106 protein-coding genes, 4 tRNA genes and 3 pseudogenes (2 of these 113 only partly in view) are annotated in these 113,447 nt (G+C 61.1%); 51 read left to right on the top strand and 62 right to left on the bottom strand.

Going from position 1 to position 113,447, the window contains the following annotated elements:
* A protein-coding gene (mgtE, locus tag TMS3_RS11260) for a magnesium transporter (protein ID WP_025165380.1) crosses the window boundary here: on the bottom strand, positions 1–1,238 show its 5' portion. It extends 205 nt beyond the left edge of the window; 1,238 of the gene's 1,443 nt are visible here — the first part of the coding sequence; the start codon lies at positions 1,236–1,238; its stop codon lies off the left edge, out of view.
* Positions 1,239–1,561: 323 nt separating this feature from the next.
* Between mgtE and TMS3_RS11255 the strand changes: the two genes are divergently transcribed.
* Positions 1,562–2,053, top strand: coding sequence for a DUF4124 domain-containing protein (locus TMS3_RS11255; RefSeq protein ID WP_025165379.1), 492 nt, complete (start codon positions 1,562–1,564; stop codon positions 2,051–2,053).
* A gap of 41 nt (positions 2,054–2,094) precedes the next feature.
* Here the strand turns inward: TMS3_RS11255 and TMS3_RS11250 are convergent.
* The 16 genes from TMS3_RS11250 to TMS3_RS11175 all read right to left on the bottom strand — a co-directional run bounded on the left by TMS3_RS11250 (position 2,095) and on the right by TMS3_RS11175 (position 18,609).
* Positions 2,095–2,171, bottom strand: a tRNA-Arg gene (locus TMS3_RS11250).
* A 42-nt stretch (positions 2,172–2,213) separates the two neighbouring features.
* Positions 2,214–2,290, bottom strand: a tRNA-Arg gene (locus tag TMS3_RS11245).
* A gap of 108 nt (positions 2,291–2,398) precedes the next feature.
* Positions 2,399–2,489 (bottom strand) — tRNA-Ser (locus TMS3_RS11240).
* Positions 2,490–2,551: 62 nt separating this feature from the next.
* Positions 2,552–2,737 (bottom strand): carbon storage regulator CsrA, encoded by a 186-nt coding sequence (gene csrA, locus TMS3_RS11235; RefSeq protein WP_025165378.1) that lies wholly within the window; start codon positions 2,735–2,737, stop codon positions 2,552–2,554.
* A gap of 185 nt (positions 2,738–2,922) precedes the next feature.
* Positions 2,923–4,158: an aspartate kinase gene (locus TMS3_RS11230; protein WP_025165377.1), complete on the bottom strand. Its 1,236-nt coding sequence runs from the start codon at positions 4,156–4,158 to the stop codon at positions 2,923–2,925.
* A 113-nt stretch (positions 4,159–4,271) separates the two neighbouring features.
* Positions 4,272–6,896 (bottom strand): alanine--tRNA ligase, encoded by a 2,625-nt coding sequence (alaS, locus tag TMS3_RS11225; protein ID WP_025165376.1) that lies wholly within the window; start codon positions 6,894–6,896, stop codon positions 4,272–4,274.
* A 122-nt stretch (positions 6,897–7,018) separates the two neighbouring features.
* Positions 7,019–8,023 carry a low-specificity L-threonine aldolase gene (gene ltaE, locus TMS3_RS11220; protein WP_025165375.1) on the bottom strand — a complete coding sequence of 335 codons (1,005 nt, stop codon included), beginning with the start codon at positions 8,021–8,023 and terminating at the stop codon, positions 7,019–7,021.
* 202 nt (positions 8,024–8,225) lie between these two features.
* On the bottom strand, positions 8,226–9,236 hold the full coding sequence (astE, locus tag TMS3_RS11215; RefSeq protein WP_025165374.1) for a succinylglutamate desuccinylase: 1,011 nt from the start codon (positions 9,234–9,236) through the stop codon (positions 8,226–8,228).
* 10 nt (positions 9,237–9,246) lie between these two features.
* Positions 9,247–9,531 carry a hypothetical protein gene (locus TMS3_RS11210; RefSeq protein ID WP_025165373.1) on the bottom strand — a complete coding sequence of 95 codons (285 nt, stop codon included), beginning with the start codon at positions 9,529–9,531 and terminating at the stop codon, positions 9,247–9,249.
* Positions 9,532–9,546: 15 nt separating this feature from the next.
* A complete protein-coding gene (gene astB / locus TMS3_RS11205; protein ID WP_025165372.1) occupies positions 9,547–10,896 on the bottom strand; it encodes an N-succinylarginine dihydrolase in 1,350 nt (449 codons plus the stop codon).
* On the bottom strand, positions 10,893–12,356 hold the full coding sequence (gene astD, locus TMS3_RS11200) for a succinylglutamate-semialdehyde dehydrogenase (protein WP_025165371.1): 1,464 nt from the start codon (positions 12,354–12,356) through the stop codon (positions 10,893–10,895). The genes astB and astD overlap by 4 nt, the downstream gene beginning before the upstream one ends.
* Positions 12,357–12,610: 254 nt before the next feature.
* Entirely contained in the window at positions 12,611–13,627 is a 1,017-nt protein-coding gene (astA, locus tag TMS3_RS11195) for an arginine N-succinyltransferase (protein ID WP_025165370.1), read from the bottom strand.
* Positions 13,628–13,636: 9 nt separating this feature from the next.
* Positions 13,637–14,653: an arginine/ornithine succinyltransferase subunit alpha gene (aruF, locus tag TMS3_RS11190; RefSeq protein ID WP_025165369.1), complete on the bottom strand. Its 1,017-nt coding sequence runs from the start codon at positions 14,651–14,653 to the stop codon at positions 13,637–13,639.
* 177 nt (positions 14,654–14,830) lie between these two features.
* The gene (locus tag TMS3_RS11185; protein WP_025165368.1) at positions 14,831–16,051 is read right to left on the bottom strand and encodes an aspartate aminotransferase family protein; all 1,221 of its coding nucleotides are present in this window, start codon (positions 16,049–16,051) and stop codon (positions 14,831–14,833) included.
* Positions 16,052–16,358: 307 nt separating this feature from the next.
* Entirely contained in the window at positions 16,359–17,561 is a 1,203-nt protein-coding gene (locus TMS3_RS11180; RefSeq protein ID WP_025165367.1) for a patatin-like phospholipase family protein, read from the bottom strand.
* Between the two features lie 112 nt (positions 17,562–17,673).
* Complete coding sequence (locus tag TMS3_RS11175) at positions 17,674–18,609, bottom strand: lipid A biosynthesis lauroyl acyltransferase (protein ID WP_025165366.1); 936 nt, start codon at positions 18,607–18,609, stop codon at positions 17,674–17,676.
* Positions 18,610–18,749: 140 nt separating this feature from the next.
* Between TMS3_RS11175 and minC the strand changes: the two genes are divergently transcribed.
* From minC to TMS3_RS11140, 7 genes are all read left to right on the top strand, one after another.
* Positions 18,750–19,490: a septum site-determining protein MinC gene (gene minC, locus TMS3_RS11170; protein ID WP_025165365.1), complete on the top strand. Its 741-nt coding sequence runs from the start codon at positions 18,750–18,752 to the stop codon at positions 19,488–19,490.
* Between the two features lie 101 nt (positions 19,491–19,591).
* On the top strand, positions 19,592–20,407 hold the full coding sequence (gene minD, locus TMS3_RS11165) for a septum site-determining protein MinD (protein ID WP_025165364.1): 816 nt from the start codon (positions 19,592–19,594) through the stop codon (positions 20,405–20,407).
* On the top strand, positions 20,404–20,658 hold the full coding sequence (minE, locus tag TMS3_RS11160; RefSeq protein ID WP_025165363.1) for a cell division topological specificity factor MinE: 255 nt from the start codon (positions 20,404–20,406) through the stop codon (positions 20,656–20,658). Before minD ends, minE begins: the two co-directional genes overlap by 4 nt.
* A gap of 177 nt (positions 20,659–20,835) precedes the next feature.
* A complete protein-coding gene (locus tag TMS3_RS11155; RefSeq protein ID WP_025165362.1) occupies positions 20,836–21,471 on the top strand; it encodes an RluA family pseudouridine synthase in 636 nt (211 codons plus the stop codon).
* A 370-nt stretch (positions 21,472–21,841) separates the two neighbouring features.
* Positions 21,842–22,294 carry an Hsp20/alpha crystallin family protein gene (locus TMS3_RS11150; protein ID WP_025165361.1) on the top strand — a complete coding sequence of 151 codons (453 nt, stop codon included), beginning with the start codon at positions 21,842–21,844 and terminating at the stop codon, positions 22,292–22,294.
* Positions 22,295–22,321: 27 nt separating this feature from the next.
* Positions 22,322–22,699, top strand: coding sequence for an Hsp20/alpha crystallin family protein (locus TMS3_RS11145; RefSeq protein ID WP_025165360.1), 378 nt, complete (start codon positions 22,322–22,324; stop codon positions 22,697–22,699).
* Between the two features lie 59 nt (positions 22,700–22,758).
* A complete protein-coding gene (locus tag TMS3_RS11140; protein WP_025165359.1) occupies positions 22,759–23,262 on the top strand; it encodes an Hsp20/alpha crystallin family protein in 504 nt (167 codons plus the stop codon).
* Positions 23,263–23,412: 150 nt separating this feature from the next.
* On the opposite strand, the gene TMS3_RS11135 is transcribed toward TMS3_RS11140, so the two are convergent.
* Together TMS3_RS11135 and TMS3_RS11130 are read right to left on the bottom strand one after the other, a co-directional pair.
* Positions 23,413–25,029, bottom strand: a complete 1,617-nt coding sequence (locus TMS3_RS11135; RefSeq protein WP_025165358.1) for an ATP-binding protein — start codon at positions 25,027–25,029, stop codon at positions 23,413–23,415.
* A gap of 172 nt (positions 25,030–25,201) precedes the next feature.
* The gene (locus TMS3_RS11130) at positions 25,202–25,930 is read right to left on the bottom strand and encodes a response regulator (protein ID WP_025165357.1); all 729 of its coding nucleotides are present in this window, start codon (positions 25,928–25,930) and stop codon (positions 25,202–25,204) included.
* 772 nt (positions 25,931–26,702) lie between these two features.
* Here TMS3_RS11130 and TMS3_RS11125 point away from each other — a divergent pair.
* Positions 26,703–29,609, top strand: coding sequence for a ribonucleoside-diphosphate reductase subunit alpha (locus tag TMS3_RS11125; protein ID WP_029866295.1), 2,907 nt, complete (start codon positions 26,703–26,705; stop codon positions 29,607–29,609).
* 379 nt (positions 29,610–29,988) lie between these two features.
* Complete coding sequence (locus TMS3_RS11120; RefSeq protein ID WP_025165356.1) at positions 29,989–31,239, top strand: ribonucleotide-diphosphate reductase subunit beta; 1,251 nt, start codon at positions 29,989–29,991, stop codon at positions 31,237–31,239.
* Positions 31,240–31,471: 232 nt separating this feature from the next.
* Here the strand turns inward: TMS3_RS11120 and TMS3_RS24625 are convergent, their stop codons facing one another.
* Positions 31,472–31,750 carry a CREC-EF hand family protein gene (locus tag TMS3_RS24625; protein ID WP_083491741.1) on the bottom strand — a complete coding sequence of 93 codons (279 nt, stop codon included), beginning with the start codon at positions 31,748–31,750 and terminating at the stop codon, positions 31,472–31,474.
* Positions 31,751–32,685: 935 nt separating this feature from the next.
* Here TMS3_RS24625 and TMS3_RS11115 point away from each other — a divergent pair.
* The 3 genes and pseudogenes from TMS3_RS11115 (at position 32,686) to TMS3_RS11105 (ending at position 34,883) form a co-directional block, all read left to right on the top strand.
* Entirely contained in the window at positions 32,686–32,934 is a 249-nt protein-coding gene (locus TMS3_RS11115) for a hypothetical protein (protein ID WP_025165355.1), read from the top strand.
* Positions 32,935–33,635: 701 nt separating this feature from the next.
* Positions 33,636–34,171, top strand: a pseudogene (locus TMS3_RS11110) (REP-associated tyrosine transposase).
* 400 nt (positions 34,172–34,571) lie between these two features.
* Entirely contained in the window at positions 34,572–34,883 is a 312-nt protein-coding gene (locus tag TMS3_RS11105) for a hypothetical protein (RefSeq protein WP_160321032.1), read from the top strand.
* Between the two features lie 172 nt (positions 34,884–35,055).
* On the opposite strand, the gene TMS3_RS11100 is transcribed toward TMS3_RS11105, so the two are convergent.
* On the bottom strand, positions 35,056–35,475 hold the full coding sequence (locus TMS3_RS11100) for a group II truncated hemoglobin (RefSeq protein ID WP_025165353.1): 420 nt from the start codon (positions 35,473–35,475) through the stop codon (positions 35,056–35,058).
* 337 nt (positions 35,476–35,812) lie between these two features.
* Here TMS3_RS11100 and TMS3_RS11095 point away from each other — a divergent pair.
* Positions 35,813–36,094, top strand: a pseudogene (locus TMS3_RS11095) (phage infection protein); the annotation flags it as partial.
* 290 nt (positions 36,095–36,384) lie between these two features.
* On the opposite strand, the gene TMS3_RS11090 reads toward TMS3_RS11095, so the two are convergent.
* The gene (locus TMS3_RS11090) at positions 36,385–37,236 is read right to left on the bottom strand and encodes a CAP domain-containing protein (RefSeq protein WP_025165351.1); all 852 of its coding nucleotides are present in this window, start codon (positions 37,234–37,236) and stop codon (positions 36,385–36,387) included.
* 211 nt (positions 37,237–37,447) lie between these two features.
* Positions 37,448–38,488, bottom strand: a complete 1,041-nt coding sequence (locus TMS3_RS11085; protein WP_025165350.1) for a sterol desaturase family protein — start codon at positions 38,486–38,488, stop codon at positions 37,448–37,450.
* A 311-nt stretch (positions 38,489–38,799) separates the two neighbouring features.
* Between TMS3_RS11085 and TMS3_RS11080 the strand changes: the two genes are divergently transcribed.
* Together TMS3_RS11080 and TMS3_RS11075 are read left to right on the top strand one after the other, a co-directional pair.
* The gene (locus TMS3_RS11080) at positions 38,800–39,099 is read left to right on the top strand and encodes a hypothetical protein (RefSeq protein ID WP_025165349.1); all 300 of its coding nucleotides are present in this window, start codon (positions 38,800–38,802) and stop codon (positions 39,097–39,099) included.
* A gap of 164 nt (positions 39,100–39,263) precedes the next feature.
* Positions 39,264–39,758 (top strand): PaaI family thioesterase, encoded by a 495-nt coding sequence (locus TMS3_RS11075; RefSeq protein ID WP_025165348.1) that lies wholly within the window; start codon positions 39,264–39,266, stop codon positions 39,756–39,758.
* 46 nt (positions 39,759–39,804) lie between these two features.
* Here the strand turns inward: TMS3_RS11075 and TMS3_RS11070 are convergent, their stop codons facing one another.
* Entirely contained in the window at positions 39,805–40,476 is a 672-nt protein-coding gene (locus TMS3_RS11070; protein ID WP_025165347.1) for a DJ-1/PfpI family protein, read from the bottom strand.
* A 125-nt stretch (positions 40,477–40,601) separates the two neighbouring features.
* Between TMS3_RS11070 and TMS3_RS11065 the strand changes: the two genes are divergently transcribed.
* Entirely contained in the window at positions 40,602–41,585 is a 984-nt protein-coding gene (locus TMS3_RS11065) for a GlxA family transcriptional regulator (RefSeq protein ID WP_025165346.1), read from the top strand.
* Between the two features lie 93 nt (positions 41,586–41,678).
* Here the strand turns inward: TMS3_RS11065 and TMS3_RS11060 are convergent, their stop codons facing one another.
* A complete protein-coding gene (locus TMS3_RS11060; RefSeq protein WP_025165345.1) occupies positions 41,679–42,020 on the bottom strand; it encodes a hypothetical protein in 342 nt (113 codons plus the stop codon).
* 287 nt (positions 42,021–42,307) lie between these two features.
* On the opposite strand from TMS3_RS11060, the gene TMS3_RS11055 reads away from it, so the two are divergent.
* The gene (locus tag TMS3_RS11055; RefSeq protein WP_025165344.1) at positions 42,308–42,589 is read left to right on the top strand and encodes a peptidylprolyl isomerase; all 282 of its coding nucleotides are present in this window, start codon (positions 42,308–42,310) and stop codon (positions 42,587–42,589) included.
* A 404-nt stretch (positions 42,590–42,993) separates the two neighbouring features.
* Complete coding sequence (locus TMS3_RS11050) at positions 42,994–43,293, top strand: DUF3303 domain-containing protein (RefSeq protein WP_025165343.1); 300 nt, start codon at positions 42,994–42,996, stop codon at positions 43,291–43,293.
* Between the two features lie 95 nt (positions 43,294–43,388).
* Here the strand turns inward: TMS3_RS11050 and TMS3_RS11045 are convergent, their stop codons facing one another.
* Positions 43,389–43,820, bottom strand: coding sequence for a universal stress protein (locus TMS3_RS11045; protein ID WP_025165342.1), 432 nt, complete (start codon positions 43,818–43,820; stop codon positions 43,389–43,391).
* Positions 43,821–44,026: 206 nt separating this feature from the next.
* Between TMS3_RS11045 and TMS3_RS11040 the strand changes: the two genes are divergently transcribed.
* Together TMS3_RS11040 and TMS3_RS11035 are read left to right on the top strand one after the other, a co-directional pair.
* Entirely contained in the window at positions 44,027–44,302 is a 276-nt protein-coding gene (locus tag TMS3_RS11040; protein WP_025165341.1) for a hypothetical protein, read from the top strand.
* A 90-nt stretch (positions 44,303–44,392) separates the two neighbouring features.
* Positions 44,393–45,463 (top strand): GGDEF domain-containing protein, encoded by a 1,071-nt coding sequence (locus TMS3_RS11035; RefSeq protein ID WP_025165340.1) that lies wholly within the window; start codon positions 44,393–44,395, stop codon positions 45,461–45,463.
* 70 nt (positions 45,464–45,533) lie between these two features.
* Here TMS3_RS11035 and TMS3_RS11030 read toward each other — a convergent pair whose 3' ends face one another.
* Positions 45,534–45,965 carry a universal stress protein gene (locus TMS3_RS11030; RefSeq protein WP_025165339.1) on the bottom strand — a complete coding sequence of 144 codons (432 nt, stop codon included), beginning with the start codon at positions 45,963–45,965 and terminating at the stop codon, positions 45,534–45,536.
* Positions 45,966–46,304: 339 nt separating this feature from the next.
* Entirely contained in the window at positions 46,305–47,207 is a 903-nt protein-coding gene (locus tag TMS3_RS11025; RefSeq protein ID WP_025165338.1) for an alpha/beta fold hydrolase, read from the bottom strand.
* A 203-nt stretch (positions 47,208–47,410) separates the two neighbouring features.
* Here TMS3_RS11025 and trhP point away from each other — a divergent pair, with 203 nt between their 5' ends.
* The 5 genes from trhP (at position 47,411) to TMS3_RS11000 (ending at position 52,050) form a co-directional block, all read left to right on the top strand.
* Entirely contained in the window at positions 47,411–48,784 is a 1,374-nt protein-coding gene (trhP, locus tag TMS3_RS11020; RefSeq protein WP_025165337.1) for a prephenate-dependent tRNA uridine(34) hydroxylase TrhP, read from the top strand.
* Positions 48,785–48,964: 180 nt separating this feature from the next.
* A complete protein-coding gene (locus tag TMS3_RS11015; RefSeq protein WP_025165336.1) occupies positions 48,965–49,666 on the top strand; it encodes a YebC/PmpR family DNA-binding transcriptional regulator in 702 nt (233 codons plus the stop codon).
* 282 nt (positions 49,667–49,948) lie between these two features.
* Positions 49,949–50,764, top strand: a complete 816-nt coding sequence (locus TMS3_RS11010; protein WP_200929633.1) for a substrate-binding periplasmic protein — start codon at positions 49,949–49,951, stop codon at positions 50,762–50,764.
* A 232-nt stretch (positions 50,765–50,996) separates the two neighbouring features.
* Positions 50,997–51,590, top strand: a complete 594-nt coding sequence (locus TMS3_RS11005) for a hypothetical protein (protein WP_025165334.1) — start codon at positions 50,997–50,999, stop codon at positions 51,588–51,590.
* Between the two features lie 217 nt (positions 51,591–51,807).
* Complete coding sequence (locus TMS3_RS11000; protein WP_025165333.1) at positions 51,808–52,050, top strand: hypothetical protein; 243 nt, start codon at positions 51,808–51,810, stop codon at positions 52,048–52,050.
* Positions 52,051–52,118: 68 nt separating this feature from the next.
* On the opposite strand, the gene TMS3_RS10995 is transcribed toward TMS3_RS11000, so the two are convergent.
* The 3 genes from TMS3_RS10995 to TMS3_RS10985 form a co-directional block, all read right to left on the bottom strand.
* Positions 52,119–52,967, bottom strand: a complete 849-nt coding sequence (locus tag TMS3_RS10995; RefSeq protein WP_025165332.1) for an FHA domain-containing protein — start codon at positions 52,965–52,967, stop codon at positions 52,119–52,121.
* 119 nt (positions 52,968–53,086) lie between these two features.
* Complete coding sequence (locus TMS3_RS10990; protein WP_025165331.1) at positions 53,087–54,619, bottom strand: serine/threonine-protein kinase; 1,533 nt, start codon at positions 54,617–54,619, stop codon at positions 53,087–53,089.
* 22 nt (positions 54,620–54,641) lie between these two features.
* The gene (locus tag TMS3_RS10985; protein WP_025165330.1) at positions 54,642–55,427 is read right to left on the bottom strand and encodes a PP2C family protein-serine/threonine phosphatase; all 786 of its coding nucleotides are present in this window, start codon (positions 55,425–55,427) and stop codon (positions 54,642–54,644) included.
* A 350-nt stretch (positions 55,428–55,777) separates the two neighbouring features.
* On the opposite strand from TMS3_RS10985, the gene TMS3_RS25755 reads away from it, so the two are divergent.
* From TMS3_RS25755 to msrA, 5 genes are all read left to right on the top strand, one after another.
* Complete coding sequence (locus TMS3_RS25755; RefSeq protein WP_268788212.1) at positions 55,778–55,909, top strand: hypothetical protein; 132 nt, start codon at positions 55,778–55,780, stop codon at positions 55,907–55,909.
* 88 nt (positions 55,910–55,997) lie between these two features.
* Positions 55,998–56,408, top strand: coding sequence for a GNAT family N-acetyltransferase (locus TMS3_RS10980; protein ID WP_025165329.1), 411 nt, complete (start codon positions 55,998–56,000; stop codon positions 56,406–56,408).
* A gap of 156 nt (positions 56,409–56,564) precedes the next feature.
* On the top strand, positions 56,565–57,614 hold the full coding sequence (locus TMS3_RS10975; protein ID WP_025165328.1) for a GGDEF domain-containing protein: 1,050 nt from the start codon (positions 56,565–56,567) through the stop codon (positions 57,612–57,614).
* 144 nt (positions 57,615–57,758) lie between these two features.
* The gene (msrB, locus tag TMS3_RS10970; protein ID WP_025165327.1) at positions 57,759–58,283 is read left to right on the top strand and encodes a peptide-methionine (R)-S-oxide reductase MsrB; all 525 of its coding nucleotides are present in this window, start codon (positions 57,759–57,761) and stop codon (positions 58,281–58,283) included.
* Positions 58,284–58,285: 2 nt separating this feature from the next.
* Entirely contained in the window at positions 58,286–58,954 is a 669-nt protein-coding gene (gene msrA, locus TMS3_RS10965; protein WP_025165326.1) for a peptide-methionine (S)-S-oxide reductase MsrA, read from the top strand.
* Between the two features lie 134 nt (positions 58,955–59,088).
* Here msrA and TMS3_RS10960 read toward each other — a convergent pair whose 3' ends face one another.
* The 3 genes from TMS3_RS10960 to TMS3_RS10950 form a co-directional block, all read right to left on the bottom strand.
* Positions 59,089–59,577 carry a GlcG/HbpS family heme-binding protein gene (locus TMS3_RS10960; RefSeq protein ID WP_025165325.1) on the bottom strand — a complete coding sequence of 163 codons (489 nt, stop codon included), beginning with the start codon at positions 59,575–59,577 and terminating at the stop codon, positions 59,089–59,091.
* Positions 59,578–59,695: 118 nt separating this feature from the next.
* A complete protein-coding gene (locus tag TMS3_RS10955; protein WP_200929630.1) occupies positions 59,696–60,316 on the bottom strand; it encodes a response regulator transcription factor in 621 nt (206 codons plus the stop codon).
* The gene (locus tag TMS3_RS10950; protein ID WP_152985492.1) at positions 60,313–61,878 is read right to left on the bottom strand and encodes a sensor histidine kinase; all 1,566 of its coding nucleotides are present in this window, start codon (positions 61,876–61,878) and stop codon (positions 60,313–60,315) included. Before TMS3_RS10950 ends, TMS3_RS10955 begins: the two co-directional genes overlap by 4 nt.
* 267 nt (positions 61,879–62,145) lie before the next feature.
* Between TMS3_RS10950 and TMS3_RS24620 the strand changes: the two are divergent.
* Positions 62,146–62,265 (top strand): annotated as a pseudogene (locus tag TMS3_RS24620) (nuclease-related domain-containing protein); the annotation flags it as partial.
* 220 nt (positions 62,266–62,485) lie between these two features.
* Here the strand turns inward: TMS3_RS24620 and gabD are convergent.
* From gabD to glaH, 4 genes are all read right to left on the bottom strand, one after another.
* Positions 62,486–63,937 carry an NADP-dependent succinate-semialdehyde dehydrogenase gene (gene gabD / locus TMS3_RS10945; protein WP_025165322.1) on the bottom strand — a complete coding sequence of 484 codons (1,452 nt, stop codon included), beginning with the start codon at positions 63,935–63,937 and terminating at the stop codon, positions 62,486–62,488.
* A gap of 103 nt (positions 63,938–64,040) precedes the next feature.
* Positions 64,041–65,408 carry an aspartate aminotransferase family protein gene (locus tag TMS3_RS10940; protein ID WP_025165321.1) on the bottom strand — a complete coding sequence of 456 codons (1,368 nt, stop codon included), beginning with the start codon at positions 65,406–65,408 and terminating at the stop codon, positions 64,041–64,043.
* Positions 65,409–65,646: 238 nt separating this feature from the next.
* On the bottom strand, positions 65,647–66,876 hold the full coding sequence (lhgO, locus tag TMS3_RS10935) for an L-2-hydroxyglutarate oxidase (RefSeq protein ID WP_025165320.1): 1,230 nt from the start codon (positions 66,874–66,876) through the stop codon (positions 65,647–65,649).
* Between the two features lie 83 nt (positions 66,877–66,959).
* Positions 66,960–67,937 (bottom strand): glutarate dioxygenase GlaH, encoded by a 978-nt coding sequence (gene glaH, locus TMS3_RS10930; protein WP_025165319.1) that lies wholly within the window; start codon positions 67,935–67,937, stop codon positions 66,960–66,962.
* Between the two features lie 189 nt (positions 67,938–68,126).
* Between glaH and csiR the strand changes: the two genes are divergently transcribed.
* Positions 68,127–68,846, top strand: a complete 720-nt coding sequence (csiR, locus tag TMS3_RS10925) for a DNA-binding transcriptional regulator CsiR (RefSeq protein WP_029866289.1) — start codon at positions 68,127–68,129, stop codon at positions 68,844–68,846.
* Positions 68,847–68,953: 107 nt separating this feature from the next.
* Here csiR and TMS3_RS10920 read toward each other — a convergent pair whose 3' ends face one another.
* The 5 genes from TMS3_RS10920 to TMS3_RS10900 all read right to left on the bottom strand — a co-directional run bounded on the left by TMS3_RS10920 (position 68,954) and on the right by TMS3_RS10900 (position 76,821).
* Positions 68,954–69,913, bottom strand: a complete 960-nt coding sequence (locus TMS3_RS10920; RefSeq protein ID WP_025165317.1) for an AraC-like ligand-binding domain-containing protein — start codon at positions 69,911–69,913, stop codon at positions 68,954–68,956.
* A 96-nt stretch (positions 69,914–70,009) separates the two neighbouring features.
* Entirely contained in the window at positions 70,010–72,100 is a 2,091-nt protein-coding gene (gene capA, locus TMS3_RS10915; protein ID WP_025165316.1) for a caprolactamase subunit alpha, read from the bottom strand.
* A gap of 35 nt (positions 72,101–72,135) precedes the next feature.
* A complete protein-coding gene (gene capB, locus TMS3_RS10910; protein WP_025165315.1) occupies positions 72,136–73,884 on the bottom strand; it encodes a caprolactamase subunit beta in 1,749 nt (582 codons plus the stop codon).
* A 250-nt stretch (positions 73,885–74,134) separates the two neighbouring features.
* The gene (locus TMS3_RS10905; protein WP_025165314.1) at positions 74,135–75,313 is read right to left on the bottom strand and encodes a porin; all 1,179 of its coding nucleotides are present in this window, start codon (positions 75,311–75,313) and stop codon (positions 74,135–74,137) included.
* Positions 75,314–75,459: 146 nt separating this feature from the next.
* Entirely contained in the window at positions 75,460–76,821 is a 1,362-nt protein-coding gene (locus TMS3_RS10900; protein WP_025165313.1) for a purine-cytosine permease family protein, read from the bottom strand.
* Between the two features lie 250 nt (positions 76,822–77,071).
* On the opposite strand from TMS3_RS10900, the gene TMS3_RS10895 reads away from it, so the two are divergent.
* Positions 77,072–77,377 (top strand): hypothetical protein, encoded by a 306-nt coding sequence (locus TMS3_RS10895; RefSeq protein WP_025165312.1) that lies wholly within the window; start codon positions 77,072–77,074, stop codon positions 77,375–77,377.
* A 100-nt stretch (positions 77,378–77,477) separates the two neighbouring features.
* Here TMS3_RS10895 and TMS3_RS10890 read toward each other — a convergent pair.
* Together TMS3_RS10890 and TMS3_RS10885 are read right to left on the bottom strand one after the other, a co-directional pair.
* Positions 77,478–77,553: transfer RNA gene (locus tag TMS3_RS10890), tRNA-Thr, on the bottom strand.
* 115 nt (positions 77,554–77,668) lie between these two features.
* Positions 77,669–78,511, bottom strand: a complete 843-nt coding sequence (locus TMS3_RS10885) for a CvfB family protein (RefSeq protein WP_025165311.1) — start codon at positions 78,509–78,511, stop codon at positions 77,669–77,671.
* A 311-nt stretch (positions 78,512–78,822) separates the two neighbouring features.
* Here TMS3_RS10885 and TMS3_RS10880 point away from each other — a divergent pair, with 311 nt between their 5' ends.
* Both TMS3_RS10880 and TMS3_RS10875 read left to right on the top strand, forming a co-directional pair.
* On the top strand, positions 78,823–79,011 hold the full coding sequence (locus tag TMS3_RS10880) for a hypothetical protein (RefSeq protein WP_025165310.1): 189 nt from the start codon (positions 78,823–78,825) through the stop codon (positions 79,009–79,011).
* A 220-nt stretch (positions 79,012–79,231) separates the two neighbouring features.
* Positions 79,232–81,445 (top strand): LTA synthase family protein, encoded by a 2,214-nt coding sequence (locus TMS3_RS10875; protein WP_025165309.1) that lies wholly within the window; start codon positions 79,232–79,234, stop codon positions 81,443–81,445.
* Between the two features lie 62 nt (positions 81,446–81,507).
* Here the strand turns inward: TMS3_RS10875 and TMS3_RS10870 are convergent, their stop codons facing one another.
* Positions 81,508–82,656 carry a PQQ-dependent sugar dehydrogenase gene (locus tag TMS3_RS10870; protein ID WP_025165308.1) on the bottom strand — a complete coding sequence of 383 codons (1,149 nt, stop codon included), beginning with the start codon at positions 82,654–82,656 and terminating at the stop codon, positions 81,508–81,510.
* A gap of 143 nt (positions 82,657–82,799) precedes the next feature.
* Positions 82,800–83,522 (bottom strand): substrate-binding periplasmic protein, encoded by a 723-nt coding sequence (locus TMS3_RS10865; protein ID WP_200929628.1) that lies wholly within the window; start codon positions 83,520–83,522, stop codon positions 82,800–82,802.
* 168 nt (positions 83,523–83,690) lie between these two features.
* On the opposite strand from TMS3_RS10865, the gene TMS3_RS10860 reads away from it, so the two are divergent.
* Positions 83,691–84,671: a zinc-dependent alcohol dehydrogenase family protein gene (locus tag TMS3_RS10860; RefSeq protein WP_025165306.1), complete on the top strand. Its 981-nt coding sequence runs from the start codon at positions 83,691–83,693 to the stop codon at positions 84,669–84,671.
* Positions 84,672–84,908: 237 nt separating this feature from the next.
* Here the strand turns inward: TMS3_RS10860 and TMS3_RS10855 are convergent, their stop codons facing one another.
* A complete protein-coding gene (locus TMS3_RS10855; RefSeq protein ID WP_025165305.1) occupies positions 84,909–86,267 on the bottom strand; it encodes a DEAD/DEAH box helicase in 1,359 nt (452 codons plus the stop codon).
* Positions 86,268–86,441: 174 nt separating this feature from the next.
* Between TMS3_RS10855 and TMS3_RS10850 the strand changes: the two genes are divergently transcribed.
* On the top strand, positions 86,442–86,858 hold the full coding sequence (locus tag TMS3_RS10850) for an anti-virulence regulator CigR family protein (RefSeq protein ID WP_025165304.1): 417 nt from the start codon (positions 86,442–86,444) through the stop codon (positions 86,856–86,858).
* Positions 86,859–87,026: 168 nt separating this feature from the next.
* Here TMS3_RS10850 and rarD read toward each other — a convergent pair whose 3' ends face one another.
* The 4 genes from rarD to TMS3_RS10830 all read right to left on the bottom strand — a co-directional run bounded on the left by rarD (position 87,027) and on the right by TMS3_RS10830 (position 90,101).
* Positions 87,027–87,917: an EamA family transporter RarD gene (gene rarD / locus TMS3_RS10845; protein WP_025165303.1), complete on the bottom strand. Its 891-nt coding sequence runs from the start codon at positions 87,915–87,917 to the stop codon at positions 87,027–87,029.
* Positions 87,917–88,789: a carboxylate/amino acid/amine transporter gene (locus TMS3_RS10840; RefSeq protein ID WP_025165302.1), complete on the bottom strand. Its 873-nt coding sequence runs from the start codon at positions 88,787–88,789 to the stop codon at positions 87,917–87,919. Before TMS3_RS10840 ends, rarD begins: the two co-directional genes overlap by 1 nt.
* Before the next feature lie 234 nt (positions 88,790–89,023).
* Positions 89,024–89,623, bottom strand: coding sequence for an FMN-dependent NADH-azoreductase (locus TMS3_RS10835; RefSeq protein WP_025165301.1), 600 nt, complete (start codon positions 89,621–89,623; stop codon positions 89,024–89,026).
* 163 nt (positions 89,624–89,786) lie between these two features.
* Positions 89,787–90,101: a hypothetical protein gene (locus TMS3_RS10830; protein WP_025165300.1), complete on the bottom strand. Its 315-nt coding sequence runs from the start codon at positions 90,099–90,101 to the stop codon at positions 89,787–89,789.
* Positions 90,102–90,194: 93 nt separating this feature from the next.
* On the opposite strand from TMS3_RS10830, the gene TMS3_RS10825 reads away from it, so the two are divergent.
* The 4 genes from TMS3_RS10825 to TMS3_RS10810 all read left to right on the top strand — a co-directional run bounded on the left by TMS3_RS10825 (position 90,195) and on the right by TMS3_RS10810 (position 94,528).
* Positions 90,195–91,121, top strand: coding sequence for a LysR family transcriptional regulator (locus TMS3_RS10825; RefSeq protein WP_025165299.1), 927 nt, complete (start codon positions 90,195–90,197; stop codon positions 91,119–91,121).
* Positions 91,122–91,134: 13 nt separating this feature from the next.
* Entirely contained in the window at positions 91,135–91,959 is an 825-nt protein-coding gene (locus tag TMS3_RS10820; RefSeq protein ID WP_025165298.1) for an alpha/beta fold hydrolase, read from the top strand.
* The gene (locus TMS3_RS10815) at positions 91,953–92,507 is read left to right on the top strand and encodes a peptidylprolyl isomerase (RefSeq protein ID WP_025165297.1); all 555 of its coding nucleotides are present in this window, start codon (positions 91,953–91,955) and stop codon (positions 92,505–92,507) included. The genes TMS3_RS10820 and TMS3_RS10815 overlap by 7 nt, the downstream gene beginning before the upstream one ends.
* 188 nt (positions 92,508–92,695) lie before the next feature.
* Entirely contained in the window at positions 92,696–94,528 is a 1,833-nt protein-coding gene (locus TMS3_RS10810; protein ID WP_025165296.1) for an ABC transporter ATP-binding protein, read from the top strand.
* Positions 94,529–94,609: 81 nt separating this feature from the next.
* On the opposite strand, the gene TMS3_RS10805 is transcribed toward TMS3_RS10810, so the two are convergent.
* The 5 genes from TMS3_RS10805 to TMS3_RS10790 form a co-directional block, all read right to left on the bottom strand.
* On the bottom strand, positions 94,610–95,734 hold the full coding sequence (locus tag TMS3_RS10805; protein WP_025165295.1) for a GNAT family N-acetyltransferase: 1,125 nt from the start codon (positions 95,732–95,734) through the stop codon (positions 94,610–94,612).
* Positions 95,735–96,213: 479 nt separating this feature from the next.
* Positions 96,214–96,330, bottom strand: a complete 117-nt coding sequence (ccoM, locus tag TMS3_RS25795; protein WP_025165294.1) for a cytochrome c oxidase subunit CcoM — start codon at positions 96,328–96,330, stop codon at positions 96,214–96,216.
* 167 nt (positions 96,331–96,497) lie between these two features.
* Positions 96,498–96,659: a hypothetical protein gene (locus TMS3_RS25460; RefSeq protein ID WP_178090523.1), complete on the bottom strand. Its 162-nt coding sequence runs from the start codon at positions 96,657–96,659 to the stop codon at positions 96,498–96,500.
* Positions 96,656–97,258 (bottom strand): alpha-ketoglutarate-dependent dioxygenase AlkB family protein, encoded by a 603-nt coding sequence (locus TMS3_RS10795; RefSeq protein WP_025165293.1) that lies wholly within the window; start codon positions 97,256–97,258, stop codon positions 96,656–96,658. Before TMS3_RS10795 ends, TMS3_RS25460 begins: the two co-directional genes overlap by 4 nt.
* Positions 97,259–97,296: 38 nt before the next feature.
* A complete protein-coding gene (locus TMS3_RS10790) occupies positions 97,297–97,593 on the bottom strand; it encodes a hypothetical protein (RefSeq protein ID WP_025165292.1) in 297 nt (98 codons plus the stop codon).
* Positions 97,594–97,757: 164 nt separating this feature from the next.
* Here TMS3_RS10790 and rapA point away from each other — a divergent pair, with 164 nt between their 5' ends.
* Entirely contained in the window at positions 97,758–100,601 is a 2,844-nt protein-coding gene (rapA, locus tag TMS3_RS10785; protein ID WP_025165291.1) for an RNA polymerase-associated protein RapA, read from the top strand.
* Positions 100,602–100,722: 121 nt separating this feature from the next.
* On the opposite strand, the gene TMS3_RS10780 is transcribed toward rapA, so the two are convergent.
* Positions 100,723–102,051 (bottom strand): spinster family MFS transporter, encoded by a 1,329-nt coding sequence (locus TMS3_RS10780; RefSeq protein WP_025165290.1) that lies wholly within the window; start codon positions 102,049–102,051, stop codon positions 100,723–100,725.
* 487 nt (positions 102,052–102,538) lie between these two features.
* Here TMS3_RS10780 and TMS3_RS10775 point away from each other — a divergent pair, with 487 nt between their 5' ends.
* Positions 102,539–104,107, top strand: coding sequence for a GGDEF domain-containing protein (locus TMS3_RS10775; RefSeq protein WP_025165289.1), 1,569 nt, complete (start codon positions 102,539–102,541; stop codon positions 104,105–104,107).
* Between the two features lie 48 nt (positions 104,108–104,155).
* Here the strand turns inward: TMS3_RS10775 and TMS3_RS10770 are convergent, their stop codons facing one another.
* Entirely contained in the window at positions 104,156–104,944 is a 789-nt protein-coding gene (locus TMS3_RS10770; protein ID WP_025165288.1) for a hydroxypyruvate isomerase family protein, read from the bottom strand.
* Positions 104,941–105,831 carry an NAD(P)-dependent oxidoreductase gene (locus TMS3_RS10765; RefSeq protein WP_025165287.1) on the bottom strand — a complete coding sequence of 297 codons (891 nt, stop codon included), beginning with the start codon at positions 105,829–105,831 and terminating at the stop codon, positions 104,941–104,943. The genes TMS3_RS10770 and TMS3_RS10765 overlap by 4 nt, the downstream gene beginning before the upstream one ends.
* A 129-nt stretch (positions 105,832–105,960) precedes the next feature.
* On the opposite strand from TMS3_RS10765, the gene TMS3_RS10760 reads away from it, so the two are divergent.
* The 4 genes from TMS3_RS10760 to phnE are packed head-to-tail and all read left to right on the top strand — an operon-like array spanning position 105,961 to position 109,212.
* Positions 105,961–106,812 (top strand): putative selenate ABC transporter substrate-binding protein, encoded by an 852-nt coding sequence (locus tag TMS3_RS10760; RefSeq protein ID WP_025165286.1) that lies wholly within the window; start codon positions 105,961–105,963, stop codon positions 106,810–106,812.
* Entirely contained in the window at positions 106,809–107,612 is an 804-nt protein-coding gene (locus tag TMS3_RS10755; protein ID WP_025165285.1) for a phosphonate ABC transporter ATP-binding protein, read from the top strand. Before TMS3_RS10760 ends, TMS3_RS10755 begins: the two co-directional genes overlap by 4 nt.
* A complete protein-coding gene (locus TMS3_RS10750; RefSeq protein WP_025165284.1) occupies positions 107,606–108,433 on the top strand; it encodes a PhnE/PtxC family ABC transporter permease in 828 nt (275 codons plus the stop codon). The genes TMS3_RS10755 and TMS3_RS10750 overlap by 7 nt, the downstream gene beginning before the upstream one ends.
* Positions 108,430–109,212 carry a phosphonate ABC transporter, permease protein PhnE gene (phnE, locus tag TMS3_RS10745; protein ID WP_200929627.1) on the top strand — a complete coding sequence of 261 codons (783 nt, stop codon included), beginning with the start codon at positions 108,430–108,432 and terminating at the stop codon, positions 109,210–109,212. Before TMS3_RS10750 ends, phnE begins: the two co-directional genes overlap by 4 nt.
* Before the next feature lie 135 nt (positions 109,213–109,347).
* On the opposite strand, the gene TMS3_RS10740 is transcribed toward phnE, so the two are convergent.
* Positions 109,348–109,716, bottom strand: a complete 369-nt coding sequence (locus tag TMS3_RS10740; protein ID WP_025165282.1) for a DUF5064 family protein — start codon at positions 109,714–109,716, stop codon at positions 109,348–109,350.
* An 80-nt stretch (positions 109,717–109,796) separates the two neighbouring features.
* Positions 109,797–110,114, bottom strand: a complete 318-nt coding sequence (locus TMS3_RS10735) for a DUF2288 domain-containing protein (RefSeq protein WP_025165281.1) — start codon at positions 110,112–110,114, stop codon at positions 109,797–109,799.
* Positions 110,115–110,412: 298 nt separating this feature from the next.
* On the opposite strand from TMS3_RS10735, the gene TMS3_RS10730 reads away from it, so the two are divergent.
* The 3 genes from TMS3_RS10730 to TMS3_RS10720 all read left to right on the top strand — a co-directional run.
* Positions 110,413–111,540, top strand: a complete 1,128-nt coding sequence (locus tag TMS3_RS10730; protein ID WP_025165280.1) for a branched-chain amino acid ABC transporter substrate-binding protein — start codon at positions 110,413–110,415, stop codon at positions 111,538–111,540.
* 124 nt (positions 111,541–111,664) lie between these two features.
* A complete protein-coding gene (gene livH, locus TMS3_RS10725) occupies positions 111,665–112,588 on the top strand; it encodes a high-affinity branched-chain amino acid ABC transporter permease LivH (protein WP_025165279.1) in 924 nt (307 codons plus the stop codon).
* An 8-nt stretch (positions 112,589–112,596) separates the two neighbouring features.
* Positions 112,597–113,447, top strand: partial view of a high-affinity branched-chain amino acid ABC transporter permease LivM gene (locus tag TMS3_RS10720; protein ID WP_025165278.1) — the 5' portion only. The gene runs 406 nt beyond the window's last position; 851 of the gene's 1,257 nt are visible here — the first part of the coding sequence; it begins with the start codon at positions 112,597–112,599; its stop codon lies off the right edge, out of view.

Below are 113,447 nucleotides of genomic sequence, written 5' to 3'. Positions count from 1 at the left end.
TACAACAGATAAGCCACCACGCCGATCACCCCACCCCAAACCAGGCCATTAATCAAGGCAACTCCCAGCTCCTTGCGGATCAGACGCGAAGTATTACCGGTACTGACCTGATCCAGCGCCATGGCGCGAACGATCATGGTGATGGTCTGGTTGCCTGAGTTGCCGCCGATGCCGGCGACAATCGGCATCAAAGCTGCCAGGGCCACCAGCTTTTCGATCGAGTCCTCGAATAGCCCGATCACCCGCGAGGCCAGGAAAGCGGTGATCAAATTGATCGCCAACCAGGCCCAACGGTTGCGCAGCGACTTCCACACCGAGGCGAAGATATCCTCCTCCTCGCGCAGACCGGCCATGTTCAGCACTTCGCTTTCGCTTTCCTCGCGAATCAGATCGACCATCTCATCAATGGTCAAACGGCCGATCAACTTGCCATTCTTATCCACCACCGGTGCAGAAATAAGGTCATAGCGCTCGAACGCCTGAGCGGCGTCATAGGCATCCTCATCCGGGTGGAAACTCACCGGGTCAGTGGCCATCACTTCACTGACCAACTTGTCCGGATCATTGACCAGCAGACGCTTGACCGGCAGCACGCCCTTGAGCACACCGTCGTAATCGACCACGAACAGCTTATCGGTATGCCCCGACAACTCTTTCAGTCGCCGCAAGTAGCGCAACACGACTTCCAGGCTGACATCCTCACGGATGGTCACCATCTCGAAGTCCATCAGCGCACCGACCTGCTCCTCCTCATAGGACAGTGCCGAGCGGACCCGCTCGCGCTGCTGTGCATCGAGGGTTTCCATCAGCTCATGGACGACATCGCGCGGTAATTCAGACGCCAGATCCGCCAGCTCGTCGGCGTCCATGTCCTTGGCCGCCGCGAGGATCTCGTGATCCTCCATGTCGTCGAGCAGTGATTCGCGCACTGCATCGGACACTTCCAGGAGAATGTCGCCATCACGCTCGACTTTGACCAACTGCCAAACGGTCAGTCGATCATCCAGCGGTAGCGCTTCGAGAATATGGGCAACGTCAGCGGAGTGCAGATCATCGAGCTTGCGTTGCAACTCGACAAGATTCTGTCTGTGTACCAGGTTTTCGACCAGGTCGGGATGCTGGCCCTCCTGACGATGAGTCAGGTCTTCGACCAGTTTGTGCCGATGCAGCAGTTCGACCACCTGAGCCAGGCGATCCTGCAGGCTTTCTTGCGGCTTTTTGGCTTCTACTTCAGTCATGGCGCGCTCCACCCCCAGCGGCGGAGAACGCCAAGGAGGGTCAATCAGTCAATACGCGATTGCACAATCGAGGTTCAGAGTAACTACTGGGTAAGTCCATGGTGGTGTTCCACAAGCCCCGGCGGGGCTGACGCGACCGATGATAACACCGCACAGCCGCCTTGCACCTGACAAAGCTCGGCAAGAACAAGTGCTTGCATCACACACTTGAGTACTTTTTGCAGATTCGCAATTGCGACGCCAGAGATACAGTGCAAGACACCACTGGCAGCTAAAAACCTATCGACTAAGCTTGCCGGGTGATCGTCAAGGAGGACGTTTCGATGCTCGGACTGCACCGCGCAGCACTCTGCGCCATTCTGCTAGCCCCACCCCCACTACTGGCCTCAACCGTGTTTCGCTGCGAAGACAGCAGTGGCCACATCACCTTCACCCGGCGCGGCTGCCCCAGCGAACAGGACCAGCAACTGCAAGAGGCCCATAGCCCAACCCCCGGTAGCGGCAAGCCCGTCCCACTGGCGAAAGTCAGGAAGTCTTCTCGCAACCCGCCTAAGAACAACAGACGCGAACTGGTAGTGGTGGGCGAGCCGCAGGACGGCTGTGGCAACCGCGTCACCGGCCGCACCCGCCGCAGCGCAATGATCAAACAACAGATACGCAGCGGCATGACCCGTGCGGACGTAGAAAGCATTCTGGGCAAGCCGGATAAAGTCAGCAGTCAGAATGGCCAGACGCGCTACCAGTACCGCGACCGGCAAGGTAATAGCCGCAACGTCAGCTTCGATGAGGCCGGCTGCGTGAAAGGTAAACGCTAGACAAAGAAAAAGGGCCTGCATCGCTGCAGGCCCTTCTTATATGGTGCACTCAGGAGGATTCGAACCTCCGACCGCTCGGTTCGTAGCCGAGTACTCTATCCAGCTGAGCTATGAGTGCAGTTGGCGCTTTTAGACCAGATCACCGCTGGCTGAAACAATATGGTGCACTCAGGAGGATTCGAACCTCCGACCGCTCGGTTCGTAGCCGAGTACTCTATCCAGCTGAGCTATGAGTGCATCAAGCGTGCGCATTATAGGGATGTGATCTTTATAATCAAGCGTTTAATCTGATTAGTTACAACAACTTATCGATCAACACTGGCTTCAAACCCTACAACACAAATATGGCGGAGAAGGGGGGATTCGAACCCCCGACACCCTTTTGAGATGTACTCCCTTAGCAGGGGAGCGCCTTCGGCCACTCGGCCACCTCTCCGCAACACGGGGCGCATGATAACCATGTTTTCCCCGTTTGCAAAGCCAAAATTTCGATAAAAATTAGTGGCTTGGTTCTTCGCCTTTCTCTTTCTGGATGCGCTGGTAAATTTCCTCACGGTGCACGGCAACCTCCTTCGGCGCGTTAACGCCAATGCGCACCTGATTACCTTTCACGCCCAACACGGTGACAGTTACTTCATCACCGACCATCAGGGTCTCTCCGACCCGGCGAGTCAGAATCAGCATTCCTTTCTCCTTACGGATTTCAGTTCAGGACAACAGTCAGTCTGCAAAAAAATGGCTCCAGCCCCGCTAACCCAACACAGAGCCTTCACCCAAGTATTGACTAGAGTGGGCAGAAAGAAAGTTCCGCCCGCTTCAACCAAAAAAGACGAAAGGCGCGGTAGAAGCCGCGCCTTTCGGATAATGCTTTAGTCAGCCTGTCGGGCCGGAGCATCTAGCTCGAAAGCAGTGTGCAGGGCACGCACTGCCAACTCCAGATATTTTTCCTCGATGACCACTGAGACCTTGATCTCCGAGGTCGAGATCATCTGGATGTTGATGTTCTCCTTAGCCAGGGCCTCGAACATACGACTGGCCACGCCGGCATGCGAGCGCATGCCCACCCCAACGATAGACACCTTGGTAATTTTGGTATCACCCACCACTTCACGAGCGCCGAGCTCGCGTGCGGTGTTTTCCAGCACCTGCTGCGCGCTCTGGTAATCGTTACGGTGCACCGTGAAGGTGAAATCGGTGGTGTTATCGTGCGCGACGTTCTGCACGATCATGTCCACCTCGATGTTAGCGGCACTGACCGGACCGAGAATCTTGAAGGCCACACCCGGGATATCGGGCACGCCACGGATAGTCAGCTTGGCCTCATCGCGATTAAAAGCGATGCCTGAAATGATCGGCTGCTCCATGGATTCCTCTTCATCAATGGTAATGAGGGTACCCGGCCCCTCTTGGAAGCTGTGCAGCACGCGCAGCGGGACGTTGTATTTGCCGGCGAATTCCACCGAGCGAATTTGCAAGACCTTGGAACCGAGGCTGGCCATTTCCAGCATCTCTTCGAAAGTGATCTTTTCCAGACGCTGAGCCTGTGGCACTACTCGCGGATCAGTGGTGTAGACACCGTCGACATCCGTGTAGATCTGACACTCCTCGGCTTTCAGCGCCGCGGCCAAGGCCACACCAGTGGTGTCGGAGCCACCACGCCCAAGCGTGGTGATATTGCCGTGCTCATCGACCCCCTGGAAGCCGGCGACCACCACTACACGTCCTTCCTTCAGGTCGGCGCGCAGCTTCTGATCATCGATCTGCAGAATACGCGCCTTATTGTGCGCGCTGTCGGTGAGAATACGCACCTGATTACCGGTATACGACACGGCCGGCACACCGCGCTTGATCAGCGCCATGGTGAGCAGGGCAATGGTTACCTGTTCACCGGTGGAAATCATCACATCCAACTCGCGCGGAACCGGCTGATCACTGACCTGCTTGGCCAACTCGATCAGACGGTTGGTTTCACCGCTCATGGCGGATACCACGACCACAATGTCATCGCCGCCTTCGCGGAATTTTTTGACCTTTTCAGCCACCTGCTCGATGCGCTCGACGGTGCCTACGGAGGTGCCGCCAAATTTCTGTACGATCAAAGCCATTTCAAAGCCGCCTCAGCCCGTGAAGGGCGCCCATTAAACATTCAACTCAATGCACTGCCAAGGCCCGCTGGGCGCAGGCCGGGCCTCGGACATAACGTCGTTAGAAACGCCGCTTACAAAGCTTGCTCGACAAACGCCCCGGCCAACGCCAGAGCTGCATCCAGAGCAGCGGCATCGGTGCCACCACCCTGCGCCATGTCGGGGCGACCACCGCCCTTGCCGCCGACAGCCGCTGCCGCCTGCTTCATCAGCTCGCCGGCCTTGAGTTTGCCGGTCAGATCCTTAGTCACGCCGGCCACCAGCACGACCTTGTCGTCCTGCACACCGCCGAGCAGGATCACTGCGCTGCCGAGCTTGTTCTTCAACTGATCGACCATCGCCAGCAACGCCTTGCCATCCAGGTCATCCTGACGCGCAGCCAGCACCTTGATGCCCTTTATCTCGACAGCCGAACCGGCCAAATCGCTACCCGCCGCACTGGCGGCTTTCGCCTTGAGCTGCTCCAGCTCTTTTTCCAGCTGACGATTACGCTCCAGCACTCCGGAGAGCTTATCCAGCACCGTCTCGCGGCTGCCTTTGAGCAGGGCGGCCGCCTCTTTCAACTGTTCTTCGGCGCCATTCAGGTAGGCCAGCGCCTGAGCACCGGTCACCGCCTCGATCCGCCGCACGCCAGCCGCAATACCGCCCTCGCTGATGATCTTGAACAGACCGATGTCGCCCGTACGCGCGACGTGAGTACCGCCACACAGTTCCACGGAAAAATCGCCGCCCATGCTCAACACACGCACGGTATCGCCATACTTCTCGCCGAACAGGGCGGTCGCGCCTTTGGCCTTGGCGGTGTCGATATCGGTTTCCTCAGTCTCGACCGCAGTGTTTTTCCGCACTTCGCCATTGACTATATCTTCCAGAGCCTTGAGCTGCTCGGGCTTGATCGATTCGAAGTGACTGAAGTCGAAGCGCAGGCGTTGACTATCGACCAGCGAGCCCTTCTGCTGCACATGCTCACCCAGCACGCGACGCAACGCCTCGTGCAACAAGTGAGTGGCCGAGTGATTCAGCGCAGTGGCCTGACGCACAGTGGCGTCTACTTCGGCCTCGACAGCAGCCCCCACACTCAGGCCACCCTGAGCGACTACACCGTGGTGCAGGAAAGCACCGCCAGCCTTGGTCGTATCGCGCACCTCGAAGCGCACGACGGAGCCTTGCAGGTAACCGCAGTCGCCGACCTGGCCACCCGACTCGGCGTAGAACGGCGTCTGATCGAGTACCACCACGCCCTCCTCGCCCTCAGCCATCTGCTCGACAGCCTGGCCATCCTTGAACAAGGCAATCACCTGGCCGCTGCCGCTAGTCCCATCGTAGCCGAGGAAACGCGTATCACTGTCGACCTTGACCAGACTGTTGTAGTCCATGCCGAAGGCGCTGGCGGAACGGGCGCGCTCGCGCTGAGCGTTCATTTCGCGCTCGAAGCCGCTCTCGTCGAGGGTCAGGCCGCGCTCGCGGGCAATGTCGCCGGTCAGGTCATAGGGGAAGCCAAAGGTGTCGTACAGCTTGAATACCGTTTCGCCGGGGATCACCTTGCCCTTGAGCCCCACCAGATCCTGCTCGAGAATCTTCAGACCCTGTTCCAGAGTCTTGGCGAACTGCTCTTCCTCGATTTTCAGCAGGCGCTCGATGTGCGCCTGTTGCTGCTTGAGCTCGGGGAAGGCTTCGCCCATCTCGGCGACCAGCGCCGCGACGATCTTGTAGAAGAAGCTATTGCTGGCGCCCAGCTTGTTACCGTGGCGGCAGGCGCGGCGGATGATGCGCCGCAGCACATAACCACGCCCTTCGTTGGACGGGGTGACGCCGTCGGCAATCAAGAAGCCGCAGGAGCGGATATGGTCGGCGACCACCTTCAGCGAGGCCTGCCCTTCATTCTCACAGCCTATGGCCTTGGCTGAGGCGTTCAGCAGGCTCTGGAACAGGTCGATCTCATAGTTCGAGTTGACGTGCTGCAGCACCGCGCTGATGCGCTCCAGGCCCATGCCAGTGTCCACGCTCGGCGCCGGCAGCGGGTGCATCACGCCATCGGCGGTGCGGTTGAACTGCATGAACACGTTGTTCCAGATCTCGATGTAGCGGTCGCCGTCTTCCTCGGCCGAGCCGGGCGGTCCGCCCCAGATGTGCTCGCCATGGTCGAAGAAGATCTCCGTGCAGGGGCCGCAGGGGCCGGTGTCGCCCATCGCCCAGAAGTTGTCGGAGGCGTATGGCGCGCCCTTGTTATCGCCGATGCGGATCATCCGCTCGGCCGGCACGCCGACCTGCTGGGTCCAGATGTCGTAGGCCTCGTCATCGCTGGCATAGACAGTGACCCAGAGCTTTTCCTGCGGCAGGCCCAGCCACTTGCTTGAGGTGAGGAACTCCCAGGCGTAATGAATGGCGTCGCGCTTGAAATAATCGCCGAAGCTGAAATTACCCAGCATCTCGAAGAAGGTGTGGTGGCGCGCGGTATACCCGACGTTTTCCAGGTCGTTGTGCTTGCCGCCGGCGCGCACGCACTTCTGGCTGGTGGTCGCGCGGGTATAGGCGCGCTTTTCCAGACCGAGGAAGCAGTCCTTGAACTGGTTCATCCCTGCGTTGGTGAACAGCAGGGTCGGGTCGTTGCCCGGAATCAGGGAGCTGGAAGCGACACGGCTGTGCCCCTTCTCTTCGAAGAAGCGGAGGAAGGCTTCACGGATTTCTGCGCTTTTCATAGGTTCTTCCACGGAAACAGGCGGCCACGGCAAAGCCGGCAAAGGGCCGCATTATATCGGCCCTGCGCTATGCGGCTAGTGTCTTTATTGTCAGCGGGCAGCGATTCGGCGCCCGCCACGGGTTAAATACGGCGAAAAGCGCTAAACGCTTCGAGGACGCGAGCGACATCCTCAGCCGAGACATCCAGATGGGTGACCATGCGCAAGCGCGAGGCGGCGCTCAGTTTGATGCCGCGTTCGGCGCAGAAACCCTTGAGCGCTTCTGCCCGCTCACCAAACTCGACGTAGACCATGTTGGTCTGTACCGGCTCGACCGCGTAGCCCAACTCACCCAGCCCAGCGGCCAGCCGAGCGGCGTTGGCATGATCGTCCGCCAGGCGCGCCACCTGATGCTCCAATGCATACAGCCCCGCAGCGGCCAGCACCCCGGCCTGGCGCATACCGCCGCCCACCATCTTGCGCAAGCGACGGGCCTTGCCGATCAACTCATGGCCACCGCACAACACCGAGCCGACCGGCGCACCCAAGCCTTTGGACAGGCACACCGAGACCGAGTCGAAGTGCCGAGTGATCTCAGCCGCCTCCACCCCCAGCTTGACGGCGGCGTTGTACAGCCGCGCGCCGTCCAGATGCAGCGCCAGGCCGCGCTTGTCGGTCAAGGCGCGCGCGGCCGCCAGATAGCTCAGCGGCAACACCTTGCCCTGCATGGTGTTTTCCAGGGCCAACAGGCGCGTACGGGCGAAGTGGAAGTCATCCTGTTTGATGGCGGCCTCGACCCGGTCCAGGTCAAGCGAGCCGTCGGCTTGCATTTCCAGGGGTTGCGGCTGAATCGAGCCCAGCACTGCGGCGCCACCACCTTCGTACTTATAGGTGTGCGCCTGCTGGCCGACGATGTACTCGTCGCCCCGCGCGCAATGAGCCATCAGACCGAGCAGGTTGCTCATAGTGCCGGTGGGTACGAACAGGCCAGCGGCGAAACCGAGCTCGTCGGCCAGGTATTGTTCCAGGCGGTTGACCGTCGGGTCTTCGCCGTATACGTCATCACCCAGCTCGGCGCCCAACATGGCCTCGAGCATGCCAGGTGTGGGTTGGGTAACGGTATCGCTGCGCAGATCGATGACGGACATTGGAGGCTTCCCTGAAAGTACTGAATACACCGATGCTAAAGCGTGGCAAACAGGCGAACAAGGTACAGCAGGGTCGAATAGAGGCAGGACACATCAGGCCGAGAGCAGGCCCATGCAGCCGCGGCAAGCCCGTGCAAGCGCGTTAACTTGCCCGCGCTACCGGGTTTCGTAGCGCTCAACGCCAACCGGATAAGGCTGTGGATCAGCCTAATTCAGATGCATCGACAGGGACGATGAGGATGCCGGCGCGCAAGCCGTTCTTCACCCTGGGATTGGGGAAAATGATCCGCGCGCCCTGCTCTTCAATTTCCCAGCGAGTATCGCTCAGGTCTTCGGCCAGCAGATACCCCACCGGCAACTCGCTGAAATTCTCGATATCAGCCGGCAAATGCAGCTGGAACGCGTCACTGTGCTTGATGATTTCCCGCGCCACGGCGAACAGCTGAAGGCCGTCCAGCCCGGCATCATCCACGTCCGGCTCGCTGCCCTCGATGATGCAGTGCAGCCGCTGCTCCAGACGATCGAGATTGACCTGCTGATTCTGGCCAAAGGCACGAGCCTTGCCCAACTCCAGGGTGAAGGCTTCAGCCTCGAGCTGCGAGTAGGTGTACGCACTGAAGGTGGTCGAGCTTTTGTTATGCAGCAGCACCGCATCGATACCCGCGGCGTTCAGCCGGGCCAGCTCGCGCTTGGAGCGCACCCGCCCCTCATGCCAGGGATAGAGCGCGAACTGTTCGATCTTCGAGGCCCGAATGGCGGTGTGCAGGTCGTAATGCAGACGTGTACGCCCGGGCTTACTGAAAAAGCCAGCGGCCAAGTGCTCGAGCTCGCAGGCCCGCATCGCTTCGGCACCCACCTGCAGTTCATGGCGGCCATTGAACAGCCGGTTGATGTCTTGCTCGAGGTAACGCTCACCCTTGCGGATGGCCAGCGGATTGCCGAACAGGAACAGCATCCGCGCCCGCGGCTTCAACTCGCCACGTGCAATGGCGTGCAGCAGCCGGTCGAGCAGTTCGATGGGGGCCGTTTCGTTGCCATGGATACCCGCCGACAACAGCAGGTCCAGGCCACTGTCGCTGGCCACGGGCGGAGTGATTTCCAGTGCACCCTCGGCCAACCAGCGCAAACGCGCGCCCTCGGGCGTCAGCTGAATCTTCGCGGCCGGTTCGTGGCCGGCCAGGGTCAGTTCGAGCAATTTGCCGAGAGCGAGCATGGGAAAATCCTCAGTCGTGATTGCAGTCAGGGCCGTGCACGTGATCCTCGTCGCCGAGTTCCGCCGGCTCCATTTCCAGCTCCAGGCTCACCAAATTGGTGGCCAACGGGCGCAGCAGCAGGTTGGCATATTCGCTGTCGCCCTCAGCCACATCCACGCCGATCATCAACTGGCCGTTACCGACTTGCTGAATCCATACTTCCTTGCCCTGCCACATCACGGCAAAGCGGGTGCAGGAGGTTTCCAGCTGGGTGCCGTCTTTATCTTCGAGGATCAATTGCAGGGCGTCAGTCATGGTGATGAATACTCTTTAAGCCAATTGGAAGGGATAAACCGAACCCAGTTTAAGGATCTGGGTCAATTCATCCAATGCTGCACGGCACTCAATCAGTAATTGTGGATCGGCCAGATCACTTTCGCTCAGGCGATCGCGATAGTGCTTGTCGACCCAGGCGACAAGCGTGTCGTACAGACCAGGGGTCATGATCACTCCTGGATTGACCGCCTCCAGTTCATCCTCCCTGAGCGCCACGCGCAGGCGCAAACAAGCCGGCCCCCCCCCATTCTGCATGCTCTGCTTGAGGTCGAAGACCTTCACCTCGCGAATAGGGCCGTTGCCCGCAGTGAGCTGCTGCAGGTAATTCCAGACGTTGCCGTTGTTACGGCATTCCTCCGGAACGATCAGCAACATGCTGCCGTCGGCACGCGTGAGCAGCTGACTGTTGAACAGGTAGGAGCGCACTGCATCATCGACCGTGACTGCGTCGCGCGGCACGCAGACCGCCTGCAGGCGCCCGCCCTGACGGGCCAGCTTGTCGCCGAGTTCGGCCAGCACCTTGTCGGTATCGAGGAAGGCGTCCTGGTGATAGAACAGCACCTCACCATTGCCCACCGCGATCACATCGTTGTGGAACACGCCCTGGTCGATCACCGATGGATTCTGCTGGGCGTAGACCACACCCTCTTCACTCAAGCCATGCAGACGCGCCACGGCTTGCGAGGCTTCCAGGGTTTGCCGCGCGGGATAACGCTGCGGCGCCGGGAAGCGACTGTCGAACGCACTGCGACCGAAGACGAAGAACTCCACCCCAGCCTCACCGTAACTCTTGCAGAAACGCGTGTGATTGGCCGCACCCTCATCACCGAATTGCGTCACTGCCGGCAACGCGGCGTGATGGGCGAAGTGCTGCTCACTGGCGAACATTGCCCCGAGCACGCGACTGGTGGTCGGATGTTCGATACTGCGGTGAAACTTGCAGTTAAGGTTGGCCGCAGTGAAGTGCACGCGCCGGTCCGCGGTGTCGGCACTGGGGCTGACGGTGCAGGCATTGGCGGTCCACATGCTCGACGCTGAGCAGCTCGCGGCCAACAATGGCATGGCCTCCTTGGCCGCCCTGGCGATCACCTGGGCATCGCTACCGGTGAAACCCAGGCTGCGCAACACGGCGACGTTCGGCCGCTCTTGCGGAGCCAGCACGCCCTGTTTGAAGCCCATTTCCATCAGCGCCTTCATTTTCGCCAGGCCTTGTTTGGCGGCTTCTTTCGGGCTGGAGGAAACCTGGCTATTACTCTGCGAGGCGACGTTGCCGTAGGACAGACCGCCGTAGTTATGGGTCGGGCCGACCAAACCATCGAAATTCACTTCAAAGGCGTTGCTCACAGGCTTACTCCCGGACTCAAGGTGGCAGGCAGGCTCACGCTTTCAGTTTCCAGCGAAGCCACCGGATAGGCGCAATAATCCGCCGCGTAATAGGCACTGGCGCGATGGTTGCCCGAGGCCCCCACACCACCAAACGGCGCGGTGCTCGCGGCACCTGTGAGCTGCTTGTTCCAGTTAACGATACCGGCACGACTCTCGAGCCAGAACTGTTCATAACGCGCCTTGGAATCCGACAGCAAGCCGGCGGCCAGACCAAACTCGGTGGCATTGGCTTCGGCAATCGCGGCGTCGAAATCGGCATAACGGATCACTTGCAGCAGCGGACCGAAAAACTCTTCATCCTGACGCTCGGCAACGGCCGTCACATCGATGATGCCAGGCGTCAGCAGCGCTGCACCGGCGAGCGGCTGGGTCATTTCCAGCAACGCCTTGGCACCCTTAGCCAGCAACAGCTGCTGGGCCTGGAGCAACTGTTCGGCTGCTGCCAGGGAAATCACCGAGCCCATGAACGGCGCGGGCTGCGCATCGAAGGCGCCAACCTTGATAGTCGCCGCGACGTTGACCAGACGCTGCAGCAGGGCATCGCCCCAGGCGCCCTGCGGCACCAGCAGGCGGCGCGCACAGGTGCAGCGCTGTCCGGCGGAGATAAAGGCCGACTGAATGATGGTATAGACCGCCGCATCGACATCCTGCAGCTGGTCGACGATCAACGGATTATTACCGCCCATTTCCAGCGCCAGAATTTTCTCCGGGCGACCTGCAAACTGGTTGTGCAGCAGGTTGCCAGTGCGGCTCGAACCGGTGAAAAACAAGCCGTCGATGCCATTATTCGCAGCCAGGGCCACGCCGGTTTCCCGCGCGCCCTGCACCAGGTTGAGCACGCCGGCAGGCAAGCCGGCTTCGATCCAGCACTTGACCGTCAGCTCGGCCACTTTCGGCGTCAGCTCGCTAGGTTTGAACACCACCGTGTTACCGGCCAACAACGCCGGCACGATATGCCCGTTAGGCAGGTGGCCCGGAAAGTTGTAGGGGCCGAACACTGCGACCACGCCGTGCGGCTTGTGGCGCAATACCGCCGTGGCATCGGCCAGCGGACCACTCTTCTCGCCGGTACGCTCGCGGTAGCTCTGCACCGAGATGGCGACCTTGTTGGCCATGCTGGTCACCTCGGTGGCCGACTCCCACAACGGCTTGCCGGTTTCCTCGCCAATTGTGCGGGCCAGCTCATCGGTATGGGCTTTCAGGGTCGTGGCGAACTGCTCCAACAGCGCAATGCGCTCATCCAGCGAACGCGACGCCCAGGCGGGAAATGCTGCGCGGGCAGCCTGCACGGCGGCCTCGACCTGTTCGGCGCTAGCCCCGTTACCTTGCCACAGGACCTGCTGACTAACCGGATTCAGCGACTCCAGGGCTTCGCCCTGGCCAACGTGCCAGCGACCGGCGATGTAATGAGTGCTCATATTGTTCTATCACTCCCAGCAATTTCATCACCCGGCGATGCACCGGATGCACTATTCGAACCAGCGACCCGGATCAGTTTCCGGACCACCCCTAGCCGCTCAGAAGCCTGCTAGCAGGCCGCTGAAAAATGTAGCGAGCGAAGGCTAGGCAAGACGAAATCAGCCGAAAAAGCGCAGTGTACGAGCTGTACATGAGCATTTTGAGGCGGACTTCAACGCCGCATAGCCGAGCGCAGTAGTTTTGCAACAGCCTGCTAGCCTCGGGCCGACAACTGCACCGCACGTACCTGATCGCCAGCCGACAGCTGCAGCCGCTTGGCCGTCAAGGGGTCGACCACCAGGGTGCCGGCAGCGATCCGCGCCGGACCCGCCGTGATGCGGCAGTCTTCACGCTTGCGGTTATGAATCAGGAAGGCACTGGCATCGTCGCCCGGTGTACCGATGGCCAGAACCAGCGCCTGACTGTCGCGCACGGCGCGGATCTTCGCGGTTTCCGCCTCGATGGCCGGACCGGCATCAAAGATGTCGACATAGCCCTGATAGCTGAAGCCTTCGGCCTTGAGCATGGCCAGTGCCGGCTCGGTGTCCGGGTGAACACGACCGATGATGTTGCGTGCATCTTCGGAGAGAAAGCAGGTGTACAGCGGAAACTTGGGCATCAACTCGGCGATAAAGGCCTTGTTGCCGACCCCGGTGAGGTAATCCGCCTGGGAGAATTCCATCTTGAAAAAGTGCCGACCGAGACTTTCCCAGAACGGCGAGCGGCCGTTGTCATCGGACATGCCGCGCATCTCGGCGATCACCTTGTCGCCAAACAACTCACGAAACTCGGCGATGAACAGGAAGCGCGCCTTGGACAGCAGGCGCCCATTCAAGCCAGTGCGTTTATCGTCGCGCAGAAACAGCGAGCACAGCTCGGAGTTACCGGTCAGGTCATTGGCCAGAAACAGGGTCGGGATCTGCCGGTGGATCTTCAGCTCTTGCGAGGCGCTGACGGTCAAACCGACCCGGTAGTTGTACCAAGGCTCGCGCAGGCCGACGGCACCCGCCAGGGCGGAGATGCCGACTACTTGCCCGTCGTCATCTTCGAGCACGAACAGGTAATCGGTATCGGCCCGCTCGGCTTCGCCGCGGAAGGTTTTTTCTGCCCAACCAACCCGGTGCGCCAGACGCTCCTCATTGGCCGGCAAGGTAGTCAGGCCGGCACCGGTGCTGCGCGCCAGGTCGATCAAAGCCGGAAGATCGGCACTGCGTACGGGACGAACGATCATGCTAACTCCTTAAACCGCGACCAGACGCACGCTGGCGCCTTCGCCGACGCCCAGGGCTTCGGCAGCTTCAAGACTGAGGGTGACCGGCTTACCCGGCACCCAATCCAGCTCAGCGACAATGGCGCGGAAATCCACCAGCTGGCCATTGCTCACCAGGTATGGGCGGCCACCCTTGCCGGGATCACCGAACTTAACGGGCACCATGCGACTTTCTGCGATGGAACGAATACCCGAGGTACGCGCATGCAGGGTCGGCCCCCCATCGAAAATGTCGATGTAGTTATCGGTCTCGAAGCCTTCACGCATGAGGATGTCGAAAGTAATCTGCGCCCGCGGATGCACCTGGCCCATGGCTTCCTGGGCAGAATCCGGCAGTAGCGGCACATAGATCGGGTAGTTCGGCATCAGTTCGGCGAGGAAGGTGCGACTCTTCAGCCCGCACAAACGCTCGGCTTCGGCGTAGTTCATGTCGAAGAAGTTACGCCCCACCGCATCCCAGAACGGCGAATCGCCTGCCTCATCGCTGTGGCCGACGATTTCCACCACCACCGCATCGGCGAAACGCTCCGGGTGAGCGGCGACGAACAACAGCCGAGCACGGGAATTCAATTCGGCGAATACCGTACTGACCAACGGCCGCTCGACATAGAAACTGGTCAACAGGCTATTGCCGGTCAGGTCATGGCATAGCGAGAGCACGTGAATCTTGTTGTGAATCTTCAGCTCACGCGAGTTATGCACGAAGGTTTCGTTGCGAAAGCTGTAGAACGGCTCGGAGTAACCCGTCGAGGCGACGATACCCGAACAGCCGACCAGACGGCCGCTGACGCTGTCCTCGAGGACAAAGAAGTAGCTTTCTTCACCATTGAAACTTACTTCTGCGGCGAACGAAGCTTCCGCAGCGGCGATCTTGTCGCGCAAGCGGTCGACGTCATCCGGCAGGGAAGTCACACCAACCGGGCTATCCGCGGCGAGACGCTGTACTTCAGCGAGGTCGGCCATTTGCGCGGGGCGCATCACCAGCATGGTGTCACTCCTTTAAGAAAAGCTCCAAGCCACTCGCGCAGAGCAACCCGGAGAAACCGCGACCAGCGTCACGGCATGCACAGAGACAGTCATCCATGGTTTAACCCCGGCACATCCGTGCGCCATGGGCATTCAGCCCGGCGACGCCTCACTAAAGGTCGCCGCCGGACTGTCGACTCAGGCTTGAGTCAGCTTGATCACTGCACGCTCGAAACGCGCCAGACCTTCATCGATATCGGCATCTTCCACCACCAGGCTCGGGGCGAAACGCACCACGTCCGGGCCAGCTTGCAACACCATCAGCCCTTCAGCCGCCGCAGCATCGAGCAGCATCTTGGCTTTGCCTTTCCAGGCATCGGCGAGCACGCACCCGATCAGCAGACCGAGCCCGCGGACTTCGCCGAACAGGTCATATTGCTGACCAATCTGCTCCAGCTTGCTCTTGAAACGCTGATGCTTGGCTTGCACGCCCGCTAGCACCTCTGGCGTGTTGATCACATCGATCACCGCCTCACCCACTGCACAAGCCAGCGGATTGCCGCCGTAAGTCGTGCCATGGGTACCGACCACCAGATGCTTGGCCAACTCGCTGGTAGTGAGCATGGCGCCGATAGGGAAACCACCGCCCAGACTCTTGGCACTGGTGAGGATGTCCGGCGTCACGCCGTAATGCTGATAGGCGAACAGCGAGCCGCTACGGCCCATGCCGGTCTGTACTTCGTCGAGCACCAGCAGCGCGTCGTGCTGGTTGCATAGCTCACGGGCGCCCTGCAGGTAGGCCAGATCGATCGGCAGCACGCCGCCCTCGCCCTGGATCGGCTCGAGCACCACGGCGCAGGTCTTATCGGAAATCGCCGCTTTCAGGGCTTCGAGATCATTGAAGGGAACATGACTGATGCCCTGGATCTTCGGCCCGAAGCCGTCGGAATACTTGGGCTGACCGCCAACACTGACGGTAAACAGGGTACGACCGTGGAAGCTGTTGACCGCGGCAATGATTTCGCATTTTTCCGGGCCGAACTTGTCATGCGCCACCCGGCGGGCCAGCTTGAACGCGGCCTCATTGGCCTCCGCGCCGGAGTTACAGAAGAACACCCGCTCGGCAAACGTGGCATCGACCAGCTTCTTTGCCAGACGCAGGGCCGGCTCGTTGGTGAACACGTTGGACACATGCCACAGGGTGTTAGCCTGCTCGGTCAGCGCCTTGACCAGAGCCGGATGGGCATGTCCGAGCACGTTGACGGCGATACCACCGGCGAAGTCGATCAGCTCACGACCACTCTGGTCCCAGACTCGCGAACCTGCGCCGCGCACCGGAATAAATGCAGCGGGGGCATAGTTGGGAACCATCACCTGATCGAAATCGGCGCGTTGCACCGGGTCGTGCTGAACTGACATCGGAAATCTCCTGATAAAGGAACACCTGCATTGAGCGGCAGGCGATGACACGGATTGTAGGGATTGAACCGGGACTGGCATTGCCGCCATGCGACAACTTCTTACAGCGCCAACCCGGGAAAAACCGATGCTTACGGAAATGCGACAGAAAGCGTCGGGAAGGCGCAGTTTAAACGCTGTTCAGCACATAAGCGCACAACCTGCGATATTTCCTCACAAACTGACCGACAGGTTTTTGGACAGTTTCAGCCGCAGAGCGAGCCTTAACCCAGCTCATCGGGCTTTATCCTGCGCCGGACTGAAGTCCTTACGCCGTGACCGGCTCGCCATGCGCAACAGGTGGACGACTGAGGCAGAGGAAGTCGCACAACTCGGTTTTCCGGGCCATCGCATCCTGATAACCCAGCTCAATCAGCTCGTTGCAATAACCGGCCTCGAACAATAGATAGCTGAGCACACCGGCGCCACTGGTCTTGGTCGCCCCCGGGCCACGTAGAAACGCGCGCAGAGCCATCGGCAACTCATGGCGATGACGTGCGGCGATCTCATCCACCGGCTGACTCGGCGAGACAACCAACACCTCGATCGGCTTGAGCCCTAGACCACGAGGATGCAACTCCTGCGGAATCAGCCGACTCATCTGATTCAGCCGTTCAAGCAATTCGATATCGCCCTCCAGGCTGTCAATAAAGGTGCTATTGAGCATATGCCCGCCGATTTGCGCCAGGCTCGGCGGCTTGACGTTGCTCGGCCGCACTACGGCGCTGTTAGCCTGCCCGCCCTGCGGATTGCCACTCACCCCGACCACCAACACCCGCGTCGCCCCCAGATGCAGAGCCGGACTGATGGGCGCCGACTGGCGCACGGCACCATCGCCGAAGTATTCGCGATTGATCTTCACTGGTGGAAAAATCAGCGGAATCGAGGCACTGGCCAGCAGGTGCTGCAGTGACAGACGGGTTGGCACTCCGACGCGGCGGTGCCGAAACCATGGATCGATGGTGGCGCGCCCCTGGTAAAAGGTCACCGCCTGACCGGACTCATAGCCGAATGCCGTTACCGCCACGGCACGCAAGCGCCGTGCACGCACCGCCGCGGATATCCCGGAAAAATCCAGCTTATTCTTCAACAGCTCGCCAAGCGGCGAGTTGTCGAGCAACGCCACCGGTACCTGGCTGCCCAAGCCGAGCAAGCTATGACCAATGAAGCGACTGGCCTGGTGCAGCACCCCCGGCCAGTCGCTGCGGTAAACCTGATGAGTATGAAAGCCTTGCCAGACCGCGGTCAGCTGGCGGATCGCCTCGCCAAAGTGCAGCGCCCCGCACGCCAGACTGACTGCATTGATAGCCCCGGCCGAAGTGCCGACGATAACCGGAAAAGGGTTGTGTTCGGCATTCGGCAACAGGTCGGCAATCGCCGCCAGCACCCCCACCTGATAAGCCGCCCGCGCACCGCCGCCCGAGAGAATCAACCCAGTCACAGGCTGGAGAGTGGGAGCGATTTGCGTCATAGGCAGGTTCCGAAGATTTTTACGCAGTATAGGAAGCGGGCGCTACCTGCCCGCTATAGCTCAGCAATTGGCCTGACAACCACAAAGGCCAGCCACGCAATTGCCGAGCCGCTTAACTGAGGCGTTTCTTATACAGCTTCGACTCTCCCGCCGGGCGTGTCTTGAAGCGCCGGTGGGCCCACAGATACTGCTCTGGACAGGCACCGACCGCCTGCTCGACCCACTGGTTGATGCGCAGGCAGTCCGCTTCCTCGCTGTCGCCGGGAAACTCCGCCAACGGGGGATGAATGGTCAGTCGATAGCCTCTGCCATCGGCCAGACGCACCTGGGTAAAAGGCAACACTCGCGCGCGACCGAGGCGAGCGAACTTAGTGGTGGCGGTGACCGTGGCAGCCTGTACACCGAACAAGGGTACAAACAGGCTTTGCTTGGGCCCGTAATCCTGGTCCGGTGCATACCAGATCGCTCGACCGGCACGCAGCACCTTGAGCATGGCTCGCACATCCTCGCGCTCGATGGTCGTCGCTTCCAGGTTGTGCCGCTCGCGCCCTCGGCGCTGCACATAATCGAACAACGGGTTTTTATGCTCGCGGTACATGCCATCGATGGTATGCACCTGACCAAGCAGCGCCGCGCCGATTTCCAGGGTGGTGAAATGCAGGGCCATCAGAATCACCCCCTGGCCATCCGCCTGAGCCTGGCGCAAGTGCTCCAGTCCCTCGATGTGCGCCAGCTTGGCCAGCCTGGACTTAGGCCACCACCAACTCATGGCCATCTCGAAAAACGCGATGCCAGTAGAGGCGAAGTTATCTTTCAGCAAGCGCTTGCGCTCGGCAGCAGACAAGGCTGGGAAGCAGAGCTCCAGGTTACGCGCGGCAATCTTGCGGCGCGAGCTCGCCAACCGGTACATCACCGCGCCCAATGCGCGCCCCAGCTTGAGCAACGCGCCATATGGCAACTTCACCAGCAACCACAACAACGCCAAACCCAGCCACAGGGGCCAGAAACGCGGATGGAGAAAAGAGCCACGAAAAACCGGACGATCCATGAACAATCTCGAACAACGCATAAAGCCGGGCATTCTATCAGGAGTTTCTTAATACTCGGCTCGGCTTGCGGCTCCCCTGTGTTCTCGCTATAAGTTCCGGCTAATCTCCATTCCGCTGACCAGGCCGCACCAAGCAGACCATGAGCCAAGCTGATCTTCTCGACCAAGACCCCGTGTTCCAACTCAAAGGCAGCATGCTGGCCATTACCGTGATGGAACTGGCGCGCAACGACCTTGACCTTCTCGACCGGCAACTGGCGGAAAAGGTCGCCCAGGCACCGGGGTTTTTCAGCAACACACCGCTGGTACTGGCACTGGACAAGCTGCCTGACAACGAAGATGACCTCGACATCGCCGCACTGATGGCCGTGTGCCGCAGCCATGGTCTGCGTACCCTGGCCGTGCGCGCCAGCCGCGCCAACGACATTACCGCCGCCAATGCGCTGGACCTGCCGGTGCTGCCGCCTTCCGGTGCGCGCGAGCGGCTAATCGATCCGACCAACGGTAGCCCTCCTGCAAAGCAGCCGGAAAAGCCCAGCGAACCCGAGCTCAGGCCGAGCAAAATCATTAGCTCGCCTATTCGCGGTGGCCAGCAAGTTTATGCCCAGGGCTGCGATCTGATTGTGCTGGCACCGGTCAGCGCCGGCGCGGAACTTCTCGCCGATGGCAACATCCATGTGTACGGGCCGATGCGTGGTCGCGCCTTGGCGGGCGTCAAAGGCAATGCCATGGCCCGGATTTTCTGCCAGCAAATGGGCGCGGAACTGCTCTCTATCGCCGGTCAGTACAAGGTCGCCGAAGACCTGCGGCGCGACCCATTATGGGGCGAAGCGGTACATGTCAGCCTGTCGGGTGACGTGTTGAACATCACCCGCCTTTAACGGATACTGCCGCCAATTTTCAAGGGCACAAAAAGGGCTTCCGGACGCCTCAAGCGCCCGAGCGATTCCCGTTTTTATCTTCACATTTGGGGTGAATCACCTTGGCCAAGATCCTCGTAGTCACTTCCGGCAAAGGTGGCGTGGGCAAAACCACCACCAGCGCCGCCATCGGTACCGGCCTCGCCCTGCGCGGGCACAAAACAGTCATCGTCGACTTCGACGTCGGTCTACGCAACCTCGACCTGATCATGGGCTGCGAACGCCGCGTAGTGTATGACTTCGTCAACGTGGTCAACGGCGAAGCCACGCTGAGCCAGGCACTGATCAAAGACAAGCGCCTGGAAAACCTCTTCGTATTGGCCGCCAGTCAGACCCGCGACAAAGACGCGCTGACCCTCGAGGGCGTCGAAAAAGTTCTCAAAGAGCTGTCCGAAACCTTCGAGTACGTGGTCTGCGACTCGCCGGCCGGCATCGAAAAAGGCGCGCATCTGGCGATGTACTTTGCCGATGAGGCCATCATCGTCACCAACCCGGAAGTGTCCTCGGTACGCGACTCCGATCGCATGCTTGGCCTCCTGGCGAGCAAATCACAGCGTGCCGAGAAGGGTGAGGAGCCGGTCAAGGAACACCTACTACTGACCCGCTACAACCCGGAGCGCGTCACCCGAGGCGAAATGCTCGGCGTGGAAGACGTTGAGGAAATCCTCGCCATCCGCTTGATCGGTGTGATCCCAGAGTCGCAAGCGGTACTCAAAGCCTCTAACCAAGGCGTACCGGTGATCCTCGACGATCAGAGCGACGCCGGTCAGGCATACAGCGACGCAGTGGATCGCCTGCTCGGCAAGGAAGTCGTCCATCGCTTCATCGATGTGCAGAAGAAAGGACTCTTGCAACGCCTATTTGGAGGTCGTGAATGAATATTTTTGACTTCTTTCGTGAACGCAAAAAAGAAACCACTGCGTCCATCGCGAAAGAGCGTCTGCAAATCATCGTCGCCCACGAGCGCGGTCAGCGCAGCCAGCCGGATTACCTGCCGGCCCTGCAACAGGAACTGGTCGAGGTGATTCGCAAGTACGTCAACATCGACTCGGATCAAGTGCAGGTCGCCCTGGAAAACCAAGGCAGCTGCTCCATCCTGGAACTCAACATCACCCTGCCGGATCGTTAAAAAACTACTGCGCTCGGTGATGCTAAAAAATGGCGGCCTCGATGGCCGCCATTTTATTTCAGCAGCCTGCACATCTCGTGGGAGCGGGCTTGTCCGCGAAGCTTCTTGTGCCTAAAGGCTTCGCGGGCAAGCCCGCTCCTACACAAACCAGTCCACCACTGCCCAGCCAAGAAGCCCATGCCGCTCAGCCAGATTGAAATTCTCCACCAGGACGCCGCCCTGCTGGTCATCAACAAGCCCACCCTGCTGCTTTCGGTGCCCGGTCGCGCCGAGGACAACAAGGATTGCCTGGTCACCCGCCTGCAAGAAAACGGCTACCCGGAAGCGCGCATCGTGCATCGCCTGGACTGGGAAACCTCGGGAGTTATCGTTCTGGCGCGCGACGCCGACAGCCACCGCGAGCTGTCGCGTCAATTTCACGACCGCGAGACCGAAAAAGCCTACACCGCGTTGTGCTGGGGCCAACCGGAACTGGACAGCGGCAGCATCGACCTGCCGCTGCGCTACGACCCGCCGACCAAGCCGCGGCATGTGGTCGATCACGAACAGGGCAAGCACGCGCTGACCTTCTGGCGCGTGGTCGAACGCTGCGGCGACTACTGTCGGGTCGAGCTGACACCCATCACCGGCCGTTCGCACCAACTGCGCGTGCACATGCTGTCGATTGGCCACCCCCTTCTCGGCGACCGCCTGTATGCCCACGCCCAAGCCCTGGCTGCGCATGAGCGCCTGTGCCTGCATGCCAGCATGCTCAGCCTGACCCATCCACAAAGCGGCGAACGCCTGCGCTTCGACTGCCCTGCACCGTTCTAACCGCAGAACCTCGCCCGGATGCGTTTCGTCGCATCGATAGCGGCCCCGGAGCGGCTCCCGGATTGCATCCGGGCTGCGCAGTGCGCCATCGGCAAACCGGCGAGCTACCGCCCAACCCGAACCCGGTAGCCCGGATGCAATTCGGGGCATTGATAGCGGCCCTAGAAGCTCCCCGAACGACATCCAGGCTAGGGCTTACACAGCCAGGCACCTTATATGTATCAGGCATATAAGCTATTCGACGATGTTCTTAAACCTCCCCTTGAAGACCACCCTCGCCGCCAACATATTTCATAGCGACGGGGCTTGAGGCCCTCGGCCTTGAGCACCGCAAACGAGTCTCTGGTCTATTCACCACAGGAGGTTTGCGATGTACGAGTCCCTACTTAATTCTCCCGGCAGCTGGTTCGCCGATTTCGACCGCCTGCAGCGCGAATTGCAGCAGGACTTCGCCACTATCGGCCGGCCTGGCAGCATTCGGGCGGTGGCCAGTGGTGCGTTCCCGGCACTGAATGTCGGCAGCACACCCTCAGCCATCGAAATTTACGCCTTCGCCCCGGGCCTCGACCCGGAAAAACTGGATGTGCAGATTGACCGCGGCCTGCTGTCGGTTACCGGCGAGCGCGAGAGCGCCTGCCCGCCCGACAATGGCACGCTGTCGGTGTATGCCAACGAACGCTTCGCTGGTCGCTTCAAGCGCACCGTGAGCCTTTCCGATGATGCCGACCCGGACAAGGTCGAGGCGCACTACCGTAACGGCGTGCTGCATATCCGCGTAATGCGCCGCGAGTCGGCCCAACCCAAGCGCATCAGCGTCCAGTAACCCCATGGATAAGAGGAGGAAGCCACTATGAGCGACAAGAAAGCCGTAAGCCGCAGCGAACGCGCGAAAGAGGTCGAAACCCTGCTACCACGGGTGGATGTATTCGAGGACAAGGACGGCATCCTGCTGGTTGCCGACTTGCCCGGCGTACCCAAGGACAAGCTTGAGCTGCGAGTCGACAACGATACGCTAACGGTCGAAGGCGAGATCACCACTGATATGCCGGAAGACATGGAAGCGGTGTATGCCGAGGTGCGCCTGGCGCGCTATCGCCGCGCTTTCACCCTCAGCAGCGAGCTGGACACCGCGCGTATCGACGCGCAGTTCCGCGATGGCGTGCTCAACCTGCGCATTCCCAAGCATACTCACGCGCAACCGCGCCAGATCAAGGTGAAAGTAGCCTAACTGCCTATGCGGCCGGACCGATGGAGGCGTCTCGGCCGCTCGCAACCTGGAGGTCAACCATGGAAAAACTAACCGAACTGAAACATGGCCTGGAGGAGACCTGGCACTCGCTCGGCGAGGGCTGGCGTCAAGTGCTTGACCGCACCAGCGGCGCCCTGACCCGCTTTACCCCGACGGCCAAGAGCAAGCAGTCGACAGAGCCTGCGACCTACACCGAATCCCCCTCGGCCAATTGGGCGCTACTGGCCGGTGACCTGTTCGAAGACGCCGACAAGTTCATCGTGCGTCTCGAAGTGCCCGGCATGGACAAGCAGCACCTGGATATCGAGGTACGCAGCGATGTGCTGATCGTGCGCGGCGAGAAACGCCTGGAGCAGGAATCAGCCAGCGGTCAGTACCGGATACGCCAGTGCGCCTTCGGCAGCTTTCATCGCAGCATCCCACTGCCGGTGCCGGTACTGTCCGATAAAGCCGAGGCCATCTACCGCAACGGCGTACTGCGCATCGAACTACCGAAAGCAGAGCATGCCCGTGGCCGGCGCATCGAAGTCCGTAGCGAGTGATAGAACCCTCAACAGGTGGGCGCTGGCGCTTCAAGCGCGGCGCCCACCGTCACCGACTGCAAGCCCTAGGGTCTGTTGCCGTTTCATTCGCGGCCGCGCCGTAGCCTGTTTTTGCGCGAGGCAAGNNATGAAACGGCAACAGACCCTAAGCTAACTCTCCAGCGTGTCCTGCTTGCGCGGCCATACCAGACTGAAGCGCGCACCACCCAAGGCCTCGCTGCGCCCGATCTGCGCCCGGCCGCCGTGCCAGTAGATGATCCGCCGCACGATCGACAACCCCAGACCATGCCCACCTGAGGCGCGGGTGCGGCTATCGTCCAGGCGCAGGAAGGGACTGAAGATACGCTCCCAGGCCGTTTCCGGGACACCGGGGCCATCGTCCTCGACATCCAGCCGGCAGCGCTGTCGGCCGATCTGGTAACTCACCCGCACCCGCGATTCGGCATGGCGCATGGCGTTGCTCACCAGGTTCTGCAAGGCGCGGTGCAGGTAACGCAACTCGGCCTCGACCACCGCCCCACTGCCGTCCAATGCATTCAGCGCCGGGCCGCGCTCGACCCGCACGTGGGCGCGCAGCGGCGCCAGCTCGGTGATCACCTGATCGATCAGACCGTTCAGGTCGACTGCCTGGAAGTTCAGGGCCGGTGCCCCCTGCTCCAGGCGCGCGTAGGTGAGCATCTCGTCGACCAGCTTGTCGAGGTCCTGAATATCGCTGTCCATGCCCTCCATGTATTTGCGCCGCGCCGCCTCGCTCTCGGCATCGCCGATCATTTCCAGGCCAAAACGCAAGCGCGCCACCGGTGTGCGCAGTTCGTGCGAGACCGCCTGCACCATCTCCCGCTGAATGCTCAGAGAGCGCTGCAAGTGCTCGGCCATGGCATTGAACGCCGCCGCCAGACGCCCCACCGAATCACTGCCATGGCTCGGCACCCGGGTATCCAGGCCACCGCTGGCAATCCGCGTGGCTGCGCCCTCCAGATCACGCAGGCGTTGCTCCAGCGGCCGAACCAGCAGGTAGACCATCAAGCCGATCAGGCTCAGTCCCAGAGCGCAGCTCAACACCAGCAGTTGCGTCGGGTAGAGGTTCATCTGATAGAGCGGGCCGATTTCCAATACCCAGGGCGTGTCGACGATGCCGGCAAACACATGGATGCTGTCGCCACCCTTGCCCAGCGCCATCACCGTATCCCCCTCGTCCACCCGGCGGCGCTGATCGATGTCCAGGTTGGCTTGCTCCAGGCTCACCAGGCGCAGGTCGAAGCCGAACTGCTTGGCCTCCTTCAACTCGGCCAAACGCTGCGGCTGCTCGGCCACCGGATAACGAATCAATTCATCGATCAGCAGGTAAACAGTGGCGCGCGCCAGCTGTTCACTGATCTGCTGCACCTCACCCGTCAGCACCCGCTGCTCGTGTTCGCCAATCAGGCTGTAGACCTCGGCCGCGTGTGGACCGGTCTGTTGCACCAGCACCTGGCCGCGCAGCAAGCGCTTGCGCGCGCCGCTCTCCAGGGGCGCTTCGCTCAGCGCCTGAATGCTCAGCGGAATACCCAGCAAGCGCGCCCACACGGCCACGGCCCGGCGCCGCTCGAGTTCATCCATCGGCGCCAGGTTATCGGCCATCAAACGGAAGGTGCCGCGCGCCAGACGCTCGCGGTACTGCTCGGAGCGCACCTCGTTGACCAGGTGCAAGGTGCCGACGCCGAGCAGGGCGACCAGCACCAGCACGCCCAGCATGCCGGCATAGATGCGCAGGAAGATCGAATTCATTCAGGGGGCTGCCAAGGATTCGTTCGCAAGCCGCGTTGCTGCGCAACCCGCAGGGCCGGGCCGATTGTTGCGCGGTGCTGCGTTATTCGTCGTTCATTTGGAATGACCAAACTTCTCTCCTCATGCCTTGCCCCGCACAATAACCGGCTCCGGCGCGGCCACGGACAAACCCTCACCAGCCCCCTAGCGCTTCGGCAGCCTCGGCGACGAACAGGTAGCCCTTGCTGCGCACGGTCTTGATCATCCGCGGATGCACCGGGTCGTCACCGATCTTCGGACGGATGCGCGAAATGCGCACATCAATGGAGCGATCCTGACCGTCGTATTCGATCCCGCGCAGAGCATTGAAGATCTCCTCACGCGAGAGAATCCGCCCGGCATTCACCGTCAGCAGCCAGAGCAGGTCGAACTCGGCGCCGGTCAGCTCGATACTCTGCTCGCCCAGCCAGGCCTCTCGCATCGCACTGTCGATCACCAGCGGCCCGAACTCCAGCCGTCGGCGCTCCTCGGCGCCATTGCTCTCGGCGCCTTCACGACGCCGCAGCAGCGCCCGGATCCGCGCCAGCAGTACGCGCGGGCGCACCGGCTTGCATACGTAATCGTCGGCGCCCATTTCCAGGCCGAGCACCTGATCCATATCGTCGGTGCGCGCGGTCAACATCAGGATGGGGCCGTCATACTGACCGCGCACCTTGCGGCAGATCGACAGACCGTCCTCGCCTGGCAGCATCAAATCGAGAATTACCAGATCCGGCTGCTCTTTGAGTATCCGTGCAGCTGCCTGCGCGCCATCCGCCTCGATGCTCACCGTCAGGCCATTGCTCTGCAGGTAATCACGCGTCAATTCGGCCAGACGCTGGTCGTCTTCGACGATCAGGATTTGCCACGTTTCTTGCTCCACTACTGCCTCCTAAAGACAGGTCAACCACGGCGAAAGCCCATGCATTGTAACAACGCCGCCCGTAACTGGCGGCGCTATCAACGTAGCCCTGCAAAAAGTACCGCGCGCCTGCACAGAGCACGCCAACAAGCAAGAAAAAACCCTACATATTGTGTTTCTGTGATGGACTAAAAATCCTTCGTCACACACGCAAAAAATCCGCCCTCCCCACGACGAACGGTACCCCGTGGAGAACCCCAGCAGCTACGGGGCCTTGCGAAAGTTACCCCAAGATAACCCACAGATTTATCCACAGGCACTGAAGTTTTGCTGGCTTGCCTTCCCCCCTACACCGCACTATCTTGTATCCCTATCGCGATAAACACCTACATGTTGGGTTTTCGCACAAAATCGACACAAGCACATTTGCCCCTTTGCGGTCTATACCGAGATCCAAAAAGGTGCAGATAAGCACTTCGATGGCCAGATCAGCAGCAACGCGGTTGGCCATTGTTCCAGCTGCGCGAATAGCCGGCTGGAATACTGATCACGGTGTAACGCCCATGCGCGCACACCACAACATCTAGTGATGCCAGTGCGGCACCGGCACAAGATTTCAAAGCAAGGAAAGGGCTTCAATACGCTGGCCCTTTCCAACTAGTTCTTGCAAGCCACCATGCGCCCGGCACTCTTGCCGTGCGTGTGGCGTTAGTAAAATGGAATGAACAGTGGGTAGCCGCAGCGCTCTACTGCATAGCGCCCACTCAACAAATGACCGAACACGGAGACATTCATGCATACAGACACTACTCGCGAGCAGGCGCAGACCAATACGCCGCTGGCCGCCGATGGTAACCAGGACCTCGCCGCCACCGCGCCGGGTCAACTGCGCGTGATCAAGCGTAACGGCACCGTGGTGCCGTATAGCGATGACAAGATCACCGTGGCCATCACCAAGGCCTTTCTCGCAGTAGAAGGCGGCACCGCCGCCGCCTCGTCACGTATCCATGACACCGTCGCGCGCCTGACCGAGCAGGTCAGCGCCACCTTCAAGCGCCGCATGCCGTCCGGCGGCACTATCCATATCGAAGAGATCCAGGACCAGGTCGAACTGGCCCTGATGCGTGCCGGCGAGCAGAAAGTCGCCCGCGACTACGTGATCTACCGTGAATCGCGCAGCCAGGCGCGCAAGAGCGACACCAGCGAGATTGCCCAGCCGCACCCAAGCATCCGCGTCACCCACCTCGACGGCAGCGTCGCACCGCTGGACATGGGCCGCCTGGACACCATCATCCGCGAAGCCTGCGAAGGCCTGGCCGAAGTCGACGGCGCGCTGATCCAGAAAGAAACCCTGAAAAACCTCTACGACGGTGTGGCGCAGAGCGACGTCAGCACCGCCCTGGTGATGACCGCACGGACCCTGGTCGAGCGTGAGCCGAACTACAGCTACGTCACCGCCCGCCTGCTGATGGACAACATCCGCGCCGAAGCGCTGAACTTCCTCGACGTCGCGGTCAGCGCCACCCATCACGAAATGGTCGACCTCTACGCCAAGGCCCTGCCGGCCTACATCGCCAAAGGCATCGAGCTGGAGCTGCTCAACCCGGTGCTGAGCACCTTCGACCTGGAAAAACTCGGCCAGGCGATCAACCACGAGCGCGATCAGCAGTTCACCTACCTGGGCCTGCAGACCCTGTACGACCGCTACTTCATCCACAAGGACGGCACTCGCATCGAACTGCCGCAGGTGTTCTTCATGCGCGTGGCCATGGGCCTGGCGATCGAAGAAGAGCACAAAGAAGAGCGCGCCATCGAGTTCTACAACCTGCTGTCCTCGTTCGACTACATGAGCTCGACGCCGACCCTGTTCAACGCCGGCACCCTGCGTCCGCAGCTGTCCTCGTGCTACCTGACCACCGTGCCGGACGACCTGTCGGGCATCTATCACGCCATCCACGACAACGCCATGCTCTCCAAGTTTGCCGGCGGTCTGGGTAACGACTGGACCCCGGTACGCGCCCTCGGCGCCTACATCAAGGGCACCAACGGCAAATCCCAGGGCGTGGTGCCGTTCCTCAAGGTGGTCAACGACACCGCGGTCGCGGTCAACCAGGGCGGCAAGCGCAAGGGCGCGGTCTGCGCCTACCTGGAAACCTGGCACATGGACATCGAAGAGTTCATCGAGCTGCGCAAGAACACCGGTGACGACCGTCGCCGCACCCACGACATGAACACCGCCAACTGGATTCCGGACCTGTTCATGAAGCGCGTGTTCGACGATGGCCCCTGGACCCTGTTCAGCCCAAGCGAAGTACCGGACCTGCACGACCTCACCGGCAAGGCCTTCGAGGAGCGCTACGAGTACTACGAAGCCCTGACCCAGTTCGGCAACAAGATCAAGCTGTTCAAGACCATCCAGGCCAAAGACCTGTGGCGCAAGATGCTCTCGATGCTGTTCGAAACCGGCCACCCGTGGCTGACCTTCAAGGACCCGTGCAACCTGCGCAGCCCGCAGCAGCACGTCGGCGTGGTACACAGCTCGAACCTGTGCACCGAGATCACCTTGAACACCAACAAGGACGAGATCGCCGTCTGCAACCTGGGTTCGGTCAACCTGCCGAACCACATCGTCGACGGCAAGCTGGACACCGCCAAGCTGGCGAAGACCGTGAAGACTGCTGTGCGCATGCTCGATAACGTCATCGACATCAACTACTACTCGGTGCCGCAGGCGAAGAACTCCAACTTCAAGCACCGCCCGGTGGGTCTCGGCATCATGGGCTTCCAGGACGCCCTGTACCTGCAGCACATCCCGTACGGCTCCGACGCGGCGGTCGATTTCGCCGACAAGTCGATGGAAGCGGTCAGCTACTACGCCATCCAGGCCTCCTGTGACCTGGCCGACGAGCGCGGCAGCTACGAGACCTTCGACGGTTCGCTGTGGTCCAAAGGCATCCTGCCGCTGGACTCCCAGCAGATTCTGATCGAGCAGCGCGGGCAGAAGTACATCGACGTCGACCTCAACGAATCCCTCGACTGGGCGCCGCTGCGGGCCCGTGTACAGAAAGGCATTCGCAACTCGAACATCATGGCCATCGCCCCGACCGCGACCATCGCCAACATCACCGGCGTGTCGCAGTCGATCGAACCGACCTACCAGAACCTCTACGTGAAATCGAACCTGTCGGGCGAATTCACCGTGATCAACCCCTACCTGGTGCGCGACCTCAAGGCCCGCGGGCTGTGGGACTCGGTGATGATCAACGACCTCAAGTACTACGACGGTTCCGTGCAGCAGATCGAGCGCATCCCGCAGGAGTTGAAAGACCTCTACGCCACCGCGTTCGAAGTGGACACCAAGTGGATCGTCGACTCCGCCAGCCGCCGCCAGAAGTGGATCGACCAGGCGCAGTCGCTGAACCTGTACATCGCCGGTGCCTCGGGCAAGAAGCTCGACGTGACCTACCGCATGGCCTGGTACCGTGGCCTGAAAACCACCTACTACCTCCGTGCCCTGGCCGCGACCAGCACCGAGAAGTCCACCGTCAACACCGGCAAGCTGAATGCCGTGTCCAACGGCGGTGGCGACGGCCTCAGCGCCGCGCCGGCCAAGGCACCAGAAGTAGAAATGTCGGCAGGCCCGGCACCGGTACCAAAAGCCTGTGCCATCGATGAGCCAGACTGCGAAGCCTGCCAATAGGTGGTAGGTGACGCGCGGATCTGAGCGGCGCCCGCGTTGTTGCCGCACGGTCTGACCCCGGTCATGTACAGCCGTACACTCCCGGGGCCAGGCCGCACAGCGCCTAGCGCTCACTCGCTCAGCTACGCGCTCGGATGGCGGGTACAGAACTAAAGCAACACCACGATCAGTCCCCTCGCCCCTCCGGGGAGAGGGCTAGGGTGAGGGGAAGAGGCCTAACGCAACTCCCAAACGCCCCACTTTAAGAAGGAAGGCAACAGCCCTCCTCCATACGACCGATAGTCGCCGGGCGCTTTCTCTACGCCGCACATCGGACTAAAGTTAACTGTATATCCATACAGGCCGGTTATTTCGCCGGCCCTCGAGCAGGAGCCAAGCCATGCTGAGCTGGGATGAATTCGACAAGGAAGACGGCGCCGACGCAGCCGTTGCCAGCAACACCGCCGCGCAAGCGACCGAAGTGAACATCGACAAGCTCGACCAGGTCGGCGGTGCCGCCGCGGTCGAAGCCCGCGCCATTGCCGCCGACGACAGCGCAGCCGTGGCCCGCGCCAAGGCTGCCCTCGATCAGCTCGACATCGCCGAAGGCCTGGCCGAACTGGAAGGCGCCTCCGCGCGTGTCGCGGTCGATGAAAAGCGCATGATCAACTGCCGCGCCGACCTCAACCAACTGGTGCCCTTCAAGTACGACTGGGCCTGGCAGAAGTATCTGGATGGTTGCGCCAACCACTGGATGCCGCAAGAAGTGAACATGAACGCCGACATCGCGTTGTGGAAAGGCACCGACGGCCTGACCGACGACGAGCGCCGCATCGTCATGCGCAACCTCGGCTTCTTCTCCACCGCCGACTCGCTGGTTGCCAACAACCTGGTGCTGGCCGTGTACCGCCTGATCACCAACCCCGAGTGCCGCCAGTACATCCTGCGCCAGGCCTTCGAAGAGGCGATCCACACCCACGCCTACCAGTACTGCATCGAATCGCTGGGCATGGATGAAGGCGCGATCTTCAACATGTACCACGAGATTCCTTCGGTCGCGAAGAAAGCCGCCTGGGGCCTCAAGTACACCCGCTCGATCTCCGATCCGAAGTTCGAAACCGGCACCGTCGAGACCGACAAAGAACTGCTGCGCAACCTGATCGCCTACTACTGCGTGCTGGAAGGCATCTTCTTCTATTGCGGCTTCACCCAGATCCTCTCCATGGGCCGCCGTAACAAGATGACCGGCGTCGCCGAGCAGTTCCAATACATCCTGCGCGACGAATCCATGCACCTGAACTTCGGCATCGACGTGATCAACCAGATCAAGATCGAAAACCCGCACCTGTGGGATGCCGCGATGAAGGACGAAGCCACCCAGATGATCCTGGAAGGCACCCAACTGGAAATCGAATACGCCCGCGACACCATGCCACGCGGCGTACTGGGCATGAACGCCGCGATGATGGAGGACTACCTCAAGTTCATCGCCAACCGTCGTCTGACCCAGATCGGTTTGAAGGAAGAGTACCCGGGCACCACCAACCCGTTCCCATGGATGTCGGAAATCATGGACCTGAAGAAAGAGAAGAACTTCTTCGAGACGCGAGTTATTGAGTATCAGACCGGTGGGGCGTTGAGCTGGGATTGATTCGGCTTACCGCTCAAAATCGCTAGACCGCGAAAGTTTCTCACTTAATGTGAAACGGACGCACAAAAAAGGGCTGCCAAATGGCAGCCCTTTTTATTCCTAATGAGTTGATATCAACTCATTAGGAAACAACGATCAAAAACACATGGCGACTTCAGCCCTTTCCTGGCAGGAGCGACATAATTTACTTATGGATCAATGCCCCAACCTGTAATTGAGGCACTTGCCGCACCTATGGACGACCCTTGGGCCTAGGCATGTTTTGCAACTCTGAAAGCGAGAGAAACCCGTCTTTATTTGCATCTACTTTGCCAAAGTGGTCAGCCAGCGGACCTTTAACTTCCTCCCGGGATAAAACGCCGTCATTGTCGCTATCCAACTCTTTGAGCAACCTTTCCGGGCTGGGAAGATGACCGCCCTTTGAGCCATGCCTATCTGAACCATCAGCCGAGCAGCCCATCAACAACGCTGCAGCGCTTAATACAACAATAGGCACAAATAGCTTTTTCATAAAACCCTAACCGAACGTGATTAACAGAAATCATATTGTGCCAATGCCCATCGTCGCATGCCGTCAGCGACTGGTAAGCACGGGTAAATAAAATGTAAGTTTTTCAGATCGTTCCCACGCTTCGCGAGGGAATGCAGCCTTCGACGCTCCAGCGTCCACCTACCTGCAACTCATGTGGCGACGCAGAGCACTGCGGGCTAGGCTCCTAGGCGAAGCGCGGGAGCCAAGCAGATAGAGAAACCGCCCTACCCCATTCACAGCCAGCCGATTCAAGGAAGAATACATCGAGACATGCCTTTAGATGGAGCACCTAAAAGTGGACGGTCTCTAAAAGAGCGGGAAGCTGACTATTTCGCCGCATGCTTCCTGATACCAGTTCGACCTCTAACGCAAGCTTTTGCGGCACAATTCGGGTTCAAAGGCCCTTTCCCGTTCAACGATGTCACTTGTTTCCACCTGAGTCCGGCCGACCCACAAGCTCTTCTAGATGCAGAAGAAGATTCTCTAGATCGAGAAATCTCACTTGCCCGCTGCGCACGCTTCAACAATCGGAACCTAATTCCTCTGGCGATGCAATTTGGCGTATCAAACGCTGCTATGGCCATCAGAATCAAAGAACTCAAGCTAGTACAGTGGCCCTAACTCGTAGATTGGGTTAAGCGCAACGACACCATATGGGAAATTGATCGTTCCCACGCAGAGCGTGGGAATGCAGCCCAAGGTTGGGCACAGCGATACTCATCAGAAAAAGCATCGGATCGTAGGACTGGTGAAACCCGCCAAATATGCGTCATGGCCCCCTTATCTATGGTTGACTGCCGTTATGCTCCGGGCAATACAGGAACTAGTTCACACGCCCAGCAGAGCTACCAGTTTAGAATCACCGTGCGCTAAACACGCCTCCTCGCCCTCCCACTTCTGCCGAGAGTAGTGATATGGATATCAATCGTTTTGAAAAAATCAGAATTTTATATGAGAAAGTGCCAGTGTATAGAAAACGCTGGTTCGTACTTCTCACACTACTAATATTTCTTCCAGCAACAATTCTTATTGCACTTACCGGCGACATATACGCCAAGAAAGGCGGGAGCGTTTACAAGTTCAAGAATAACGCCATTAATCAACTACTAATTATGGCTGCAACATTTATGGCGGCGGGCCTATTTCTGGCTGCTAATCGATAAATACCTAATCTCTCCAAAAAAAAGCGCGCCCGGCATCCGGGTTTCGTTGCTCTCAACTTCCCTTACTCCCTCGCTGTTCCGAGGGTTGATCGAGGTCGGCGGTGAGATTCAGGATGCGTGACGCGGAGCGTCACTGGCTGCGTTCCCACGCAGAGCGTGGGAACGATCAAACGGAAGTTGTTCGTCTGCTTTGGATTACCGACCAACCAATCTCACAGGCGCCGCCAACCGCCCCATCAGAAGGCCGAGAGGAATCGTTGTGGAAGGGGTTGAGCGGCATGGATGCCGCGAGAGCCGCGATGGGCCAGGGATGGCCCTTCGCGGCGGGCCCTTGGAGCAATGATGGCGCGAGGGTACCCGCCGCAGGCGGGCCGGATGCAAGGGGCCAGACTTTTTGGTTACTGTTGGGGCGCTTGCCAAAAGTGACCCGCCGTGAGGGCGGAACCATTAAGCGAGACAACACGAAAGCGGCGGCTGTACGCCAAGATCCAGGCAATAACCGCATCAGATCGTTCCCACGTCGAGGCGTCGAGGCGTCCGCGTGGGAATGCAGCCTTCGACGCTCCAGCGTCCACCTACCCGCAACTCACGTGGCGACACAGAGCGCCGCGGACTAGGCTCCTACGCGAAACGTGGGAGCCATCGAAGATAGAGAGGCCTCCCTACTCCATCCACAACCAGCCGATTCAAGGAAGAATCCAATGGGCCGCAGCCGCTACGTCATCACCGAACCTGAAAAACCACACTTTCTCACCTGCACAGTACTGGAGTGGCTACCGCTGTTCACCCGCCCCGCTCTGGTCGAAATCCTGCTCGACTGCTGGCGCTATCAACAGGCAAACCAAGGCTTGCGCCTCTACGGCTACGTCGTACTGGAAAACCACCTGCACTTCGTCGCCCAGGCACCTGACCTGGGCAAATGCATCAGTGGATTCAAGTCATTCACGGCACGCCAGATCATTGATCACCTGCAAGTCCGAGGAGCAGAACGTTTGTTGGAACGACTGCGCTTCGCCAAACGTGCGCACAAGGGCGACCGTGTGCACCAACTCTGGCAGGAGGGTTCACATGCGGAGCTGGTTTACAGCCCAAAGGTGATGCGTGAAAGCTCGACTACATCCACCACAACCCACTCAAACGGGGCTACGTGGATCGAGCGGAGCACTGGCGTTACTCCAGTGCCAGGAACTACGCGGGGCAGGCAGGACTGATCGAGGTCGACCGCTGGGATGCGTGACGCGGAGCGTCACTGGCTGCGTTCCCACTCGGACGGTTCGACGCCTCGACGTGGGAACGATCGGAACATGGGAGCCATCGAACACCAGACTCCCCTCGCTGCGCTTCGGCCTCATGACGGGACCGCTGGACCGCGTTGTCTGGATGATTTGTGGATGGCTGAACGGAAGGTAAAAACGGAGCGTGAAGCCAAAGCATCGCGGCCAAGGCCGCTCCTACAGGGTCAGGTGGTGACCGTAGATTAGTAGGATGGGTCGAGCACGGCGATACCCATCATCCCGTCGCCTGGCCCGCCCTACTCCCCGCGTAAGCTACATTTCCTGTACGTCCTTGCCGCAATGGCATAACCCGTTCCGGCGGCAAAGGTGCCTAACCAGACTGCCATCTTCACGGGAGTGGCCATGCCAATTGATAGCTCTTTTTATCGATGGTTACGCCGTCATCCATTGCTGACTTTCTTGCTTATGACGGCGAGTTTTTTGGCTTTTGGCTACCTCACTATCGACCTGGTGCAGTTACTCAGCAGCAATGCTGCCTTTATCGTCAGGCATGGCTGGGTGGCGCTGATGAGCGGCGGCTTGCTGCAGCTTGGCGAACTGACGCTGATAGCGCTACTGGCCATGGCCTGCTACCTGCTCTTCAGGCTGTGTGAGCAAGCGCTCTTGCAACGGCTGTCGAGCAGCACTCGCACCATAGCGCGCAGGCTGGGTTGAACGTCGCGATAACCATCAAGCAGGCGATCCAACAACCGCAGGGGTAGCGCTCTGCTTAACCCATCCCACAGAGCGGCGGCTCTACTGTTAGCCATTAACCCGCAATGGCACAGACGACGCGCGCGCACCTACGTCGAAGGCCAAAGCGGACAGACCCGCCGTCAATCCCGCACTAAACACCGTGCCGATTCTGGCTGGCCTGGACAATGCGCTGGGCCGGCACCCGCAACTGAGTCAGCAGGTACTCGGCAAACTCCGGGGTGTAGCCCTGCAATTCAATCGCCTGCGCCATGCAATTCAACCAGGCATCGCTGCCGGCTTGGTCGATCGGCCACTGGGCGTGGAAGGCTGGAATCGAGATGGCGCCGTACTTCTCGTTGAACAGACGCGGGCCGCCCAGCCAACCACTGAGGAAGCAGGCCATCTTGTCTCGGGCCGCATCCAGGCTCTGCGGGTGCATGCGCCGCAACGCGGCTGCCTCTGGCAACTGGTCCATCAGGCGGTAGAAATCATCGACCAAGCGGCGCAGGCCATCGATACCCCCGGCGGCCTGATAGGAGGCGTCACCGACGCCGAAAGGCGGATTGTTCATGACAAGGTTCTCTGGGAAAACCACAGTGTACAAGGCTGCCGGGGCTGGCCTGTTAATGGCATCGGCGGATGGGTTGATCGGCGCTAAGTACAGGACGTTTCGCAATCGCCTGCACACGCTTTGCCGGGAGGGGCTTGCGCGCCGTGTCCACACCAGGAGTGACGAGAAACCGTAGCGTGACAGATCACGCTCATGCCCCCGCTCCTGCCAACAGACGTGCTGCTCGATGCGCTATTGCTGGCATCGATGTTTACCATCAGCCCAATGAAGTTCTCTTAAAAAACCTCGAGCGTACCATCTGCTCCGTACCCAACCAGCCCCCCCGGAGCACACCACCATGAAACGCCAACTCATCCTCAGCTTTGCTTTCTCTGTACTGGCCGCCAACGTTTTTGCCGCCTCCTCCGCTCAACCTGTTGTCGCTGAAGGCGGCTCGGATCGCCTGATCGAAAGCCGCATTGCCGAAGGTGGTTCGGATCGTCTGATCGATAACCGCGTCGCCGAAGGTGGTTCGGATCGTCTGATCGATAACCGCGTCGCCGAAGGTGGCTCTGATCGCCTGATCGAAAACCGCGTCGCCGAAGGTGGCTCTGATCGTCTGATCGACAACCGCGTTGCCTAAGGTAGCCCCGACTGTCTGATCGAGAACTTCGTATGACTAAATCGGAACTGCTGCCAGATAAAAAGCCGGCCCAATCAGCCGGCTTTTTTGTGCCTGCCGATTCGCACCAACAGAACAACTGAGAGCAACAGGGAACAGACCACGGCTTTTCGTTTGAGCGCAGTGGGCCGGCTTACTGCTGCATGCAAATTTCCAATCTATTTCTCCGCACTCAACTCCGCCGGCAAGTAGCCTGAATAACCGCACAGTGACAAACGCTTCGCGGTTTCCTCCCGCCGAATTAACCCTCAGGGCGCGCCGAACAGCGCCGTCCAGTAGATCCCTGCATCGCTTTTGGGATCGGTCGCATAGGCTGCGCCCAACTCGCTGAACTGTGGATTCATCAGGTTGGCGCAATGACCAGGACTGGATAGCCAGCCGTCGACCACCTTGCGCGTGGCGTCCAGTCCGGCGGCGATGTTCTCGCCGATCCGCCGCCCGCCGTAGCCGGCCAGTTCCGCGCGGTCGCCCGGAGTGCGACCATCACGGTCTTGGTGGGCGAAGAAGTTGCCGTTGGCCATGCCCCGGCTATGGGTTTCGGCTGCCGCGCCCAGTGTGGCGTTCCACACCAGTGGCGTCGCCGCGGCAAACGACTGGGCACCACACTGGCGCGCCTGTGCCCGCACGGCATTGACCTGCCCGAGCAGCTTCTGCCCTTCTGCCTGCCAGTCGCCCAGGCGCCCGCCGAGCAGCGGCCGCGCCAGTACGATGCGCCAGTCGCGCTCCAGGCGGCTCACGCCGATGTCGACGAACTGCGGGTCCAGCAACACCTGGCAGTAGCTCTCCTGCAGCACCTTCATCGCCGCTGACGCATCGCGCGGCCCGGACAGGCTGATGGCCTGCACATTGACCATGGGATAGGCGGTGCGCGCCAGTGCTTGCTGCAGGTCGCCGCCACCGCTGGCGGGCAGTACCAGGCGCGGGTCGGCCGTCAGTGGCAGCAGCTCCTCGGAGGCTTGCTCCGCGCAACGCTGCACTTGGCTGCGATAGGCATTGATCGACTCGACCAGCCGTGCCTCCTCGGCCGCGCTGGCGGCGACGGCAACTACCAGCCCCAACGAGCACGCGGCAAAACGCAGAACGGATGACCTGACATGCATGGCAACTTCCCTCGACCTGACTGCACCGATGATGAGCCAAAAGGACTGGCGTCATTTATTACCCGCACCAGCAAGGTGGCTCGAGCAACGCTACATATTCACCGTAACGGCTCTGACCTGTACAGCAAGCGTCGGATACGCCCCCCGGCGCCGACAAACTGTAGACCACCCGCGCCCACAAGCCGTCGCTCGCTACATTTACAACGGCCTGCTAAGAATAAGACGTCTCGGTAGATCCAGGCACAACGGCCTGGGCGCGCTTGGTCGGGAAAAGCTGGCGGGCGGTATCGACGAAGGGCGTGACGATCAAGCCGTAGAGCGTCATGTAGCGATGGGAATCCTGCTCGGCAGTGCCAAAGCTGATGGCTTCCGGCTTCGAGGTGGTGACGTAGAGCGTGCCGAACATCCAGTCCCACAGTGACAGGTTGGTGCCGAAGTTCCTGTGGAAGTGCCGGGGCGCATCACTGTGGTGGATCTGGTGCTGGGCCGGGCTGTTCAGCACATGCTCGAGCCACGGCCCGAACGACAGCCAGACATGGCTATGGCGCAGGTTGGCCGCCAGGGCGCTGCAGATGAACACCAGGTAGGTCACACCGAACAGGGTATATCGGCTGATTTCCCCGCCGCAGGCGTACCAGAAGACACCAGCGTAGGCGCCGAGGCAGATGGCGCTGGCCAGTTTGCCGACCAGCTTTTCGACGAAGTGCACCCGGCTCGCGGTCACCGGCACCAGCACGGGTGCCGAGTGGTGGACCTTGTGGAACGCCCACAGCCAGCGGCAATGAAAGGCCCGGTGAACCCAGTAATGGGTGAAGTCGCTGACCAGAAACACCCCCAGCCCGTATAGCAGGGAAAGTGACAGGTTCTGCCCCAGTTGCGGACGCGCGCCCCAGAGGTTGCTGAAAAAGGCCATGTAATCGGCGGCGCGCAGGATATGCGGGTCGACCAGGCCGATGATCGGCAGCACCAGCGCGACTTTGAGGATGGCCCGCACGAAGTAGTAGCGGTAATCCAGCAACGCCGAGCGATGGAAATTGACCCGGCTGCCACCGATGAACTGCCAGAACGAGCGCGCGTCGGTCAGCCCGCGCTGCCGCCTGAAGCGAAACAGGGCGTAGGCGACGGCGTAGGACACGCCGAGAAACAGCACGCCGAAACGCCCGTTCAGATCGAAAATACCGGAAAACTGCGCGATGACCGGCTCGATCGCCAGTTCGTTCAGGTGGTCATAGAAAGACGAGAGAACACCCACGGCAGGCCAGCCTCGATCAAAAGGCGCGAATTATAAATAGAATCGCAATCGTTCGCCAATGAGAACATCTGTCAGCGAACGCAATCATCATGGTCCGAAGCGAGTACCCATGACCGCAAGCGATGGACATGCGGGGGGTCAGGTACGAAGCCCGCATCTCAGCGACTAGGGCTTCGCGGCCAAGGCCGCTCCCACATTTCGGCTGGCGCCCACACTTGCATCGGCAAGCGATCAACCCGGCGGCAACGGAACCTTCGCGGAAATCCCGAGACTAATCCTCACCCTTCCTTTCCTTGCTGGAATTCCCTGCCATGCGCACTCTCGTCCGTCTGCTCCTGCTGAGCGCCGCTGCCCTGTCCTTGTCCGCCTGCTTCAACGACGCGCCACCCAACGATCAGAGCAGTCTGTGTACCTACAACACCGACCCCCAGGCGGAGCGCTGCAAGGCCGGGCAGATGGCCTGGTTCCGCCCGGATCAAGGCCAGCCCATCAGCGAGCAGATGGCCCTGAGCGTGGCTGCGGCCTATTGCGACTTCAATTATCAGGTGATGGCCAACAAAGCCGGCGTGCTCTGCGTGTTCACCGATAAACGCCTGGATGTGGTCAAGTAACGGCGACACGGGCCTGCTCACCGACCATTAGCAGCCAGGCATAACCCCGGCCCACAACAGCGGCCGGACTTGTCGACACCTGGGCAAACGCCGAGAGCCCCTGGTTCAGTTCCCCGGCGAAAGCCGCTAGGCTGGTGGGCCATTTCCCAGGACAAGGCACCAACATGCACGACGCCCCTCTTCAAGATCTGGCCGCACCTGAAGGTGTCTGTTACGGCTGCGGCGGGCGCAACCCGCACGGGTTGCACGTCAAGAGCTACTGGCATGAAGATGGCGTGCATGTCATGGCCGAGCACCTGCCCGACGCCAAGTACTGCGGCTGGCCGGACCTGGTCTACGGCGGGCTGATTGCCATGCTGGTGGACTGCCATTCAAACTGGACGGCCATGGCCTACCACTACCGCGTAGAACAGCGCGAAGCCGGCAGTCTGCCGCGCATCGACTGCGTCACCGGCAACCTCGGTATCAAGTTCATCAAGCCGACGCCTATGGGCGTGCCCCTGACCCTGCGTGCCAGGGTTGACGGCGAGGTCGGGCGCAAGACTCGGGTGATCTGCGAGGTGTTTGCCGGCGACGTGCTCACCGCCATCGGCGATTCCACCTTCGTGCGCGTCGACACCACGCAGCTGCGGGCCGCCGCCCATGGCCGCGAAGCCTGAGGTATACCCACCCGCCATAGGCGCCGGGCCCACCGCCCTGGCCCCGTCACTCCTTCGCAGCGTGGCCTTGCATGCTGTGCACGGATGTCGCAAGACGCTGCCTGACCCGTTCAACGAGCTGCGGCTCGGCTAGTTCCGGTCGCCCGCAATCGAACGGGGGTTGCGGTGCGTACTCGAGCAGCAGTTGAATCTCCTCTGCCTCTGCCTGCCCTCGCAGCGTGGCGACGACCTCCAATGCAAAGTCGATGCCGGCGGTTATACCGCCACCCGTGATGCGGTTGCGATCCCTGACCACCCGCCCTTCGTCGATGGTGGCGCCGAAAGCCGGCAGGTACTGGCGGTAGTTCCAGTGGCTGGCCGCGCGATAGCCCTTCAACAAGCCGGCTGCACCGAGCAGCAATGAACCCGAGCAGACACTGGTGATCCAGCTTGCTTGCGCGCCCTGGCGCGATAACCAGCCGAGCACCGCAGCGTCCTGCATCAAGGCGTTCTGGCCGGGACCACCGGGAATGCACAGCAGGTCGAGATCGGGGCAGGACTCGAACGTGTCGGTCGGCAGCAAGCTGATGCCGGAATCACTGGGCACCGCTTCCATGGTCTTCCAAACGAAGTGACGTTGGCTGCCACTCATATGGGCGAACACTTGAGCGGGGCCCGTGAGGTCGAGCTGTGTCAGGTTGGGGTACAGCAGAAAGCCGATCTTCAGCGGTGCAGTCATGGTTGGATCCTGGGCGAAATGTCGCGCACTGGGTTTGGCGGCCATTCTTCAATTGCCCGCGACTGGCATCAATGACAATAATCTGCCGATTTCTGCCAAACATAGACGTCATCGGAGTCCCACAGATGAAATCGGCGGACAAAAGCAAGGTTGTAGTGGTGGCCTTCCCGGGCGTGCAGATGCTCGACGTCGCAGGGCCCGCAGACGTTTTCACGCTGGCCAACAGCTTCAATGTCGAGCCGTTCTACGAGCTGGTTAGCGCGTCAACGGCAGGTGGCGCCACGGCCACACTGAATGGCATCGACATTGTCACCCGCCCCATCATTGATCTGCCGCCAGCCGGCATCGATACGCTGATCGTTGCCGGCGGCGCTGAGGATGGGTTGATGGCGGCAATCCAGGATCAGGCATTGGCCGCCTGGATTCGCTTGGTGGCGGCCACGGCACGCCGCTATGGCTCGGTTTGCTCGGGGGCCTTCGCCCTGGCGGAATGGGGGCTGCTTGACGGCAGCAAAGTCACCACCCATTGGTCCGCCGCTGCCACTCTGGATCGCCATTACCCGAACATCAGCGTGGAAGCCGATGCGATCTACGTGCAAGACGGTCGGCTATGGACCTCCGGCGGGGTGACTTCAGGTATAGACATGTGCCTGGGCATGGTGGAACACGACCTCGGGCGCTGGGTCGCCAGCCGAGTCGCAAAGCAGCTGATCCTGCCCGTACGCCGGCTGGGTAATCAGTCGCAGTTCTCCCTGGTGCTCGACGCGCAGGCCGGACGCTACGCCAGCCTGGTGGACTGGGTCCGCACACATTTGCAGACGCCGATCAGCAACGATGAGCTTGCGGCCCGCGCGGGTGAGTCGCAGCGCAGCTTCCATCGACATTTCCTGGCCGAAACAGGACAGACCCCGGCTGCCTTCGTAGAGGCTCTGCGCTTGCAAGTGGCGCGCGAGCATCTAGAGCAAGGGGCCAGTGCAAAGGCAGCTGCGCGTGCCGCAGGTTTTACCTCCGACGAACATCTCGTCCGGGTGTTCGTGCGCCGTTTTCGCATGACCCCCGCACAGTATCGGATGACCCATGGCACTGCCCGACAGGGGGAGCGGAAATAGTCGGTTCACAGCCAGTACTCCAGAGCACCATGACGCTTCCCCGGCACACGGGAAAAACCTGCCGTCTGCACAGCACAGCGCAATGCGGTGCGGCTAACCCAGCTGATCGACCATCACCGCGTTGGTGTACACCAGGCTGCCGTCGCTCGCCCGATGCCCGACCAAATGGAACTGGCCACGTTGGTCGCCTTTGCTCAGATAGACGCGCAATTGGCAATCGGATAAGGCGCCGCACTGCTCCGGTGTGACCAGTTCCAGCGTGCTCATATCGACATCGACCATCACTTCGGGCTCATGGGTTTCCTGCAGGCGCTCCTCGGCTTGTTCCAGACGCAAATGGTCGGTCTCACTGACGCGAAAGTGGATTTCTCCGATCGGAGTGGACTTCTGGTCACCGCTGGCTTTGCACCAGCCTTCGATGGTCAAGGTATTCATAGCGAGACCTCCTGAAGTGGACATCTGGGCACTGTTGCGCCCTCTTCACCCATTTTAGACAACGCACAAGGCGGCGTTAATCCATTGCCTCAAGGGCCAGGTTAGACCGCAGCGAAACCCGCCTCGGCCGAACGGGGTGAAGAGCGGTCGCTGCAGCACTGCAGGTGAGTTGACGCGCGGGCATCCATACCGAACTGGGGCCGCCCGGCCTGATCCAGCCTTGCCAGCATTTGATTAGCCCCCTGTTTGCGGTAGGCTGCGCACCTTATCTGAAAGGAGTAATCCCCATGGCCAAAGCCACTGCCCGTCACATCCTGGTTGCCAGCGAAGCCAAGTGCAACGAACTGAAAGCCTCCATCGAAGCGGGCGCCGATTTCGCCCAGGTTGCTAAAGACAACTCGACCTGCCCATCCAGCCGTCAAGGTGGCGATCTCGGCTCGTTCGGCCCCGGTCAGATGGTTAAAGAGTTCGACACCGTAGTTTTCAGCGCCCCGCTGAATGTCGTGCAAGGCCCGGTGAAAACCCAGTTTGGTTATCACCTGCTCGAAGTCACCAGCCGCCAGGACTAAGTTCGACTGTCCCTGCCAACGAACTTGATCGTGCTCAGTTAACCAGGCTCATGGGTGCAATACCCTCGCCGAGCGTGGGCACGATCAACTTCGTACAGCACAGGCATAAGCGCCGCCTGTAAGCCCCAGAAAGCCAGCAATAGCACCGTGCCTTGAAGAGTTCGCCGCGACAGAACGCCGTCTCTCTCTTGCGGTACGCCGAGTGCGCCGGACAATCAGAAGTACGAGACGTGCCGGCTCATCGGCTACGCACCTGCAGACTCACCTACCTGCCCAACAGCGATGTGCCGACAGTGCCCTTGGCTATAGTTCTAGGGTGGTGATCCGCCCACATTCCCGCACCGGACACTCGCTGCCCGATATCCTGCAAAGGGACGTTGCTGCACTCCTGTCAGGAGGCTCTTATGTTATTCGCAGTCAGCTACCAGATTCGCGCCAATGCCACGGAGGAGTCACAGAGCCGTGCACTCAGGCTGTTCGCCAACTGGACACCACCAGAGACTTATACCTTCAAGGCCCACTACGCCAATGCCGACGGCTCCGGTGGCCTGGCGCTGGTCGAAACGGACTCGGCCGCCGCGGCTCTGCAAGTGCATGGCGCCTGGACACCGTATTTTGAATTCAAGCTGGTGCCTGTCGTCGAGATGGACCAGGCCGTGCAAATTGGCTTCGCCAACGTCAAGTGGCGTGAATCTGTGAAGTGAATCGGTGAAGTAAGTGTGCATAGGGCTTTCAACCCGACTCCCGTGGCCTGCAAGCGCATGCGGACAGACCACGGCGAGCCGTTCGCCACAGGCCGTCATTTCACCAGCAGCACCGGCACAGGCACCGCATGTACGACCCGAGTGGCCACCGAGCCCAGCAACATGCCGCTGAAACTGCCCAAGCCGCGCGTGCCCATCACCACAGTGTCGCAACCGAGCTGCTTGCTAGCGATGCTCACCTGCTCAGCCACGTTGCCGAGCAGGGCATGAGTTTGCTGGGCAATGCCCGCACCCTTCAGCTGCTCGGCTGGCCATTCGAGCACTTCTCTGGCCTTGGCCAAAAGCGCTTGCTGCATGTTGTCGATCATTTCATCGTTGACGTATTCGCCGTACAGCACGGCCTCGTGCTGCACATTGATCAGGTGTACATCCAGCGTCGCGCCATGCATTCGGGCGAAGTCGATCACGTACTGCACCGCCCGTTTCGAGCTATCAGAGCCATCGAATGCCAGCAGTATCTTGCGCATCACCAGTCTCCTTTGCGGCCCCTCAATAAGCATAGTTCAGCGTGCTAGCCGACTGGTGGCCGCCAGCTAGGCTCCGCCGCCCGCACACAGCCAATGGCCTGCTCGCCTGAAACCACTCGACTCGGGATCAATAGCGCTGCGTATTGATGGCAGGCAGGTATACTGCAGCCCTACTGACCCTCTTCTCGGCGCGCCGCGGACTTTCAATGACTTCCACTCTTTTGCCTGATCACACCCTTGCCGAGCAGGCTGACGAATCGCCGGCACTCGACGCCAACGCTGCAGCCGCAGAAACCCCCGCCGAGCCGGCCCCAGTGAAAAAGGCTGGCATTCCGGCGTTTACCTTCCCCTTCTCACCTGCCGCTTTCGCCCCGAGCAAAAGCGACGATCAGCCGTGGCACCAGAAGGGCAACAAATCCGCTCACGAAAAGCGAATCGGCGCAGCGCCCAACGGCACCCGTCGCTCCATGGGTAAGCGCTAAACCAGCCAAGGACCTCGTGATTTGTCGCGGAGCAGCCCATAGGATGGCCTGAGCCCAACAAGCCCATACTCATTGATGAAAAAAAATGGAATGAACACAGGGGGAGCCCCCGGCGACCATAGTGGCGCCGGCTTAGCCGATGCCAGTCAGCGCAGCCTCATGCGCCAGATATTGTGGGTGACCGGGGTGACCCTGAGCGGCTTCTCAATCCTGCAGTTCCTCTCGGGCCACCCCTGGTTTGCCACGCTGGAACTCCTGGCCAGCAGTGTGCTGCTGTGGGGGGCGTGGCGAATTATCAGGGTTGAAAATCTGACGCCTTGGATTTACCTGTATCTACTGCCTACCTTCAGCTTCCTGATATACATCATTGTCATGCCGGATGCCTCCGCTACGGCGTTTGTCTGGGTGTATACGATCCCACTGCTGTCCTACCTGCTGTTGGGCAAGGTCAGGGGATTCTTACTGACTACGCCATTCGTAGTAGTGGCAGTAACCCTTTACCTGCAGCGTTTTCAGATTCCACAGAGTGCCGCAGGGCTGATCGATCTAGGCAACGCCTTGCTATGTGGCGTGCTGGTGATGGTCTTTGTCCATCTCTACGAAAGTCGGCGGGCGGCGGCCCATACCCAGTTGAAACGTCTGGCCCAGATAGATGCCTTAACTGGAGTCGCCAACCGTGGCAGCTTCCAGAATGCGCTTGAGCGCAGTATCCAGGACGCGCAACGCAGAGAGTCTCGACTGGTACTGGTGATCCTGGATGTCGATCACTTCAAGGAGGTCAATGATCGCTGGGGGCATGACGCCGGGGATATGGCCTTGCGTCATATTTGCGACTGCCTGCAACAGCGCCTGCGGGTAACCGACAGTCTAGGGCGACTGGGCGGGGAGGAGTTCGGTTTGCTCTTGCGCGACATTAGCCGCGCCGAGGCAGAACCACTGGTGCAGTCACTGCGTGAGAAAATCGCCAGCAGCAAAATGCAATATGGCCATCAGCTCATCCCGCTCTCGGCGACCTTCGGTTTGGCCGAGTGGCCGACGGACAGCCTCGCTGCAGATGAGTTATACCGCTGTGCCGACAAACGCCTGTATCAGGGCAAACAGCTGGGTCGCAATCGAGTGATAGTCCACGATGACCTCTATGCAGACTTAGCTCCGGACTGAAAGCGCCCCTTTGGCCTGGCCCGCGCTGTCGCGAGACGAACCAGTCAAGAACCTGAAGCCGGTTGGCCGTTTACTTCACCAGCAGCACCGGCACCGGCACCTCGTGGATGACCCGGTTGGCCACCGAGCCCAGTAGCAGGCCACTGAAGGTCCCCAGGCCGCGAGTGCCCATCACCACGGTGTCACACTGCAGCTGCTTGACTGCGTCGCTCACCCGCTCGGCCACGTTGCCGAGTGCGGCGTGGGTCTTGTGGGCTATACCCGCTTCCTGCAACTCGTCGGCCGGCCATTCGAGTGCCTGGGCCGCTGTTGCCAGCAGTGACTGCTGCATTTGCTCGATGAGCTCGCCGCTCACATGCTCGCCATACAGCGAGGGTTCACGCTGCACGTTGATCAGGTGTACCTCCAGCGTTGCGGCATGAATCTGGGCAAACTCGATGATGTACTCCACGGCACGTTTCGAGCTTTCCGAACCATCGAATGCAAGCAATATTCTGCGCATCACCTGTCTCCTCCGCTCACCCACGACAAGCATAGACCGCGCATTGACCCTCCACCTGACACTCCCTACAGATGCCGAGTGCCAGGTATAACAGCTAGATGGGTTACTCAGGTCGCGGCCCGAACGCTGTATCGCCAGAGATATTCCGGCGGTCCAGGTGCGCAAAGGAGATGGGTCATTGGCAGCCCGAACCAGGCGGCGTCCATCTGCGCTATTGGCATGGTGACCTGGTGGCTGGGGGCTCGACGACGGTTGGGGTCCGTCGGCCTGGCCACTGCGTCGCCAGAAGCGGAGTTGCCAAGTCGAGCGGCCAGCGAGCGGTTTGCGGACTACTGCCGCCTACTGATTAGACGATAAGTGCGTCTGAGGCTGCCCAAACAACTGGTCGTAAAACGCCAGCATGGGCAGCAATAGCGCTTGTGGATCATCTTCTGGCAGGAAGTGCCCGCAGCGGTCGATACGATGCAGTTCGGCGTCGGGCAAAGCGCCTTTCAAGCGGGCAAAGGTTTCGGCGATTTCCGGCAAGATTCTGTCGTTCTGCGCATAGATCATGCAGACGGGCTTATCGACGGATTCCATGTGCTGGCCAACCGCTTTGAAACCCGACAGGTGCAAGCGGTGCGCCGTGCGCAGCAGCGCCAGCCTGTCGCCATCGGTTTTGAAGGGAGCCTGGTAATGCGCCAGCACCGCGTCGGTCAGTCGGGCCCTGTTGTACAACCCCAGGCTCATGCTGAATTTTATCCCCTGCGGGCCGCTCAACCAGCGCCGCACCCCGGGCATCAGGGTCATCAGCACGAACAGTTTTACCGCCCAGGAAAACTGCGCATAGACCACGGTATCCAGCAGCACATAGCTGGCCACGGTCTCTGCATGCTGGCTAGCCCACCACAGAGCGATCGGCCCACCAAGGTCGTGAACCACCAAGTGAACGGTTTTAACCTGGAGCTGATCCAGCAACGCCTGGATGATTTCGCTGTGATAGCGAAAGCTATAACGCGCATCAGGCTTTTTGTCGGACTGACCAAAGCCCGGCAAGTCGATGGCGATAACCCGCTTATGCCTGGCCAACGGCAGCATGAGGTGGCGGTAGAGATAGGACGAGGTCGGCCAGCCGTGCACCAGCAAGATGATCTCGTCGCTGGGTTTATCGGCGCCTGCTTCCAGGTAGTGAATCGTGAAGTCCTGAGCCTGTAGGTGTACCTGCCTGGAGTCGATGCCGGCTGCCAAGGTTTCCGTATTCATAAATGCCTCCCTGATAAGTGCCCCATTTATCCCGGCTCAGCAGATCCATGCCATGCCTGTCGATGCTTGCCGGCCACTGAATTGAAGCCATTGTGCATGCCGCCAACGACGAACCCAGGAGGCATTGACGACAATCAATATCGCGGGTGCGACAGCGACCTAGAATCCCGCGTTTGTCGTACAGCGTTCGAGAGTCAGCCGCCATGTCCATCCCTTTCAAGCCCGAATTGCTGTCCCCCGCCGGCAGCCTGAAAAATATGCGCTATGCCTTCGCCTATGGCGCCGACGCGGTGTACGCCGGTCAGCCGCGCTACAGCTTGCGGGTGCGTAACAACGAGTTCGATCACGCCAACCTGGCGGTGGGCATCGCCGAGGCGCATGCCCAAGGCAAGCAGTTCTACGTGGTGGTGAATATCGCGCCGCACAACGCCAAGCTGAAGACCTTTCTCAAGGACCTGCAGCCGGTAGTGGCCATGGGGCCGGATGCGCTGATCATGTCCGATCCCGGTTTGATCATGCTGGTGCGCGAGCACTTCACACAGCTGCCCATTCACCTGTCGGTGCAGGCCAACGCGGTGAACTGGGCCAGCGTCGAGTTCTGGCGCCAGCAAGGTTTGAGCCGCGCCATTCTCTCGCGCGAGTTGTCGCTGGAGGAAATCGGCGAGATCCGCGAAAAAGTCCCGAACATGCAACTCGAGGTGTTCGTCCATGGCGCCCTGTGCATGGCCTATTCCGGGCGCTGTCTGCTATCGGGCTATATCAACAAACGCGATCCCAACCAGGGCAGTTGCACCAATGCCTGCCGCTGGCAATACCAAGCCCATGCAGGGCAAGAGAACCAACTGGGCGACATTATCCGATGTACCCCAGCCGAACACGCGGCGCCGGGCGGCGCGCCACTGATCGAGCCAACCTTGGGCTGCGGTGCGCCAACCGACCAGCTGTTTCTGCTGGAAGACACCAGCCGCCCCGGTGAGCTGATGTCGGCTTACGAGGACGAACACGGCACCTACATCATGAACTCCAAGGACCTGCGGGCCGTGCAGCACGTCGAGCGTCTGGTGCAGATGGGCGTGCACTCGCTCAAGATCGAGGGTCGCACCAAGAGTCATTATTACTGCGCCCGCACCGCCCAGGTGTACCGCAAGGCAATCGACGATGCAGTGGCCGGGCGGGCATTCGATAGATCGCTGATGGACACCCTCGAGGGATTGGCCCATCGCGGCTACACCGAGGGTTTTCTGCGCCGTCACGTGCATGACGAATACCAGAACTACCAGCAGGGTTTCTCAGTTTCCGAGCAGCAGCAGTTTGTCGCCGAGCTGACCGGCGAGCGAGCCAACGGTCTGGCCGAGGTCAAGATCAAGAACCGTTTCGCCCTGGGTGACTATTTGGAACTGATGACTCCGCAGGGCAATCTGCACTTCACACTCGACGCGCTGGAGAAACGCAACGGCGAGGGCGTCGAAGTGGCGCCCGGCGACGGCCACACCCTGTACCTACCGCTGCCGGAAGACCTCGACCTGCGCTACGGCTTGCTGATGCGCAACCTGAAGGGCGCGGTCATACCCGGCTGAGATGCGACACGCCAGTTGCGCCCATCTGATTTGAGGGGTGCCAGCAACGCTGGAGCGGGCTAGAATCTGCGCTCTAATCGATAGGTCTGAATATCGGCGAGCGGTCACTTGGTTGACCAGGAACGGCCGATTCACCCGATGACCTCCTCTCCTTCATCCGCACAGTTCAAGAGAGTTCCCATGGGCGCACAGTGGAAAGCCAAACCGAAAGAAGCCGCCGCCAACGCCAGAGGCAAGATTTTCGGCCGACTGGTGAAAGAGATCATGATCGCCGCACGTAACGGCGCCGACCCGGATATGAACCCCAAGCTGCGCCTGGCCGTGCATCAGGCGAAAAAAGCCTCGATGCCCAAGGACACGCTGGAGCGGGCGATCAAGAAAGGCGCCGGCTTGCTGGGTGAAACCGTCAACTTCGAGCGCACCACCTATGAAGGCTTTGCCCCGCACCAGGTGCCAGTGATCATCGAATGCCTCACCGACAACGTCAATCGCACCGTGGCCGAGATCCGCGTCCTGTTCCGCAAGGGTCAGATGGGCGCCTCCGGCTCCGTCACCTGGGACTTTGACCATGTCGGCCTGATCGAGGCCGCGCCCGAAGACGGCGCCGATGCCGAGTTGGCCGCCATCGAAGCCGGCGCCCAGGACTTCGAGCCATCCGATGAAGGCAACAGCCTGTTTATCACCGAACCGACCGATCTGGACGCGGTATGCCGCGCCCTGCCCGAGCACGGTTTCACCGTGCAATCGGCGCATCTGGGCTACCGTCCGAAGAACCCGGTGGCGACGCTAACGGCCGCGGAACTGGAAGAAGTCGAGGCATTTCTGGAAGCCATCGACGCCCACGACGACGTGCAGAACGTCTATGTCGGGCTGACGGGTTAACCACGCAACGCACAGAGGCCTGACGCTCGCCTGCGTGGCGCTGGCATAAAGACCAGGATGCCCGCCGCGCGCAGAGCTTCAGGCCGTGGCAGCGCCCAGCATCGCCAGCGCGGCAAAGGGCTGTAATACTGCCTGCCGATTCAGACCAGGGACTGCCGGGGGGAAGCGTTGAAGGCACAGGGACTAGGCAGGCACAGAAAGACCGCTCAACTCGCGGGTACCTGGCTACTCCTGCTGCTGGTCGCTTGCGCTGCTCCGCCTTTACTGGCCGAATCACAGGTGGTGCGCTACCCCCGCTCTTTCAGCGGCTACGAGTACCGCGACAGCTACGTCCTGGAACTACTGCAACTGGCGCTGGCCAAGGCCGGCAGCAAGCAGACGCTGCAGCCCTCGGCACACAGCATGGAGCAACAGCGCGCCCTGACCGAGCTGGAGCATAATCACGGCGTGGATGTGGTCTGGTCGATGACCAGCGCAGAACGTGAAGCCCGTCTGTTGCCCGTGCGCATCGGTATCGACAAGGGGCTCATGGGCTGGCGCATTGCACTGTTGCCAAAGAGCCAGCAGCGCCGACTCAAGGACGTCCACAGTCTGGCCGACCTGCACCAGCTGCGCGCCGGTCAGGGGCATGACTGGCCCGACCGGAAAATTCTCGAATATAACGGTCTGCCTGTCGTCCCCAGCTCCAGTTACGAGAGCCTGTTCCGCATGCTGACGGCGGGCCGTTTCGACTATTTCCCCCGCTCACTGCTGGAAATCTGGGACGAAGTCGACAGCCAACCGCCACTCGAGCTGGTGGTCGATCCCTACCTGGTCCTGCACTACCCCACCGCTTCGTATTTCTTCGTCTCGCGGCATAATCCGCAGTTAGCCGAAACCCTGCGCCAGGGGCTGGAACGCGCCCTGCTCGACGGCTCGTTCGACCAACTGTTCATGCGCCATTACGGTGAAAGCCTGCGCCAGGCCAAGCTGTCGCAGCGCCGCATCCTTGAACTGGACAACCCGTTGCTGCCCGTAGGCACCCCACTCACGCGGCGCGAGCTATGGCTGAGTCGCGAAGATCTGTTACAGCTCGACCAGCCGCTAACGCCCGAATAACCCTGCCGTGACCGCCACGCTCCTCGGCTGCGACAATTCCCGGCTGACGTCGGCATACGGCGGCTGGAGTTGGCCCTCGGACCAAACACTGGCACGGTTAAACCCGCATTTCATGCAACACAGAGCGTGGCTCCGATCACCCTCTGCAGTGGACGAAGCGGTTAGAATGGCCGGCTATTGTGCTGGGACGCACGAAGAGTACCCATGGACGCCGTCACACAGGAGTTTCACCTTGCATAAGCTACTCACCCTGACCGCCTGCTTGCTGCTGGGCGCCTGCGCCAGCGACTCGCACTCGCCTCAAGAGCAATCCGCCAGGGCCGGCGGCGGCTCGATTGCCAAGAGCAACCTCGAAGCCATCCACAATGTCCGCCCTATTCCGTTGCCGGCGAAGTGGTCGATCACCGCCGACGAACCGCGCATGGACTTTGGCGCGGCGATTTCCAACTACCGGGTGTTCTCGCTGCAACTGAAAAAGGGCGAACGCTATACCCTGAACCTCAGCACGCCCTGCAACAAAGCGTGCCTGGGCGTCAGCAAATTCGCCCTCAAACCGCGCGCGCTGCTGCTCGATAGCTATGGTTCGGTCATCGCCAACACACCGTCGCGCGCCTCGACGATGGTCGGCCAGACGAGTCTGGGCTGGGATGGTGAGGCGCCGGAAGATGGCATCTATTACCTGCTGGTGGCCGCCGACCACGAAGACATCGGCAAGACCATCGTAATCGATGACGTCTGGGTGAATAACTCGCCGCTGATGGCTATCCCTCTCGAGGGGAATGCCGCATCCATTGGCCTGAACACTGCCCTCCCCACCCAGCTCTAGGACTGCGCAGCGCCCCACCGTTTGCCACGGCCGGGGCGGCGTGCGACACATCACCTATCACTCAGCCACAACGCAGCCCAGCAGATGATCCTGGACATCTGGGTACGCTATACGGCTGAGCGCGATACTCACTATCGAAGCAGATGATTTCTACCAGGACCTGGCCCTGCATACCCTGTCACCTATTGTGTTGAAGCCGTATCCGACAGGTGCCCCGATGAAATCCCTCCTCACCCTCTCGCTCAGTATGCTGCTGCTCGGCGGCTGCGCCACCCAGCCCGATCCTGCGGAGCGTCCGTACAGCGACGCGGAGATCAAGCAATTCTCCCTGGAACTGCTCAGTCGTAGCGGTCTGCCCTACGAGGATTACGAGCGGATAAGACGCGCGCTGACAGCCCCTTCACACCGGATGTCTAACGCGATCAAGGACAGCCAGCCTGACAGTGCGAAACGAGGCTAAAGGCTGAACCCCCCTCCCTTGGCGATCAGCGCAGTCGGCATGCCCAACCTCGGCAGATTTGACCTGGATCAGAGCAAGGACTTGAGCGCCAAGGTCGCCGCCACCCCGGCCAGTAAAAACGCCACTGTCCCGAGTAGCCGCTTGTTTAATTCGGGTTTTGCCGGCGTGGCTGGCGCTGAAGCGAGCTGGACGGCAGCACGTAGCGGGTTGCTGGTCCCCGCATGGCTGACCTGGGGTTTGCTTTTTACCGGCTTGGGCAGATCGATGGCGCGCATGAAGACAGTCGCATCCTCATCCTCGGCTTGCGCGACTGCGATCTTGGGGCCGATCACCAACAAGGTCACCGTTCCCATTTTAAGTTGATCACCTGGCTGCAAGACGGCCGTACTGACTTTCTGCTGATTGACCAGCACGCCGTTGGCCGAGGCCAGATCCTTAACCTCCAGCACATCATCCTTGAGGAAGAACTCACAATGTCGACGCGACAGCTCCATGTCGCTAAAACACAGCTCGCACTTGGACGAACGACCAAACGTCATCGAGCCATTGACGTGGAATTTCTTGCCCTCATGCTCGCCCTTGACCACTTGCAAGAACCAGCGCGCATTGGTCCCGGTTTTCGCCTTGCTCTTGGCGGGGTCTACGAACAACAACTCCACTGCGCCCATACGCACGCAGTCGTTGCTGCGGATCTGGTAACGCGCGGTAATACGCTCGTCGTTCACAAAGGTACCCACCTGACTGCCGCAGTCGGTGAGATAGTAGTAACCGTGATCCTGGCGAATTTCCGCATGAAAAGGGCAAATACCGGCATCGGCCAGCACCAGGTTGTTACGGCTGTCCTGACCGATGGTCAGACGCTCGTCGACCAGCCAGATCGGCGCTTGGCGATTGTCGCTGAAATGAATCCTGAGCATGTTCGGTGTTTACCCTGGGTAAGTGACGCAAAGCCAATAAAGCGCGACCCGTTAACGCATGCCACTGTCACTCGATGCCGGCGCTGGTCACTGTCACCAGGCTACGAGTCTCACCACACTCACTTGTTGAAGATGTTGTTCCACAGCCGCTTGATCGGGTTCTGTGTACCTTGTTGTTGCGAACTCGTTGCTCGCGCAGCGGGTTTGCTGGCCGGCGCTCGCGGCGCCTGGGCCAACTGAACGCGGCGCTCATGAGCATCATAGAGTTTTAGCAGGGTTTCATTGGCCGGCTCCACTTCCAGCCCCTGTTTGATGTATTCCAGGGCCATTCTGTACTCACGTCGCGCATAGGCACGCTTGCTCTGCTCGATGAAACGCTGTGCCACGCGGTTCATACCCGCTTGGGCCAGTAGGTTGTCCGGCTGCAAGGCCAGCACTTGGCGAAAATAAAAGGTCGCGCTGTCATCTTCAGGCAACAGCAGTCGATCCTCCACAATCCGCTGCTCGGCGCGGGACAGATAGTCGTCGATTCGCGCCACTAATACCCGGCGCAAACCCTCCTGAGCATGGGCGTTGTCTTGATCGAGCAACAGGGCCTGACGGAAATAGTAGTCGGCATTATTCTGTGGCGGCTCAAGCAGTTTGCCTTCGCCCAAGCGCTGTTCGGCTTGAGCGATAAAGTCGGCGATTTGCATCTGCTGATAACCGTAATAGCCGGCCCATCCAGCCCCACTCAACATTAGGACACCAAGCAGCGCCCAGGGCAGAATTTTGCTTCGTGCGCTCGCCCCCTTGCGCGCATGAGCCTGGTCCAACTTGATTCCAGGAGCGATGCGGGTGCTATCCGGGTCGAACTCCTGCAACTCGTCCAGACTGGCGAGCAGTACCCGGCAGTCGGCAAAGCGCTCGTCCGGGTTCTTGGCCAGCATGCGCTCGAGCAACCACTGGTAGCTCTGCAGATGTTCCGGCAGGCTGGGTAGTTCCATCTGCACATGATTCATCACGGTCTGGGTGTAGTTATCGCCGCGATACGGGTTACTGCCCGTGAGCATCTCCAGCAGGATCACGCCGAGGCTGTAAATGTCACAACGGGCATCCAGCGGCTGACACTGGGCTTGCTCTGGACTGCTGTAAGCCGGACTGCCAACTGCGATACCGAACTGAGTGAGGTCGTGATCCAGCGTCACTTCCTTGGCCACGCCAAAGTCGCTGATCACCGCGGTGCCGTCATCGCGAAAGAGGATGTTGGCTGGTTTGATGTCGCGGTGCACCAAGCCATTGTCATGTACCACGGCCAGACCGCTGGCTACCTGACGGACTACCTGCAGCGCCCGTTGCGGCGTGAAGACCTCGCCCTTGTGCTGCGCCAGGTCGCCGCCAGAGACGAACTCCATCGCCAGGTAATAGCGGCCGTCGGCGAGCTTGTCGATGTCATGAATGGTGATGATCGACGGGTGATGCAGGCCTGCCACTATGTGGCCTTCTTTTATGAAGCGCTGACTGAACGCCTGATCATGGGCACTGAGCAACACTTTCACTGCGACCTTGCGGTGCAACGAGAGCTGGGTAGCCAGGTAAACCTCGGCCATCCCACCCTTTCCCAGGCGGCCATGCATGTCGTAGCCAGGAATCTCAATCAGGTCTTCATTCATCTGGGTCAAACACACCAAGTAATTACTTCGTTAAAGGTTTGAATAACTTACTGAGGAACCCGCGAGGCTGTGCCGCAGCCACCGGCTCCGCCGCGTCGCGCCCGAGTACGATGCAAGAGATATTGTCACGACCACCCAGTTGATTAGCCAGAGTAATCAGCTGCTCTACCAGTTCGTCGAGGTTGCTGGCACCCGCGCACACTTGCTGGATTTGCAGATCGGTCAGCTCTCCGGTCAGCCCGTCGCTGCACAGCAACAGCAGCTCATGCGCCCCTAGACTGCCCTGCACCAGTCCGACTTCGAGGACCTGATCGTCGCGGCCCAGACACTGGAATATGACATTACGCTGCGGATGGTCGCGCGCTTCTTCGATGCTCATTTCGCCGACATCAATCATCGACTGTACCCAGCTGTGATCTCGGCTCAAGCCGCTGATGCTGTCGGTATCGATTCGATAGGCGCGACTGTCGCCCACCCAGGCGATCTGAAAATCGGCCCCGGTGAAACGCACAGCGACCAGGGTTGTGCCCATCCCGCGACACTCGGCATCGGCTTCGGCAGCCTCAAGGACGGCGCAATTGGCCGCATGCACAGCGCCAAGCAGATCCTGTCCTTCTGCACAGGCGCTGCGCAGCGCTTGCAGAGCCAGGGCACTGGCCACCTCACCGCGCCGGTGCCCACCCATACCATCGGCGACTGCCCATAAATTCAGCTCAGGGCAGCACAACACGGCATCTTCGTTGTGCCCTCGTACCTGGCCAACGGCAGTCTGCGCCGCGTAAACCAGGGTTTGTTCAATCAACGCCATCGGCCTGCCTACTTCTTAACAATCTGGAGGGCTGCGTGACATACAGCGTAGAAGCGCTTGCCACAGCGCGCATGAGGAGTTTCGGGTTCGGCGCAGCCATCGAGCACCGCGCCCCCTATGAGCAGTTATTCAACCCCGATTAATCATAAGCATAGGTAACCCTCTGCAACCATGGCGGTTATCACAGCGCGATAAAAATCTAGCATGCAGGTTTTATCGCTCAGCTACTCTTAGAAGAGCGTATCGACTTTTGATCCATGCAGGCTCATGCAGCTTGGGAGGTGGGAATGCCCCGGAAAACCTTTCGATGACCGCATTCTTCAACTGTGAATTAGACAGAGGTGAAGATCATGAGCAAAGGTATGAATTCAAAGAAACAGGCAAAGAAAAAGCCCCTGATGACCGCCCATGAAAAGCGCATGGCGAAAAAGGGCAAAGCCACCAGTAAAACCATTCTCGGGAGCCACTCCGCAGACGCCTGATTCATTCGTCCAGCACAGGCCCTACGCCTGCTGCTGGACATTCATCCCGCACACTCCCACCGCAACGACGATACCCGGCCCCATACCCATGCACGACCTGCACTACCGCGCGCTCCCCGCGCCACTCAAGCCGCTGGCTGACAAGTTTTACCGCAGCCATCGTTCCCAGATGCGAACCCGCCATGAGGATCAGGTGTGGGTTGCACAAGACTCCGAGATTGTCGCCGCGCTGTGCCTGCGACCCGTTGCTCAGGGGCATTGGCTGACAGGCCTGTTCGTGGCACCTGCACAGCGCCAGCGAGGGCTGGCAAGTCAACTGATCGAGCTGGCGCTGACGCACACAGCAGGTGCAATCTGGCTGTTCTGCCATCCTGAATTGGGTCCGTTCTATAGGCGCCTGGACTTTATGCCCTGCGCCAACCTGCCCCCAGCTCTGCATGAACGATTATTGCGTTATCAGCGCAGCAAAGCCTTGATTGCCTTGGAGCGCTGCAATTAAAGCCGGCAACCCTCTTACCCAACCGGATGAATAGCCTCGCGCCACAGGCACTATTCGCTGATCTGGCTAAAATACTGGCACTTTGCCCTGCTTTGACCCTTGCCAGGCACTGTCTAAGCTCTGCATTCTTAGCCCAAACAATCACAAGAGTCAGCCATGGCTATGCAACACTGGCGACTGCTCAAGCGGCTGCGTCGAGACTTCCAGCTCTCCATCATCACCTTGATGGGCCTGTTCGGCATACTGGGCATCTCACCCTATGCCGTGTATCGCTTGGCGGAAGGCAATTACCTGGTCGCTGCAGCCGACACCATCATCGTGCTATCGACCCTGTTCGCGGTGCTTTATGCCTGGCGCACTGGCGACACGATCAAGCCGGGTATCTACCTGGCGGGTATTTTTTCCGTAGGCGCGACGCTGATCGTCATCAACCTCGGGGTTAACGGTCTGTTCTGGATCTACCCGCTGATCCTCTTCAACTTCTTCATGGTCTCACCGGGCAGAGCCTGGGTGATCACGGCGCTGGTCCTGACCGCACTGGTCGCCCATGCCCTGCTCGTCCCGGGCACGGTGTTCGACAGTCACTATCAGATGGTGTCGTTCCTGGTCACCAGTATGATGGCCAGCGCTCTGACGTTTATCTTCGCCTACCGCACCCGCAGCCAGCGCGACCAGTTACAGACCCTGGCGAGCCACGATCCACTGACCGGCGCACGCAATCGTCGGGCAATGAATGAAGAACTGAAAATAGCGGTATCCACTCATCGCCGCCACGGCAACAGCTACGGCGTGTTGGTCATGGACCTGGATCATTTCAAACAGGTCAACGATAACTATGGCCACCAGGCCGGCGACCAGGTGCTGGTGGAGTTCGTCGAGCTGATCAAGGAGTCTTCGCGCCAGGAGGACCGTTTGTTTCGCTTTGGCGGAGAAGAATTCCTGCTACTCCTGCCCAATACCACCAATCCAGGCCTGCTGGCAGCCGCGAACCAGTTGCAACAGCAGATCGCAACAAACCTGCAAGGGCCTGGCGGGCCGGTGACGGTCTCCATCGGCGGCGCCATTTTACGCAGTGGCGAACAATGGGGCAGCTGGCTGCACCGCGCCGATCAGTGCCTGTATCAAGCCAAGAGTGCCGGACGCAACCGCAGCATCATCGATGAAACGCCGCAGAAGCTGAGCGAACAGCCGGTGAGCAATAGCTGAAAGATCCTGCCTGGGCCTCTGGACTCCGTCGCCATTTACCGAGCAGAAAGCAGACTCATCATAGATTGCTACGCAAATACCTCCCCCTGTAACAAGACGGGCTTAGTCGTGTCTACTGAGTACATCCACACCTAGAGACCGGTCATGAAACGACGCTCCTTGCTCCAAGGCATGGCCCTGCTGCCGGCCCTGCCACTCCTAGGCAGCTATGCCCCTCTCAGCCTGGCCGAATCGTCCGCAAGCAGCACGCCGATCACGCCACTGGACAAACCCCACAGTGCCTGGCGCGAGCTGCTGCCACCTGCCGCCTATGCGGTATTGTTCGAAGAAGACACTGAACGCGCTGGCAGCAGCCCACTGAATCAGGAGAAACGCGCCGGCACCTTCATCTGCGCCGCCTGTTACTTGCCACTGTTCGAGAGCCAGCACAAGTACGAGAGCGGCACCGGCTGGCCGAGTTTCACCCAACCGATTGCCGGGCACACTGGTTTCAAGCGTGATTTCAAATTGATTTTCCCGCGCACCGAGTACCACTGTGCACGCTGTGGCGGCCACCAGGGTCATCTGTTCGACGACGGCCCACAGCCACGCGGCGAGCGCTGGTGCAACAACGGTTTGGCACTGCGCTTCATCCCTCAGGGCGAAGCCTTGCCCGCCCTCAGGAGCTGAAAATGACCGCTATTGCATTCAACTGGCTCACTCGCGGGCCTCTGCTGGCGGCGCCCCTGTTGCTGGCTGCACTGTTGGCGGCTTGCGGGCAGACTTCGGCCCAGACCCCAGAAGCCTCCGTCAGCCCACCGAGCAACAGCGCCACACAAGGCGTGGCCGTCTTCGCCGGCGGTTGTTTCTGGTGTACCGAGGCGGATTTCGACAAGGTTCCCGGCGTGGTCTCGACCACCTCGGGTTACATCGGCGGAAACGTTGCCAACCCAACCTACCAGCAGGTGTCTGCCGGTGCCACCGGCCATACCGAAGCGGTCCAGGTGCAGTACGATCCGGCTAAAACCAGCTACGCCAAGCTGCTGGAAGCCTTCTGGCCGACCATCGATCCGGTCACCGCCAACGCACAATTCTGTGACCACGGGTCGCAATACCGCAGTGCGATTTTCTACGGCAATGCCGACGAGAAAGCACTCGCCGAAGCTTCGAAAGCCACCCTGCAAGCCTCCGGGCGTCTCAAGCAGCCCATCGTCACCGAGATCCTGCCGGCCAGCACCTTCTATCCGGCCGAGGATTATCACCAGAACTATTACCAGAAGAATCCGCTGCGCTATGCCTATTACCGCAGAGGCTGTGGCCGCGATGCTCGGCTTGAGCAACTGTGGGGGAAAAAAGGCTAGGCCGCACTGGCAAGCGCGGACAATAGTCCTTTAGCTGACCCGCCCGCCCCTCGCTGCAGCGGCAACTGCCGATGCAGCGAGGGGCGGCTTGGGTTAAGCATCCGGCAAGCCCAGCATGCTGATACCCGCAGCCCTTACTTGAGCTGGCTCTTGACGTTCTCCAGTGCGGCGCTGGCGCACTGCTCATCGAGATGACCACCTGGCGCGCCACCAATACCGACCGCACCAATCACCTCATCCCCGACCTTGATCGGCAAACCGCCGCCCAACACCAGGAAGTCGTCGATCATCGGCAGGTTTTGAGCGCCTGGGTTCTTCTGCACCATCTCGACAATGGCCGAGGTGGCGGCCTTGGTCGAAGCCGAGGTGTAAGCCTTGCGGCGGCTGGCATCGACGGTATGGGGACCGGCATTGTTCGCACGCAAGACGGCCCGCACCGAACCGGCCCGGTCGACTACCGTGGCGGTGACGTTATAGCCCTTAGCGGTGCAACTTTCGACGGCGGCGCTGACGATCTGCGCGGCGAGCTTCTGGCTCATGTTGCGCTCAGTGGCAACCTCTGCCTGAGCGGTGAAACTGAGGGCGGCGAGACTGCCCAGGGCAATGATGGCTAAGGATTTCATAAACGTTCTCCAGTTGAGTTTATCGGCCAGAACCGAAGCCCATTCTGGGAAGTTTGTACGGCTGAGTACCATCGGCCTGACTGCGGAGGCCTCTGCGTAGAACTACCTAAAGCACCGCTCACTCAGGGGCGAGAGCCGTCAGGTAGAGCCTGACCAGTTGCGCCAGCGAGTCGACTTCGAGTTTCTCGAACAGGTTAGCGCGGTGGCTTTCCACCGTGCGCGGCGAGAGCGCTAGCTCGCGGGCGATCTGCTTGTTGGAAAGACCATCGACGATCATCGCCAGCACTTCGCCCTCACGCTCGGTGAGGCGGGCCAGACGCGCCTGCGCCTGTCGCGAGACACCGGCCTTCTCCCGACTGCGGATATGCGCACGCACCGCGCCCTGTACCGCCTCAATCAGCTCGCCCTCGTCCGCTGGTTTGCTCAGAAACTCAACTGCGCCACTGCGAAAAGCCCGCCGACAGGCCGCCAGATCTCCGTGCCCGGTGAGAATGATCACCGGTAGATCGATGTGCTCGGCGCTCAAGCGATCGAGCAGTTGCAGGCCTGACTCGCCCGGCATGCGAATATCCAGAATCAGGCAACCGATGGCATGCGGAGCGTATCCGCCGATGAACTCGGCACTGCTGGCATAGGCCTCACTGCGCAGGCCCACGGAGCGCAGCAGCAAGGCCAGCCCCTCGCGCACGTCCGGGTCGTCATCCAGCAGATAGACCACCGGGGATTGTTGATTGATCAATCGAGCGCCTCCATGACGATGGGCAGGGTCACACTGAACAGGCAGCCGCCGGCAGGGCTGCTGGCGACACTCAACTGACCGCCGGCCTGCTCGATAATGCTGGAGCAGATAGTCAGGCCAAGCCCCAGCCCCCCCTGTTTGGTGGTGAAAAAAGGCTCGAACAAGCGACTGGCCGCTTCACTGCTGAGGCCCGGGCCGGAGTCGGCGATATCCAGGCGCAGGCTGCGCGCCTCACGCGTCAGGCTGACGTCGAGCCGGCGCAGAGGCTGCCCACCCATGGCCTCCGCGGCATTCAGCAACAGGTTGACCAGCACTTGCTCGAAGCCGATGGCATCGCCCAGTACCGGCGGCAATCCGCTGGGCAGTGAGGCGTGCACCTTGATCTGCTGGCGGCGCAGCGTCTCGCGGGTGAGCCCCAGAGCCCCCTCGACCACGCCACGCAACTCGACGGACTCGGCTTGTGGGGTATGCGGTGACATGAACTGGCGCAGTCGATGGACTATCGCACCGGCACGTTTGGCCTGACGCGCCAGGTTACCGGCGGCCTGCTGGGCACCGGGCAGATCGGGCGGATCGTCGGCGATAAAGTTGGCCAGCGCCTGGCTGTTGGCGAGCATGGCGGCCAGTGGCTGATTCAACTCATGGGCAATCCCGGCCGCCAACTCACCCATGGTATTGATCCGCGAGGCCTGAGCCAGGGCCAATTGCCGCCGGGCGATGCTGCTTTGCCGGTACTGTTCCAGCGCCCAGCAGGACAACAGGCTGACCAGCAACAGCATGGCGCTAGCCATCCCCAGGCGCAGCCAGGGCAACTGCTCGGGTAACGGCGCTTGCCGGCTGGTGAGTACAAATGGCTGGGACTGGCTGCCCAGGTGCTTGCTGAACAGCAAAGGCGCCAGCCCCGTCCAGCTGGATTGGCGCACGGGGAGCTGCCAGAGCAGCAGCCCATCGCTGGCCGACAGCTCGGCTCCCATAAAAGGCGGCGGTAACTCTTCAGGCTGCAGCAAGCGCTCGCTGGCGATGCGCAGGGCGAAGATCGAGCCATGCTGACTGCTGCGCAGCAAACGGTAATGCCCAGGCTCAGCGGCAGCCACGTTCAGCGACCCTTCACCGGAGCGTTCAGGCAAGGCCTCCAGCACTCCATCACTGAGCGGCAGGGTCGGCTGACTGGCAATCTGCTGCCAGCGCCCCTGAGCTGTCTTGCGGTAGCGCTCGATGCTGGCGACCTGAGGATAAGCGCGCTGCAGCGAGGCAGCGAAAGTCTCGAATAACCCACTGGAAGTGCCCATGGAAAGCTCGGCGGCGATCAACGCTGCAAGAATCGCCTCGTGCTGTTCGGCCCGTTGCGTCAACAGACGGTGAACAATCCGCGACTGGGTTTCAAACGCCTCGAGCGTAGCGGCCCGCTGCTCCCCCAGCAGCCAGGTGGCATAAGCCAGGGACAGCCCCAGCCAAACCAGCAAGGCGCTTAACCAGAGCGGCACGGGCTTCAGGCGCATGGGCTGGGCTGGCATGTCGAGAAAGAGGAAGGCGGCACGGAACACTCTACTGTGGACGGACAATGCGCAAGACACCCGAAGTGCCTCTGTTCGCGCAGAGTGTGCCACCGCAACTCGCCTTTGTCGTTTCCGTACAACTACGCAGAGACCCGTGTAAAAACCGGCTGCTGACGCCGATGCGCGCACAGGACATGGCTGAGAAGCCTTATCGCCGCTGTCCCGGAAACCACGACAAAGCACAAAGCAAAGCTGCAATGCTCGAGTCGACTACCTGACTCAAAGCACGGCGGATGAGCTGCGCGTCATCCACCCTACGAGAGCCTTCAGGTAATGGCGTCCCCCCCTATCAACACCGTCGCCTGGCTGACTCCTGCCAGGCTGCTGATCGGCCTGCACAAGTCTCCTTGGGCCAAGGGTCATATCGGCGCAATCGGGGTGCGCCTGTTCGCCCAAGCACCGTAGCAATGCAAACGCCAAACGTCGCTGCCGCGCAATGCGCCAGCTCGTTATTGATCCACACCCTGAATTCCGGCCCGGTAATGCGCACAGGCTTACAGCAAGATCCCCATAGCTGAAGCCCAGTGTTGCAAAACACTGGGCTTCAGCCCGTCCTCGGAGCCCATGCCCACACGGATAACGCCGTGGATGCGAAACTCCTAGCGAAAGTCGTTCAAATACCGCCGAGGCAGAGGTACTTAATCTCCAGGTAATCCTCGATACCGTACTTCGAGCCCTCACGGCCGAGGCCGGACGCTTTGATGCCGCCGAACGGCGCCACTTCATTGGAGATCAACCCGGTATTGACGCCGACCATGCCGTATTCCAGGGCCTCGGCCACACGGAACACCCGGCCCAGGTCACGGGCGTAGAAGTAGGAAGCCAGACCAAACTCGGTGTCGTTGGACATGGCGATCACTTCGGCCTCGCCCTTGAAGCGGAACAGCGGCGCCAGCGGGCCGAAGGTTTCTTCCTTGGCCACGGCGGCGTTGTTCGGTACGTCGGTGAGGATAGTCGGCTCGAAGAAGCTGCCACCCAGGGCGTGCGGCTTGCCACCGGCGAGCAGCTTGGCACCCTTGCTGATGGCGTCGGCGATATGTTCCTGAACCTTGGCCACGGCCTTGTCGTCGATCAGCGGGCCGGTGGTGGTGCCTTCGTCCAGACCGTTACCGATCTGCAGCTTGGCCACAGCGACTTTCAGCTTCTCGGCAAAGGCGTCGTACACGCCGTCCTGGATATACAGGCGGTTGGCACACACGCAGGTCTGGCCGTTGTTGCGGTATTTGGAGATCAGCGCGCCTTCGACGGCGGCATCCAGATCGGCATCGTCGAACACAATAAAGGGTGCGTTGCCGCCCAGCTCCAGCGACACTTTCTTGATGTCCTTGGCGCATTCGGCCATCAACTGCCGGCCGATTTCGGTCGAGCCGGTGAAGCTCAGCTTGCGCACGATCGGGTTGCAGGTCAGCTCGCCACCAATGTCGCCGGCGCTGCCGGTGACCACACTCAAGACGCCTTGCGGAATACCGGCGCGCTCGGCCAGGACCACCAGGGCCAGGGCGGAGAACGGCGTCTGCGACGCGGGCTTGATCACCATGGTGCAACCGGCGGCCAGGGCCGGACCGGCTTTACGGGTGATCATCGCCGCGGGGAAGTTCCACGGGGTGATGGCCGCAGTCACGCCGATCGGCTGCTTGAGCACGATCAGGCGCTTGTCCGGCTGGTGGCCGGGAATCACGTCGCCGTAAACGCGCTTGGCTTCTTCGGCGAACCACTCGATAAAGGACGCGGCATAGGCGATCTCGCCCTTGGACTCGGCCAGCGGCTTGCCCTGCTCCAGGGTCATCAGGCGGCCGAGGTCGTCCTGGTGCTCGATCAGCAGCTCGAACCAGCGGCGTAGCTTGCCCGCACGCTCCTTGGCGGTCAGCGCGCTCCAGGCCGGCAGGGCACGGTTGGCGGCTTCGATGGCACGGCGGGTTTCCGTGGCGCCCATCTTCGGCACAGTCCCTATGATTTCATTGGTGGCCGGGTTGGTGACCTTGATGGTCTGGGCACTGTCGGCGTCCAGCCAGGTGCCGTCGATATAGGCTTGCTGACGAAACAGCTGGGGGTCTTTCAATTGCATGCGGGGCTCCTTCACAGGCGGCAGTCCGTCCTGAGCAGCGTTGATTTCAGGCAGTGAGTGGCAGGTCGTTGGGGGCAGGCGCCGAGCGCTGCCCCCAACGGACTCAGCCGACCCAGCGGGTGGTGTCATCCAGGGCCCTGGCGAAGCGCTCCAGAATCAAGCCGACTTGCTGCTCGTTGACGATTAACGGCGGACAGAAGGCCACGGCATCACCCATGGCACGCGTAATCATGCCGTGTTCCTGGGCTCTGCCGGCCATGTAGCGGCCGAGGGTGCCGAGCGTCTGATGCGGCGCTTTGCTCGCACGGTCGCCTACCAGCTCAACCGCAGCGATCAGGCCGCAACCACGGACTTCGCCGACCAGGGGGTGGTCGGCGAAGTCTTGTAGGCCGCTGCGCAACAGCTGGCCCATTTGCGTCGCGTGCTCGACCAGGTTGTCCTCTACGATGATCTTCAGGTTTTCCAGGGCCACGGCAGCGGCCACCGGATGACCGCTGCCGGTGAAGCCATGGCCGAGCGAACCGAGCGCCTGGCTGTGATCGGCAATGCCCTGGAACATCGGGTCATTGATCAGGATCGCCGCGATCGGCTGATAGGACGAGGACAGCTGCTTGGACACCACCATGATGTCCGGCTGGATGCCGAAGGTCTGGCTGCCGAACATCTGCCCGGTACGGCCAAACCCACAGATGACCTCATCGGCGATCACCAGGATGTCGTACTTGCGGCAGACCTTCTGGATCTTCTCCCAGTAGGTGCGCGGCGGCACTATGACGCCGCCGGCGCCCATCAGCGGCTCGCCGATGAACGCGGCGATGGTGTCCGCGCCTTCGGCGAGAATCTTCTGCTCCAGTTCGGCGGCCAGACGGTCGGCGAACTGCTCTTCACTCTCGCCGGCCAGGGCGAAACGGTAATGGTGCGGGCAGCCGACATGCAGAAAGCCCGGCAGCGGCAGGTCGAAACCGCGCTGGTTGCCCGGCAGGCCGGTCAGGCTGGCGCTGGCGAGGGTGATGCCGTGGTAGCCGTTGACCCGGCTGATGAACTTCTTCTTGGCCGGCAAGCCGCGAGCATTGTTGAGGTACCAGACCATCTTCACCACGGTGTCGTTGGCCTCGGAACCGGAGTTGGTGAAGAACACCTTGCTCATCGGCACCGGCGCCATTTCGATCAGCTTCTCGGCCAACTCGATGCTCGGACGATGCGATTTGTGACTGAACAGGTGATAGAACGGCAGGGTGTTGAGTTGCTGCTCGGCGGCCTTGATCAGACGTTGATTGCTGAAACCCAGCGCGGCGCTCCACAACCCAGCCATCGCCTCGATATAACCCTTGCCCTGATCGTCATAGACATAGATGCCCTCCCCTCGCTCGATGATCAGCGGGCCGACCTCCTGATGCAGGCGGGCATTGGTGTAGGGGTGCAGTTGATACTGAATGTCTTTTTCTGGCAGCGAGGACACTGACTGGTTCATGGCGCGCTCTCAAGATGACTAACAAGCATGGTTTCTGGGGGGTAGCCGTATAAGCAGGCACCCGGCTATTGATCACACTCACGCACTGCAACTCGGGTATGAGCTCGGCAACGCTGACTTGACTGGGGAGCCTTGAGTGCACTGGCCGACAGCCTATTAGGCTGAGCCGGACCGGGGCTTGTCGTCTGGTGCACCGTCTTGTTCGTCCCAGTGCACTGGCGCATTCGCCCCGAGTTGTTCATGCGGGCTGTTTGGATTGTGCAAATCCAGGCAGTCCCTGCAGCTGTGCATCGATCTGCTTGATGATGTAAGCCCCGATAGGGATGGCCGAGGTGGCCGCAGGCGACGGCGCATTGCAGACGTTGACGCTGCGCCGGGTATTGCGGAACAGGAAGTCCTCGATCAGCTTGCCTTCCTTCGACACCGCCTGGGCGCGGACGCCGGCCGGGTACGGCTTGAGATCCTCGACCTGGAGGCTGGGGCAGTACTTGCGCACCAGCTGCAGATAGCCTCGTTTGTACAGCGAGTTCTTCATCTCGATCAGGCCGGGGCGCAGGTTGTCCTTGAGCACCTTGAGAATGCCCGGGGTGGTCAGCATCTCGAAGGTGTCGGCCAGGGAGATGTCGCGCTTGCGATAACCTTCGCGCTTGAGTGCAAGCACCGCATTCGGGCCAACGGTGACGCTACCATCGATCATCCGCGTCAGGTGCACGCCGAGGAACGGCATGGATGGATCGGGAATCGGGTAGATCAGGTGGTTGACTATACGGTTGTGCTGCTCGGGCAGCAGGTAGTATTCGCCGCGGAACGGACAGATGCTGAAGCCTGGGTCTAGGCCCAGCAGGCGTACCATGCGGTCGGCCATCAGACCCGAGCAGGTCACCATAAAGCGTGCGCTGTAGTCGCCCTGCTCGGTTTTCACCCGCATCTCGTTCGCCGTCTCTTGCAGGCCGATGACTTCGCTGTCGTAGCGAATCTCGCCGCCGTGCTTCTGGAACTCGCGGGCCATGGCGGCGGTGACCTCGGCATAGTTGACGATGCCGCTGGAGGGCACGAAGATCCCACCGATCCCGGTGATATTCGGCTCGCGCTCCCTGAGCTGCTCGGCCGACAGCCACTCACGCTCCAGCCCGTTGGCCGCGGTGCGCTCCCACAGCGCGCGCATGCGCTGCATTTCCACCTCATTGGTGGCGACCAGCAACTTGCCGCACTCATCGTAGGCAATGCCCTGCTCATCACAGAACGCCTTGGTGGCGCGATTGCCTTCCAGGCAGAACTTCGCCTTCAGGCTGCCCGGTGTGTAGTAGACGCCGGCGTGAATGACCCCGCTGTTGTGCCCGGTCTGGTGCCTGGCTGGCCCGGACTCTTTCTCGAGCAACAGGATTTTCGACTCTGGGTAGGCCTTGATCAGCTGCATGGCGGTCGACATGCCGATAATGCCGCCCCCGATGATCACAAAATCGTACACCGTTATCACCTCTACTCAATCCGTGTTGTCCAGTGGACAAGCGACAAGGACTACACCGCGTAGCCCTGTCCAGTTAATGGCCATTATTGACCTTGCTGGTGGCCGAGCTTGGGGTAGCTGAAGTAGCCGCGCTGGCGCATCAGCTCACGACGCAGCCCCGGATGCGGGGTGAAGCGGTCGCGGCCATGCAGCCAGTACAGGTTGTTGATCAGCAGGAAGCAGCCCACTGGCACCGGCACAGACAGTTTGCTTGAGCTGCCTTCCAGGGATTCCGACAGGTCGGTCAGCCAGTTGCCTTCATCGAAATCCTTGGGCTGCACGAATTGATCGATATAACGCATGGTGGGGCGGCCTTCGGCGTCGACATCGAAGATCGCATGGAACACGTCCTGGTCGACCTTCTTGCTCGGCGGCGCCGTCCAGCGCATAACCCGCCGCGCCAGCGGGTGATGGAAGAAGGCATCGCGGTCCTCCCAGTCGTCCAGGTGCAGGATCAGCGAATTGCCACCTTCGATGTTCTGCTCGTCAATTTTCATCATCAGCACGTAGTCGGTGATCTGGTCGACGAAGGTGCCATCGTTGTGCAGCTCCATCACCCGGTGCGGCTGGCGCAGGTAGCTGTCGGAGTTGTCGATGTTCTCGACCACGAAGCGCGCGTAGAACTGGCCACTCATGGCATCGAAGTTCGAGCGACCCAACAGATGCGCCACCGCAGTGGAGAGCTTAACCATGTCATCGGCCTGGGCCACATCGTCCAGCCCCTCAGGCCTGATCAGCATACCGCCGGTGGCACGATCCATCAGGGTGTTGAGCAGCACCGGACGCAGGCTGTTGCCACACAGATCATCAAGAATCCTGGCGCAGCGAAAACGCAGGAAGGACTTGTACTCCAGCGCCTGCACCGGCCACTCGGCCACCGCCGCGCAGAAAGCCTCCACCGTCGCCTTGGCGAAGGTCAGTTCGAGCAAGCGGGGCGACTGCGCGGAGGGCGCCAGAGAAAAACCCTTAACGGCAGTCGGTAGCGGCATCACGAGGTCTTTCAGTTGGGTAAAGGCATTCATGGCAGAGTCCTGACGAAGATGATCGGTGCGCCGCTCCAGGACTTGCCAGAGCAGCGGGAACAAACTTATCGCCATTAAATTAAAATGTCTACATTTTTTATAAACGTAGACAAATACAACCTATGTCTTCACTTAGTAGATATTTCGGCACTTGGGTATGATGGGCAAAATCTGTTGAGGACATGGCTTATGGATACCCTCGCCCCCCGGCAAAACTCGGCAGTCAGCGGCTATGAGTGGCTCAAGCGGGACATCATTCAGGGTCTGTTCGAGCCCGGCGAGAAGCTGCGCATGAGTGCACTCAAGGAACGCTACGACCTAGGCGTAGGCCCCCTGCGCGAGGCGCTGTCGCAGCTGATTGCGGAAAACCTGGTGGTCGCGATCAGCCAGCGCGGCTACCGCGTCGCCTCAATGTCGCTGAGCGAGATGCAGGACATCTACGACGCCCGGGCCAATCTCGAGGCGCTGGTGCTGAGGCTGGCCATCGAACGCGGCGATGACGCCTGGGAGGCCCAGGTGTTGGCCTGCTCGCATACATTGGCCAAGGTGATGGAGGTCAAGACTCAGGAGCAGATGCTGGAAATATGGGATGCCCGGCACAAGGCCTTCCACACCGCCATAGCCGCCGGCTGTGGCTCCAGGCACCTGCTGCAGGCGCGCGCCTACCTGTTCGATCAGGCCGAGCGCTATCGCCAGCTGTGGTTGCGGCGCACGGTGCTCTCCGAGGAGGCCTTGGCCTTGAAACGCCAAGAGCACAGCGAGCTGGTCGAAGCCATCCTTGTCCGTGACGCAACGCGCGCAAGCGCCATGATGCAGGCTCACCTGATGACGCCGGTACCGATCATCGAGGGGATCATGCGCAGCAGCAAGCTGAGAACTTCCCTGCCCGACCCTGAACTCATGGAGTAGGCACCGCGCCTCGCTATCAGGGGCTGCTTGGGGAAGCCTCAGCACGTGGGTGATCTTCGCCGAGCAACTTCTACTCGCCCAAAGCACATTGGCACTCAAGTTACCGACTAATGCTTTAGCGGGACGGCTCGAGCTTCACTGGCGCTGCAGCCGAAGTGCTGACGAAAATTACGGGAAAACTGTGCCTGATCGCTAAAGCCCCAGCGATATGCCAGCTCACCGATTGAAAGGTGACAGTGGGGATCGCGCAGACGTTGGTATACCGCTTCTAGTCGCTTCAGGCGAATCCACTCACCGAGGCTGTGGGGCGTGCTGGCGAATAATTTGTGCACATAGCGAACGGATAAGCCGCAGGCCTGAGCAATATGCTGCGGACTTAGTTCAGTCGAACACAAGTGTAGGTCGATGTAGTGCTCGATACGCTGCAAATGCAGGGCGGCTAGGTTCGAGCTTTCACTGTTGAGCACTCGCTCATCCTGGCGCAGGGCCATTAACAGCGTCGAAAGGGCTTGTTCCAGCAGCATATGACGGGCGTCCGCATCGCATTCGTCGAAGCGCGCGGCACACATCGCCAGTTGATCAACAAAAATTCGCCCCAAGCCACGCCGAGCGTCGAAGCAGAAACGGGTGTAGCGCTCGGCTCCACGTATCTGTCCATGCAGCGCGCGCTCAGGCAGTTTGAATACCCAAAGGTCGTTGTCGGAGGAGTAGTGAAAACGATAAGGCGCATCGCCCCGCTCGAAGATGAATCCACCTGGCTGACAATGGAGCTCACGACCGTCCTGCTCGAAGTGCACCTCGGTGAGACGCGGCACCGTAACCAGGTAACAGGGTTCAGTGTCTTCGCTAACCTGACCCTCGCTGCGCGAATAGCCTAGTTGACTGGAGCGCAGGCGCGATAACGCCAATGGCGTACTGGCCGTCTCCCAGATTTTCAGGCTGCCCTGGAAACTGGCGCTGGGATTGAACTCCAACGACAGTGGAAAATATGTATTGCCGATGGCTTCGGCCCAGCGCGGTTGCCTTTCACTCTCAGGCCAATACCGGGTGGACAATTGATGTGCCATGGACGGTCCTCACTTCTAATTATTATGAGGGCGGCACCAACGGTGAATACCGTCGGCGCCGTTGTTACACCATCCTTGATTAAAGCTTCCTGACGGTCAATGACCGGGGGTCAGCTCATAGGTGGCCGAGGGCGCCAAGCTGACCTGCCAGCCTGGTGGGACAACGATATTGGTGGTCGCTTCCTCAATCACACAAGGGCCTTGAATCATCTGCCCTACTTCTATCCGGTCGCCGTTGTACACCGGGGTGTCCTGCCAGTCGTCTTGCGCATTGAACAGCATCGGGCGGTGTCCGGTCGGAGTCGCGGCCGTTGCCTCGAGCGGGGTTGCAAGCTCAGGCATGGGTGGACGCTGCAAGCGCGCGATGACCGAGCACTCGAGGTTGACCAGCTCGATTGGACTGTCCGGTTCACTGTAGGAGAACAGCGCCTTGTGCCGCTGGTGGAAGGCTTCGCGCAGCGCCGCCAGGCTGTCGTGGTCGAGTTGGTCGCGGCTCAGCTCGACGTTGCACTCGTGGATCTGCCCGAGGTAGCGGATCTCCAGGTTGTACTGGCAGTCGATGCGGTTGTCGCCACCGAAACCGTCGTCGCGCAGGTTGGCCATGCCACGCTCGCGTAGCTGCTGCAGGGCCAGGTTGAGCTGCTCCAGATCGACGAACTGGTCATCCAGGCGCATCGGCAGAGTAGTCAGCTGGTCATAGCGGATGTCCGAGAGGATCTGGCCGAAGGCGCACAGCCCCGACGCCACTTTGGGAATCAGCACCACCTTGCTGCCGATCTCCTCGGCCAGGCGCATCACGTGCATGCCCGCCGCACCGCCTGCGCCGATCAGGGCGAAGTCACGCGGATCATAACCCCGCTCGACGGACACCCGGCGGATACCACTGACCATGTTGAGGTTAACCAGGGTGATGATACCGACGGCCGCGCGCTCGACGCTGATGCCCAGCGGTTCGGCAATCTTAGTGCGGATCGCGTCGATCGCGGCCTGGCGATTTAGCCGGATGCTGCCACCGAGCAGTGCGCCATCGGCCAGATAACCGAGTGCCAGGTTGGCGTCGGTCACAGTCGGCTCGACCCCACCCTTGCCGTAACACACAGGGCCGGGGTTAGCCCCGGCACTGCGGGGGCCGACCTGGAGCATGCCGAAGTCGTCGAGGTGGGCGATGGAGCCGCCGCCGGCGCCGAGGGTTTCCACCTGGATCATCGGCACGCCGATGCGGTAGCGCAGGAAGTCGCTGTCCTTGCTGAAGTTGGTGCGTCCGCCTTTGCTCAGGGTGATGTCGAACGAGGTACCGCCCATATCGACGGTGATCACGTTGTCGATCCCGAAGGGCTGGGCCACGCACAGACCGGCTTGCGGCGCAGAGGCCGGGCCCGAGTTGATCGCGTTGACCGCCCGCTCACGCATCACCACGCCCGGAGCCAGGCCACCGTTGGACTGGAAGTAGCGGGTCGGCTGCTGCGCGCCCAGCTCCTCGAACAGGGCGTCGATGCGTTCGATATAGCGGCCCATCACCGGGCTCAGGTAGGCGTTGACCACTGTGGTCGAGGTGCGGGTGTATTCGCGAATCTGCGGGAACACCTCGTGGCCGCTGCAGACGAAGACGTCCGGCAAGGCGGCACGCACTATGGCCATTGCGCGTTGCTCATGACTGGGGTTGCGCACCGACCAGACGAAGGAGATCGCCACCGCCTGCACCTGTTGTTCGCGGAAGTAGTCGATGGCGGCATGAATCGCCGCCTCGTCCAGCGGGCTGTACTCGCTGCCATCGCTGATAATCCGACCGCCGATGGGGCGGCGCAGGTGACGCGGCACCAGCATATGCGCCGGCGGATAGGTGGCGTCGTAGCGATGGCCGTCTTCCTTGTGGCCCAGGCGGATTTCCAGGCTGTCTTCATGGCCATCGGTACACAGCAGGCCGACCTTGACCCCGGTCTTCTCGATCAGCGCGTTGAGAGCGACTGTAGTGCCGTTGATGCACAGATCGCAGTCGGCAATGATCTCGGCTGGCGTGCGGCCGATGGCATCGGCGATTTGCGCCAGGCCGTTGCGGATGGCCAGGGTGCCGTCATGCGGGGTGGACGGCGCCTTGAACAGCTGCACGTTGCCCTGATGGTCGGCGAGGATGAAGTCGGTGAAGGTGCCGCCGGCATCGATGCCCAGGCGATATTGTTGTTTGCTCATGCTCGAATCCTCTGCATTGCTCAATGGGGCGGTGCTTAATGCGCGGCGCGGTTGGCGTGGGTGGCGACTTCATCGACTTGGCCGTTGCCGTCGATCACTACGCCGTATTCCAGGCGCGCGCCGTCGACCGAGACCAGACCGTTGCGCACATCGGCCAGTACCGCGGCCAGCGGACGACGCAGTGGATCGCCATAGCCGCCACCGCCCGGGTTGACGTTGATTACGCGCTCGCCTGGTTGCGCGGTCAGCAGAGTGTTCTGGATGTAATGCTCTTCCTCACCGTCGGCATGCCGATGGATCAGGCGGCCGAGCTTGGGCTCCAGCAGGACATTCTTCGCCCCCGCCGCACCGGCGGTGGGCAGTTGCCGGCCCTCGCCGAAACCGATCACGGTCATGGCGTGCTCAAGCGGTTCGATCTCCAGGCGAGTACCGGAACCACCGCGGAATTCGCCGGCACCACCGCTGTCGGCCATCAGGCTGTAGCGATGGATCAGCACCGGATAGGAGTACTCCAGCAGCTCGATATCGCCGGACATCAGCGCGCCGAAGCAGCACAGCGGGCCGCAGGCCGGCCAGCCGTCCATGGCCTTGTTGGCGCCGGCACCGGAGATGATCGAGGCCAGCACCATGGTCACGTATTCGTCGTTGTTGCTGCTGCGTGGGTCGCGCCCGGCGATGTTGATCCCGCTGGCATGCCCCCAGGAGGCGGTTACCCGCTCCGGAGCGGCCTGCTCCAGGGCCAGGCGTACGGCGTCGGCGAGGGTTTCCATCGGTGTGGTGGTGCTGTTGACGTGCGGCGCCGGCTCCTGGGCGTTGCACAGCGTGCCGGGCGGGCCGAGGTCGACGCTGACGCAGCGATACAGGCCTTCGTTATAGGGCGGTGGCACCTGGGCGAACATCATCAGCCCGAGGTAGACCCCGGAAATCGAGTTGCCCGCGTAGGAGTTGATGAAGTAAGGCACCTGCGGCGGGCTCTCGATCAGGACGTGGGCCTCGTCGCCGCGAATTTCCACCTGGGCGGTGATCGACAGTTCTCCCAGGCCATGACCGGAGTCTTCGAGAATCGCGGTGCCGCTATAGAAACCGTCTGGCACGTCACGCAGCAGGCTACGCATATGGCGGTCGGCCATATCCTTCAGCTCGGTAATGCAGGCGCGAACCTGGTCGACGCCGTAGCGATCGAGCAGCTCGATCAGGTGGCGTTCGCCCACGCTGCAGGCACCGTACTGGGCATTCAGATCGCCTTCCTGGTAGGCGCGGGCACGCATGTTGGTCAGCAACAGATTGATAACGTCTTCCCGGCGCTCGCCCTTGGCCCACAACTTGACCGGCGGGATGCGCAGGCCCTCGGCGTAGATTTCCTTGGCGTCCGGGTTGTAGCCGGCCGGCACCGGGCCGCCGATGTCGGTCAGGTGGCCCTTGCAGACCGCCCAGAACACCAGTTCGCCCTTGTAGAACACCGGTTTGTACATGCAGCAGTCGAGGATATGACTGCCCATGTAGGCCGGGTCGTTGTGGTAGATGACGTCGCCTTCGGCAATCTCGTCGCCGAAGAAACCGGCCACGCATTTCATCGCGGGAATCAGCGAGCCCAGGTGAATCGGGATGTCCTGCCCTTGCAGAATCATTTCCGGCAAGTGGTCGAACAGGGCGTTGGAATAGTCATGGGCGAGGTTGAACACGCTTGAACGGCTGGTCTTCTCCAGCGTCAGGGTCATTTCTCGCTGGGCGGTTTCGAGCGCGCCGCGCACGACTGCCAGGGTGATCGGATCTACTGTGTTCATGGGTCACCAGAAATCTTGTTTTTATCCGGGGGGGCCGTGACGGATGTCTTGCCCACGTCACTAAAGCTACGCGCGGGCCTGGCGGCTGGCTTGTCGTCGGGCGCACCGTTTTTTGGCCTGGAGTGCACTGCTCCTATTGCTGTGGCGAGGCGGGATCCAGCGCCCGGAGGACGGATCGCGGCGCATAAAAACGCCAGCACAGGGCTGGCGAAAACAGGAGCGTCAGTGGTTGCTGGCGCCGCTTATGGCCTCAGAAGTAGTAACCGATGTTGGTGTACAACTGGTTTTCCCAGCGATCGCTACCCCCGGCGCCCAGGCTCTGGGTGTAGCTACTGCCGCCGATATAGGGATCGTGCTTGCCATGCAGCCACTCGACGGCGATCCACAGGTCTTCCAGCGAGAACGAGGTGCCGAGGATGAAGCGCTGGGAGTCCTCGAAGCTGGACTCATCCTTGTCGAACAGGCTGTAGTTGCCGTAGACCTTGACTCCGGAGAGCCAGCCGAGTGTGCCGGGAATGTCGTAGCTGAGGTCGGCGATATACAGATTGCCCTTGGCCGCGACGTTGAAGGTGCCGTCGAAGCTGCCGAAGCTGACCAGCTTGTCGCTGCCGGGGTTCTGCGGGTTCATGACCTGGCGAGTGGCTTGCAACTGAACGCCCCAGGGGCCGTTCTTGCCCAGGTAATGGGCCGCCAGGGCATTGCGTCGGCCACTGTCGCGGCTGTCCTGGTTGTGCAGCGTCGAGGTCAATGCCGAGGCGCCGATCTCCGACTGCCAGTTGCCGAGCTTGAGGTTGCGGGCCAGACGTCCGACCAGTATGTCGCGCTCATGATTGTCGCTGCCGTCGACGACGTAGTCGTCGGCCGTGGCGACACTGGTTGCATAGGTTCGCCCGCCGCGGCTGGTGCCTTGGCCCTGATCGGCCGGGCGCAGGTAGTAACCGAGCTGGAGGTTCCAGTCGTCCTGCTGCTGGATGTATTTGACCCCCAGGTTCGCAATGTCCTCCAGGCCGATCACGCTGCCCAGGGTCTCGAAGAAGGTACTGCCGGCATAAGGCAGCAGGCCGAAGGGAATCTTGTTCAGGCCGACCTGAACCTGACGGGATTCATCGAACTTGTAGCCGATCCAGGCATATTCGGCGAAGGAGATGTCGCCGATCTTGTCGGTGTAATCGAAGGGGTAGGCCTTGCCATAGAAACGGTATTTGGCCGCGCCGATCCAGCTGTCGGAGTTGTAGGTCGCGGTGAGGAAGGCGGTATCGAAGCTGAGCTTCTCGATATCCCGGTCGGGGTCGTAGTCGATACGCGCGCGCACGGCGCCGCCTATGTCCAGGTTGTCATTGATAGCCACCGCGCCGGCGGGTAGCGCGAGCCATGCCAGCAATGGCAGTAATGTCAGTGTGGGTAGTGGGTGCAGGTTGATCAGGCTCATGGATGGGCTCTTTGGCATTATTAGTCTTGTTTTCAGCAGCGCGGCACCCAGCCACGGCAGTGCCGTGGCTTGTGCTGGATCGGGTGGGTGGCTGCGGCGAGTTGCCAGAGCCGACTGCATCGGCCCGGCGGACAGGGGTGTTGGTTTCAGGTGCAGCTGGCGCGAACAAACCAGCTGCGTTTGGCGCTGTTGAGCAGCAGCCAGTAGCTGCCAAACGCGCTGACAAAGGTCACCGGCGCCGAGAAGGTCGCCAGCGTTGCGCCGCCGAAGTTCAGCAGCACTATTCCCAGGCCTGCGGCAAAGAACCAGGCGGTCAAACCGCACGGGTTGAAGGCGTTGACTCGCTCGAGGGCGAACTCGACCTTGCCCTCGAACAACTGCGAATACTTCGGCGAGCAGATGTGTGCCAGGGCAATCGCCACCCAGGCGACCACGAAGATGCTCTGGTACGCCAAGGCCTGCAGGATGTAACTGAACACGTTGAGCAGCATCAGCAGGTAGACCAGTGCGCCGACCACGATGGCCCAAACCATATAGGGAACCTTGCCCAGGCCAAAGCGGCCGAAGAACGCGTGCATATTGCTGGCCGCCATGAAAAAGTTGGCGGTGTTGATGCGGGTCTGGCTGACCCAGACGAACAGTAGCCCCCAGACCCCCATCAACTCGACGATGGCGAGCACCACCGAGACTTCCGACAGGCCGCCCTGGGTGGGGATGGTGGCAGCGAGGAAGATCCCGACCAGGCCGTTGATCAGGAAGGTGAAGGTATAGAACGGCAGGCCGAAGTTGAATTTGGCGTGGTAGCCGGCATCCTGCTTACGGCCGAAGCGGGCGTAGTCCCAGGTGTACATCATGAGAATCCAGACGCCCATGAAGTAGGTGAAACAGTCCCACCAGCCATTGCTCACCGGCCCGCTCTCAGGCCCCATTTCCAGCCAGGCCGAGCTGTAGCCGTATTCGCCGACGGCCATCACCACCACTGCGATCAGGCCCATCAGGTAGAGCGGCAGCAGCACACCATTGAGTTTGTCCAGCCAGTTTTGCACGCTGCCGAATACCAGCGGCACGCTGTACAGCACCACTAGCAGATACGCCTGATTGAGCGTCAGACCGGATACATAGTTGTGGATGGCGATAGCGATCACCGAGCCTTCGAATACGCTGTAGTAGATCGCGGTGGCGAAGAAGATCAGGGTGGCCAGTGCCGCGCCGGTGCGTCCGAACAGCACGCGGGAGAACAGCGCGACCGACAACCCGGTCTTGATGGCGTAGCGGGCAATGACGCCGTTGATGGCCGCATAGGTTACGACAGACAGCAGTAAGCCGATGACGGCATTCATCGTGCCGAAACTCATTGCCAGGGTGGCGGACACCACCAGCCAGAACATGGCGCTGCAGATGGCCCACCAGGCCATGGTCAGTGAGCCTTTGCTCATGCGCTGTGCATCGGGCACCTCGATGGCGGTGTAGTCGATGCTATCGCCTTGTTTTTTGATGTTTCCGGCCATGACTTTCTCTTTGTTGTTGTTTGAGAGAGTCATGATGGTAAGTGTGACAAGGCGGCGATGAATTGACGCTGACCGCCCGTTCTTTTGTCATTCAGTGCACAGGTCTTGTCTTATGCCGCGAGGGGATTACAGCGGTTATCCGGTAATACCCCGGATCGCTTCGCCACGGCACTGACACTTTCGCCATTGGCTTTGTTGAACCAAGATAATCCCAGCAGACAGGACGCTGGATGAAGGCAAGGAGAGCCGTATGCGATTAGAAGATCGTGAGTGGTGGCGTGACGAGCGCCGCCAGCCAGGACACAAGGCTTCTTGGGATGACTTCAGGGCAGGACCACCGCGACCTCAGTCCGAGGACGCCGGGAAGATCTCCAGTGTTGAAGATATGGACAGAGTGGAGCGGTCAACTAAGCAGCAAACGCCGCCTTACCTTCACCACCAGGCCCCAGAAATCCTCGACGCCCGCTCGAAGGGTTCAGGGGCTTACTTCTGGCTAGCCGTTGTATGCGGTGCGGTCATCCTTAACGGTCTCGCCTACCTGTACCTCACCTACTGACCAGTCCATCGCTATCTGCGTGGGTGAATCATGTTTGGGACACTTCTGCCCCCCCCCAGAAACGACAAAGGGCTAGCTTTCGCTAACCCTTTGATTTGTATGGTGCCGCTGAGAGGAATCGAACCCCCGACCCCATCATTACGAATGACGTGCTCTACCAACTGAGCTACAACGGCGCACAGTCTGGGCATTATTCAATGGAGTCTACGGCTGCTCAAGCGGGTTTTTAAAAATCGAGTGCACTGCGTCCCGCACCTGAAAACCCGGCCATACGCAGCCGGGCATAGCTGTTTATTCGGCGACAAGTTCGATGCGCTCGTCGTGAATCAGGATCCGCCCTTGTTTGTACAAGCCGCCGATGGCCTTCTTGAAGTTGCCTTTGCTGACGCTGAACAGTGCCGTGATGGCCTCTGGCGAACTTTTATCGCCGAGGTTCAGCACCCCGTCGTGCTCACGCAGCTTCGCCAGTATCTGCTCGCTCAGGCTACCGACTGCGCCCTGCCCCACGGCTTGCAGGCTGAGGCTGATCTTGCCGTCCGCGCGCAGCTCTTTGATAAAGCCCTTTTCCTGCATGCCGCTGCGCACAAACTTGAACAATTCGTTCTTGTGGATCAGGCCCCAATGCTGGCCGTTGATGATCGCCTTGAAACCCATGTCGGTGGACTCGACTATCAGCAGGTCGACTTCCTGGCCCGCCTTGTACTGTGCCGGCACCTTGTCCAGGTAGCGATCCAGGCGCGCCGTGGCGGTGATGCGCTTGCTGCGCTTATCGAGGAATACATGCACCACACAGTAATCGCCCACCTGCAACGGGCGCTTTTCTTCCGAGTGGGGCAACAACAGATCTTTCGGCAAACCCCAATTGAGAAATAAACCGACACGATTGATATCCACCACTTTCAGGCTGGCAAATCCGCCGACCTGCACTTTGGGTGTTTCCGTGGTGGCAATTAATTTGTCGTCACTGTCCAAATAAATAAAGACATTCAGCCACTCTTCCACATCGCTCGGCGTATCTTTGGGGATATAACGCTTGGGCAGTAAGATTTCGCCATCCGCACCGCCATCCAAATACAAGCCGAAGTCGGTGTGCTTCACGACCTGCAAACAATTCATTCGTCCAATTAGAGCCATGCTGCCTTACCTCGTTGCGAGACCCGCATTCTACCTGAGTTGCCGCCTGGTTTCGCGTCGCCAGTGCAGCAACGCAGCAGGTCATCCGGTGATCCGACCAGTGGGGTCCTTGCCTGACCGAGGTCTCCGAGCAGCGTTTAAGGATGTATTGATCCCTGACAGAACAACGACTTATCGGCACTCCGAGGGCGTATTTATAATTTTTACCGGCGAAGTTTCAGGCACGCAGGCTAGCGCCCTGCGTTATTAGCCAAGCAATTGTCAAGCGCTTCAGGTACAATGCTCGGCCAGATTAATTTTTAAATAGGTTAATGGCCGCCATGCGTGTAAAAGCATCTCACAGCAAACCCAAGCCGGCTCCGGCCGTTGAAACCAGCGCTTCGATCGATGCGCAAATCGCGGCCTTCCTGCAAAGCGGTGGCGAGATTCAGCAGATCGCCAAGGGTGTCAGTGGCCAGGTCTATGGCACTACCAAGCAGATCACCATCGGCAAGAAGTAACCCATCGCACTGCCGCCTCTGAGCGCTTTGCTCACCTCGACAAAGCGCTAGGCCCCTCGCCTTACCTCTCCCCCCCTGCGCCGCCTATCAGCATTTTTGCCAATTCGCCAACGCCCACTAGCGGCTAGCACGCGCATGTTTCAAAATCATCTCAGGCCGTCTTTTTTGGCGGATTCGGCAGCGTCGATGGCAAATTCTGGTGCTTGCCTCAGGAGTATTAGTGCGCTCTTTCAGCCATTGGCGGCAACATCCCGTTAGCGTTCTGCTGACGTTAGGCTTTCTATTTATCGTGATTCCGCTGGCCAGCCGCTACGGGCTGGGCTGGTCGCACCCCTTCGGCTATTTATCCGACCTGGCCATTGGCGGCCTGCTACTGGTGCTGCTGTATCAGCGCTCAGGATGGCTGAGCGTGCCAGTGATACTGCTCTGGTGTGTATTCACCCTGGGCACTGCCGAGTTGGTCACGGCGGTCGGGCGCATGCCGACAGCGACGGATCTACACTACCTCACCGATACACAGTTCCTGCGTCACTCGACGCAAGGCAGCGGGTTGAGCCATCCATTCCTCGCCTTGGCCCTGACCATCAATGTGGCGATCTTTCTGCTGCTGCGCTGGCGGCCGAAAATCGGCTCTCGGCGCGCGCTCGCACCGGCCTGGCTACTGCTGCCTCTTGGGTTGTTCGCCACTCACGCTCTCTATCAATACCGCAGCCCCAGTGAGGCCGAGCAATGGCTGCAATTCAACCTGCCACATAGGCTGCTGGCCGAAGGCCTCAACGCAGGTCAGGCACGTGTAGAGGACTGGTTGGACGACGCTAGCCCCGACAGCCCGCCGGATATTGCCGGGCTCGAGCGACTCGATCTCGATGGCAGCCCACTGCTCAGTCATCCGGGTAGCGCGCGCAATGTCTTGATCATCACCCTGGAAGGCATTCCAGGTGCCTATATCGAGGCCAGTCGCAAGGCCATCCACAGCAGTTATCGGCAAGCACCGATGCCGCGACTCAGTCAATGGGCCGAGCGCGGCATGCTCACCCCGGACTACGTGCTGCATGGCCACCAGACCATTCGCGGTCTCTATGCCATGCTCTGTGGCGATTACAACAAACTCGACTCAGGCACACCGAAGGGCGTCGAGCTGCTGAATAACCCGCAACGCAGCCAGCAGTGCCTGCCCGCGCAACTGCGTGAGCACGGCTTCAGCACCCACTACCTGCAAGGTGCCGGGCTGCGCTTTATGGCCAAGGACCAGATCATGCCGCGCATGGGCTTCGACACCACCCTGGGTCGCGACTGGTTCAAGAACACGCCGTATCTGGAATTCCCCTGGGGCATGGACGACAAAGCCTTTTTCGAAGGGGCGCTCGGCTATGTGCAGCAGCTACGCGACAAGCAACAGCCGTGGATGCTCACCCTGCTGACCGTCGGTACGCACCAACCCTACTCGGCTCCCGCCGATTATCTTGAGCGCTTGCCGAACGCCAAGCAGGCGGCGATTGCCTACCTGGACGATGCCGTGGCGGACTTCCTCGTCGGCCTGGAGCGGCAAGGCGTACTCAAGGACACCCTGATCATCGTCACCTCGGACGAGTCCCACGGCCTGGAAAACGTGCGCCTGGCCTCGGCCTGGGGCTTCAACCTGCTGCTGGCGCCGGAACAAGCCGAGCTGCCGCCTCTCAAGCGCGGGGTCTATGGGCACGTTGACCTGACCGCCTCGGTGCTCGACTACTTTGCCTTGCCGATACCGAGCAACCTCAGTGGCCGCTCGTTATTGCGCGACTATGATCGCGGACGGGAAATCATCTCATACACAAACGGCCTGCTGCGTCAGCATGATGGCAAAGGCACGCTGACCGAGTGCGACTTCCAACACATCTGCCGTCGCTATGCCAGCCAGGGCTTCATTGCCGACAGTGCCCGTTACCTCGGTCGCCTGACCGGCAAGCCTGCACGACTAATCGACCAGCGCGCAGCCTTGCTCGATCAATCCTTGCGCAACGGCCGAGGGGAGCAGCGCTATCAATTCGCTAACAGCCAGCAGATAGCCCTGAAGCCCACCGCAGGCGATGACTGGGCGGACAACCTGGTCGGTGCGCAATATCTGGAACTGCCGAAAGGCAGCCAAACCACGGTCAACCTCAAGGTCCGTGCCGTGCGCATGGACGCAAACGGCGCCAGACTCCAGCTAAAAACCAAGGAGTACGACCGCGAAGTGATCCTGCCGCTGCCCGAACTGCCTCTGCTCACACTCGGTCAACCGATTGAGCTGAGCTTTACCTTCAACAACCTCGACACGCGCAAGGCCTTCTCCTTCCACCTGCTCGGCCAAGGTCGAGGCACCATCGAAATCACCGATTTCAGCGTGGTCAGCGAAGCCATCACAGACAAACTGTTGTCGTCCAAAGTCGGCGTAGTCAAGCCGCTCAACCCCTGAGACAGCCGCCAAGATCAGCGCCTGCGCCCGCCGCCCACTGGCTATTGGATTGCTAAGGCGCGTTACTGCGCCTGCAAACTCAGGCGCAGTAACTGGCCATCGGCCGCATCGGTCAGTACATACAGGTAACCATCGGGGCCCTGGCGGACATCCCTGATGCGCGCGTCGAGGTCCTCCAGCAAACGCTCTTCGTGCACCACGGTATCGCCGCGCAACTCCAGGCGAATCAGCGCCTGCCCGACCAGTGCGCCGATAAACAGGTTGTGCTGCCAGCCCGCAAAGCGCTGGCCATCGTAAAAGGCCATGCCGCTAATCGCCGGGGACTTCGCCCAGACGTAGTACGGTGGCTCGGTACCGGCGACTGTCTTGCCCTGCGTTTCGGGGATCGGCAGAAACGAATAGTTCACTCCGTGAGTGGCGAGCGGCCAACCGTAGTTCTTGCCGGCTTGCGGGATATTTATCTCATCGCCACCGCGCGGGCCGTGTTCATGGGTCCACAGCTGCCCGGTCCAGGGGTTGAGCGCCGCGCCCTGCGGGTTACGGTGACCATAGGACCAGATTTCCGCACGCGCGCCCTGGCGGCCCACAAACGGGTTGTCGCTCGGCACCCGGCCGTCCGGATGTAGGCGAACCACCTTGCCCTGTAACTTGCCGAGGTCTTGTGCGGTCGGGCGCTGGTTGTTTTCACCCAGCGTGATAAACAGGTAACCGTCACGGTCGAACACCAGGCGCGAGCCGAAATGCACGCCGCTAGAGAGTTTCGGCTGCTGCCGAAAGATCACCTCGAAATCTTCCAGTTGGCTGTTATCCGCCGACAGCCTGCCACGTCCGACCGCCGTGCCGGCGTATTGACCGTCGCCGCCCTCGGCGTAGGAGAGGTAGACCCAGCGGTCCTGGGTGAACTCCGGCGACAAGGCCACATCGAGCAAGCCACCCTGACCTTTGGCATAGACCCTCGGCACACCACCGACAGGGGCTGACAGCACGCCCTGCAGGCTGACCAAACGCAAACGACCGGGCCGTTCGGTGATCAACAGGCCCTGCAGATCAGGCAGAAAAGCCATGCCCCAGGGATTTACCAGGCCCGACAATAGCGACGTGACCTGCACCGGGCCTCGTTCGCTGGGGTACTCCGCAGCCTGTGCCGTGCCCCCTGCTACGGCGAGTAGTGCGACCAGGCTCAAGGCCGAGACACAGCGTTTCAGCGACATGCTTTTCTCCTTCGCGAGATCGCGCTGGATGACAGCTTCTCGAGCGGATGATGACGTGCAAAGGTCAACCTGCACAACCTCACACTCGGGTGCTCAAACCACGCGCTTGAGCCTTAAAAGCCCCAGACACAGGGGCACGCCACTCAATACATTCTGTAATTGCGCTCGATGACCCTGTACTCGCCGCTCGCACGAATCGCGGCGAGCCCTCGGTCGAACAGTTTGCGCGGCATATCCTGACGAAACCCGACTTGATAGGGGGTCGGCGGGAACATCGGGTACTCGGCGAGCGGCTGGCTGACATCGACCTGATCCAGCACTTCACGGTTGAAGTAACGGAAAATGCGCATATCGGCGACCACCACATCGATCCGCCCGCTGTAGAGCAGACGATTGCGCGCGATCTGCCGGGCCTCTTCGTAGTAACGCGGATTGCTCTCGGCCATACGCTGGAACTCGTTACCGAGCAAAAATCGCGCACGCTGAAAGGCGCTGACCGAGTAAACCCCGAGGTCGGCAATCCGCTTGATGTTGTAGTGCCGCTCTCGCAGCGCGATCGCGACATTCTGGTAGTAGATATAGGGTTCGGAATAGAAGGCGCTGATGCCGCTCTGGGTATTGGTTGAGGCAATACCGTCGATCTCACCCCGGCGCAGCATCAAGTGCAGACGCTCCATCGGCGCAAAACGGACCTCAACAGCAAAGCCGGCGCGCTGCGCGGCGGCAACCACTATCTCGTACTCCAGCCCTCTGGCCTCGCCTTCGAACACATAGGGTGGCTTATTGGTACCGAAGCCCAACCGTAGCGGCTCTGCCAGCGCCAGCATGCTGAGCAAGAACAGACCTATCCCCCACAACCACTGCATGTCATTCCCTTTTGCCTGCCAACATCGCATAGCCAGACTAACCGCTGAATGAGTCAGCGAGCCAGCACAGCGCGTTATCACTGGAGACGATGCCGCGCAATTCGTCCACTAACAGTCACTACGATCTAGACTTGATGCCACCTGTTTAGTGCCCCTGGGAGAACCTTCATGCTCAAAGCCGAATACCAACAACGCGGCCCAGTGCCGCAGGATGTGATCGCCGCCGTCGAGTTGCAGCTGCCGCCGTTGGCCGCTGGCCAGGTGCACGTCAAGGTGCTGGCCGCGCCCATCAACCCTTCCGACGTGCTCACTCTGACCGGCGAATACGGCATGCTGCCGCCCCTGCCCGCGATCGGTGGCAATGAAGGTGTCGGCCGCGTCGAGGAGCTGGGCCCGGATGTCAGCACCCTGAAAGTCGGCCAGATGGTGTTGCTGCCAGTCGGCTGCGGTACCTGGGTCACTCACCTGAATGCCTCGGCCAATAAGCTGATTCCACTGCCGGAGGCCGACCCACAGCAATTGGCGATGATGACTGTCAACCCGCCGACCGCCTCCTTGCTGCTCAGCGAGTTCGTCGCCCTCAAGCCAGGCGACTGGGTCATCCAGAATGCCGCCAACTCCGGCGTAGGCAGCTACCTGATCCAGCTGGCCAAGCTGCGCGGGTTCAAAACCATCAACGTGGTACGCCGCGAGTCCGCAGTGGCGGGAGTCACCGCCGAGGGCGGCGATGTGGTGCTGGTGGATGGTCCGGACCTGGCCAAACGCGTGCGCGAGGCCACCGCTGGCGCGCCGGTAGTGCTGGGTATCGATGCAGTAGGTGGCACGGCCACGGACCACCTCGCCGCTAGCCTGGGCGACGGCGGCACCCTGGTTAACTACGGCATGATGAGTCGGCAGCCTTGCCAGGTGTCGCCGGCGTCTTTCGTGTTCCGCGGCGTCACCCTGAAGGGCTTCTGGCTGGCCAAATGGTTCCAGAACGCCAGCCAGGCCGAACAGATGAAGGTATTTGGCGAGCTGACCCAACTGATCGCCAGCGGCAAGCTGCAGACCCGCGTGGCCGCGACCTTCGACGTCAGCCAGATCAAGGAAGCGGTGACCGCAGCCGCTGGCGGCGAGCGCAATGGCAAGATACTGATAGTGCCGAAGTAACGGCCAGCCGGCGCCATACAGGCGCCGACGTCTGCCTCAGACTCAGGCTTGGTGGGGAGTGTCAGGTTCTGCGTGGATGTTCCCGGATTGCATCCGGGCTACCCTGCCTGCGCCGTAGCCCGGATGCAATCCGGGGCCAAGATCCAGGCCAAACACCATGTGGCGGACGGCAGTTGAGCTATGCACAGGGCCACGCCTCACTCAACCGCCGCCGACACCGGTCACTAACCGGCCTGCTTACTCCGCCGCTGGCTTGCGGCGCTTGAGCGGCGCCAAACCGTCCTGGCTGACCAGTACCGGGGCATCAGCCTTCGGTTTGTTGACCGTATTACGCTTGGCAGGCGCCTTGGCGGCGACCTTCTTCACCGCGCCCTTCTTGGCGGTCTTGCCGTCGGCAGTCTTTTTCTTCTTCACCCCCACCGCCTTGCCGGAGGCCTTGAGGTTTTTCGGGCCCTGATAGATGCCCAGCACATCCTTGATATTGCGGCGTTCGAAGCGCTGTTTGAGGTAGCGTTCGATGCTCGACATCAGGTTCCAGTCGTTGTGGCAGATCAGCGAAATCGCCAAACCTTCGCCACCGGCGCGACCGGTACGGCCGATACGGTGCACGTATTCATCGCCCGAACGCGGCATATCGAAGTTGATCACAAGGTCCAGGCCGTCGACATCCAGACCACGGGCCGCCACGTCGGTGGCCACCAGAATCTTCACCGCGCCCTGCTTGAGGCGGTCGATGGCCAGCTTGCGGTCCTTCTGATCTTTCTCGCCGTGCAGCACGAATGCCTTGAACTCATGAGCGACCAGCTTGCCGTACAGGCGATCGGCCTGAACCCGGGTGTTGGTGAAGATGATCGCCTTGTCATAGGTCTCGTTGGCCAGCAGCCACTCGACCAGACGCTCTTTGTGGTAGTTGTGGTCGGCGGTGATGATCTGCTGACGCGTGCCCTCGTTGAGCTGACTGACGGCGTTGAGCTGCAGGTGCTGCGGCTCCCTGAGCACCTTGGCGACCATCTCGCGCAACCCTGCACCGCCACTGGTGGCGGAAAACAGCAGGGTTTGGCGCTCCGGGCTGCCGCAGAGGTCGGCCAGGCGCTGCACATTCTCGGCAAAGCCCATGTCGAGCATGCGGTCGGCTTCATCGAGCACCAGCACTTCGACCTCGTCCAGAGGCAGGTTGCCGGCGTTGGCGTGTTCGATCAGGCGGCCCGGGGTGCCGATCAGGATGTCCACCCGACGCAGCATGGCCGCCTGCTGCTTGAAATCCTCACCGCCGGTGATCAGGCCGGCCTTGATGAAGGTGAACTGGGCGAAACGTTCAACCTCCTTGAGGGTCTGTTGAGCCAGCTCACGGGTCGGCAGCAGGATCACCGCACGCAGGCTCATACGGGGTTGGGCCGCACCATCACCCAGCAAACGATTGAGCATGGGCAACACGAAGGCGGCGGTCTTGCCGCTGCCGGTCTGTGCGATCACCCGTAAATCGCGTCCCTGCAATGCTAGCGGAATAGCTGCCACCTGCACCGGGGTGGGCTCGACAAAGTTCAGCTCAGCCACGGCTTTAAGCAGGCGTTCATGCAGGGCGAATTGAGAAAACACGGGGGTTAACCTCGACGAAAAACGGAAATCAGCTGCATAGCCTAACGGTTTCCCGCGCTGCGGCCGAATTTCTTTGTGGGTAACCGCACAACATAGCGCTGAAAGGCCTTGAACAATCAGCCGTACGCGCGCTCCAATCAACATCATAACGGCCCATCCGGCCTTGGAGGTTGCATGATCTGTTCTTCTCGTACTCTGCTGATCGGTAGCGGCCTGGCCATGCTGCTGGCCGCACAAAACACCCTGGCCGCGCCAAAACACGACAACGCCGGCAAGCATGGCTCAGGTCATAACGGCGAGGCCGGCATCCACCTGCAGGGGCCGTCTATCGATATTGGCCGCGTGCGCATCATCCTCGGTGACAACCGCCATCTGATCGGCCCGACCAGCTCGCTGCCGCCGGGCATCGCCAAGAACCTCGCACGCGGCAAGCCGCTGCCGCCGGGCATCGCCAAAAACTTCGACAACCGCCTGCTCGGCCAACTGCCGCGTTATGACGGCTACGAATGGAAACAGATCGGGACCAATGTGGTCCTGGTGGCGATTGCCACTGGGGTGATCTATGAAGTGCTGAGAAACGTGCTGGACTGATCCGTCCGGGCGCCTTCGATCTGGCGCCCAAGCTTGACCCAGCTCAGACAACCCTCAGGGGAAAACGGCATATGCCGCGAGCCGTGCAGGTTGCCCAGCCAGGTACCACCGAGTAAGCGCCGAACTCGCCCTGAAATACACACCCGCCCTCCCTGCCCTACCGACCTTTCAACGACGCATCTGTTTACGCAGCAGTCGCGCGCTGTCCCAACCGACCAGAATCACCGCCAACCAGATCGGCAGGTAAGTCAGCCATTGCGCCGAGTCGAAATGCTCGCCGAGAAACAGCAGCGCAACCGCGAACAGCAGTACCGGTTCGACGTAGCTGAGAATGCCGAACAGCCCCAATGGCAGCAGACGACTGGAGGCCATCATCGTGGCGAACGCCAGGGCGCTGAGCAAGCCCAGCCCCGGCAACAGCCACCATAGCTGCGGGGCCAGGGTGAAGACATCCTCGATGCCCCAGTCGATGATCAGCCAGACCGCAATCGGCGCCATCACCAGCATTTCCAGGACGAAGCCGGACAAGGCATCCAGGCGCATCCAACGACGCAGCATGAAATACGGCGGATAGCCCAGGGCGGTGACCAGAGTGACCCAGGAAAACGCCTGGGTACGCCACAGTTCATGCAGCACGCCAACCAAGGCACAGGCCACCGCCAACTGCTGCAGCGGACGCAACTGCTCACCGTAGAACACCCGGCCGACCAGCACCATGGCCAAGGGCAGCAAAAAGTAGCCCAGCGACACATCCAGCATGCGTCCGGCCAAGGGCGCCCAGACGAACAAGGCCCACTGAATGCCCATCATCAGCGCCGCCAACGGCAAGGCGGCCAGCAATAACGGCTCATGTCGCAGGCGCACGAAGGCCGCCGCCAACACTGTCCATTGTCGCGACAGAGCGACCAGCAGCAACACCGCCGGAATCGACCACAGCACACGCTGAGCGAACACTTGCACACCGTCCAGCGGCGCCAGTTGCTGCACATAGCCGGGCACCAGGGCAAACAACACCGAGGCAATTACCGACAAGGCCACGCCACGTCCAGACAGATTCATCACGCCACCTTCATAACAGGCCGCTGCCTGCTACTGCGCCGGATCATCAGCAGCGACACGCCGATCACCGCCCCACCCAGGCTCAGGCGCAGCAGGTCGGCATCACGATTCCACAGCAACAAGTTGACCAGCAAGCCAGCCGGCACCAGCGCGTTATTCATCACCGCCAGAGTGCCGCCATCGACCAGACTGGCGCCCTTGTTCCACCAGTAAAGACCAAGCCCGGAAGCCGCCAGTCCGAGCCAGACCAATACACTCCACTGCAGCGTCGTGCTGGGCAGCTTGCTGGCGTTGCCGAACAGCAGGAAAGCGGGCAATGCAACAGCCAGCGCCCCCAGGTAGAAGTAGCCAAAACGTCGGTACTGCGGGACATCCGCAGGGTGCCGGGCCAGCAGGTGCTTGTAGCCCACTTGGCCGGCGGCGAAGGTGAAATTGGCGAGTTGCAGCAGCGCAAACCCCAGGTAGAAGTCTGCGCTGATCTGGTCGTAGCGAATCACCGCCGCCCCCGCCACCGCGACCAGCGCGGCAAGCAGGGCCCAGGGATTGAAACGACGATTGAAGGCATCCTCGATCAAGGTCACGTGCAGCGGCGTGAGGATGGTGAACAACAGCACCTCCGGCACCGTCAGCACACTGAAGCTCAGGTACAGGCAGACGTAAGTGACACCGAACTGCAGCGCACCGATCAGCAACATGCCGCGAATGAAGCTCGGCGCCACCCCGCGCCAACGGGTCAGCGGCAGAAATACCAGCCCCGCGATAACCACGCGCGTCAGCACGGCAAAATAACTGTCCACCTGACCGGCCAGGTATTCGCCGATCAGGCTGAAGGAGAAGGCCCATAGCAGGGTCACGAATACTAGATAACGCATGGCCACCTCGCAGAAAACCGGCGACCTTAGCCTGTTAATGCTGGCGTGGCCAATGCCTTATGCGGTGCGGGCAGCGCAGCACTCGCGAACTGCCGGAGGGGTAAGCATTGAAAGATCGCCCGTCTGCTAGCGACGCCATATAAAAAAACCCAGCCGCCCCATCAAAAGGGTCGACTGGGCATGTGCGCGCCCAGGAGCGGAGGGCGCGAAGGAAGTCGCTGTACTACTTAAACATTAGGCCACTTGAGCCAGCTGCGCCTTCGCCTCGGCCAAACCTTTTTCCAGGAACTCAGCGCCCAGGTTGAGACCCTCGGCATGGATGAAGCTGACGTCGTGAACCCCGATAAAGCCCAGGGCCTGACGCAGGTAAGGTTCCTGATGATCCATGCTGCCGCCGGCATAGATACCGCCGCGCGCGGTCAGCACGAAGGCGCGCTTACCACTGAGCAAGCCCTGCGGACCGGTTTCGGTGTATTTGAAAGTCACCCCGGCCCGCAGCACATGGTCCAACCAGGCCTTCAAGGTGCTGGGAATGGTGAAGTTGTACATCGGCGCGGCCAGCACCAGCACGTCGGCGGCCAGCACTTCATCGGTGAGGGTGTTGGAAAGCGCCAGCGCGGCCTGCTCCGCATCGCTCTGCTGCTCGGCCGGAGTCATCCAGCCACCCAGCAGGTTGGCATCCAGATGCGGCACCTGATTGACCGCCAAGTCACGCACGGTGACCCGATCAGCCGGGTGAGCAGCTTGCCAGTGGGCAATGAACTGCTCGGTGAGTTGGCGAGAAACCGAACCCTGCTGGCGGGCGCTGCTTTCGATTACGAGGACGTTAGCCATGAATTTTGCTCCATCGAGGGGTTAGTGAACGTCGATGGACAGAGAATATGAGCATCAATATCGATTAAAAAGCGCAAAAAATCGCCTATAAACATCAATAAAGTTGATTTATAGTTAATCCCACACTAGGCTCAATCTTGACACCAACATCATCGCGCACCCCTTATTTGAGGTCGCAGGTCAACTTAGCGCGCAATTTGATGATGCTGCGCGCGAACTTGACCGTCATGTTGCTGCTCTCCCCTGCTGCCAGCAGCACCTGGCGGGTACGCGGCACTTCGGGGCCATTGCGAAACACGGCCTTACAGTGCGCATCGGTCTGGCCGTAGTTGTAGAGCAGCACAGCGCCCATGTTGTGGTCGATTTCCTGAGTGGTGACCGACACCTCGGCGCCATTGAGCTGTTTCTCCACCTCGATCGGGTAGGCGAGAGCAGTCAGCGGCAGCAGAGCGATCAAGGCACAACAGATTTTTTTCATGCGGCAGTCTCCAACAAGGGACTGCCAGTTTAGGGCGAGTTCGCCGTGCTGTGCACCCAGCAGCGCGACATCTCAGGTTTACAGGAGGCGATGATGAAAGCGCCCCGCGTTACTCTCGACCAATGGCGCACCCTGCAGGCGGTGGTCGATCAGGGTGGTTTTGCCCAGGCCGCCGAGGTGCTGCACCGCTCGCAATCCTCGATCAGCTATACCGTGGCACGCATGCAGGAACAGCTCGGCATGCCGCTGTTGCGAATCGAAGGCCGCAAGGCGGTGCTCACCGAAGCCGGCGATGTACTGCTGCGCCGTTCGCGACAACTGGTGAAACAGGCCAGTCAGCTGGAAGACCTGGCCCATCACATGGAGCAAGGCTGGGAAGCTGAAGTACGCCTGGTGGTCGATGCCGCCTACCCCAGCGCCCGCCTGGTCCGCGCGCTCACCGCCTTCATGCCGCAGAGTCGCGGCTGCCGGGTACGGCTGCGCGAGGAGGTGTTGTCCGGTGTCGAGGAAGTGCTCAAGGAAGGCGTCACCGACCTGGCGATCAGCGGCTACAGCATTCCCGGTTATCTCGGCGCGGAGATGAGTTCGGTGGAGTTCATCGCCGTCGCTCACCCCGATCATCCGCTGCATCGTTTACAACGCGAACTGAGCTTCCAGGATCTGGAAACCCAGATGCAGGTGGTGATCCGTGACTCCGGCCGACAGCAGCCACGCGATGTCGGCTGGCTCGGCGCCGAACAGCGCTGGACGGTGGGCAGCCTGGCCACCGCTGCCACCTTCGTCGGCAGTGGTCTGGGCTTCGCCTGGCTGCCCCGGCACATGATCGAACGCGAACTGAATGACGGCCTGCTCAAGCCGTTGCCGCTGGATCAGGGCGGCAGCCGCAACCCACAGTTCTACCTGTATTCGGACAAGGACAAACCGCTTGGCCCGGCCGCAGAAATTCTCGTTGAACTGATTCAGCGATTCGATGCCGCACCGTTGAATGCCGCCTTTGCCGCGCCGCAGCCCCCCGCCTGACAGGACGTTAGCCATGCCCTATTTCGATTACGACGGTTGCCAACTGCACTACGAAGAGTACGGTCACGGAGCGCCGGTACTGCTGGTCCATGGCCTGGGTTCGAGCACCCGCGACTGGGAATACCAAATCCCCGCGCTGGCCGCTCATTATCGAGTGATCGCTCTCGACATACGCGGCCACGGCCGCTCCGACAAGCCAAGCGAGCGCTACAGCATCGCCGGTTTTGCCGAGGACGTGGCGGCGTTGATCGAGCACTGCCAGCTCGATGCAGTGCACCTGGTCGGCATCTCCATGGGCGGCATGATCGGTTTTCAGCTCGGCGTCGAGCGCCCAGAACTGCTCAAGAGCCTGTGCATCGTCAACAGCGGGCCGGAAGTGAAGGCGAAAAGCCCGCGCGACTACCTGGAAATCGCCAAGCGCTGGAGCCTGTCACGCCTGCTCAGCCTGGAGACCATCGCCAAGGCCCTGGGCAAGATGCTGTTTCCCAAGCCCGAACAGGCCGAGCTTCGCCAGAAGATCGAAGCGCGCTGGCCGCAAAACGACAAACGCGCCTACCTCGCCAGCCTCGACGCAATTATCGGCTGGGGCGTACGGGAACGCCTGGCGCGCATCACCTGTCCTACTCTGGTGATCAGCGCCGACCGCGATTACACCCCGGTGGCGCAGAAGGCCGCTTACGTCAAGGAACTGCCCAACGCGCGGCTGCTGGTGATCGAAGATTCGCGTCACGCCACACCACTGGATCAACCACAGTGTTTCAATAGCCACCTGCTGGCCTTCCTCGCCGAAGTCGAACAGGCCGCACCCACTCCCCTTAAGGACCCAAAAGCATGTTGAAGAAACTCGCCCTCGCCGCCTGCTCCCTGCTGTTCGCCACCAGCCTGCTGGCTGCGGAGAACCCGAAAGTACTGCTGACCACCAGCCTCGGCGAAATCGAAATCGAACTGGCCGCCGACAAAGCCCCAATCAGCGTGGAGAATTTTCTCGGTTACGTGGACAGCGGCTATTACGCTGGCACCCAGTTCCACCGCGTGATCCCGGGCTTCATGGTCCAGGGCGGTGGTTTCGATGCCGACCTGCAACAGAAGCAGACCCGCGCACCGATCAAGAACGAAGCCGACAACGGCCTGCACAATGTGCGCGGTACCCTGGCCATGGCCCGTACCCAAGTGCGCGACTCGGCCACCAGCCAGTTCTTCATCAACCACAAGGACAACGCCTTCCTCGACCATGGCAGCCGTGATTTCGGCTATGCCGTGTTCGGCAAGGTAGTGCGCGGCATGGAAGTGGTCGACCAGATCGCCCAGGTGCCTACCGGCAACCGCGCGGGTCAGCAGAACGTGCCGAACAAGCCGGTCCTGATTCTCGAAGCCAAGCGCCTGTAACCCTCCCTCCTCGGGTGGGCTCCAAGCCCACCCTACAGGCCAGAACCTGCCCCGAACACAACCCGCCCCAATCGGTAACACAAACAGTGCCGCTGAGTGCATCTGGGCGACTCGGCTGCTTTGCGAGCGCACTCGCTTTAAAGGGATAGAATCAGCATTCAGCCCACCACCAAGGCAGGATGCCTGACATGCTGTTTCGCCGCTTCGAAGCCCTGCTCGACGTATTCAAAGCCAGCCCCGAGCTTGAGCCGCCGCAAGGCGTTCTGCCGTTCTACGCGCATTACCTGCGCCAGGCCTGGCCGCTGCTGATCGCCGTGCTGGTGGTCGGCTTCTTCGCCGCCCTGATCGAGGTGGCGCTGTTCAGCTTTCTCGGCCGACTGATCGACATGACTCAAGCCACGCCGAGCAGCGCCTTCTTCAGCCAGTACCGGGGCGAACTGCTGTGGATGCTGCTGGTCGCGATGATCCTGCGTCCGCTGGTCTTCGGCCTGCACGACCTGCTAGCCAACCAGGCGATCACCCCCAACCTGACCAACCTGGTGCGCTGGCAGAACCACCGTTATGTGCTCAAGCAGAGCCTGAGTTTCTTCCAGAACGACTTCGCCGGGCGCATCGCCCAACGCATCATGCAGACCGGCCCGGCCCTGCGCGACTCCGCCCTGCAGGTGGTCGATGCGCTCTGGCACGTGCTGGTCTACGCCGGCAGCGCGCTCTACCTGTTCGCCGAGGCCGACTTGCGCCTGATGCTGCCGCTGTTGCTGTGGATTCTCGGCTACTGCCTGCTGCTGCGGCACTTCGTGCCGCTGATCAAACAGCGCTCGGCCACCGCCTCGGCGGCGCGTTCCACCTTGATGGGCCGGGTGGTGGACGGCTACACCAACATCATGACCTTGAAGCTGTTCGCCCACACCCGCGAGGAGGAAGGCTACGCCCGCACCGCCATGCAGGACCTGCTCGACAAGGTGCGCCTGCAGACCCGCACCGTCACCGCCCTGGACTTCAGTGTTACCTGCCTCAACGGCCTGCTGATCGCCAGCACCGGCACATTGGCCCTGTGGCTGTGGAGCCAGGAGCTGATCAGCACCGGCGCCATCGCCCTGGCGATTGGCCTGGTGATCCGCATCAACAACATGGCCGAGTGGATCATGTGGGTGGTCAACGGCATCTTCGAAAACGTCGGCACCGTGCAGGACGGCATGCAGACCATCGTCCAGCCTTGCCACCTGCTCGACCGGACAGGCGCGCAGCCACTCAAGGTGCAGCGTGGCGCCGTGCACTTCGACGCCATTCACTTCCACTATGGCAAGACCTCCGGGGTGATCGACGGCCTGGACCTGCAGGTACACCCCGGCGAGAAAATCGGCCTGGTCGGCCCATCGGGAGCGGGCAAGTCGACCCTGGTCAGCCTGCTGCTGCGCCTGTACGACCTGCAGGCCGGACGCATTCTGATCGACGACCAGGACATCGCCGCAGTGACCCAGGAAAGCCTGCGCGCGCAGATCGGCGTGGTCACCCAGGACACCTCACTGCTGCACCGCTCGATTCGCGACAACCTGCGCTACGGCAAGCCCGACGCCAGCGAGGCGGAGCTCCACGCGGCCGTACACAAGGCGCGCGCCAATAGCTTCATCGCCCAGCTGGACGACAATCAGGGTGGCCGCGGCTTCGATGCCAAGGTCGGCGAACGCGGGGTCAAACTGTCCGGCGGCCAGCGTCAGCGCATCGCCATCGCTCGCGTGCTGCTGAAAGACGCGCCAATCCTGGTGCTCGACGAAGCCACCTCGGCGCTGGACTCAGAGGTCGAGGCGGCGATCCAGGAGAGCCTGGACAGCCTGATGCAAGGTAAAACCGTGATTGCCATCGCCCACCGCCTGTCGACCATTGCGCGCATGGACCGCCTGGTAGTGATCGATCAGGGGCGTATTGTCGAGAGCGGCACGCACGGCCAGCTGATCGCCCACGGCGGTCTCTACGCCCGCCTCTGGCAGCACCAGACCGGTGGTTTCGTCGGCGTGGAGTAACGTTTCCCGTGGCAGCGGCCTTGGCCGCGATCAGCATTTCGGACCGACCGCGGCTCGCTCAGACACGCTGCCATACGCGCCTCAAGCTTGGCGATACGGCAGCAATCCGCGCGCTTCTTCGCTGTAGCCCTGTACGCCGACCCGCTCCTGCTCGAGAAAATTAGCCACCGCCGCGCGCAGGCCCGGATGGCAGAGGTAATGCCAGGAGCGGGTGATCACCGGCTCGAAGCCACGGATCAACTTGTGTTCACCCTGGGCACCGGCATCGAAGCGCTGCAGCCCCTGGGCGATGGCATAGTCCATGCCTTGGTAGAAGCAGGTCTCGAAGTGCAGGCGGTCGAACTCCGCCAGACACCCCCAATAGCGGCCGTATAAGCTGCCGGCGCCGGTCAGGCTGAAGGCCATCGCCACCGGCTGCGCGCCCCGACGCGCCAGCACCACGCGGATCGCTTCGGGCATGCGCTCGGCCAACAGGCTGAAGAACGTCCGGGTCAGATAAGGCGCCTGGCCTCGCACCTGGTAGGTATTGGCATAACACAGGTAGACGAAATCCCACTCGGCCTCGTTGAGCTGATGCCCCTCGCGCCAGTCGAACTCGATACCCTGCCCTGCCACCTGCTCGCGTTCCTTGCGAACCTGCTTGCGCTTGCGTGAACTCAGGCCGTCGAGGAAATCCTGAAAGTCCCGGTAGTCGCGGTTGCGCCAGTGGAACTGGCAGCCGAGTCGCTCCAGCCAGCCCTCCCGCCCCCGCAGCAGGGCATCGGCGGCCTCATCGGTGAAGTTGATATGCAGGCTGGACAGACCTTGAGACTCCAGCTGCGCGGTGAGTTCATCGAGCAACTGCGCCGCTGCGACCGGGGCCCCGAGCAAGCGCGGGCCGCTCACCGGCGAGAAGGGAATGGCGCCGAGCAGCTTGGGATAATAGGCGATCCCAGCGCGCTGGCAGGCGTCGGCCCAGCCATGATCGAACACGTACTCGCCATAGGAATGGTTTTTCACGTACGCAGGCAGCGCCGCCAGCGGCTGCCCCTGGTCGTCCAGCAACACCTGATGCGCCGCTTGCCAGCCCGTGCGCCCACCGACGCTGCCGCTGTCTTCCAGGGCCGTGAGAAAGGCATGGCGGAGAAAGGGTTGCGGCTCAGGCACCAGGCCATCCCAGGTAGTGGCCGCGAGTTCGGTCAAACGGTGCAGGCTGTAAACGGGCATCCAAGGTATCCGCAGTCACTGAATCGGCAGAGGCAATCAGCCTGCACTATATCGCTAGCAGGCCGTTGAAAAATGTAGCGAGCGACGGCTAGGGCCGCACCCGTTCCCTACGGGTAACGGCATTTCCCACATCCATGTGGGTCACAAGGCGAAAAAGGCCGCAACGTAGCGAAGCGGAGTAACAGCCGGAGGCTGGCTCGCAGGGTGAGCGTAGCGAATCAAAAGCGCAGTTTACCTGTTGTAAATGAGCATTTGAGGCGCCGCGTCCCGGGCCGATTTCAACGCGGCATAGCCTAGCGCAGTAGTTTTTCAACGGCCTGCTAATGGCGACCACGCCAGAGGCCCCACTGCCACGCACTGACTGGGCAGACCGATGAACCAAGAGCAGGCAGAGAACTGGCGCTCGCGCCCATGCAGAAAACAAAAAAAGGGCGACCTAAGTCGCCCGAATTGCCTTGCGTGCCCGTTGCCGGAGGGATTCAGCGCGTCTTGCGCTTGTGCGAATCCTTCCAGATGAAATAACCGACGCCGGCGAAGAACGCGACCATCAGGCCGACGGTGCCGATACCGGCGAGAACCACCACATCGATAAACATGCTTGCCTCCTGCACCAGTCCTTGCTGGGAATGACTGCAAGGTACGTGGCGGCGAGGCAACGGGCATTGATCTGGATCAACAGTGGCGCGCTTGCCGTCGGCCGGGAGCGCCAGACGACGGATTCACGGGGCCCACGGAGCCCACGGAGCCCACGGAGCCGGGAGGCTCAGCGCTTTTTCGGTTTGCTTTTCGACTTTTTCTTGCCCGAGGGCAACGGCAGCGCTTGCTCGAAGGCCTGGCGCATCTCGTTGAGCTTCTTGTCGCGCAGGTCGTGGATACGCTTGTCGCGCTCGGCGCCGAAGTCGATCAGTTTGTCGTCATTACTCATGCTGGAGACCGGATTAAGCGGAATGTCAGGTTCAGGCGCGGCACACAGGGGCTGCCCGTCTTCGCCACTTGGTGCTGCCAATAATGCTGCGTCGGCCCGCGCATGACCAGCAGCGAGCCATGATTAAGCGCTAAGGAGTGCTCGATGCGCGACTGCCCTTTGCGGCGCAGATCGAAACGCCGGGTGCCACCCAGACTGAGCGAAGCGACCAAGGGCTCGCGGCCCAGCTCGGCTTCGTCGTCGCTGTGCCAGCCCATGGAGTCCTGCCCGTCGCGGTAATAGTTGAGCAACACGCCGTTCAGTGGCTCGCCGACGGCCTCGACCACTCGCGTACGTATGGTCTGCAACAGCGGCGTCCAGGGCAGCGGCTGATGAGTTTGACCGGAGTAACGATAACGGGCCTCGGCATCGCCGTACCAGGCGAGCAGACGCGGCACCGGACAGACGCGGCCATACAACCGCACCTGCGGTTGCTGCCAGGGGGTTTCATCGAGTAATTGGTTGAACCACAGATCCGCCGTCGTGCTATCCAGCCAGTCCGACTGAAAGTCGAGTTCGGCATGCGTCAGATGCAATTGGTTGTCATTGAAAAGGTTCACAGGCAGCTCGGCTCTGTAGCGGTATGGAACCCAGGCATTCAGACCTCCACATCTACCCACACACCTTGGCGGGGCAACTCGTCGAGCGCCGCCTCATCGGCCTCGTCCACTTCGCCCGCCGCCAGTTGCTCCGGGGTGTAACCGCGCCTCTGGCGACGCCGCTGCTCTTCGCGCAACAACTCCTCGGCATCCTGTGGATGACGTTTATCCAGGCTCAAGGCACTCTCTTTGGAGCTTTCCTGAACCGGCGTCACCGGCGGAATGTCGGGCCTGGGTTTGATCACGTCCTGCTGGGCAGTGACCGGTACCAGGCTTTGGGGAATGGGCGGTAGCACGTTATTCAGCCTCTCCTTTGGTCAGTCTGTCGGCCAGGTAAACGCCGACTTGAGGCAGCCTCGCTACACTTTTGACTGAAGTTAGCTCGCTAAGTGCCATTGCGTCTTTGGTCTTGGCGTGGCGTTCCGTTACCATAGCCGGCTTTTTCACGCGGGAGACAGGCATGGCGCAATACGAACCGGGGCAACGCTGGATCAGTGACAGCGAGGCAGAGTTGGGTTTGGGCACCGTCCTGATGCAGGAAGGCCGCATGCTCACGGTGCTCTACCCGGCCACCGGCGAAACCCGCCAATACGCCGCGCGCAATGCGCCCCTGACCCGTGTGCGCTTCTCGCCCGGCGATGAGATCACCCATTTCGAAGGCTGGAAACTGACCGTACAGGAAGTCGATGACATCGACGGCCTGCTGGTATACCACGGCCTCGATGGGCAGAACCAGAGCGTCACCCTGCCGGAAACTCAGCTGTCCAACTTCATCCAGTTCCGCCTGGCCAGCGACCGCCTGTTCGCCGGTCAGATCGACCCGCTGCCCTGGTTCGCCCTGCGCTACCGCACTCTCGAATTCACCAGTCGCCAGTTGCAGTCCTCGCTCTGGGGCCTGGGCGGCGTGCGTGCGCAACCGATTGCCCACCAGCTGCACATCGCCCGTGAAGTCGCCGACCGCATCGCCCCGCGGGTGCTGCTGGCCGACGAAGTGGGTCTGGGCAAGACCATTGAGGCTGGTCTGGTGATCCATCGCCAGCTGCTCTCCGGCCGCGCCAACCGCGTGCTGATCCTGGTACCGGAGAACCTGCAACACCAGTGGCTGGTGGAGATGCGCCGCCGCTTCAACCTGGAAGTGGCGCTGTTCGACCAGGAGCGTTTCATCGAGAGCGATGCCAGCAATCCGTTCGAGGACTGCCAGTTGGCCCTGGTGGCCCTGGAATGGCTGTGCGAGGACGACAAGGCCCAGGACGCGCTGTTCGCTGCCGGCTGGGATCTGCTGGTGGTCGACGAAGCGCACCACTTGGTATGGCACCCGGATCGCGCCAGCCCGGAATACACCCTGGTCGAGCAACTGGCAGGGGTCATCCCCGCCGTATTGCTGCTTACCGCCACGCCCGAGCAGCTGGGTCAGGACAGCCACTTCGCCCGCCTGCGCCTGCTCGACCCGAACCGTTTCCACGACCTCGAAGCCTTCCGCGCCGAAAGTGCCCACTACCGCCCGGTCGCCGAAGCGGTACAGGAACTGCTGGACCAAGGCAGCCTGTCGCCCGCCGCCCACCAGACCATTCATGACTTCCTCGGCAGTGAGGGCGAAGGCCTGCTGGCCGCGGTCAAGGCGGGTGACAGCGAGGCGTCCGCGCGCCTGGTGCGCGAGCTGCTCGACCGTCACGGCACCGGCCGTTTGCTATTTCGCAACACCCGCGCGGCGGTCCAGGGCTTCCCTGAGCGCGACCTGCACCCCTACCCGCTGGCGAGCCCGGACGAGTACATGGAGCTGCCGATTGGCGAGCACCCCGACCTGTATCCGGAAGTCAGCTACCAGGCCCAGGCCGAAATCGACGAGGACCAGCGCTGGTGGCGCTTCGACCCGCGCGTCGAGTGGCTGGTCGACACCCTGAAGATGCTGAAGAAATTCAAGGTTCTGGTGATCTGCGCCCACGCCGAGACCGCCATGGACCTGGAAGACGCCCTGCGCGTGCGCAAGGGCATTCCCGCCACGGTGTTCCACGAAGGCATGAGCATCCTCGAACGCGATCGCGCCGCGGCTTACTTTGCCGACGAAGAGTTCGGTGCCCAGGTGCTGGTCTGCTCGGAAATCGGCAGTGAGGGTCGCAACTTCCAGTTCGCCCATCACCTGGTGCTGTTCGACCTGCCGGCCCACCCGGACCTGCTCGAACAGCGCATCGGCCGTCTCGACCGCATCGGCCAGAAACACCGTATTCAGTTGCACGTGCCCTACCTGGAAAACAGCCCGCAAGAGCGCCTGTTCCAGTGGTACCACCAGGGTCTGAACGCCTTCCTCGCCACCTGCCCGACCGGCAACGCCCTGCAGCACCAGTACGGCAGCCGTTTGCTGCCGATGCTGGAAAGTGGCGACGACGATGAATGGCAGAGCATGCTGAACGAAGCCAAAGCCGAGCGCGAACGCCTCGAGGGTGAGCTGCACGCCGGCCGTGACCGCCTGCTGGAACTCAACTCCGGCGGCGCGGGCGAAGGCGAGGCGCTGGTCGAGGCGATCCTCGAGCAGGACGACCAGTTCGCCCTGCCGATCTACATGGAGCAGTTGTTCGATGCCTTTGGCATCGACAGCGAAGACCACTCGGAAAACGCCCTGATCCTGCGCCCCAGCGAGAAGATGCTGGATGCCAGCTTCCCGCTAGGCGACGACGAAGGCGTGACCATCACCTACGACCGCGACCTGGCGCTGGCGCGCGAGGACATGCAGTTCCTCACCTGGGAACACCCGATGGTGCAAGGCGGCATGGATCTGGTGCGCTCGGGCTCGATGGGCAACACCGGCGTGGCCCTGATCAAGAACAAGGCACTGAAACCCGGCACCGTGCTGCTGGAATTGCTTTACGTCAGCGAAGTGGTCGCCCCGCGCGCCCTGCAACTGGGGCGCTACCTGCCACCTGAGGCATTGCGCTGCCTGCTGGACGCCAACGGCAACGACCTGGCCCACAAGGTGGGTTTCGAGACTCTCAACGACCAGTTGGAAAGCGTACCCCGCGCCAGCGCCAACAAGTTCGTTCAGGCCCAGCGCGACGCACTCAACCCGCAGATCAATGCCGGCGAAGAGAAAGTCGCACCGCGCCACGTCGAGCGGGTTGCCGAAGCGAAACGCCGCCTGGCCGCCGACGTCGATGAGGAGCTGACCCGCCTGACCGCCTTGCAGGCGGTCAACCCAAGCGTACGCGACAGCGAACTGGACGCCCTGCGCCAGCAACTGGAGCAAGGCCTGGGTTTGCTCGACAAGGCGGCGCTGCGCCTGGAGGCGATTCGGGTACTGGTGGCCGGCTAACCTCGACTGGCGTACACCCGCTCAACAATAAGGCCCGCAATTGCGGGCCTTATTGTGGGTGCAAACAAATCCCGGGCGAGTCTATATCTGTGGCGGCCCGTACATTTGCACCCCTGGGCCACTAGGCCGGCACCGCCTCCAGCATGCCCGCGCGCATCCGCGCAGCGTCCCGCGTGAAACAGCGCGACGCCTGCACCAGCGTCAGCATGGTGAGAAACAGTGCCACGGGGATCAGGTACATCGCGTCATGCAAGCCCACCGCCTTGAAGGTTTCGTTCATCTGCGTGGCGCCAGCGGCGAGCATCGCCGCATTGGCGAAGTAATCGGACAACAGCCCCACCGCGATGGGACCCAGCCCCCCGCCCAGCAGGTACAGGCCGGCGAAGAACAGGGCCATGGCGGTCGCCCGCAGACGCGGCTCGACCACATCCTGAATCGCCGTATAGACGCAGGTGTAGAAGTTGTAGGAAAACAGCCAGCCAATGCTGAACAGCGCAACAAACAGCCCGATGGCGATGTGCCCGGAGAACAGCGCATAACCGGTACATCCCGCCGCAACCAGCATGCTCAGGGCGGCAAACAGTAGACGCCCGGATTCGGACTTCTGATGAATCCGGTCCGCCAGCCAACCGCCGAGCGTCAGACCGAACAAGCCGGTCACACCGACGATTACCCCGGTGGCCACGGCCGCCTGCTCCAGCGGCAACAGGAAATAGCGCTGCAGCATTGGCACCATGAAGGAGTTGCACGCATAAGTGGCGAAGTTGAAGGTCAGCCCGGCGATCACCAACCACCAGAACGTGCGAATCGCCAGGACCTTACGCAATGGTTGCCGCACCGGCTCGACCGCCACCTGCACGGCCTCAGCGCCACCACGCTTGGGTTCTTTGATGAAAAACATGAACAACGCCAGGATCAGCCCCGGCACTGCGGCGATAAAGAAAGGTGCGCGCCAACTGTCGAAGGCCTTGACCATGGCGCCGATGGTGAAGAAGGCAAGCAGCAGGCCCAGCGGCAAGCCCAGCATGAAAATGCCCATGGCCCGCGCGCGCTTGTGTGCCGGAAACAGGTCACCGATCAGCGAGTTGGCCGCCGGCGCATAACTGGCCTCGCCAATACCCACCCCCATGCGCACCAGCAAAAAGCTCCAGAAGTTCCAGGCCAGACCGTTGACCGCGGTCAGGCCACTCCACACCGTCAGCCCCCAGCCCATGATCTTGCGCCGCGAGCCGGTATCGGCCATGCGCCCCAAGGGCACACCGGCAACCGCATAGACGATGGTAAACGCGGTACCGATCAAGCCCAACTGAAAGTCGCTGAGGCTCCATTCCAGGCGAATCGGCTCGATGATGATCGCCGGGATGCTGCGATCGAAGAAATTGAACAGATTGGCAAGGAAAAGCAGGAACAAAATGCGCCAAGCATTCGCCACCGGCTGGGACTGCTGCATGGAATCCGTCCTATTGTAGTTATTGACAGCCGCTACAAGCTGGCGCCAGCGAATCTGCCGACACCTGGCCAGGCATACGCAGCAGGCAATCTAGAGACTGAAGCCCTAGCTGTCTGCGACTATTCGCAAGCGTGATGCCACGAAATGGGCGTCCAGACCGACTACAGGCACTGCCTACACCGACAGAGGCGTCACCTTGATGCAAGGCGGCCGCTCCGGTCAGCGCCAAGCACCCGCAGTGCAACTCCTAACCACGGGTGCCAAGCACACGACCGCTGGGCTGTAACAGATAACCTGTTTATTGACGTAATCGCCAACCCTGTCCATGGTCTTACAAGGCCCTAAATCACCGCGCCTATGGCTGATTGCTATGCTCAGACCCTTTACCAGCCACACGACACGGCCCCCATCCGATAATCGCGCGTCAGCCGCGCTGTGCTTGGCCGTCGGCTTATGGCTAGTCCAGCTGTTGTGGCCAGTTCCCGCCATGGCCACGGAAACCGTGAGCTTGCAACTGCGCTGGCTGCATCAGTTTCAGTTCGCCGGCTACTACATGGCCCAGGAAAAGGGTTACTACCGCAAAGCCGGGCTGGAGGTCGAGATTCGCCAAGGCGGACCGGGCACGCCGAAACCGATAGAGGCCATGCTCAGCGGTGACGTCGACTTCGCCATTGCCAACAGCGGTCTGGTTATCGCCCGTATGCAAGGCAAGCCGGTCGTAGCCCTGGCGGCCATCATGCAAAGTTCGCCAGTGGTATGGATCGTCCGTGCCGACTCGAATATCTACACCCCGCTCGACCTGGCAGGGAAACGGGTGATGCTGATGCCCGAGCCGGAAAGCGCCGAACTACGCATCACCCTGGCCCGCGAAGGCATCGACCTGAGCCGGCTGCTCGTGAGCGAAACCAGCTTCAACCCGCAGGATCTGGTCGATGGCAACACCGATGCCTATGACGGCTACCTGTCCAACGAACCCTTCTGGCTGGACCAGCAGAAGATGGCCTATCGGCTGATCAACCCCCGCGAATACGGCGTCAATTTTTACAATGACGTACTGGCCACCCGTGAAACCCTGGTGCAGGAACGGCCCGAGCAGGTCGAGGCCTTTATCCAGGCCAGCCTCGACGGTTGGCAATATGCCCTTGAGCACATCGAAGAAAGCGTACAACTGATCCATCAGCGTTACGCGCCGAACAAGAGCCTCGAGCACTTGCGTTTCGAGGCCCAGGCGCTGAAAAAACTGATCATGCCCGAGCTGGTACAACTGGGGCACATGAACCCCGGACGCTGGCAAACCATCGCCAACAGCTACGCCCAACTGGGCATGGCCACAGGGCCGACCGAACTGGATGAGTTTATCTACAGCCGCAAGACGGAAACCGACCACAGCGTGCTCTATCAGGTGGTGATAGGCGCTCTGCTAGCCCTACTCCTGGTGGGCGCGGTGGCCTGGCGCTTTGCACACCTGACCCAACATCTGCGCCTGGAGATCAAGCGCCGGCGCCAGGTCGAGCAGGCGCTGCTCAACAGCAACCTGCAACTGGAACACCTGGCCAATACCGATCGTCTGACCGGACAGTGGACTCGACTGAAATTCGAAGAGGTGGCGCTGCACGAAATCAAGCGCGCCGAGCGCTACGGCTTTCCGCTTGCACTGATCTTTTTCGACATCGACCGCTTCAAGTTGATCAACGATGAACATGGCCATGAAACCGGCGACTACGTGCTGAGGAACGTGGCGCAACGGATCAAGGCGCAGCTGCGCGAGTCCGACTGCCTATGCCGTTGGGGCGGCGAAGAGTTCATCATCCTCATGCCGCACACCGACCTCGAGCACGCCGTAGTCATGGCGGAAAAACTGCGCCTGTTGCTGGCCGCCGAACCGCTGGACAAGCGAATCAACGTCACCGCCAGCTTTGGGGTCACCCAATGGCAACCCGGCCAGGGTCTGCGCGAACTGGTGCACTGCGCCGATCAACTGCTGTACCGCGCCAAACAGATGGGCCGCGACCGTGTCGAGTGCATTGCGCTGGCTGCCGCTCAGACCCAGCCATGAGCAGCCCGACCACTCCCCGCACCTAGCCCGCCCCAACGAACTCCCACGCTATTGGCCGGCGTCGAGCCACGCGGGCAACCACCCTAGTCCCGCGTGAGTTCCGTCTTCGTCCGGTCTATATTCGGCCCCCAGCCAACCCCGATAGCCGTGGTCGTGCAAGGCCGCCAAGACTGGCGCGAAGTCAATCCGGCCGGTTCCCGGAGCGCCTCGACCGGGGCAGTCGGCGAACTGCACATGACCGATGCGTCCGGCCAACAGTTCAATACCCGCGACCAGATCAAGGCCTTGTCGCGCCATGTGATAGAGGTCGTACTGTGCCTGGCAATTAGGGTGATTGACGGCACGAAGCAGTCCATCCAGCTGTTCAGGGGTGTTGATGAGAAAATCCGGCATATCCAGTGGATTGATCGCCTCACAGAGCACCACGATGCCCAACAGCTGGAAGGCCTCGGCGGTCTTGCGCAGGTTAGCGACCAGCGTCGTCAGCGCCTGCTGGCGGCTTACACCTGCCAGCAGGCGCCCCGGTAACACATTGACACAGGCCGGGCGCACCATTGCCGCGTAGGTCAACGCCTCTTGCAGTGCTCGATCGAAGTCGCCCTGACGCGCCGGCACGGCGGCCAGTCCGGCACCGCCGCTCATCAGGTCTCCGGCCGGCAGGTTGATCAAGATCAGGGGCATGCCGGCCGCCGCCAAGGCCTCCTTCAGGCGTAACGCCGGCAGCTCATAGGGAAACTGGATCTCCACGCCATCGAAGCCTGCGGCAGCGGCCGCGACCACACGCTCATGCAGGGGCAACTCGGTGAACAACAGCGACAGGTTAGCGGCGATCTTCATGCGTCTGGCTCACGGTACAGGGTCACCAGGGTGGCCGGATCGTGTTCAAGATTGCCCTGACTGCCGTGCAGGCGCATCAGCTGCGCGGCCAGACCACTGAGTGGGGTCGCCGAGCCCGTCTCGCGCGATAGCTTGGCGGCGCTATCCAGATCCTTGAGCAGGGTGCGCACATGCCATTTCACCGGTTCGAACTCACTACTGGCCATTTGCGGGGCGAGGATCTGCAGCGGTTTGGAGTCGGCAAAGCCACCCGCCAGGGCCGGGGCAATCAGGCTCGCATCCACCCCGGCTTTCTCCGCCAGGGCCACGACTTCGGCGATCACCAGGGCGTTGCAGGCGACGATCATCTGGTTGCACACCTTGGTCACCTGCCCGGCACCGACCTCGCCCATGTGTGTCAGACGCTGCCCCAGGTGCGCCAGGATCGGCCGCGCGCGCTCGACGTCTTCGGCCCGGCCACCGGCCATGATAGCCAGGCTGCCGGCCTCGGCGCCTGGGGTGCCACCGGACACCGGCGCATCCACCCAGCGCATGCCGCAGCGCTGTTCCAGCTCGGCGGCCATCTCACGGGTTGCCGCCGGCTCCAGGCTGGAGAAATCCACCAGCAACTGTCCGGGTTTGCCGCCCTCGACGATCCCGCCGGGGCCGAACACCACCTCGCGCACCACCTCGGTATTGGCCAGACAGAGCATCACTATGTCGGCCCCGGCGCACAGCTCGGCCGGGATTTGCGCGCGCTGCGCGCCCAAGTCCACGAGAGGCAGGCACTTGTCCGCCGAGCGGTTCCAAACGGTCAGTGGGTAGCCTGCGGCGAGCAGCCGGCGGGTCATCGGCAGGCCCATAAGACCGATACCGGCAAAGGCGATTGAAGGCAGCGAGGCGGTCATACAGCAGCTCCGTAAGGTTCAGCGAAGCCTGCATCTTAATCCCAGCACGGGTGAATGAAAGCTGCGCAGAGCCGAACATGCCCCTATAATCCGCCCCCGCTTTCCCCGCTATTGAACCGGAGAACCCACATGTATAAGAGTACCCTGGCGCTCGCCGCCGGCTTTGCCCTGTCCTTTACCAGCCTGTTCAGCCAGGCTGCCGATGTCCTGAAAGTTTCCGCCATCCCCGATGAAGCCCCCACCGAACTGCTGCGCAAGTTCGAGCCGCTGGGGGCTTACCTGGAACAGCAGTTGGACATGAAGGTTGAGTTCATCCCGGTGGCCGACTACGCCGCCGTGGTCGAGGCGATTGCCGCCGACCGCATCGACCTGGCCTGGCTCGGTGGCTTCACCTTCGTCCAGACCCGCCTGAAAACCGGCAACGCCATTCCCCTGGTGCAGCGCGCCGAGGATGCCACCTTCACCAGCAAGATCATCAGCGCCGACCCGAGCGTGCACTCGCTGCAGGACCTGAAGGGCAAGACCTTCGCCTTCGGCTCGGTGTCCTCGACTTCCGGCAGCCTGATGCCGCGCTACTTCATGCTCCAGGACGGGATCAAGCCGGAGGCCTTCTTCAGCCGCATCGCCTACTCCGGCGCCCATGACGCCACCGCTGCCTGGGTCCAGGCCGGCAAGGCCGACGGCGGCGTACTCAACGCCTCGGTGTGGGACAAACTGGTGGCCGCCGGCAAGGTCGATACCGACAAGGTCAAGGTGATCGCCACTACCCCGCCGTTCTTCGATTACAACTGGACCGTACGCGGCAGCCTCGACCCGGCACTGCGCGAGAAGATCCAGGCGGCGTTCCTCGCCCTCGATCCGGCCAACCCGCAACACAAGGCGATCCTCGACCTGCAGGCCGCCAGCCGCTTTATCGCCACCCTGGCGGAGAATTACCAGGGTATCGAGGAAGCCGCCCGCGCCGCCGACCTATTGAAGTGAGCCTGAACCTCACTGGCGTGGGGTTGACCCACGCCAACGGCCAGGTTGCTCTGCGCGAGATCGATCTACGGGTGCAGCCCGGTGAGCGGATCGCCATCATCGGCCCCTCAGGCGCCGGCAAAACCAGCCTGCTACGCCTGCTCGCCACCAGCCTGCAACCGAGCGCCGGTCAACTCGAGCTGTTCGGCCAGCAGCCCTGGCAGCTCGGCGCTCAGCAGCGCCAGCAGTTGCGCGGGCGTGTGGGCTTGATCCATCAGGCGCCGCCGCTACCGCCACGGCAACGGGTGGTCACCGCGGTGCTGGCCGGCAAACTCGGCCAGTGGTCATTGGCCAGAAGCCTGCTTAGCTTGCTGCACCCGGTCGATATCCAGGGCGCCAGCAGCGCACTCGGCCGCCTGGATCTGGCGGACAAACTGTTCGAGCGCTGCGACCAGCTGTCGGGAGGTCAGTTACAGCGGGTTGGAATCGCCCGCGTGCTGTACCAGGCGCCCGAGCTGATCCTCGCCGACGAGCCGGTGTCGGCCATGGACCCCCTGCTCGCCGGCCATACCCTGAGCGTGCTCAATCAGGAGGCCAGCGCCCGCAAGATAACCCTGCTGGCCAGCCTGCATGCGGTGGAACTGGCCCTGGCACACTTTCCGCGGATCATCGGCGTACGTGAAGGACGTATCGTCTTCGACCTGCCACCCGAGGCGATCAGCCCGGCCGAGCTGGAAGCCCTGTACGCCAATGAGCAACTGCAAAGCCTCGAGGCTGTGGCACCGGCGCCGCCCGTTTGCGTGCAAATCCCACGATGCTGAACCCCGCCTTACGTGACCCGGCAGCCCTGCCCCGTCTGGCCCTGACGCTGCTGGCGGTGCTGCTGCTCTGGCCGGGGCTGTCGCTCAGCGAACTGAATCTGGCAGTGCTGGTCGATAGCGATAACGCCGCGAACATGGGCCGTTTTCTCGCCGATTTCTGGCCGCTGGCACATGACCCGCAGTTCCTCCGCCTGCTCGGTCGCGCCACCCTGGAAACCCTGGCCATCGCCACTGCCGGCATGGCCCTGGCGCTGCTGATCGCGATCCCCGGTGCACTGCTGGCCAGCCGCGCCCTGTCGCTGTCGGCCGCACACCGTAGTGGTCGACCGGCCTGGTGGGCACAGGCCCTGCGCTGGCCGGTACGCGGGGTGCTGATTGTGCTGCGCAGCGTGCCGGAAATCGTTTGGGCTCTGTTGTTCGTGCGCGCCGTGGGCCTGGGCCCGACTGCAGGGGTGCTGGCCATCGCCATCACCTACAGCGGAATGCTCGGCAAGGTCTACGCGGAAATCTTCGAGTCGGTCGATCCGCGTCCCAGCCGCGCTCTGCTGATCGCCGGCAGCCCACGCCTGGCCGCGTTCGCCTATGGCGTCCTGCCCAACGCCGCAGCGGAAATGCTCTCCTATACGGTGTATCGCTGGGAATGCGCGATCCGCGCCTCGGTGATAATGGGCTTTGTCGGCGCTGGCGGCCTGGGTCAGCAGATTGACTTGTCGCTGCGCATGTTCGCGGGCGGCGAAGTGGCGAGCATGCTGCTGACCTTCCTGGTGCTGGTGCTGTTGGCCGACCAGCTCAGTTGTCTGCTGCGCACGAGGCTGCTATGACGAGGTTGGTGACTCAGCGCTTGACCAACTACGGCCTGCTCGCCGCCCTGCTGGCCGCGGTGATCGCCTCGTTCGTCTACCTGGGCATCGACCTCGGCGCACTGTTCGGCAGCGACAGCCTGAGCCAGATGGGCCATTACGCCGGCGGTTTCTTCAGTCCGGACTTCTCCGCGACTCACCTGCAACGCATCGCCCAGGGCGCCCTGGAGACACTGGCCATGTCGGCCATCGGCACGCTGCTAGCAGCGCTGCTTGGCCTGTTGCTGGCCTTGCCGGCAGCAGGACGCTTCGGTTGGCCGGCCCGCAGCGGCTCGCGTTTTATCCTCAATGCCCTGCGCGCGGTGCCTGAGCTGGTCTGGGCGGCCCTGGTGGTGCTGGCCGCAGGCCTCGGCCCGAATGCCGGCACCCTGGCCCTGGCCTTGCACACCGCCGGGGTGCTCGGGCGCTTGTTCGCCGAAGCCCTGGAGAACACCCCGAACGAACCGGCCGAGGCGATTCGCCTGAGCGGCGGCGGACGCATCGCGGCATTCTGCTACGGCACCCTGCCGACCGTCTGCCCGCAACTGATCGCCTACTCGCTGTACCGCTGGGAAAACAATATCCGCATGGCCAGCGTGCTCGGCTTTGTCGGTGCAGGCGGCTTGGGGCAGATGCTCTACGTCAACCTCAGTCTGTTCCAGGAAGCCCAGGCGGCAACCGTGATACTGAGCATGCTGCTGCTGGTGTTGGCGGTGGATGCGCTCAGCAGCTGGGCGCGGCAGCGCTGGGTCAGCGCGTAGGCTGGGTTGAGCACAGCGATACCCAGCTATCTTATGGAAGCGCGGCGTTGCTGGGGGTTTGTTGGGCCGCCGCCTGCGGCTAACTCACCTTGCATAAGCAAATAAACCCGCCCGGCTAATGCGCCACGCAGGCGGCTATAAACCATCCTTTTCCAGATGATCGAGATTGACCGGGTCGCCGGTGTGGCTGCCCAGCTTGGCACGGATATCGGCGAACATCTGGTCGTACTCCTGATGAGTACGCGCGATGAAGCTGGTATTGGTGGGCAGGCCGTGTTTCAAGGCAATCCGGCTGGCGACACTGGCGAAGTTGAACGCGGTGTCGCGATGCAGTTCGAACTGCTCCTCGAACGACGTGCCCGCCACTTCGCCAACCATGCGCATGTGCAGCATCGGTCCCTCAGCCGGGTCCTGGCGCACCTCATAGTGCAGATCGATGCTGAACTCAGGTTGCCCCTTCACTCCGGCAGGGTTGCTGCGATGCAGATGACCGGGCTCGAACATGCGGGTGCTCCTTCTGCGGATCATCACCGAGCATAGCCTCAAGTGGCCCGGACTGCCTCTTTAGCAACACAGTCAGGCAATCAATGCGACGCCGGCGCCTCGGCACGTTCCTGGACCAGGACCCAGGGCGCCACGACCACTGCCCAGAGCTGTGGATCGCGCGCCAGCAAGTCCTCGGCCCGCGCATCACCGAGCTTACTCAGCAGCCCTGCCTCCAGCCAGGCGGCCACTTTATCCTGGTCATTTTCCGCCACGGCTTGCGCTGCCACGATCAGATCCTGCGTGCTCTCGACCCACAGCAACGCGCCGCGGGCAAAGAAAGGTTGCAACTCCTGCCAACTGATTGGCGCAGTTTCACCAAGCAACTTGGCATATAGGGTGCTAGCTTGTTCAGTCATGGTATGCCTTGTGTGGATAGCCCGGTTTTCAATCGGACGCCATGATAACGCCGAGCAACTGACAGGCAAGTCCGCCTGACGCAGATGATCGGTTCGAAGGCACGCCGTTTTTCTATACATTTCTTACATTTAAGCGACATCCACGTACGTTGCCCTCGGCAGTCGGCTTTTCAAGGCGCAAACCAGCGCTCTACACTGTGCCGGTACAATTGCCGGGGGTATGACCGGGGATGCAACCCGGTTCTGCAGCTTTGGCCGCCAGAACTACAACAATGAAAAAACATAAGAGTGGAGCACTATGAACAAGGCTACTAAGCAGATCTCCAAACTGTTTGCCGCCATGGCCATGGCCGGCGTTGCCAGCTACTCCGTAGCGGCTGATACCATCAAGATTGGCCTGGCTGGCCCGGTTACCGGGGCAGTCGCGCAATACGGTGAAATGCAATTCGTTGGGGCCAAGATGGCCATCGAGCAGATCAACAAGGCCGGCGGGGTGAACGGTTCGATGCTCGAAGGCGTGGTCTATGACGACGCCTGTGATCCGAAACAAGCAGTGGCCGTAGCCAACAAAATCGTCAACGACGAAGTCAAGTTCGTGGTTGGCCACCTCTGCTCCAGCTCCACTCAGCCGGCGTCCGACATTTACGAGGACGAGGGCATCCTGATGATCAGCCCGGCCTCCACCAGCCCGGACATCACCTCGCGTGGCTATGAACTGATCTTCCGCACCATCGGCCTCGACAGCCTGCAAGGCCCGACCGCTGGCAACTATATTGCCGACCATGTCAAACCGAAGAATGTGGCCGTTCTGCACGACAAGCAGCAATACGGTGAAGGCATTGCCACAGCGGTCAAGCAGACCCTGGAAAGCAAAGGCGTCAAGGTTTCCCTGTTCGAAGGCCTCAACGCCGGCGACAAGGACTTCTCCGCCATGATCTCCAAGCTCAAGCAAGCCGGCGTGGACTTTGTCTACTACGGCGGCTACCACCCTGAGCTCGGCCTGCTGCTGCGTCAGTCGTCCGAAAAAGGCCTGAAAGTAGGCTTCATGGGGCCAGAAGGCGTGGGCAACAAGGAAATCTCGGCCATCGCTGGCCCGGCCTCCGAAGGCATGCTGGTGACCCTGCCGAAATCCTTCGACCAGGATCCGAAGAACCAAGCGCTGGTTGCTGCGTTCAAGGCCAAGAACGAAGATCCTACCGGTCCCTTCGTATTCCCCGCCTACGCTGCCGTGCAAGTGATCGCCGAAGGCATTCAGAAAGCCGGTGACACCGACACTGCCAAGGTTGCGGCCGCACTGCGTGCCAATACCTTCGACACCCCGACCGGTGCCCTGTCCTTCGACGCCAAAGGCGACCTCAAGGACTTCAGCTTCGTGGTTTACCAATGGCACCAGGACGGTACTAAAACCGAAGCGCCTCTTAACTAAGAAGACGCTTCACGCCTGAACCCAAAGCCCACTGCCGATGCAGTGGGCTTTGTTTATCAAAAGAATTCCGGTCTCACGCTGCGCCACAAGCGCCGCCTTGCGTGACGCGCCCAGGAGTTAGGCAATGCCTGATCTTTATCACTACCTGCAACAGCTGGTTAACGGTCTGACCGTTGGCAGCACTTATGCCTTGATCGCCATTGGCTACACAATGGTCTACGGTATCATTGGCATGATCAACTTCGCCCATGGCGAGGTGTACATGATCGGCTCTTACATCACCTTTATCGTGATTGCCGGGCTGGCCATGTTCGGCATCAACAGCTTGCCGATCCTGATGATCGCGGCCTTCGCCGGCAGCATCATCGTCTGCAGTGCTTATGGTTACAGCATCGAACGAGTCGCCTATCGCCCCTTGCGCGGCGGCAACCGCTTGATCCCGCTGATCTCGGCGATCGGCATGTCGATCTTTCTGCAGAACCTGGTCTTGCTGTCCCAGGACTCCAAGGACAAAGCCATTCCCAATCCGCTACCGGGAAACTTCGTGTTCGGTGAAAGCACCATGAATGGTGTGGTTATCTCCTACATTCAAGTGCTGATTTTCGTCGTTACCTTTCTGGTGATGGTCGGTCTGACGCTGTTCATCTCCCGCTCACGTCTTGGCCGCGCCTGCCGCGCCAGTGCCGAAGACCTGAAGATGGCCAACCTGCTGGGCATCAACACCAACAACATCATCGCCCTGACCTTCGTCATCGGCGCCGCTCTGGCCGCGGTGGCGGCTGTGCTGCTGGGCATGCAATACGGTGTGATCAATCCGCACCTGGGCTTCCTCGCCGGCATCAAGGCATTTACCGCCGCGGTATTGGGCGGAATCGGCAGCATCCCGGGGGCCGTACTCGGCGGCTTGGTACTCGGTGTGGCCGAGGCCTTCGGCGCCGACATTTTCGGCGACCAATACAAAGACGTGGTGGCCTTCAGCCTGTTGGTACTGGTGCTGCTATTCCGCCCGACCGGCATTCTCGGCCGTCCGGAGGTTGAAAAAGTATGAGTTCCGCAATTACGAAAAACCTCAAGATCGCCTTCTTCAGCGCCCTCTTGGTGCTGGCCGTGGCCTACCCGGTGCTCGGCCTGAAGCTGACCATCGTCGGCATCAAGCTGGAAGTCCAGGGTGCCAGTTCCGCCGCACTGTGGGCCATCGCTGCGGGCGCCATCGCCATGTTCTTTTGGCAGCTGTTTCGCAGCCAGTTGGGTACGGCCTGGTCCCATGCGCCCAAATTGCCTCGCATGCCGAGCCAAGCCAGCGACTTCCTCACCCAACCGTCTACCCAACGCTGGTTCATTCTCGCACTAGTACTGGTCGCGTTGTCCTGGCCGTTCTTCGGCAGTCGTGGTGCGGTCGACATCGCCACGCTGATCCTGATCTACGTGATGCTCGGCCTCGGTCTGAACATCGTGATCGGCCTGGCCGGTCTGCTCGATCTGGGTTATGTCGGCTTCTACGCGGTCGGCGCTTACAGCTATGCGTTGCTCTCGTATTACTATGGCCTGGGCTTCTGGGTATGCCTGCCGATCGCCGGACTGATGGCGGCGTTCTTCGGCTTTATCCTGGGCTTCCCGGTGCTACGCCTGCGCGGGGATTACCTGGCAATCGTCACGCTCGGCTTTGGCGAGATCATCCGCATCCTGCTGCGCAACATGACCTGGCTGACCGGCGGCCCCAACGGCATCAGCAACATCGACAAGCCAACCCTGTTTGGCCTGAGTTTCGAGCGCCGCGCCGCAGAGGGCATGCAGACCTTTCACGAGTTCTTCGGCACCGCTTACCAGTCGATCAACAAGGTGATCTTCCTTTATCTGATCGCCCTGTTGCTGGTGCTGATCACCCTGTTCGTGATCAACCGTCTGCT

Origin of the sequence: Pseudomonas taeanensis MS-3, from assembly GCF_000498575.2 — a bacterium.
GTDB lineage: Bacteria > Pseudomonadota > Gammaproteobacteria > Pseudomonadales > Pseudomonadaceae > Aquipseudomonas > Aquipseudomonas taeanensis.
This window is presented reverse-complemented; position numbering and strand designations above follow the sequence as displayed.

Bases quoted from the DNA above. Each gene is read 5' to 3' on its own strand.
- TMS3_RS11255 (WP_025165379.1), top strand. From the start codon at position 1,562: ATGCTCGGACTGCACCGCGCAGCACTCTGCGCCATTCTGCTAGCCCCA.
- csrA (WP_025165378.1), bottom strand. From the start codon at position 2,737: ATGCTGATTCTGACTCGCCGGGTCGGAGAGACCCTGATGGTCGGTGAT.
- TMS3_RS11230 (WP_025165377.1), bottom strand. From the start codon at position 4,158: ATGGCTTTGATCGTACAGAAATTTGGCGGCACCTCCGTAGGCACCGTC.
- alaS (WP_025165376.1), bottom strand. From the start codon at position 6,896: ATGAAAAGCGCAGAAATCCGTGAAGCCTTCCTCCGCTTCTTCGAAGAG.
- ltaE (WP_025165375.1), bottom strand. From the start codon at position 8,023: ATGTCCGTCATCGATCTGCGCAGCGATACCGTTACCCAACCCACACCT.
- astE (WP_025165374.1), bottom strand. From the start codon at position 9,236: ATGCTCGCTCTCGGCAAATTGCTCGAACTGACCCTGGCCGGCCACGAA.
- TMS3_RS11210 (WP_025165373.1), bottom strand. From the start codon at position 9,531: ATGACTGACGCCCTGCAATTGATCCTCGAAGATAAAGACGGCACCCAG.
- astD (WP_025165371.1), bottom strand. From the start codon at position 12,356: ATGAGCACTCATTACATCGCCGGTCGCTGGCACGTTGGCCAGGGCGAA.
- astA (WP_025165370.1), bottom strand. From the start codon at position 13,627: ATGATCGTTCGTCCCGTACGCAGTGCCGATCTTCCGGCTTTGATCGAC.
- aruF (WP_025165369.1), bottom strand. From the start codon at position 14,653: ATGCTGGTGATGCGCCCCGCGCAAATGGCCGACCTCGCTGAAGTACAG.
- TMS3_RS11185 (WP_025165368.1), bottom strand. From the start codon at position 16,051: ATGTCAGTTCAGCACGACCCGGTGCAACGCGCCGATTTCGATCAGGTG.
- TMS3_RS11180 (WP_025165367.1), bottom strand. From the start codon at position 17,561: ATGACGCAAATCGCTCCCACTCTCCAGCCTGTGACTGGGTTGATTCTC.
- TMS3_RS11175 (WP_025165366.1), bottom strand. From the start codon at position 18,609: ATGGATCGTCCGGTTTTTCGTGGCTCTTTTCTCCATCCGCGTTTCTGG.
- minC (WP_025165365.1), top strand. From the start codon at position 18,750: ATGAGCCAAGCTGATCTTCTCGACCAAGACCCCGTGTTCCAACTCAAA.
- minE (WP_025165363.1), top strand. From the start codon at position 20,404: ATGAATATTTTTGACTTCTTTCGTGAACGCAAAAAAGAAACCACTGCG.
- TMS3_RS11155 (WP_025165362.1), top strand. From the start codon at position 20,836: ATGCCGCTCAGCCAGATTGAAATTCTCCACCAGGACGCCGCCCTGCTG.
- TMS3_RS11150 (WP_025165361.1), top strand. From the start codon at position 21,842: ATGTACGAGTCCCTACTTAATTCTCCCGGCAGCTGGTTCGCCGATTTC.
- TMS3_RS11145 (WP_025165360.1), top strand. From the start codon at position 22,322: ATGAGCGACAAGAAAGCCGTAAGCCGCAGCGAACGCGCGAAAGAGGTC.
- TMS3_RS11140 (WP_025165359.1), top strand. From the start codon at position 22,759: ATGGAAAAACTAACCGAACTGAAACATGGCCTGGAGGAGACCTGGCAC.
- TMS3_RS11135 (WP_025165358.1), bottom strand. From the start codon at position 25,029: ATGAATTCGATCTTCCTGCGCATCTATGCCGGCATGCTGGGCGTGCTG.
- TMS3_RS11125 (WP_029866295.1), top strand. From the start codon at position 26,703: ATGCATACAGACACTACTCGCGAGCAGGCGCAGACCAATACGCCGCTG.
- TMS3_RS11120 (WP_025165356.1), top strand. From the start codon at position 29,989: ATGCTGAGCTGGGATGAATTCGACAAGGAAGACGGCGCCGACGCAGCC.
- TMS3_RS24625 (WP_083491741.1), bottom strand. From the start codon at position 31,750: ATGAAAAAGCTATTTGTGCCTATTGTTGTATTAAGCGCTGCAGCGTTG.
- TMS3_RS11115 (WP_025165355.1), top strand. From the start codon at position 32,686: ATGGATATCAATCGTTTTGAAAAAATCAGAATTTTATATGAGAAAGTG.
- TMS3_RS11105 (WP_160321032.1), top strand. From the start codon at position 34,572: ATGCCAATTGATAGCTCTTTTTATCGATGGTTACGCCGTCATCCATTG.
- TMS3_RS11100 (WP_025165353.1), bottom strand. From the start codon at position 35,475: ATGAACAATCCGCCTTTCGGCGTCGGTGACGCCTCCTATCAGGCCGCC.
- TMS3_RS11090 (WP_025165351.1), bottom strand. From the start codon at position 37,236: ATGCATGTCAGGTCATCCGTTCTGCGTTTTGCCGCGTGCTCGTTGGGG.
- TMS3_RS11080 (WP_025165349.1), top strand. From the start codon at position 38,800: ATGCGCACTCTCGTCCGTCTGCTCCTGCTGAGCGCCGCTGCCCTGTCC.
- TMS3_RS11075 (WP_025165348.1), top strand. From the start codon at position 39,264: ATGCACGACGCCCCTCTTCAAGATCTGGCCGCACCTGAAGGTGTCTGT.
- TMS3_RS11070 (WP_025165347.1), bottom strand. From the start codon at position 40,476: ATGACTGCACCGCTGAAGATCGGCTTTCTGCTGTACCCCAACCTGACA.
- TMS3_RS11065 (WP_025165346.1), top strand. From the start codon at position 40,602: ATGAAATCGGCGGACAAAAGCAAGGTTGTAGTGGTGGCCTTCCCGGGC.
- TMS3_RS11060 (WP_025165345.1), bottom strand. From the start codon at position 42,020: ATGAATACCTTGACCATCGAAGGCTGGTGCAAAGCCAGCGGTGACCAG.
- TMS3_RS11055 (WP_025165344.1), top strand. From the start codon at position 42,308: ATGGCCAAAGCCACTGCCCGTCACATCCTGGTTGCCAGCGAAGCCAAG.
- TMS3_RS11050 (WP_025165343.1), top strand. From the start codon at position 42,994: ATGTTATTCGCAGTCAGCTACCAGATTCGCGCCAATGCCACGGAGGAG.
- TMS3_RS11045 (WP_025165342.1), bottom strand. From the start codon at position 43,820: ATGCGCAAGATACTGCTGGCATTCGATGGCTCTGATAGCTCGAAACGG.
- TMS3_RS11040 (WP_025165341.1), top strand. From the start codon at position 44,027: ATGACTTCCACTCTTTTGCCTGATCACACCCTTGCCGAGCAGGCTGAC.
- TMS3_RS11035 (WP_025165340.1), top strand. From the start codon at position 44,393: ATGAACACAGGGGGAGCCCCCGGCGACCATAGTGGCGCCGGCTTAGCC.
- TMS3_RS11030 (WP_025165339.1), bottom strand. From the start codon at position 45,965: ATGCGCAGAATATTGCTTGCATTCGATGGTTCGGAAAGCTCGAAACGT.
- TMS3_RS11025 (WP_025165338.1), bottom strand. From the start codon at position 47,207: ATGAATACGGAAACCTTGGCAGCCGGCATCGACTCCAGGCAGGTACAC.
- trhP (WP_025165337.1), top strand. From the start codon at position 47,411: ATGTCCATCCCTTTCAAGCCCGAATTGCTGTCCCCCGCCGGCAGCCTG.
- TMS3_RS11015 (WP_025165336.1), top strand. From the start codon at position 48,965: ATGGGCGCACAGTGGAAAGCCAAACCGAAAGAAGCCGCCGCCAACGCC.
- TMS3_RS11000 (WP_025165333.1), top strand. From the start codon at position 51,808: ATGAAATCCCTCCTCACCCTCTCGCTCAGTATGCTGCTGCTCGGCGGC.
- TMS3_RS10995 (WP_025165332.1), bottom strand. From the start codon at position 52,967: ATGCTCAGGATTCATTTCAGCGACAATCGCCAAGCGCCGATCTGGCTG.
- TMS3_RS10990 (WP_025165331.1), bottom strand. From the start codon at position 54,619: ATGAATGAAGACCTGATTGAGATTCCTGGCTACGACATGCATGGCCGC.
- TMS3_RS10985 (WP_025165330.1), bottom strand. From the start codon at position 55,427: ATGGCGTTGATTGAACAAACCCTGGTTTACGCGGCGCAGACTGCCGTT.
- TMS3_RS25755 (WP_268788212.1), top strand. From the start codon at position 55,778: ATGAGCAAAGGTATGAATTCAAAGAAACAGGCAAAGAAAAAGCCCCTG.
- TMS3_RS10980 (WP_025165329.1), top strand. From the start codon at position 55,998: ATGCACGACCTGCACTACCGCGCGCTCCCCGCGCCACTCAAGCCGCTG.
- TMS3_RS10975 (WP_025165328.1), top strand. From the start codon at position 56,565: ATGGCTATGCAACACTGGCGACTGCTCAAGCGGCTGCGTCGAGACTTC.
- msrB (WP_025165327.1), top strand. From the start codon at position 57,759: ATGAAACGACGCTCCTTGCTCCAAGGCATGGCCCTGCTGCCGGCCCTG.
- msrA (WP_025165326.1), top strand. From the start codon at position 58,286: ATGACCGCTATTGCATTCAACTGGCTCACTCGCGGGCCTCTGCTGGCG.
- TMS3_RS10960 (WP_025165325.1), bottom strand. From the start codon at position 59,577: ATGAAATCCTTAGCCATCATTGCCCTGGGCAGTCTCGCCGCCCTCAGT.
- gabD (WP_025165322.1), bottom strand. From the start codon at position 63,937: ATGCAATTGAAAGACCCCCAGCTGTTTCGTCAGCAAGCCTATATCGAC.
- TMS3_RS10940 (WP_025165321.1), bottom strand. From the start codon at position 65,408: ATGAACCAGTCAGTGTCCTCGCTGCCAGAAAAAGACATTCAGTATCAA.
- glaH (WP_025165319.1), bottom strand. From the start codon at position 67,937: ATGAATGCCTTTACCCAACTGAAAGACCTCGTGATGCCGCTACCGACT.
- csiR (WP_029866289.1), top strand. From the start codon at position 68,127: ATGGATACCCTCGCCCCCCGGCAAAACTCGGCAGTCAGCGGCTATGAG.
- TMS3_RS10920 (WP_025165317.1), bottom strand. From the start codon at position 69,913: ATGGCACATCAATTGTCCACCCGGTATTGGCCTGAGAGTGAAAGGCAA.
- capA (WP_025165316.1), bottom strand. From the start codon at position 72,100: ATGAGCAAACAACAATATCGCCTGGGCATCGATGCCGGCGGCACCTTC.
- capB (WP_025165315.1), bottom strand. From the start codon at position 73,884: ATGAACACAGTAGATCCGATCACCCTGGCAGTCGTGCGCGGCGCGCTC.
- TMS3_RS10905 (WP_025165314.1), bottom strand. From the start codon at position 75,313: ATGAGCCTGATCAACCTGCACCCACTACCCACACTGACATTACTGCCA.
- TMS3_RS10900 (WP_025165313.1), bottom strand. From the start codon at position 76,821: ATGGCCGGAAACATCAAAAAACAAGGCGATAGCATCGACTACACCGCC.
- TMS3_RS10895 (WP_025165312.1), top strand. From the start codon at position 77,072: ATGCGATTAGAAGATCGTGAGTGGTGGCGTGACGAGCGCCGCCAGCCA.
- TMS3_RS10885 (WP_025165311.1), bottom strand. From the start codon at position 78,511: ATGGCTCTAATTGGACGAATGAATTGTTTGCAGGTCGTGAAGCACACC.
- TMS3_RS10880 (WP_025165310.1), top strand. From the start codon at position 78,823: ATGGCCGCCATGCGTGTAAAAGCATCTCACAGCAAACCCAAGCCGGCT.
- TMS3_RS10870 (WP_025165308.1), bottom strand. From the start codon at position 82,656: ATGTCGCTGAAACGCTGTGTCTCGGCCTTGAGCCTGGTCGCACTACTC.
- TMS3_RS10865 (WP_200929628.1), bottom strand. From the start codon at position 83,522: ATGCAGTGGTTGTGGGGGATAGGTCTGTTCTTGCTCAGCATGCTGGCG.
- TMS3_RS10860 (WP_025165306.1), top strand. From the start codon at position 83,691: ATGCTCAAAGCCGAATACCAACAACGCGGCCCAGTGCCGCAGGATGTG.
- TMS3_RS10850 (WP_025165304.1), top strand. From the start codon at position 86,442: ATGATCTGTTCTTCTCGTACTCTGCTGATCGGTAGCGGCCTGGCCATG.
- rarD (WP_025165303.1), bottom strand. From the start codon at position 87,917: ATGAATCTGTCTGGACGTGGCGTGGCCTTGTCGGTAATTGCCTCGGTG.
- TMS3_RS10840 (WP_025165302.1), bottom strand. From the start codon at position 88,789: ATGCGTTATCTAGTATTCGTGACCCTGCTATGGGCCTTCTCCTTCAGC.
- TMS3_RS10835 (WP_025165301.1), bottom strand. From the start codon at position 89,623: ATGGCTAACGTCCTCGTAATCGAAAGCAGCGCCCGCCAGCAGGGTTCG.
- TMS3_RS10830 (WP_025165300.1), bottom strand. From the start codon at position 90,101: ATGAAAAAAATCTGTTGTGCCTTGATCGCTCTGCTGCCGCTGACTGCT.
- TMS3_RS10825 (WP_025165299.1), top strand. From the start codon at position 90,195: ATGAAAGCGCCCCGCGTTACTCTCGACCAATGGCGCACCCTGCAGGCG.
- TMS3_RS10820 (WP_025165298.1), top strand. From the start codon at position 91,135: ATGCCCTATTTCGATTACGACGGTTGCCAACTGCACTACGAAGAGTAC.
- TMS3_RS10815 (WP_025165297.1), top strand. From the start codon at position 91,953: ATGTTGAAGAAACTCGCCCTCGCCGCCTGCTCCCTGCTGTTCGCCACC.
- TMS3_RS10810 (WP_025165296.1), top strand. From the start codon at position 92,696: ATGCTGTTTCGCCGCTTCGAAGCCCTGCTCGACGTATTCAAAGCCAGC.
- TMS3_RS10805 (WP_025165295.1), bottom strand. From the start codon at position 95,734: ATGCCCGTTTACAGCCTGCACCGTTTGACCGAACTCGCGGCCACTACC.
- ccoM (WP_025165294.1), bottom strand. From the start codon at position 96,330: ATGTTTATCGATGTGGTGGTTCTCGCCGGTATCGGCACCGTCGGCCTG.
- TMS3_RS25460 (WP_178090523.1), bottom strand. From the start codon at position 96,659: ATGAGTAATGACGACAAACTGATCGACTTCGGCGCCGAGCGCGACAAG.
- rapA (WP_025165291.1), top strand. From the start codon at position 97,758: ATGGCGCAATACGAACCGGGGCAACGCTGGATCAGTGACAGCGAGGCA.
- TMS3_RS10780 (WP_025165290.1), bottom strand. From the start codon at position 102,051: ATGCAGCAGTCCCAGCCGGTGGCGAATGCTTGGCGCATTTTGTTCCTG.
- TMS3_RS10775 (WP_025165289.1), top strand. From the start codon at position 102,539: ATGGCCACGGAAACCGTGAGCTTGCAACTGCGCTGGCTGCATCAGTTT.
- TMS3_RS10770 (WP_025165288.1), bottom strand. From the start codon at position 104,944: ATGAAGATCGCCGCTAACCTGTCGCTGTTGTTCACCGAGTTGCCCCTG.
- TMS3_RS10765 (WP_025165287.1), bottom strand. From the start codon at position 105,831: ATGACCGCCTCGCTGCCTTCAATCGCCTTTGCCGGTATCGGTCTTATG.
- TMS3_RS10760 (WP_025165286.1), top strand. From the start codon at position 105,961: ATGTATAAGAGTACCCTGGCGCTCGCCGCCGGCTTTGCCCTGTCCTTT.
- TMS3_RS10750 (WP_025165284.1), top strand. From the start codon at position 107,606: ATGCTGAACCCCGCCTTACGTGACCCGGCAGCCCTGCCCCGTCTGGCC.
- phnE (WP_200929627.1), top strand. From the start codon at position 108,430: ATGACGAGGTTGGTGACTCAGCGCTTGACCAACTACGGCCTGCTCGCC.
- TMS3_RS10740 (WP_025165282.1), bottom strand. From the start codon at position 109,716: ATGTTCGAGCCCGGTCATCTGCATCGCAGCAACCCTGCCGGAGTGAAG.
- TMS3_RS10735 (WP_025165281.1), bottom strand. From the start codon at position 110,114: ATGACTGAACAAGCTAGCACCCTATATGCCAAGTTGCTTGGTGAAACT.
- TMS3_RS10730 (WP_025165280.1), top strand. From the start codon at position 110,413: ATGAACAAGGCTACTAAGCAGATCTCCAAACTGTTTGCCGCCATGGCC.
- livH (WP_025165279.1), top strand. From the start codon at position 111,665: ATGCCTGATCTTTATCACTACCTGCAACAGCTGGTTAACGGTCTGACC.